Source organism: Caulobacter sp. GW821-FHT10C03 (genome assembly GCF_059415485.1).
Genome location: NZ_JBWKNI010000017.1, coordinates 1 through 113,737, shown reverse-complemented (window position 1 = coordinate 113,737; position 113,737 = coordinate 1). Strand labels below are relative to the sequence as shown.

The following is a 113,737-nucleotide window of genomic DNA, read 5'->3' as shown; positions in this document are numbered from 1 at the left end:
CCAGCGGAATGTGGGCGGCGATCTGGGCGGCGTTGGAGACGAGGTTGGCCTGGCTCAGCACCACGCCGCGCGGCGCGCCGAAGCTGCCCGAGGTGAACAGCACCACGCCCTTGTCCGACGGCTTGGCCGGGCTGCGGAACTGGCGCGGGAAGGCGCCGGCCGCGGCCGCGAACAGCTTGTCGGTGAGGCCGATCGTCTTGCGAACGTCTTCCAGGTAGACGACCTTGGCCAGGTCGTCGATCGCGTCGACCACGTCGTGCAGCTTGCCCAGCTCGATGAACTTGTGGGCGGTCAGCACGTGCTGGACATTGGCCAGCTTCACCGCGGCCTTGATGTTCCTAAGGCCCGCCGTGAAGTTCAGCATGGTCGGCACGCGGCCGAAGGCGTGCAGGGCGAAGAACACCACGACCGCGCCGACGCCCGAGGGCAGCAGCACGCCGACATGCTCTCCGGGCTTGGTCATGGCCGCGATCTTGCGGCCCAGGGCGAAGCTCGCCCGGATCAGGTCGGTATAGCTCAGAGGGTTGCGATCCTGGTCCTCCAGGATCGGCTTCTTGGCTCCGAACTTGTCCTTGGCGTCGATCAGGGCGTCGAAGAGCGCCTTTTGGCCGTCTTCGGCTTTAAAAACTACCGGCATGCCGGCGAAACCTCCCACAAAGGCGCGAGTTCCGCCCTCGTTCGATTGAGCAGGGAGCCTAGCGATCCCGGCGGGGTTTGCAAAGATCGGTCACGTTTCGTGATCGAACCCCGTTCTACAGGTGGGATGCAAACCCTTGCGGCTCAAGGGCTGGCGACCGATCGGCGGCCGGCGCCGCGCACGGTCTGGATCACGCCCTCCAGCCAGGGGCCTCGCACCGAATCCCGCTCCAGGTGCAGCGCATGGCGCCCGCCCGGCAAGCGGGTTTCGCGGCAGTCCGCCAGCGCCTTGCAGACGCTGGCCTGGGCCGAAGAGGGCGTCACCATATCGGCGTCGCCGGCCAGCAGCAGAGTGGGGATCTTCACGCCGCCCAGGTCGTGGGCGGCAGCGTCCAGCACGTCGTAATAGGCCGCGTAGAGGCCAAGGCTCGGCGCGCCCATCCGCAGGTCCGGATTGGCCGTCTGCCAGGCGTGATTGACCGCGCCGCGCACCGCATCGCCGGTCAGGCCCAGCGCCTTGTCGTCGGGACCGTCGCGCCGCCAGTCCTGGGCCGTCGGCCAGGCCAGGAACGACAGCCTGGCCTGTCGCGCCAGACGGGCGGTCTTGATCAGCTGGGCCTTTGGGGCGGGCAGGGCGTTGAGTTCGAAGGTCGGCGCCGACAGCACCAGGGCGTCGGCCATCAGGCCTTCCTCGGCCGCGCGCAGGGCCACCAACCCGCCCTGGCCCTGGCCCAGCACCGTCAACGGCAGCCGGCCGTCGGGACGGATCACCGCCTTGACCATGGCCTTGGTCGCCGTGACGTCGGGGGCGTAGCTGAGCACGTGGCCGCGATCGCGCTTGCCGGCCAGCCGCTCGGAGCCGCCCTGGCCCTGGCGCTCCAGGATCCACACCACCACGCCCTTGGCGTTGAGATCCTGAGCGGTCTCGAACCAGGTCTCGGCGCTTTCGCCGTAGTCGGTGAGGATCAGGATCTGGCTGGTCGGCGCGCCGTGCGGGGCGCTGACGCCGTAGCGCTGCACCGCGTCCTCGCCGACCTGCACATAGCCCCAGGCCCAGCCGTTCGGCGGCAGGAAGCGACGCTCCAGGCCCGGCGGGGTCCGGCTGTCGGCGAAAGGCGCGCGGGATCCTTGCTCGCCGCAGGCGAAAAGGGGCAGGGCGAGCAGCAGGACGAGCGCATGGCGAAGCATATAGGCCACTCATTTCGCGCCTTTGCGCCGCATGCAAGATCGAGAGCTTGATCCGGAGGCCAAGAAGGCCGATCTAGGCCCACATGGTCACGTTGATCGATACGCTGAAGGCTCGCGGTCCCGAGGAACGCGCCGTCCGCCACCCCGAAAAGCAGAATCGCCCGGATACGCCGGTCCTGCGCAAACCCGATTGGCTGCGCGTTCGCGCGCCCGGTTCGGGCCAGTACAACGAGACCAAGGGCATCGTGCGCGAGCACAAGCTGACCACGGTCTGCGAAGAGGCGGCCTGCCCGAACATCGGCGAGTGCTGGAGCCAGAAGCACGCGACCATGATGATCATGGGCGAGATCTGCACCCGCGCCTGCGCCTTCTGCAATGTCACCACCGGCCTGCCGACCCAGCTGGATCCCGACGAGCCGCGCCGCGTGGCCGAGGCCGTCGCCAAGATGGGCCTCAAGCACGTCGTCATCACCTCGGTCGACCGCGACGACCTGATCGACGGCGGCGCCCGCCATTTCGCCGAGGTCGTCACCTCGATCCGCGCGATGTCGCCCGGCACGACCATCGAGATCCTGACGCCGGACTTCCTGCGCAAGGATCAGGCCGAGAACGTGGTGATCGACTCGCGGCCCGACGTCTTCAACCACAACCTGGAGACCGTGCCGCGGCTCTATCTGAAGATCCGTCCTGGCGCGCGCTACTACAACTCGCTGCGCCTGCTGGACCGCGTGAAGCAGCGCGATCCGTCCCAGTTCACCAAGTCCGGCCTGATGGTCGGCCTGGGCGAAACGAAGGAAGAGGTCATGCAGGTGATGGACGACATGCGTTCGGCCGGCGTCGACTTCATCACCATCGGCCAGTACCTGCAGCCGACCCGCAAGCACGCGGCCATCGATCGCTTCGTCACGCCCGAAGAATTCAAGGCCTATGAGGCGATCGCCCGGGCCAAGGGCTTCCTGATGGTGTCGTCCAGCCCGCTGACCCGCTCGTCGCACCACGCGGGCGAAGACTTCGCCAAGCTGCAGGCGGCCCGCCGCGCGCTCGACGCCAAGGCTCGCTGATCCTTGCACCGCCACGTCGTCACTCGGGTGCTGCCCTACGCGCCCGAACAGCTCTTCACGCTCGTCGGCGACGTCGAGGCCTATCCGTCGTTCGTGCCGTGGATCACGGCCATGCGCACCTGGAACGCCCACGAGGCCGGCGACGTCTCCAGCCTGGACGCCGAGGCCCAGGTCGGCTTCTCGTTCCTGCGCGAAAAGTTCGCCACCCGCGTCCGCCGCGACAAGGCGGAGCTCAGCGTCGGGGTCAGCCTGCTCTACGGGCCGTTCAAGCGGCTGTCGAACCAGTGGCGGTTCTCGCCCCATCCGGACGGGACCACGGTCGATTTCGCCATCGACTTCGCCTTCAAGTCGAAGGTGCTGGACGCCCTTCTGGCGGCCAACATGGACCGGGCGGTCGACAAGCTGATCGCCTGCTTCGAGGCCCGCGCGGCGCAGCTCTATGGCGTGAAGGCCTGAGGCCTGCTCATTTCGGAACGGCGGGCGTCCAGGGCTTGGTGTCCTTCGGGCCGGCCCAACTGATGAACATCAGGCATTCGTCAGAAAGACAGTCGTCGGCATGGCCCTGTCCGCCCGGCTGGAACCAGTAGCTGCCGGGCCCCAGCGATTTGGCGTTTTCCCGACCGCTCTGCGGCGTCCAGTGCTTCATGACGCCGCTGATCACCGTGAGGCGATAGTCGCTGGTATGGAAGTGAAGCTGGCCTTCGCTGCGCGGCGTCTTCATCAGCATGTCGGACGGACCCGTGGCCGGGTCGCCGCGCAGGACGGCAATCTGCGCTCCGCCGGGGTTCGTCGGCGAGACGGGCGCGAACTTGGCGTCCTCGAAAGGGATGATGAGCAGCTGTTCGGCGTCGCTCCGCGCGACGGCCTTCCGCTCGGCGGCGCCGGACGCGCTTGCGAGCGTGGCCAGCAGGACGGCGTAGCAGCCGGCGCGTAGCGTTGAGTTGGACAAAGGCGGGCGCAACATCAGGCGTTTCCTCGATGCGTGACGACCCCATCGAAGATAACCGGCGTTATTTCAAATGATGTGCGCTTTGGCGCCGAATCTAGTCTCGCTGCCCCGCCGTCTCCTCGACGCGGTCGGCGAAGTCTCCCAGGTTCGCGAACAGGTTTTCCACGGCGAACACCAGGCCGAAGGTCCGCGCCGCGTCGTCGAAGGCCAGCTCCCGCGTCGCACCGACGTCGCGCATGCCCTCCACGGCGTCCTGGAAGGTCTGGTGGCCGGCGGCGAAGGCGATGCGGTCGGGCCGGGCGGTTCCCGACAGGCTCTGGGCCACGCCGCGCAGATAGGCTGACGAGGCCGACAGCATGGCCGCCGTCGGCGGGCCCAGCGTCGGGGCGGGTAGGGCTTCGCGCAGGGCCCGGCCGATCATCACGCAGTCGTTGCGCAGCCTCCACAGGGTGCGAGGCAGGGCGTCCGACACCGAGCGGTCGGAAAGCTTGCTGGCCGTCTCGCGGTCGGCCTCGGTCATCGCCGTCTGCAGCTTAGACAGCGCCTTCAGGGTCTCGTCGTAGTGCTCGCGCGGATCCAGGGTGGTCGGCGCCCCCTCCAGCTTGGCGGCGTAGTGCGACAGCAGATCGGCCAGCAGTCCGGCCGCCTTCTGGCTGCTCGACACCACCGACTGGTGCGCCCGCGCCGGGAAGATCAGCAGGGTGGCGGCGACGCCGACCAGGCTGCCGACGGTGATCTCGGCCACCCGCAGGAAGGCCGCCGTCAGCGGGTCCATGTGCGTCGTGGTGCCGATCAGCATGATCACGGCGGTGATCGGCGCGACCTTGAAGGCCGGGCGCACGGCGGCGAGGAAGGCCAGGGCCGCGGCGGTGACCGCCAGGATCGGTCCGCCCCATTCGGGATGACGGCTGTGCAGCCAGGCCGCGACGGCGCCGCCAGCCGCGCCGACCACGGTGCCCATGAACCGCTCGATCGAGGCGGTGATGGTCGCGCCCAGGCTCGACTGCACGACGATGACGGCCGTGAACACCGCCCAATAGCCCTGGGGCAGATGCAGGAGCGTGGCCAGGGCGTAGGCGACGACGACCGCCGCCGACACCCGCACCGCATGCCGCAGTTCGCTCTTGCGCTTGGCCGCCGCGCCCAGGGCTGACCGCGAAAAGCCCGCCCCGACGAACCGCCGCCAGTCGGAGGGCGCGCTGTCGGGCATCAGGCCACGGCCTCGCGCAGCATTTCCAGCGCCGTACGGATCGCCGCCAGCTGCACAGCCTCGCGGGTTTCGCCGTCGAAATGCTCGTGGCGATGGACGACCGAGCGGTTGGCGCGGGCGACGGCGAAGTGGACGGTGCCGACCGGCTTCATCGGCGTGCCGCCGCCGGGGCCGGCGATGCCGGTGATGGCCACGGCCACATGGGCGTTGCTGTTGGCCAGGCCCCCTTCGGCCATCATCCGCGCCACCGGCTCGGACACCGCGCCGTGGTCGGCTATCAGGTCGCCCGACACACCCACCATCTCGCTCTTGGCGCGGTTGGTGTAGGTGACGAAGCCGCGCTCGAAGACGTCGGACGCCCCCGAGATCGCGCAGATCGCGCCGGCCACCAGACCGCCGGTGCAGCTTTCGATCGCCGTCAGGCGCAGCTTCTTCTCGCGCGCCTCGTCGATCAGCAGTCGGGCCAGGGTTTCGATCTCGATGGGAAACATGCCGCGACTCCTTTGAGTGCCAGTCTAGAGCGGCGTCTCGACCGTAGCCACGGCCTGTGCGGCCAGACCTTCACCGCGGCCGGTGAAGCCCATCTTCTCCGTCGTGGTCGCCTTCACGCTGACGCGGTCAAGCGGCAGGTCCAGGATCTCCGCCAGACGCGCCCGCATGGCCTCGCGGTGCGGCTTGATCTTCGGCCGCTCGCAGATCAGCGTCACGTCCACATTGATCAGGCGGCCGCCGCGCTGGCGGACGAGGTCGACTGCGTGGATCAGGAACTTGTCCGAGGCCGCGCCCTTCCACTGCGGGTCGGTCGGCGGGAAGTGGTCGCCGATGTCGCCATCGCCGATCGCGCCCAGAATCGCGTCGGTCAGGGCGTGCAGGCCGGCGTCGGCGTCCGAATGGCCGATCAGGGTCTCGTCGTGGGCGATCTCGACGCCGCACAGCCACACCGACTCACCCGGACCCCAGCGGTGGGCGTCGAAACCCTGGCCGATGCGGGTGATGCGGGCCGCGCCCGCCAGCCGTTCGGCCATGGCGAAGTCCTCCGGATAGGTCAGTTTGGTCAGCAGAGGGTCTCCCGGCGCGATGGCGACCTTGCCGCCGTCGGCCTCGACCACCTGGGCGTCGTCGGTCGGTTCGGTCCGCCCGCTCCAGGCGGCGTAGGCGGCCAGCAGGCGGTCGCGGCGGAAGGCCTGCGGGGTCTGGGCGCGCCAGAGGCCGTCGCGCGACGTCGTGGTCGCCCCCGACTCGCCGCCGCGCTTGCCAACGTACTTGAGCGTGTCAGCCACGGGCAGGGCGGGAACCACGCCGTCGGCGTCTTCGAGGGCGGCCAGCACCCCGTCCACGACGGCCTTGGTCAGGAAGGGGCGGGCGGCGTCGTGCACCAGCACCGGCTCGTCGCTGGGTCGATGGGCGAGGGCGGCGAGGCCCGACTGCACCGACAGCGCTCGCGTGGCGCCGCCCGCCGCGAACCGCCAGCCGTCCAGGCCGGCCAAGGTTTTGCCCAGGATGTCCTGCATGGTGGGATCGGTAACGATTACGAGATCGGCGGCCCCGGCCGCCAGCAAGGCCTCGACCGACCAGCGCAGGACCGGCTTTCCCGCCAGATCCCGCCACTGCTTGGCCTGGCCGGGTCCGGCACGGGTTCCGCTGCCTGCGGCGACGACGACGGCTGAGAAGGTCATGGCCCGTGTCTAACGTTGTCGTCGCGCATGTCCAGCGAACGGAGGGCTTTACTGCGCTGCACAATGTGCCTAAAAACACAGCGGTGGGGATGATCATAAAATGAGCAAGCAGCTCGCAGTCGGCGCCGTCACGGTGCCCGGACGGGTGTGGATTGCGCCTATGACAGGCGTTTCCGACCTTCCGTTCAGAGAAACGGCCACGCGCCTCGGCGCTTCATACGTGGCCACCGAAATGGTCGCCTGCGCGGAATTCGCGAAGGGCCGGCCCGACGTCGTCCGCCGCGCGGCCGTCGGCGAAGGCCTGCCGCTGATGGTCGTACAGCTTGTCGGCCGCGATCCGGAGCACATGGCGCACGGCGCCCGCCTGGCGGCTGAAGCCGGGGCCGAGATCATCGACCTGAACTTCGGCTGTCCCGCCAAGGAAGTCACCGCCGGCGCGGCTTCGGGTTCGGCCCTGATGCGCGAGCCGGACCTGGCCGAGGCCCTGGTCGCCGCCGCCGTCGAGGCCGTCGACGTGCCTGTCACCGTCAAGATGCGCCTGGGCTGGGACGACGCCAGCCGCAACGCGCCAGAGATCGCCGCCCGCGCCGAAGCCGTCGGCGCCCGCGCCATCACCGTGCACGGCCGCACCCGCTGCCAGTTCTACAAGGGCGAGGCCGACTGGTCCGCCGTCGCGGCGGTCAAGAACGCTGTCTCCGTGCCTGTCCTGGTCAATGGCGACATCACCGACGCTGACAGCGCTCGCCGCGCCCTTGAGCAATCGGGCGCCGACGGCGTGATGATCGGTCGGGGCGTTTATGGCCGTCCCTGGATCGCCCAGGCCATCGAGTCGGCCCTGGACGGCCGCGACTTCGTCGAACCGGGCGTCGACGAGCGCCTGGCGATCGTCCTGACCCATTTCCGTCGCAGCCTCGCCTTCTACGGCGATCGCCTGGGCCTCAAGATGTTCCGCAAGCACCTGGCGTCCTACATCGAGGCCGCGCCGTGGCCGGAGAGCGCCGAAGCGCGCCGCCAGGCGCGCGCCAGCCTTTGTCGCATAGAGGATCCGGTTGTTCTGGAGGCGGCCCTGGCCGATCTCTGGCTCGCCGGCGGAAGGATCGCCGCATGACCGACCGCGCCCGCGCCATTACCGGTCCCGCGCTGGACGCCCTGAAGGCCGCCGCCTTCGAGCTGAGCCCCGAGCCAGCCCTGGTCGTCGACCGCGACGGCGCCCTGGTGGCCGTCAACGAGGCCGCCGAGGCCTTGTTCGGCCACGGCTTGTCGCTGCTGGCTCGCGGCCGCTTCCGCGCCGCCCTGCCGCCCGGCTCGGTGCTGGTCTCGCTGATGGACCGCGCCGTGTTCGAAGGCGCGCTGGTCCGCGAGCACGGGGTCGAGGTCAATCTCTTCGGCCAGCCGCCGTTCGAGGCCGACGGCGCCGCCTCGCCCCTGGGCGACGGCTCGGTGCTGCTGACCCTGCACGTCAAGGGCGCGCTGGGCGTCGAGAACGCCGCCGACGCGGCGGGCCTGCGCTCGGTCGTCGGCCTTGGCCGCATGCTGGCCCACGAGATCAAGAACCCGCTGGCCGGCATCCGCGGCGCGGCCCAGCTGCTGAAGACCGGCGCAAGCGCCGCCGACCAGCCGCTGGCCCAGCTGATCGTCGACGAGACCGACCGCATCCGCCGCCTGGTGGACCGCATGGAGGCCTTCTCCGACCAGGCCCCGACCCCGCGCGAGGCGGTCAATATCCACCAGGTGCTCGACCGCGTGCGGGCGCTGGTAGTCAATGGCGTCGCCGACGGCCTGCGCTTCCGCGAGCAGTACGATCCCTCGCTGCCGCCGGTCTGGGGCGACGAGGACCATCTGATCCAGATCTTCCTGAACCTGGTGAAAAACGCCTCCGAGGCCGCCCACATGCGCGGCGACGGTCGTGGCGAGCTGGTCATCCACACCGCCTGGCGCCCCGGCGTGCGGGTGCGGGGCGTGGACGGCAAGCCCGCCTCCAGCGCGCCGATCGAGATCCGCGTGCAGGATAACGGGCCAGGCGTGCCCCAGAGCCTGCGCGAGCACCTGTTCCAGCCCTTCGTGACCACCAAGGCCAACGGCACCGGCCTTGGCCTGGCCTTGGTCACCAAGCTCGTGACGGCCCATGGCGGCCTGATCGATTTCGAATCCGAGCCCGGCCGCACCGTGTTCCGCGTGCTGCTGCCTGTGGCGCCCGAACCCTCCTTGGGAGACGCGTGAGTAGATGAACGCCGCCAACAAGAAGATTCTGATCGCTGACGACGACTCTTCGGTTCGTCTCGTCCTCAGCCAGGCCTTCACCCGTCTGGGCTACCAGGTCCGGGCCACCGGCAACGCCACCACCCTGCTCAAGTGGGTCAGCGACGGGGAGGGCGATCTCGTCGTCACCGACGTGATGATGCCCGACGAGAACGTGTTCGACGTGCTGCCGCGCATCCGCAAGGAGCGCCCGAAGCTGCCGATCATCGTGATGAGCGCGCAGAACACCCTGCTGACCGCGGTCAACGCCGCCGACGCCGGGGCCTTCGAATACGTCTCCAAGCCGTTCGACCTCGACGACGTTACCGCCGCGGCCCGCCGCGCCCTGTCGCGTCCGGCCGACGCCGAGGCCTCCAAGGCCCAGGCCCGCGCCATGCGCGACGAGCGCCTGCCGCTGATCGGTCGCTCGGCGCCGATGCAGGAGGTCTATCGCACCATCGCCCGCCTGGTCGGGGCCGACCTCACCGTGCTGATCCTCGGCGAAAGCGGCACCGGCAAGGAGCTGGTCGCCCGCGCCCTGCACGACCTGGGTCGCCGCCGCGACGGCAAGTTCGTGGTCCTGAACCTGGCCGCCGTGCCGCGCGAGCGGGTCGAGACCGAGCTGTTCGGCCGCGGGGAGGGCGACCTTGGCCGTCTCGTGGAAGCCGACGGCGGCACCCTGTTCCTCGACGAGATCGGCGACATGCCGCTCGACGCCCAGACCCGCCTGCTGCGCGTGATCGACGGCACCGAGCCGGTCGTGAACCCCAAGACCGGCCGTCGTCCCAACGTCCGCATCATCGCGGCCACCAATCGCGACCTGCGCGGCCTGATCCAGCAGGGCCTGTTCCGCGAAGACCTGTTCTTCCGCCTGAACGTCGCCCCCGTGCGCCTGCCGCCGCTGCGCGACCGTTCGGAGGACATCCCGGACCTGGCCCGCACCTTCCTGCTGCGGGCCAACCGCGAAGGCCTGCCGGCCAAGACCATCGACCAGAGCGCGCTCGACCGCATGAAGAGCCACTCCTGGCCCGGCAACGTGCGCGAGTTGGAGAACCTGATCCGGCGGATGTGCGCCCTCTACGCCGAGGAGCTGATCACCGCCCGCATCGTCGATCGCGAGCTGCAGGACCATTCGCCCGCGCCCCGCGCCGACGAAGGCCCGGTCACGCTGGCGGCCCTGGTCGAGCGCCACCTGGCCTCTCACTTCGCCGAGCAGCCCGACGGCGTTCCCGCCGCCGGTCTCTACGACCGCGTGCTGCAGGAGGTCGAACGTCCGCTGATCCAGCTGACCCTGTCGGCCACGCGCGGCAACCAGGTGCGGGCGGCCGAAATCCTCGGCCTGAACCGCAACACGCTGCGCAAGAAGATCCAGGATCTGGGCGTCGAGATGAGCCGCGGTCGCCGCTAGGCGTTCAACGGATTTGGTTGCTGACGCTTTTTCAGCACATGGGTGTTGAGTTTGGGGCACACCCCGCCCTAAACTCAACCCGATGTCGTCGATCCCGTCAGTTTCGGAATCGGAAGACCGCCCGCGCCGCTTCAGCCGGCTCTGGTGGCGTGAGCTTCTGAGGTCACGCTACGTCCTCGGCGGCGGTTACGCCCTGGCGGCCGTACTCACGGCCACCGGCGTGGGCCTGGCCTCGTCGCCGCCGACCACCGGACCGATCGGACCGGCCAGCACCGTGATCCTGGTGGTGCTGGGCTTCAACCTGGCCCTCATCCTCTGCATCGCGGCCATCGTCGGCTGGCGGCTGCTCGACCTGATCGACGCCCGTTCCAGCGACGCCGGCGCGCGCCTGCACCTGCGCTTCGTCGGCCTGTTCTCGGTGGCCGCCGTGGCCCCGGCCGTGATCGTGGCCCTGTTCTTCGGGGTGCTGGTCAACCGCGGCGTCGACGGCTGGTTCAGCAAGCGGGTGACGACCGTGGTCGAGAACTCGGCCACCGTGGCGCGCTCCTACGTCTCCGAGCAGACGGCCTATATCAGCCAGCACATGGGCCCGATGGCCGGCATGCTGAACACCGCCGCCCCAGCCATGGCCGAGTCGCCGGTCGCCTTCGGCCACTTCCTGAAGAACCTCGCCGACGACAACGGCTTCTCGGCCGCCTACGTGCTCGACCGCGACGGCCGGATTCTCGCCCGGGCCGAGGCCGAGAACGCTCCGCCGTTCCTGGCCCCGCCGCCCTCCAGCTTCCGCTGGACCGACACCGGCGAGATCACCTCGCAGCGCTTCGTGTCCGAAGACCTGTTCCGGGCGCTCTACAAGCTCAAGGGCTTCGAGGACGGCTACCTCTACATCGCCCGGCCGATCGACAAGGGCATCCTGGCCCACCTGATCGAGTCCGAAGAGTCGCTGATCTCCTATCGCGACGCCGCCGAGAACCGGGCCCGCATCCAGGCGATCTTCGGCCTCAGCTACGCCGAGACCGCGCTGCTGGTGCTGGTCGCCGCGGTCTGGGTCGGGATCGCCGCCGCCAACTCGATCGCCGCGCCCGTCTCCGGCCTCGTCCAGGCGGCCGGCCGCGTCTCGGCCGGCGATCTGGATGCGCGGGTCGACGTCGAGCTCGGCCCCGAGGAAATCCGGGCCCTGTCCAACGCCTTCAACATGATGACGGCCGATCTTCAGGCCCAGCAGGCCGCGCTGAAGGCCGCCAGCCTTGACGCCGAGTCGCGCCGCCAGTTCATCGAGACCGTGCTGTCGGGCGTCAGCGCCGGGGTCATCAGCCTGGACGGCGCGGGGCGGATCTCGGCCCTGAACCGCCGCGCCGGCGCGCTGCTGGCGCTCGACGACGAGGCCGTGGGCCAGGATCTCGTCGAGGCCGCCCCCGAGTTCGCCGAGGTGCTGGAAGAGATCAGCCAGGGCCGTCCCAACGCCGAGGTCGAGATCGACGTCGTGCGCGGCGGCGAGACCTTGCGCCTGCGTGTGCGCGCCGCCGGCCACGCCGCCGAGGGCCAGGTCCTGACCTTCGACGACGTCACCCGCCTGATGGCCGCCCAGCGCAACGCCGCCTGGAAGGACGTCGCCCGCCGCATCGCCCACGAGATCAAGAACCCGCTGACCCCGATCCAGCTGTCGGCAGAGCGCATCCGCCGCAAGTACCGCAAGGACATCACCGGCGATCTCGAGACCTTCGACCGCTGCACCGACACCATCATCCGCCAGGTCGGCGACATCGGCCGGATGGTCGACGAGTTCTCGGCCTTCGCTCGCATGCCCGCGCCGCGCTTCGCGCCGGCCGACGTGGCCGAACTGCTGCGGGCCGGCGTCTTCGCCCAGCGGGTGGTCGACGTCGAGACCGACGTCGTCATCGACGAGCCGGGCGGGGCGGTCTGGGTCAATTGCGACGCCCGCATGATCGGCCAGGCCCTGACCAACATCCTGAAGAACGCCGGCGAGGCCGTGGGCGCGCGTCGTCACGCGACGCCCGAGCCGCGCGGCCACATCGACGCGACCCTGGTCTCCGACGACGACAACCTGTGCATCGTCGTCGAGGACAACGGCGTCGGCCTGCCCGCCAAGGATCGCGACCGGCTGGCCGAACCCTATGTGACCACCCGCGAGAAGGGCACGGGCCTAGGCCTGGCCATCGTCAAGCGGATCATGGAGGACCACGGCGGCGAGCTGGTCCTCACCGACGCGCACGGCCACGCCGGCGCGCGCGTCGTCCTGAAGTTCCCGGCGTCGGCGCGGCTCGCCGCCGCGCCTTCCGTCCACGGCGTAGAGGAGATGACATGAGCGCCGACGTGCTGGTGGTCGACGATGAAGTCGACATCCGCGATCTGGTGGCCGGGATCCTGGAGGACGAAGGCTACGCCGTTCGTACGGCCGCCGATTCCGACCAGGCCCTGGCGGCCATCCGCGCCCGCAAGCCGGCCCTGCTGATCCTCGATATCTGGATGCAGGGCGGCGGTATGGACGGTCTCGAGCTGCTCGACATGATCAAGACGCTCGACGCCGACCTGCCGGTGATCATGATCTCGGGCCACGGCAACATCGAGACCGCCGTCAGCGCCATCAAGCGCGGCGCCTACGAGTTCCTGGAGAAGCCGTTCAAGTCCGACCGGCTGCTGCTGGTGGTCGAGCGCGCGCTGGAGGCGACCAACCTCAAGCGCGAGAACCGCCGCCTGCGGGCCCAAAGCTTCGCCTCCGACGGCCTGATGGGCAAGTCGCAGGCCGCCCAGGCCTTGCGCCAGATGATCGCCAAGGTCGCCCCGGCCAACAGCCGCGTGCTGGTCGCCGGTCCGCCCGGCTCGGGCAAGGAGCTGGTCGCCCGGCTGATCCACAGCGCCAGCGCCCGCACCAAGGCCGAGTTCGTCGCCGTCAGTTCGGCCGGCATGGCCCCCGAACGCCTCGACGTCGAACTGTTCGGCGAGGAGGGCGAGAACGGTCGTCCGCGCAAGATCGGCGTGTTCGAGCGCGCCCACGGCGGCACCCTCTATCTCGACGAAGTGGCCGACATGCCGCGCGAGACCCAGAGCCGCATCCTGCGGGTGCTGGTCGAGCAGCGCTTTCGCCGCGTCGGCGGCGACAACGACGTGCAGGTCGACGTTCGCGTGATCTCGTCCACCTCGCGCGACCTGCGCGAGGAGATCGCCGCCGGTCGCTTCCGCGAGGACCTGTTCCACCGCCTCAACGTGGTGCCCGTGCGCGTGCCCGGCCTGGCCGAGCGGCGCGAGGACATCCCCGAGCTGATCAGCTATTTCGTCGAGCGGATCTCCGAGGCCACCGGCATGCAGCGCCGTCGCCTCGGCGAAGACGCCCTGGCGACGCTTCAGGTCCAGGCGTGGCCGGGCAACGTCCGCCAGCTGCGCAACAACGTCGAGCGGATGCTGATCCTGGCGGCGGGCGAGCCCGGCGACCTGATCACCGCCGACATGCTGAACGCGGCGGACCAGCCCTCCAGCGGCGGTTCGGGCGCGATCGGCGCCGAGCGGATCATCGCCCTGCCGCTGCGCGAAGCCCGCGAACTGTTCGAGCGCGAATATCTCAACGCCCAGATCCTGCGGTTCGGCGGCAACATCTCGCGCACGGCCAACTTCATCGGCATGGAGCGCTCGGCCCTGCACCGCAAGCTGAAGTCCCTGGGCGTGGCCGGCGGCCGCGGCGAGGAAGAAGAGTAAGGACCCCGATGTCGCGTTTCGCTTACGTCAACGGCCGCTTCGTTCGTCACGGCCAGGCCGCCGTGCACATCGAGGACCGCGGCTACCAGCTGGCCGACGGCGTCTATGAGGTCTGGGCGGTGTTCGACGGCAAGCTGGCCGACGCCGCCGGCCACTTCGCCCGCCTGCGGCGCAGTCTGGACGAGCTGCGCATCGCCCACCCGATGAGCGAGGCGGCGCTGACCATCGTGCTGCGCGAGGCCATCCGCCGCAATCAGGTGCGCGAGGGCCTCGTCTACCTGCAGGTGACCCGCGGCGTCGCCAAGCGCGACCACGCCTTCCCCAATCCGGAAGTGCCGCCGGCCGTGGTGATCACCGCCCGCTCGGTGGATCGCGCCGCCGCCGAGGCCAAGGCCGCCAAGGGCTCCGGCGTCGTCACCGTGCCCGAGAACCGCTGGGGCCGTTGCGACATCAAGACCATCGGCCTGCTGCCCAACGCCCTGGCCAAGCAGGCCGCTCGCGAGCGCGGCGCCATCGAGGCCTGGTTCGTCGACGACCTGGGCCTGGTCACCGAAGGCGCCTCGTCCAACGCCTGGATCGTCGACGCCGAAGGTCGCCTGCGCACCCGCGACACCCAGGCCAACATCCTGCGCGGCGTCACCCGCCTGACCCTGCTGGACGTCATCGCCGAGACTGGCCTGCCGGTCGAGGAGCGGCCGTTCACCGTGGAAGAGGCCAAGACCGCCCGGGAAGCCTTCATCACCGGCGCCGGCAGCCTGGTCACGCCGATCGTCAGCATCGACGGCGACAAGATCGGGGATGGAACGGTCGGGCCGGTGGCGAGCCGGCTGCGGCGCGCCTATATCGAGCGGGCGAAGGCGGGAGCGATCTAAGCTTCCTCGCCGCCACGCGTGCATTTTTCGCCGAAGGCCATGTCCAACGGCGAAAAATGCTCTAGCATGAACTTGTTTGTGTGGAGGGCGTGTTGCCCTCCGAAATCAACGAGAGGGGAATCCCCAATGTCCGCCGACAAGAAACAAAACCTTCAGGACACCTTCCTGAACAGCGTGCGCAAGTCCAAGACGCCGCTCACCATCTTCCTGGTCAACGGCGTAAAGCTGCAGGGCGTGGTCAGCTGGTTCGACAACTTCTGCGTCCTGCTGCGCCGCGACGGCCAGTCGCAACTGGTCTACAAGCACGCCATCTCGACGATCATGCCGGCTCAGCCCGTTCAGCTGTACGAGCCGAGCGCCGATCAAGACGACTAAGTCCAAGGCTCTTTTGTCAAAATCCACATCTAAGTCCCCCGATGGACTTATCGATCACGCCGACCCGATCCTTAAGGCGTTCGTGATCCACCCGGTGCGGCCTGCTCGTGGGCAGGCCGCTCTCGAGGCGCGCGATCCCAAGGCGCGTCTCGAAGAGGCCGTCGGCCTCGCCGTAGCCCTCGATCTCGACGTTGTCGAAACGGCCATCGCGCCGTTGCGCACCGTCACGCCCGCCACCCTGTTCGGCAGCGGCAAGATCCAGGAATTCAAGGCGATCTGCGAGGTCGAGCATATCGACGTCGCCGTGTTCGACGACCAGCTCACCCCCGTCCAGCAGCGCAATCTCGAGCGCGGCCTGGGGGTCAAGGTCGTCGACCGCACGGGCCTGATCCTCGAGATCTTCGCCCGTCGCGCCCGCACGCGCGAAGGCAAGCTGCAGGTCGAACTGGCGCGGCTCGACTACGAGCGCTCGCGCCTCGTCCGCACCTGGACCCACCTGGAACGCCAGCGCGGCGGCACTGGCGCCACCGGCGGCCCCGGCGAAACCCAGATCGAACTCGACCGGCGCCTGATCGCCGGCACGATCGGCAAGCTCAAGCGCGAGCTGGAAGAGGTGCGGCGCACCCGCACCCTGCACCGCAGCGCCCGCAAGAAGGTCCCGTACCCGACCGTGGCGCTGGTCGGCTACACCAACGCCGGCAAGTCGACCCTGTTCAACCGCCTGACCAACGCCGAGGTCGTGGCCCAGGACATGCTGTTCGCCACGCTCGACCCGACCCTGCGGACGGTCAAGCTGCCCGACGGCCGTCCGGCCATCCTGTCGGACACGGTGGGTTTCATCTCCGACCTGCCGCACGAACTGGTCGAGGCCTTCCGCGCCACCCTCGAGGAGGTGCAGGAGGCCGACGTCGTCCTGCACGTCCGCGACGTCGCCAATCCCGACACCGACTCGCAGGCCCGCGACGTCCAGGCGGTCCTGACGGAGCTGAAGGTCACGGCCGACGAGGGCAAGACCGTCGTCGAGGTCTGGAACAAGATCGATCTGGTCGACGGCGAGGAGCGCGAGATCCTCGAAGGCCGCGCCAAGCGCTCAGACGCCTCGGCGGTCTCTGCCGTCACTGGCGAGGGCTGCGCCGAGTTGCTCAAGCGCGTCGGCGGTCTGATCGACGACACCCCGCCCATCGCCCTGCGCCTGTCGCCGGCCGACGGCGAGGCCCTGGCCTGGATCTACCGCAACGGCCGCGTGGTCGAGCGCGACGATCGCGAGGACGGCGAAGTGCACTTGGTGGCCCGCATGGACCCCCAAGCGCAGGGCCGCTTCGAGCGGCAGTTTCCGACCGTCTGGGTGATGCCGATCGGGGAGTGAGACCTGGCCTTCTCCCTATGGGAGAAGGTCACTTCTTCTCCGCCGCCTTCGCCGCGTCCCACAGCGCGTCCATCTCCGCCAGGTCCGACTGGTCCGGCGTCCGCCCGTCCTTGGCCAGTTCCGCCTCGATGAACGCGAAGCGGCGGGCGAACTTGGCGTTGGTGGCGCGCAAGGCGTCCTCGGGCTCGACGTCGAGCTTGCGGGCCAGGTTGGCGCAGACGAACAGGATGTCGCCCAGTTCCTCGCGGGCCTTGGCCTGATCGCCGGCGTCGATCTCGACCTGCAGTTCGGCCACTTCCTCGGTCAGCTTGGCCAGCACCTCGTCGGTGGAGGGCCAGTCGAAGCCGACGCGGGCGGCGCGCTTGGTCAGCTTCACCGCGCGGGTCAGGGCGGGCAGGCCGGCCGGGACGTCGTCGAGCACGCCGCCCTTCTTCTTGGCCTTGCGCTCCTGCGCCTTGAGCTCTTCCCAACCGGCCTTCTGGTCGGCCAGATCGTCATAGGCGTGGTCGCCGAACACGTGCGGGTGCCGGCGGATCATCTTGTCGGAGATCGACTGGGCCACGCCGGCCAGGTCGAACGCGCCCTGTTCCTGCGCCATCCGCGAGTGGAACACCACCTGCAGCAGCAGGTCGCCCAGCTCTTCCTTCAAATCCGACAGGTCGTTCCGCTCGATGGCGTCGGCGACCTCGTAGGCCTCCTCGACCGTGTAGGGCGCGATGGTCGCGAAGGTCTGCTCCACGTCCCACGGGCAGCCGTGGTCGGGGTCGCGCAGGCGAGCCATGATCTCCACCAGGGTGAAGAGCGGATGCTCCTCACTCGGCTGCAGAGGACGCGGGGCTGGGGTCGGGGCGGCGGTCATGCGGGCTCGTGTCTGCGGCGGTGGCGGCGTCGGCCGCGTCCCGCGCGTCCAGTTGGGCGCGGATCTCGGCGTGGCGTCTGGCGTCCAGCGGATAGCGCACGATGATCAGGCAGACCAGCACCCCGAGCGCCGCCGGTACGACGGTGTAGAGCGCCACCAGCGCCGCGTCGCCTTGGGCGCTGGGCACCTTGGGATCGAAGCCGAGCTTCTCCAGCACCAGGAAGACGCCGATGGCCAGGGCGAAGCCCAGCTTCACCGTGCCGTTGACGACGGCGTAGAGCAGGCCGGTGCGGTCGACGCCGGTGTTGAGCCGCTCCTCGTCGCCGATGTCGGCCATCATCGAGCGCACCAGCAGCGGCGCGGCCGAATAGGGCAGGCCGGCCAGCACCAGCACCGCCACGCCGAACAGGTTCATGCCCGGGGGCGTCAGGATCGCGGCCATCTGGAAGACGGCGTACATGATCCCGGCGATGGCCAGGGCGGTGTGCTTGCCCAGGGTCTTGGCCAGCCAGGGCCACAGCGGCGCGCCGGCCAGGGCGGCGACGAAATAGATCAGCAGCAGGATCCCCGCCTGGTCCTTGGGGATGCCCTTGATCCGTTCGAAGAAGAAGAAGAACAGCGCCCCGCCGATGCCGGGCGCCAGGCCCATCAGCAGGTCGGCCGCCAAGAGCTTCTGCACGCTGGGGCGTGTCAGCAGGCCCAGATACTGCTTGAGACCCGCCTCGTGGCGCTGGGGCGGCGCGGCCGGTTCGCCGACGACCACGCTGGCCAGCAGCGCCGTCAGCGGCGTCAGCACGATGATGAACCAGCCCATTGCCGCGATCCCCGAGGCGTGGTTCCCCTTGAAGGCGAAGGCCATCAGCGGCGGCAGCAGCAGCACCAGGATCATGCCGATCACGTTGCCCGCGCCCCAGAACCCATAGATCCGTGAGCGTTGCTGGTAGTCAGGCGACAGCACCGCCCCCCAGGCCGTCTGCGCCAGCACCGCCATCGAGAAGCCGACATAGGCGATGATCAGCCAGGCCCAGAGGAAGACCGGTCCGATCCCGGGCTTGGCCATGAACAGGGCGTAGGACGCCGCCATCAGCAACGGTGCGCTGGCGATCAGCCAGGGCCGGAAGCGGCCCCAGCGGGTCCGCGTGCGGTCCATCAGGCCGCCCAGGATCGGATCCAGGATGATGTCGGCCAATCGCACCAGCAGGAAGGCTGTCCCGACGACCGACAGCGAAAGGCCAAGCTCGCTGACGTAATACTCAGGCAGGTAGACCACCAGCGGCAGGCCCAGGCCCGCAAGCGGCAGGGTGGGCGAGGCATAGGCCGCCAGGACGGCGTTCGATCGTCGTGGCGCGGCGCTCATGCTTCCTCCCCGGCGCATTACGCAGCGCCTCACTGAACGGCGATCAGACGCTGCGTCGAGGCGTCTGGCAAGCGAGGGGACCGGATCCGCGCCTTCTTCACCTCACCCCTGCTTTCGCGGGGGTTTTACGGAGACCTGTGCGAATCCTAGTCCTGCGCCAGTTTTCCCTCGCCCAGCCGACGGGCCAGGCGTTCGAAGGCGGTTTCGGCGTCGCTCCAGGTGAGGTTGAAGGCCGCTTGGCGGATGTCGTTCTCGTACCAGCTGTAGCGGATCGGCGAGCGAACGCCGTCGGCGGCCACGTACTCGCCCGATATCTTCGCGCCGCCCAGACTGAAGCTTTCCAGCGACAGGCCGGGCTTGTCGCCCAATTGCTTGGGCGTCGGGCGGTTGGGCTGGGCGTCGTCGATGATCAGCTTCAGCTGGCCGCCGGCGGGCGACAGAGCCCCCCGGGCGCTGAGCCGACGCTCGACTGTCCTTTTAAGGTCCGCCGTCAGGTAATCGAACTCACGCGCGCCCAGCTTGTCCGCCTTGGCGGCGAGGTCCGGGCCGATCGTCACCTCGACGGCGGCGACGATCGGCGCCTGGGCCCACGCGGTCGCGGGCAGGACGGCGGTCGGCGCGGCCAGCAGGGCGGCGGCGAGGAAGGCGCGCAGCATGGCGATGCTCCCGGCGGGACGTCGGCTCATTGTGGACCCGCCGGCGCCCCCGCGCCAGCCTTGCGGGCGTATAGAGCGAAGATCAGCCAGGCCAGCAGAGCCGACGCCAGCGAGCCGGCCAGCACGCCGATCTTGGTCTCCTCGCGCAGCAGCTCGGCGTCGAAGGCCAGGTTGTTGATGAACAGGCTCATGGTGAAGCCCACCCCGCATAGCGCCGCGACGCCGTAGAGCTGGCCCCAGTTCACCCCCGACGGCTTGCGCGCCAGCCCCAGTCCGATGGCGGCGGCGCTGAAGGCGAAGACGCCGACCTGCTTGCCCAGAAAGAGGCCCAGCGCCGCGCCCAGCGTCGGCGGCGCGGCCAGGGCCGAGGCGGAAAGGCCGCCCAGGGCGACGCCCGCATTGGCGAAGCCGAAGACCGGCACGATCAGATAGGCCACCCACGGATTGAGCCCGTGCTCCAGCTTGTGCAGCGGCGAGCGGCCGTGGTCGGGCGACAGCGGAATGGTCATGGCCAGCAGCACGCCGGCCAACGTCGCGTGGATCCCCGACTTGAGGAACAGCACCCACAGCACCGCGCCCAGCAGCAGATAGACCCACAGCGCCGTCACCTTCAGCCGGTTCAGCGCGACGAGCGCGGCCAGCACGACGGCCGCCCCGCCTAGCGCCCACAGGGTCAGGTGGTCGGTGTAGAAGATCGCGATGATCAGGATCGCGCCCAGGTCGTCGATGATCGCCAGCGCCGCCAGGAAGATCTTCAGCGCGCCCGGCACGCGCGGCCCCAGCAGCGACAGGACCCCTAGCGCGAAGGCGATGTCGGTCGCCGCCGGGATCGCCCAGCCGGCCCGCACGTCCGGCGCGTCGCGGGCGATCAGCAGGTAGATCAGGGCCGGAACGACCATCCCGCCCAGGGCCGCGAAGCCGGGCAGGGCGCGGCGGGGCCAGGTCGAGAGCTCGCCGTCGACGACCTCACGCTTGATCTCCAGGCCCACCAGCAGGAAGAACACCGCCATCAGCCCGTCATTGATCCAGTGCTCGACCGACAGCGGGCCGAGATAGGCGTGCAGGGCGTGGAAATAGCCGTCCGCCAGCGGCGAGTTGGCCACGACCAGCGCCGCCGCCGCCGCGATCATCAGCAGCACCCCGCCGGCGGCTTCGCTGCGCAGGAAGGCGCGCAGGGCGGATACAGCGCGTCGCGGCATGTCGGCTCCTGATCGGGATTCGTCAGCGTAGTCTGGCCGCCGGTGACGGCCGGGGCCAGGAAAACCGGCTAGGGCAGCCCGGCGATGCGGGCGATGGCGGCGATGTCCAGCGACCGCTCCAGTATCTCGGCGATTTCGTCGAGCGCCGCATCGACCCGCGCCGACTGGTCCAGGCCGTCGGCCGTCACGCCGAGCGGGGCGAGCAGGGCGGCTCGCGCCGAGGCCTTGTCGAACAGGCCATGCACGTAGCCGCCGGCGATCCTGCCGTCGGCCGAGACGGCGCCGTCCGAGCCGTGGCCATCGATGGTCAGCAGCGGCCGCGCGGTCCCGGGGCCGGTCGTGCGGCCGACATGGATCTCGTAGCCCTCGAAGGCCCCGCCGTCGGCCAGCCTGCCGGTGACCGGCCGCACCGTCTTGTCGCCGGCCAGCACGGTCTCGACGTCCAGCAGGCCAAGCCCCGCCGCGGACCCCGGCGCGCCCTCGACGCCGTCCGGATCGCTCACCGTCCGGCCCAGCATCTGGTAGCCGCCGCAGACGCCCAGCACCCGGCCGCCGCGCCGGGCATGGGCCAGAATGTCGACGTCCCAGCCGTTGGCGCGCAGGAAGGCCAGATCCGCCAGCGTCGCCTTGGTCCCCGGCAGGATCACCAGATCGGCGTCGGCCGGCAGCACGCCGCCTGGCGGCAGGAACTCGAGATCGATCGCCGGATCGTTCCGCAGCGGGTCGAAGTCGTCGAAATTGGCGATCCTCGACAGCATCGGCACAACCACCTTGGCCCTGCGGCCCTCGACAGGAGCGGCGGCGCGTTCCAGCACCACGGCGTCCTCGGCCGGCAGGAACCGCACCGGCGGCAGCCAGGGGACCATGCCCAGGTCCGGCCAGCCCGTCCGCTTCACGACCTCGGTCCGCCCGTCATCGAACAAGGCCGGATCGCCCCGGAACTTGTTGATGATGAAGCCCTTGATCCGCGCCCGGTCGGCCTCGTCGAGCACCAGGTGCGCCCCGGCCAGGGCGGCGATCACGTGCCCCCGGTCGATGTCGCCGACCAGAGCCACCGGCACGTCGGCGGCGTGGGCGAAGCCCATATTGGCGATGTCGCCGGCCCGCAGGTTGGTCTCGGCCGGACTGCCCGCGCCCTCGACCAGCACGAGATCGGCCTCGGCCGCCAGCCTTCGGTAGCTGTCCAGCGTCGTGGCCAGCAGGCCCGGCTTCAGTCCCTGGAAGGCCCGGGCCTTGTAGTTTCCGACCACACGGCCCTGCACCACCACCTGGGCGCCCACATCGCTCTGGGGTTTGAGCAGCACCGGGTTCATGTGCACGCTGGCCGGCGTACGGCAGGCCACGGCCTGCAACGCCTGGGCCCGCCCGATCTCGCCGCCGTCGGCGGTGACGGCCGCGTTGTTGGACATGTTCTGCGGCTTGAACGGCCGAACCACGAGCCCGCGATTGGCGAAAAGTCGGCACAGCCCCGCCACCAGGGTCGATTTGCCGACGTCGGAGCCACAGCCCTGGATCATCAAGGAAGCCATGCCCTCGCGCCTAAAGCCGTCAGCAGGCGCGGTCAATCGACGCCGCAAAGCTGGCGCCCGGCGGCGGCGCGCTCTATATCGGCGGCCGCATGACCATCGATCACGACGCCCGCCTTCGGCGGCTGAAGTTCCGGGCCTGGCATCGCGGCTTCCGTGAAGCGGACCTCATTCTGGGGCCGTTCGCGGATACGCTTGGCCCGACCCTGACCCCCGACCAGCTCGACGTGCTGGAAACCCTGCTCGAACAGTCCGATCGCGAGATCTACGCCTGGATCGTCGGCCAGGAGGCCACGCCCGAGGCCTTTGAGACCGAGATCATGGCCATGATCCGCAAGTTCCGCTTCGAGGCCCACACCTCGCGGCCTGTCGGCGACGGCGCCTGAACCCTTTGCATCTCGGCGGGTTGTTCCTCGCCCATACTTGAAGAGCAGCATGGCCTACGACGCCAAACAGATCGCCAAGGCCGCCGGCGGCCTGACCCTGGCCGGCGCGCCCGAGGGCTTCGACGCCCTGGCTATGGCCGACATCGCCCGCGCCCGCGGCGGCCTGACCGTGTTCGTGGCCCGTGACACGGCCCGGGCCAGCGCCTTCATCGACGCGCTGAAGTTCTTCGCCCCCGAGATCGAGGCGGTGCTGCTGCCCTCGTGGGACTGCCTGCCCTATGACCGCATCGGCCCCTCGGCCGGGGTGGCGGCCACCCGCATGTGCACCCTGCACCGCCTGGCCAACGGCCTGGGCGAGGGCAAGGCGGCCATGCTGGTCGTCGCCGCGCCCGCGCTCCTGCAGCGCGTGCCGACCAAGGAAGTGCTGCTGCGCGCCAGCTACGGCGCCAAGGTCGGCCAGTCGGTCGATATCAAGGACCTGGAGCGCTACTTCGCCGTCAACGGCTATGTCCGCGCCTCCACCGTCTCCGAGCGCGGCGAGTTCGCCATCCGTGGCGGCGTCATCGACGTCTATCCGCCGGCCGCCGAAGAGCCCGTGCGCCTCGACCTGTTCGGCGACACCCTGGAGAGCATCCGCGCCTTCGATCCGGAAACCCAGCGCTCGACCAAGCAGCTGAAGTCGATCGAACTGCTGCCAGTCAGCGAGGCCCTGCTCGACGCCGACGCCATCTCGCGCTTCCGCGGCTCCTATGTGCGCCTGTTCGGCGCGCCGGGCGACGATGCGCTCTACGCCGCGGTCAGCGACGGCGGCCGCCGCGCCGGCATGGAGCACTGGCTGCCGTTGTTCTACGAGCGGATGGCGACCATCTTCGACTACCTGCCGGCCGGGACCCTGGTCGGCGTCGACCATCAGGTCAGCGAGGCCCGCGACGAGCGCCTGGCGATGATCGCCGACGCCTACGACGCCCGCGCCGCCGCCGACCGCAAGTCGGCCTACCGCCCGCTGGAGCCGCACGCCCTCTACCTGACCGCCAAGGAGTGGGACGAGGCGATCTCCGACCGCCCGCACCGCCAGTTCACGCCGTTCCAGCCCCAGGGGCTCGACGTCGTCGACATGGGCGCCAAGCATGGCCGGACCTTCGCCGCCGAGCGCGCCCAGGACAGCGTCAACCTGTTCGAGGCCACCGCCGACCACGCCAAAAAGCTGGCCGGGGAGGGGAAACGCGTCCTCTTCGCCTCGTGGTCGGAAGGCTCGTCCGAGCGTCTGGGCACGATGCTGGCCGACCACGGCCTCAAGAAGATCCCCTATGCCGGCTACTGGCAGGCGGCAAAGGCCAACGATCCGAAGGTCCCCCAGCGCGTCGTCCTGCCGCTCGACGCCGGCTTCGAGACCGACAGCCTGGCCGTCATCTCCGAGACCGACATCCTCGGCGACCGCCTGGCCCGCCCGCGCAAGAAGCGCCGCGCCGCCAACTTCCTCGCTGAAGCCAGCGCCCTGACGCCCGGCGACCTCGTCGTCCACATCGACCACGGCATCGGCCGCTACGAGGGCCTCAAAACCCTCGACGTTCAGGGCGCGCCGCACGACTGCCTCGACCTGATGTACGGCGGCGAGGCCAAGCTCTACCTGCCGGTCGAGAACATCGACCTTTTGACCCGCTACGGCGCCGACGGCGAGAACGTACAGCTCGACAAGCTGGGCGGCGCGGCCTGGCAGGGCCGCAAGGCCAAGGCCAAGGAACGCCTGCGGATCATGGCCGAGGGCCTGATCCAGATCGCCGCCGCCCGCTCGCTGAAGTCGGTGGAAGAGACCGATCCGCCGTCGGGCGTGTTCGACGAGTTCTGCGCCCGCTTCCCCTACGAGGAGACGGACGACCAGCTCAACGCCATCCACGACGTGCTGGAAGACCTGGCCTCGGGCAAGCCGATGGACCGCCTGATCTGCGGCGACGTCGGCTTCGGCAAGACGGAAGTCGCCCTGCGCGCCGCCTTCGTGGTGGCCATGAGCGGCAAGCAGGTGGCCATCGTCTGCCCGACGACGCTGCTGGCCCGCCAGCACTACAAGACGTTCAAGGAGCGCTTCCAGGGCTGGCCGATCAAGGTCACCCGCCTGTCGCGCCTGGTCACCGGCAAGGAAGCCGCCGACACCCGCGAGGGCCTGGCCAACGGTCAGCTGGAGATCGTGGTCGGCACCCACGCCGTGCTCAGCAAGCAGGTCGCCTTCAAGGACCTGGGCCTCGTCATCGTCGACGAGGAGCAGCACTTCGGGGTCAAGCACAAGGAGAAGCTCAAGGAGCTTCGCGCCGACGTGCACATGCTGACCCTGACCGCCACGCCGATCCCCCGGACGCTGCAGATGGCGCTGTCGGGCATTCGGGAAATGTCGATCATCGCCACCCCGCCGGTCGATCGCCTGGCGGTGCGCACCTACATCACGCCGTTCGACGCCGTCACCGTGCGCGAGGCCCTGCTGCGCGAGAAGTATCGCGGCGGTCAGGCCTATTACGTCGTGCCGCGCCTGAAGGACCTGGAGGACATCGAGAAGTTCCTCCGCACCCAGGTGCCGGAGATCAAGTACGTCGTCGGCCACGGCCAGATGAGCGCCACCCAACTCGAGGAGGTGATGACCGCCTTCTACGAGGGCCAGTACGACGTGCTGCTCGCCACGACGATCGTCGAGAGCGGGCTCGACATCCCGTCGGCCAACACCCTGGTCGTGCACCGCGCCGACATGTTCGGCCTGGCCCAGCTCTACCAGATCCGCGGCCGCGTCGGCCGCTCCAAGGCCCGCGCCTACGCCTACCTGACCACGCCCGCCGAAAAGCAGATCACCCTGTCGGCCGAGAAGCGCCTGAAGGTGCTGCAATCGCTCGACAGCCTGGGCGCCGGCTTCCAGCTGGCCAGCCACGACCTGGACATCCGCGGCGGCGGCAACCTGCTCGGCGACGAGCAGAGCGGCCACATCAAGGAGATCGGCGTCGAGCTCTACCAGCAGATGCTGGAGGACGCGGTGGCGGCCTTGCGCGAGCGCCAGGGCGCCGAGGCCCTGCTGGAAGACCGCGCCTGGTCGCCGCAGATCAACACCGGCGCGGCCGTGATGATCCCCGACGACTACGTGCCTGACCTCAACGTGCGCCTGTCGCTCTACCGCCGCCTGTCGGAAGCCGAAAAGGCCGCCGACCGCGAGGCCCTGGCCGCCGAGATGATCGACCGCTTCGGCCCGCTGCCGCCCGAGACCGACTCCCTGCTCAAGGTCGTCGGCATCAAGGGCATGTGCCGCGAGGCCAATGTCGCCAAGATCGACGTCGGCCCCAAGGGCGCGGTGCTCAGCTTCCGCAACGACGAGTTCGCCAACCCGCTGCCGCTGATGCAGTTCATCGGCAAGAACAACCTGATCTGGAAGGCTCGTCCCGACCAGAAGGTCGTGGTCAAGGGCGAATGGGATACGCCGGCTCAGCGCCTGGACGCGGCCGAGAAGATCCTGGTCCAGCTGGTCAAGCTGGCGAAGGGGTAGGTCCCCCTCAGCCGGCTTCGCCGACAGCTCCCCCAGAGGGGAGCATCTTGGCGCTCAAATCCTCCCCCTCTGGGGGAGGTGGCCCAGAGGGCCGGAGGGGGTCGCGCGCAAGCGCGGCGAGGCGCCAGATTGTCGCAGGTTAATCTCGGTTAAAGCGCCGTTAGGAATCGAGCGCCACAACCAAGCTTAAGGCTCGGGCTGTGGAGATTCTTTTATGAAGGCGTTCGGTCGGCTGACCATCGCGTGGAAGCTGGTGACGGTGGCGGGTCTGGCCATCGGGCTTCTGCTGATCGCGGCCGCCGTGGCGGTGTCGATGCACACCTCCGGCATCGTGGCGGGGCTGACGCATCGCTACGCCGACGCCGTGGCCGACGACGCCATCGAGCAGATCCGCACCGAGATCGGCCGGGTCGAGGCCACCTCGCGCTCGACCGCCGGCGCGATCGCCGCCGCCCATTCGGCCGGCCTGCGCGACCGCAAGACCTATATCGAGATGCTGCGGCCCCAGGCCGACGCCACGCCCATCGTCATGGGCAGTTGGTTCATGGCCGCCCCCAACGCCCTCGACGGCCGCGACGCCGAGTTCGCCGGCCAGACCGAGATGGGCGCCAATCCCGACGGCAGCTTCACCCCGTACTGGGTGCACGCCGACGGCAAGGTGGTGTTCCAGCCCCTCAACGAGGGCAACGAGTACAGCCAGCCCTACTACACGATCCCGCGCGACACCCATAAGGCCGCGCTGCTGGAGCCCTATCCCTACACCGTCGCCGGCAAGACCGAGCTGATGACCTCGGTGGTCTATCCGGCGATGATCGGCGGCCAGTTCCTCGGCGCCACCGGCGTCGACCTGTCGCTGGACGGCGTCTCCAAGCGCCTGGAGCAACTGAAGCCCCTGGGCGGCGGCCGCGTCATGCTGCTGTCGGCGGCTGGCAAGTGGGTGGCCCACCCCGACGCCGACAAGCGCACCACGGCCTATGCCGACGAAGGCGCCGACAAGGTCAAGGCGGCCCTGAGCGGCGGCCAGGCGGCGCTGTTCAGCGGCGTCAAGGTCGGCGACGAGGAGATGGAGCGGATGGTCCGCCCCATCGCCATTCCTGAACTGAACACCACCTGGGTGTTGGTCATGGACGTGCCGCGCTCGGCCATCACCGGTCCGGCCGACCGCCTGGCCATGATCCTGCTGGTCGGCGGCGTGGTGATCACCGGCGCCGTGCTGCTGGCCCTGTTCCTGGCCAGCGCCAGCCTGGTGCGCAAGCCGCTGTCGGGCCTGACCCAGTCGGTCGACGCCCTGAGCGCCGGTCGCTACGACCAGCCGGTGCCTGGCGTGACCGGCGGCGACGAGATCGGCGCCATCGCCCGCGCCCTCGACGGCTTCCGCCACGATCTGGCCGACGGCCAGCGCCGCCGCGCCGAGCAGGAGGCCGAACGCGCCGCCGCCGAGATCGAGCGCCAACGCCACGCCGAAGAAGCCGAGGCCTTCGCCAAGGCCCAGGCCGCCGCCGTCGCCACCCTGGGCGAAGGCATGGAGAAGCTGGCCGACGGCGACCTGATCTGGCGCATGCGCGAGGACGGCTTCGCCGGCGACGCCCGCAAGATGCCGCGCGACTTCAACGCCGCCGTCGAGAGCCTGCAGCAGACCATGGCCGGCATCCTCTCGGCCGCCCAGAGCATCCGCACCGGCTGCGCCGAGATCAGCCACGCCTCCGACGACCTGGCCCAGCGCACCGAGCGCCAGGCCGCCGGCCTGGAGCAGACCGCCGCCGCCCTCGACCAGATCACCGCCACGGTGAAGAAGAGCTCTGACGGCGCCGAGCGCGCCCGCCAGCTGACCGAGAGCGCCAAGGCCAACGCCGAGAAGAGCGGCAAGGTCGTCACCGAGGCCGTCCAGGCCATGGGCGGCATCGAGAAGTCGTCGCAGTCGATCACCCAGATCATCGGCGTCATCGACGAGATCGCCTTCCAGACCAACCTTTTGGCGCTGAACGCCGGCGTCGAAGCCGCGCGGGCCGGCGAGGCGGGACGTGGTTTCGCGGTCGTCGCCCAGGAAGTGCGGGCCCTGGCCCAGCGCTCGGCCGACGCCGCCAAGGAGATCAAGGGCCTGATCCGCGCCTCCACCGACGAGGTCGGCAAGGGCGTGCGCCTGGTCGGCGAGACCGGCGAGACCCTGCAGCAGATCATGGAGCAGGTCTCGGAGATCAACGCCCTGGTCGGCGAGATCGCTTCGTCGGCCAAGGAGCAGGCCATCGGCCTGGCCGAGGTCAACACCGCCGTCAACCAGATGGACCAGGTCACCCAGCAGAACGCGGCCATGGTCGAGCAGTCGACCGCCGCCAGCCACGCCCTGTCCAGCGAGGCCGCCGAACTCGAACGCCTGATCGGCCGCTTCCAGGTCGGCGCCGAGGTCCGCGAACTGCGCGCGCCGCCGCGCCAGCCGGCCGCCCCGCGCCGCGAGGCCTTCCGCGAACGCTACGTCCAGGGCGCCAACGCCCTGAAGGTGGCCCCGCAATCGCGCCCCGGCGACTGGGAGGAATTCTAGGAGCTGTGCCATTCCGGGCCTTGCCCGGATCGGGACGGTGAAGCTTGGGGAAACGCCGTCCGCGGGGGCTCGCTTCCGCGCACGATCACGCTATATCCGGACCATGGCTGAAGCTTTCAACGACAAGACCCTCTCCGCCGACAAGGCCGCCCGCTACGCCGAGGTGGCCGACGAGATCGCCTCGGTGCTCGACGGCGAAGGCAACGTGACGGCCCGCATGGCCACGGTGGCCTCGATGCTGGCCAACAGCTTCGACCACTATTTCTGGACCGGCTTCTACGTCGTCGATCCGGCCAAGGAGCGCGAACTGGTCGTCGGCCCCTACCAGGGCACGCTGGGCTGCCTGCGCATCGCCTTCGGCCGCGGCGTCTGCGGCGCGGCCGCCGAGACCGGCCAGACCCAGCTGGTCGCCGACGTCCACGCCTTCCCGGGCCACATCGCCTGCGACGCCCGCTCGGCCAGCGAGATCGTCGTGCCGGTGTTCGACGGGCAAGGCCGGCTCCTGGCCGTGTTCGACGTGGATTCCGACCGCCCCGCCGCCTTCGACGAGACCGATAAGGTCTGGCTCGAGCGCATCCTGGGCGCGACCTTCGTATCCTGAGGTTGGCCCCGAGGTTGCAGAATTGTTTCCATCATTCCTTAGCCGAGCCGGATTAGGACAGGTGGACATGCTGCAAGTCGAGACCCTGCACCCCGCCGACATGGCCCAGGCGGACGTGGCCCTGTGGCGAGCCTTCGCCGCGGCCGATCCGGCCCTGGCCAGCCCGCTGTTGGGTCCTGACTTCACCCAGGCCGTCGGCCGGGTGCGCGAGGACGCGCGGGTGGCGGTGATCCGTCGCGAGGGCGAGACCATCGGCTTCCTGCCGCACCATCGCCGCCCTGGCGGCATGGCCCGCCCGATCGGCGCGCCGCTGTCCGACTATCACGGCCTGATCGCCAAGCCCGGCGTCGAGATCGACGCGGCCCAGGTGCTGCGCGCCGCCGACCTGGCCGTATTTCGCTACACCGGCCTGGTCGATCCGGCCCACGCCTTCGCCGCCGAGCCGACGACCGCCGCCTACGTCATCGACATCGGCGAGGACGTCGAGGCCTATCTGGAGGCCGTCCGCTCGGGCAGCCCCAAGAAGATCAAGAACTACCGCCGCCTCGACAACAAGCTCGAGCGCGAGATGGGGCAGGTAGCGCTGAAGGCCGCCGACGACTCCCAGGAGTCGTTCGACCAGCTGATCGCCTGGAAGCGCGAGCAGATCGAGCGCACCGGCGTGCACGACTTCCTGCGCCCGCAATGGACGCGCGACCTGTTCCAGACCCTTTTCGAGACCCGCGAGGGCGACTTCCGGGGGCTGATGATCAACCTCTACGCCGGCGGCCAGCTGGTGGCCGGCCACTTCGGGGTGCGCCAGGGCGCGACCTACCATCCGTGGATCGCCTCGACCAATCCGGCCTTCGCCGCTTGGTCGCCGGGCCAGATCTTCTTTCCCCGGGCCATCGCGGCCATGCCGGAGCAGGGCCTGTCGCGCTACGACCTTGGTCCCGGCTCCGACCATTACAAGCACTCCTACGGCCTGACCCAGACCCTGATCGCCGACGGCGCGATCACCTCGGCCAGCATGGCCGGCCGCGTCGCACACTCTGTCGAAGGCGTCTGGGCTCTGGCCGGCGCCAACGGCCAGGGACCGGTTGCGCGCCTGCGCCGGCGCATGGACATCATCGCCAGCACCGAGCTTACGATGGGCGGGCGCGTGAAGGGGCTGGTCGACGCCGTCGCCTCCCAGGGCCGCCGCCGCAACGCGACGATGGAGATCTGATGGCGCGCGTGACGATCATGATCCCGACCCAGCGTCGGCCCGGCGGGCTCACCGTCGCGGCCCGCTCGGTCCTGGCCCAGGCCGGGGTGGATCACTCGGAACTCGAGCTCGTGATCGTCGATAACGACCAGACGCCCTCGGCCCAACCGGTCGCCGAGGCCCTGGCCGCGCAAGCGCCGTTCCCCGTCCACTACGTGCACGAGCCCCGCGCCGGCGTCGCCAACGCCCGCAACGCCGGCATGGCCAAGGCGTCAGGCGAGTTCATCGCCTTCCTCGACGACGACGAGGAGGCCCCGGCCGGCTGGCTGGCCGCGCTTCTGGCGGCTCAGGACCGCTATGCCGCCGATGTCGTCTTCGGACCCGTCCGCGGCCGCGCGCCGGAAGGCGCCGCCCATCGCGACTATCTGGAGCGGTTCTTCTCGCGCCTGGGCCCTGACCAGGCCGGGGTCATCGACCACTATTACGGCTGCGGCGACAGCCTGCTGAAGCGCTCCAGCCTGCCCGATCCGCTCGCGCCCTTTGCCGTCGAGCGCAACCATATCGGCGGCGAGGACGACATGCTGTTTGGCCACATGCAGGCGGCCGGCGCGGTCTTCGCCTGGGAGCCGGTGGCCTGGGTCTGGGAAGACCCGCTGCCCGAGCGCCTGACCCTCGACTACACGATCCGCCGCGCCTTCGCCTACGGCCAGGGCCCCTCGGCCCACTGCGCTGCCGCCGTGCCGCCGGATCGGGCGGGCGTCGCCCGCTGGATGGTCGTCGGTGTCGTCCAGGCCGCCCTGTTCGGCGCCGTGGCAGGCTTCAAGTGGCTGACCCGCGCCGGCGACCGGGCCGAATGGCTCGACCGCGCCGCCCGCGGCCTCGGCAAGACCCTGTGGTGGGGCCCCTTCAAGATCCACTTCTACGGACACTCGGCGTGAGGCTGGCGTCATGACCATCATCCACGACTGGACCCCGGAAAAGGCCAAGGCCTTCGGCCGCGAGAACCTGGTCTTCAAGCACGGCCTGCACGAGCGGCCGATGTTCGACGACGAAGGCCTGGCGCGCCTGCTCGACCGCTATCCGCGCGAGCTGCTGGGCGTCTTCACCATGGGCGAGGATCCCAAGGCCTGGACCACCTGGCGCAAGGGCTCGGCGGGCAACCTCTCGGGCGACCAGCTGCTGGAGGCCGCCAAGGCCGGCCGCATCTGGCTGAACCTGCGCCACACCAACGACCACGTCCCCGAATACGCCACCCTCTGCGACGAGATCTTCGCCGAGAAGGAGAGGGAGGTCCCGGGCCTCAAGACCTTCAAGCGCGATCTCGGCATGCTGATCAGCAGCGCCAACGCCCAGGTCTTCTACCATCTCGACGTGCCGCTGGTGTCGCTGTGGCAGATCCGGGGCGTCAAGAAGGTCTGGGTCTATCCGGTCGCCGACCCTTACGTCGGCGAACTGGCCCTGGAGAAGATCGTGCTGCGCGAGACCGCCGAGCAGTTCGCCTTCGAGCCCGCGTGGGACGCCGGCGCCCAGGCCGTCGAACTGACGCCTGGCTCCATGGTCACCTGGAAGCAGAACGCCCCGCACCGGATCGAGAACGGCCCGATGCTGAACGTCTCGATCTCGATCGAATTCATGACCCCGCCGGCCCTGATGCGCGCCAACGTCATCTACGCCAACGGCGTGCTGCGCCGCCGGCTGGGCGCCAATCCCAAGGTCCAGGCGGGCTTTGGCCCCACCGCGCTTGGCAAGCTGGCCATCGCCCGCGGCGCCAAGGCCCTGAACCTGCAGACCCCGCACGTGCGCCACCTGCCGGTGACCTTCGGCCTCGACGCCGCCCGGCCCGGCGTGCTGGTCGAGCACGCCTAGGCGCGGCCCCGAGCCCGACGCACCGACAGACCCCCCGGCGCGCGCTCCGCTCGCGCTTCCGTTCGACTGACCGTCATGTGACGCGCCCGACCGACTCCTCCTGGGGTTGAAGCTGGCGTCGGCTGCTCGTTGGCGCCGCAATCATGATCATCGCGCTGCAAAAAATCATGGCGGGCGCCGTGCAAAGGGGCGCCGACGCGCCTGAAGGCCCCGTTACGCCCCGAGGACGGCGGGAGCTATTGCGCAAGTTGCAAGCCTGACGAACTGTTTCAGTTGCGACATTCTTCGAATGTATCGCCCGACTTTTATTATCAAATAAGAACACTCGAACCGGGAAGCACCACGGAGAAAGCAAACGCGCGCGCATAGCGCCACGAGGGGGTATGCATGACTAAGTGCTCACGGACTATTTTGCTTTCGGGTATTTCAGCGTTTTCTCTGACCTTGGCGTACGCCAGCCTGGCCAATGCGGCCGATCTACCGGCCGAACCGGCTGAGCCAGCCGTGACCGAGGTCGACACCGTCATCGTTCTCGGCACGCGCAGAACCGACCGGTCGGTGGTGGACTCGCCGTCTCCGATCGACGTCTTCGGCGGCGAGGAACTCGCCCGCCAGCCCGCCGCCGACATGCTGGACGTCGTCAAGAACCTCGTCCCGTCGTTCTACGTCCCGCAGAACACCATCTCCGACGCCTCGACCTTCGTGCGCGCACCGTCGCTGCGCGGCCTCGGCGCCGACCAGGTGCTCGTGATGATCAACGGCAAGCGCTACAACCGCTCCGCCCTTGTCCAGGTCGTCACGGGCGGCGACACCGCCCTGTCGCTGGGCGCCCAGGCCGTCGACCTGTCGATGATCCCGTCGATCGCCGTCAAGAGCCTGCAGATCCTGCGCGACGGCGCGACCGCTCAATACGGTTCCGACGCCATCGGCGGCGTCATCAACTACGGCCTGCGCGACGCCGACAGCGGCTTCGAAGCCCAGGCGCGCTATGGACAGACCTATGCCGGCGACGGCGAGAGCTATCAGTTCGCGGTCAACGGCGGCTTCAAGCTGTTCGACGCCGGTTTCGTCAACGTGTCGGCCGAGTATTTCGACGACGGCGAGACCAGCCGCGGCGCTACCCGTCCCATCGCGGCCGTCTTCGCGGCCAACAATCCCACCCTGGCCAACCAGCTGCCCAACTATCCCGGCCCGGCGCAGATCTGGGGCTCGTCGCCGACCAACGGCTACAAGCTGTTCGTCAACTCCGCCTACGACGTCAACGACAACACCAGCATCTACCTGACGGCCAATGTCGGACATCGCGAGGCCGATCAGAGCTTCAACTATCGCTCGCCGATCTCGGCCCCGACGCCGCTGGCGGTCAATAACGGCACCGGCACGCCGGCCACCGGCTCGCCTGGGCGCAATGGTTCCTTCGCCCCGATCTATCTGACGCCTTGCCCGACCGGCAACGCCACCTGTCCCACGGGCGGCTTCGTCAAGGACGGCAACACCTTCAGCTTCACGTCCATCTATCCGGCCGGCTTCACCCCGCGCTTCCAGGGCGAAGTCGAGCAGTTCTACGGCACGATGGGCGTCAAGGGTAAGGCCGACAGCGGCCTGACCTACGACCTGTCGGCGACCGTGGCGAAGAACTCGCTCGACCTGGCGATGACCAAGTCGCTCAACGCCTCCTTCGGTCCGGCCAGTCAGACCTCGTTCAAGTTCGGCAAGCTGATCCAGCGCGAAACCAACCTGAACCTCGACCTGACCTATCCGCTGGAAGTCGGGTTCGCGAGCCCTGTCACCCTGTCGGGCGGCGCCGAGTTCCGGCACGAGGAGTATGAAGCCACCGCCGGCGACCTGCAGTCCTACGCCGCGGGCCCCTACGCCGTGCAGCCGCTGTACGTGCAAGTCTCGCCCGGCGTTTACACGCGCTCGATCGTGGGCGGCAATCCCGAGACGGCCTCGCAGTCGCCCGGCGCCAGCGGCTATGGCGGCACCAGCCCGGCCTCGGCCAAGACCTCGACCCAGAGCAACTACGGCGTCTATCTGGGCGCCGAGACCGACGTCACCGAGGCCTTCACGGTCGGCGTCGCCGGTCGCTACGAGGACTACGACACCTTCGGCGACACCGTGGTGGGCAAGGTCAACGCCCTCTATCGGTTCTCCGGGATGTTCTCGGTGCGCGGCACCGTCGGCACCGGCTTCCACGCCCCGTCTCCCGGGCAGAGCAACACCGAGATCCTGACGACGGCTTTCGCTCCTGGCGGCGAACAGGTCCAGACCGGCACCTATCCGGTGACCAGCGCCATCGCCCAGTATTTCGGCGCCAAGACCCTGACGCCCGAGGAGTCCACCAACTACGGCGTCGGGTTCATCTTCAACCCGATGAGCAACTTCACCCTCACGGTCGACGGCTACTTCATCAAGGTGAAGGACCGCATCAGCATCACCAGCACCTTCGATGTCACCGCGGCCGACATCGTCGCCCAGCCCGCGCTCGCCGCGGTCGGCGTCGGCGGCGCCGTGGCCTATTTCACCAACGGCTTCGACACCGAGACCAAGGGGATCGACGCCGTCGCCAGCTATCGCACCGAGCTGCTGGACAACCCGCTGAGCCTTACCCTGGCCTACAGCTACAACAAGAGCGAGGTCACCAAGTCCGACCCCGTAGCCATCGGCGCCGACCGGATCTACGACATCGAGAACATCACGCCCAAGCACCGCGCCAATGTCTCGGCCAGCTACGAGATCGCCGGCTTCCTGATCAACGCCCGCGGCAACTACTACAGCAAGTGGAGCACCAACCAGGACTATCCGGGCCAGACGTTCGGCGCGAAGGTCACCGCCGACCTCGACATCAGCTATACGGTCGCGGAGAAGTACACGCTCACCGTCGGGGCCAATAACCTGTTCGACGAATATCCGGACAAGCTGGCCCCGACCACGGCCAACCCGATCTACGCCATCACCGGCAGCACGGCCGACGGTCAGATCTACCCGCGCTCGGGCGGCCCGTTCGGCATGAACGGCGGCTTCTGGTACGCGCGCCTGAAAGTGAAATACTAGGCGCTTCGAGCTTGCCGTCTCCACGGGGGCGGCGAGACGGGGGGGCGGCCAGGGCGTTCCTGGCCGCCTTCTCGCGTCCTCCAAGGTCGCCAACGTGCGAACGCGGGTGATCAGCAAGTAAGCAAAAACTTCATTAGAACGCCGTGACGTCTTCGGGGCGGGATCGCGCCCTTGCCCGTGGCTCGCCTTTGCCTCACAGCTTGGTCACGATGAGTCAGGCAGTCACGATTGAACTTGGGGAAGGCGGCGAACACGACGCCCGCGCCCTGCGCAACGCTTTCGGGTGTTTCACCACCGGCGTCACGGTCATCACGACCTTGGCCGAGGATGGCCGCCGCGTCGGCCTGACCGCCAATTCCTTCACGTCGGTTTCGCTGGATCCGCCGCTGGCCCTGGTCTGCGTCGACCTGAAGTCGTCCAGCCTGCCGGCGCTGGACGCGGCCGGACGCTTCGCCGTCAACGTGCTGCACGCCGACCACCAGGCCCTGGCCCGCCAGTTCGTCCAGAAGGGCGTCGATCGCTTCGCCGGCATCGACACCGAGACCTGGCGCACCGGCGTGCCGATCCTGCCGGGCTGCATGGCCAATTTCGAGTGCGAGACCCACCACGTCTTCGACGCCGGCGACCACCGGGTCTATGTCGGCCGCGTGGTCAAGCTGCGCTACGACCCCGACCATGAGCCGCTGGTCTATCTCCAGGGCCGGTTCCGCCGGGTCCACGTAGACGCCGAATAGGCAAAGCGCGCCAGGGTTAGGTGTAGGCGGCTAACCCGCCCGGGCGCGCGCTAAATGTCTGCCCCTGGAGCCCGATGGGATCTAGGGTCAGATTTTCCAGGATACGCGCCGTTTCTCGGATGCTATTGACGCCGAAAAACAGCGTTAGGGAGCGCATCATGCGAGACATCGCCCATTTCGTGAACGGCCAAACCCTCATCGGCGCCTCGGGGCGCTACGGCGACGTCTTCAATCCCAACACCGGCGAGGTCCAGGCCCGCGTCCAGTTCGCCAGCGACGCCGAGATCGACGCCGCCGTCCAGGCCGCTGCGAAAGCCCAGATCGGCTGGGCCGCGACCAACCCGCAGCGCCGCGCCCGGGTGATGTTCGAGTTCAAGCGCCTGATCGAGCGCGACATGAATTCGCTGGCCGAGATCCTGTCGTCCGAGCACGGCAAGGTCATCGCCGACAGCAAGGGCGACATTCAGCGCGGCCTCGAGGTCATCGAGTTCGCCTGCGGCATTCCCCACATCCTCAAGGGCGAATACACCGAAGGCGCGGGTCCCGGCATCGACGTCTATTCGATGCGCCAGCCGCTGGGCGTGGTCGCGGGCATCACCCCGTTCAACTTCCCGGCCATGATCCCGATGTGGATGTTCGGCGTCGCCATCGCCGTCGGCAACACCTTCATCCTCAAGCCGTCGGAGAAGGATCCCACGGTTCCGGTGAAGCTCGCCGAGCTGATGATGGAGGCCGGCGCGCCCGAGGGCGTGCTGAATGTGATCCACGGCGACAAGAGCGCCGTCGACGCCATCCTGACCCATCCGGAGATCAAGGCCGTCAGCTTCGTCGGCAGCTCCGACATCGCCCACTACGTCTACCAGACCGGCACAGCGCACGGAAAACGCGTCCAGGCCATGGGCGGCGCCAAGAACCACGGCATCGTCCTGCCCGACGCCGACCTCGACCAGGTCGTGAAAGACCTCTCCGGCGCGGCCTTCGGTTCCGCTGGCGAGCGCTGCATGGCCCTGCCGGTCGTTGTCCCGGTCGGCCAGAAGACCGCCGACGAGCTGCGCGAGCGCCTGGTCGCCGAGATCGAGACCCTGCAGGTCGGGATCTCCACCGACCTGGCCGCCCACTACGGCCCCGTGGTCAGCGCCCAGCACCGCGCCAAGATCGCCGACTACATCCAGATCGGCGTCGACGAGGGCGCGGAACTGGTCGTCGACGGCCGCGACTTCTCGCTTCAGGGCTTCGAGAAGGGCTTCTTCATCGGCCCGTCGCTGTTCGACGGCGTCAAGAAGGGCATGAAGACCTACCAGGAAGAGATCTTCGGCCCCGTCCTCCAGATGGTCCGCGCCGAAAGCTTCGAGGAGGCGATCGCCCTGCCGTCCGAGCACCAGTACGGCAACGGCGTCGCCATCTTCACCCGCAACGGCCGCGCCGCCCGCGAGTTCGCCAGCCGCGTCAATGTCGGCATGGTCGGCATCAACGTGCCAATCCCGGTGCCGGTGGCCTATCACACCTTCGGCGGCTGGAAGCGCAGCGCGTTTGGCGACACCAACCAGCACGGCGTCGAGGGCGTGAAGTTCTATACCAAGGTCAAGACGGTCACGGCGCGCTGGCCGGAAGGCGACGTCGAGGACAGCGCCTTCGTCATCCCGACCATGAAGTAGCGGGCAGGGGGCGGCGATGGGCCAGACGCGCAGGACCGTGGCGGCCGGGATGCTGGCTTCCAGCCTCGCGCCCGGCGTCGCCCTGGCCGCCGCCGATCTCGCCCTGATCGGCCAGTACGGCGTTCCCGAGGCGCCGGTGACGGTCTTCGAGGCCGACGACGGCGGCCTCGGTCTCTTCGACCATGGCCAGCCGGCCCGGCGGCTGTCGCCGCTGGGGGCGGGCCGCTACGCCGTCGAAGGCGGCGGCGAACTGCTAGTCACGGCCCGAGGGATCCGCAGGGACGGCGCCGTCCTGCCGCGCCGCGACTTCGGGGCCGAGGTCCAGGCCGGCATCCGCCGCGCCGTCCGCGCCGATCCCAAGGCCCTTCGCGCTCGGGCGCTCGCCGCGACGCCGCCGAAGGAGAGCGGCCAGTTCCTGCAGGCCGATCTCGTCGATCTGGCCACGATCGACCCGACGATCGCCTTCGACATCCGCTACGCCAGCCGCGACAACTTCATGGGGCTGAAGCTCTACGAACGCCCGGCGGCCTGGCTCCAGCGTCCAGCCGCCCAGGCGTTGGGTCGCGCCGCCAAGGCGCTCGCGGCGCAAGGCTACGGCCTGACGATCCACGACGCCTATCGCCCCTGGTTCGTGACCTGGATGTTCTGGGAAGCCACACCACCGGCCAGCCGCGTCTTCGTCGCCGATCCGGCCAAAGGCTCGCGCCACAACCGCGGCTGCGCCGTCGATCTGACGCTCCACGACCTTGCGACCGGCGCCGTCGTCCAGATGCCCAGCCGCTACGACGAGATGTCGACCCGCTCCTACGCCGACTTCGCCGGCGGAACGGCCCGGCAGCGGGCGCTGCGCCAGATCCTGCGCGACGCCATGGTCGCCCAGGGCTTCGAGATCTATCCGGAAGAGTGGTGGCACTTCGACTACGGCGACTGGCGCCGCTATCGCATCGGCGTGAAAACCTTCACCGAACTGGCAAGCCCCGCAGGATGATCCTCAACATCATAGACAGCCGTAAGCGCCCGTACCGCTGGAAGAAGGTGCACGCCATCATCGAGGCGACCTGGCACGACAACAGCTGCGCTGATTCCGACCAGGCCGACCGGCCCGACGATGATCACTATGTGATGTTCGACGAAAGGTGCGGCCTGTCGGTCAGCGAGGCCATCGCCTGGGCCAGCGCCATGCCCGACCCCGTTACCCTGTTCTTGCGCGACGATTGAGGCCGCGGGCTTTCAGTCCAGCCACTCGAAGCTCGTCACCGCCCAACCGTAAGACCGGATCCGCCAGCCGTCGGCCTCGCGGACCTGCACGAACGTCCAGCCGCCATGCTCGACGAACCGCCGCCCGTCGCGCACGCCGGTCCACTGCGTCGGCAGGGTGAAGTGAACCGTCTCGTCGGTCAGCACGAAGTCCTGGGCCGGCCCGAACCCGTGTTTCAGGTCGCCGATGCCGCCCGCATGCCCGGTCATGATGCCTCGCCATTGCGCCAGGCCGGCCTGACCTTGGAACACATGCGGCGGAAAATTCTCCAGGATCGTCACCTCGCCGGTCGAGAACACGCCGTCGAGCAGGGGCTCGTCCACCGTCTCGAGGAACCGCGCCAACGCTTGCGGAGCGGCCATCATGGCGGCGTCCGGCCCTTCGGCCTTGGGATGCTCGCTCATCGACGTCGTCTCCTCGTCCGCCCAGCCGTGATTCCGCGCCAGCCTAGCGCGCCGCCTACAGCGAGGCTTGCGCCGCTCGCGGATTTATCACATCAATCAATGTAAAGTTGTGAGCGTTTAGGGGGCGTGAGTGCGTATCGACAGGCGGGCCGTGATCACGGCCGGGACGGCGTCGGCCTGGCTGTTGGCCGCCGGAGCCCAGGCCCAGGAACCCACCGGCCGCTGGGTGCGCGCCGAAAGTCCCCACTTCGTCGTCTATTCCGCCGACGGCGAGCGCGAGGCGCGCGAATACGCCCTGATGCTGGAAGACTTCGACGGCGTCCTGCGCCGCTTCCACGGCAAGCAGGACGCGCCGGCCGGGCGCAAGCTGCCGGTCTATCTGGTTCGCGACAACGAGCAGCTGCAGAGGGTGTTTCCCGGCTCCGACCGCGCCGCCGGCATCTACACCCCGTCGCTGCAGGAGATCTTTATCGTCGCCGTCAAGGGCGTCGGCGACTACAGCACCCTCGACCTGACCGTCGGCGACAACATCGTGCTGCACGAATATGTGCACCACTTCATCATGCAGTACTTCCCCGACGGCTATCCCGCCTGGCTCTCGGAAGGCCTGCCCGAGTACTATTCGACCATCGACCTCAAGCCCAAGCGGGTGTTCGTCGGCGGCCCCAACAACCTGCGGGCCTTCTCGCTGCGCCAGCGCTCCTGGCTGTCGGCGGACAAGCTGCTGAGCAGCAATCGCCGCCAGATCGACGAGCAGAGCGTCGGCGTGTTCTACGGCCAGGCCTGGCTGCTGACCCATTACGTCTGGAGCAACGCCGAGCGGCGTCAGAAGCTGGGCGCCTATCTCGACCGCTACCGCGACGGTCAGGATCCGATGAAGGCCTGGACCGAGGTCTATGGCGACGACGCCAGGGGCCTGGAGAGCAAGCTCAAGAGCTACATGAACACCCGCCTGATGGGCGTGGAGATGACCCGCGACGGCCCGCCGACGCCGCCGATCACGGTGACGGCCATGCCGGCCGGGGCCGACGACCTGCTGCTCGACGTCCAGCTGCTCAAACGCTTCGTTCCCACGGACAAGGACAAGGTGCTGGCCAGGGTGCGCACCCAGGCCGCCAAGCGCCCCACCGAACGTTTCAGCCGCACGGCGCTGGCGCGGGCCGAGGTGCATCTGGGCGATCGCGACGCTGGCGAGGCGATCCTGGAACGGCTGCTGGCCGAGAAGCCCGACGACCTGGAAGCCCTGCAACTGGCCGCCTTCAGCCGCATCTATCGCTCCGAGAAGGCCCCGGCCCAGGCGCGCGCCCTTTTGAACGAGGCGGCGGTCTATCTTGGCCGGGCCAACAAGCTCGACCCTGACAACTACCTGACGCTCTATGGCTATGGCCGCACCCAGCGCGGCGTCGGCAAACCGACCGAGAACACGCTGAACGTCGTAGCCCGCGCCGTCGAACTGGCGCCCCAGCAGCCGACCCTGCGCATGACCGCTGGCCAGACCTTCATGGAGGCCGGCGCCTACGACGAAGCCCGCTATTTTCTCGAACCGGCGGCCAACAACCCGCACGGCGGCGGTTTCGCCACGGCCGCCCAGAAGCTGCTCGACCAGATCAACGCCAAGGAAGCCGCCGCCGGAGCCAAGCCGGCCGCCAAGACGAGCTGAAGGCCCGGCCCGTCGGTTTCAGCCCCGCGGCCGCCAGGCCAGCACCTGCGCGCCCTCGACGCCGACGCGCCGGCACTGCGCCTTCAGCGGACAGGCCCCGCACCGGGGCGCGTCGTGCGGACACAGCATCTGGCCCAGGCCATGCTTCATCAGGCAGTGCAGTTCGAAGAGATCATCGGCCGTCCAGCTGTCGGGAACCAGCGCCATCAGGCCATGGTAGCTGTGCGTCGGGTCGCCGGGACCGACCAGTCCCAGGCGCTGGGCGGTGCGGTGCACGTGGCTGTCGACCACCAGGTCGCGCATGGCCAGGGTGCTGAAGTTGAGCACGCTGGCGGCGACCTTTTGGCCGACGCCGGGCAGGGCGCGTAGCTCGTGCCTCGCCTGCTCGACGGTCTGGTTGCGCAGTTGGCTGAGCGACAGCCAGCCGACCCGCGCCTCGATCATCCGCAGCGCCAGCGGCAGCCGCCGGGCCTTGTCCTGCGCGAACTGCACGTCCGCGATCAGGTCGAGCACCGCATCGGGCTCGGCTCGCGCCAGATCCTCCCAGTTCCGGAACGCGCCCTGCAGCCGCAGGAACGCCGCCCACGACACCGCATCCAGCGTGCGATGGCTGATCGACGACTTCACCAGCTGCGAGACCGGATCCATCCGCGCCTTGGGGCGCTGCGGACCGAACGCCTCGAGCAGGCCGTCGCGCACGCCTTCGAGCGGCGAGCGGGCGAGGTTCAGGGATAGCTGCATGGCGGGACCGGTCGGAACATAATGGGAACATTATGCACCAATCACCAGATTGTCCACAGCCCAGAGCGCGGTTGCGCGCGCTCAGTGTTTGAACCTGGAGCCTGCCGATCGGCGGGCTCTAGCGCTGTCGGCGCGCGCGTCCCCAAAGGGCGGTGACCCGCCGGCGCAGACGGCCGAACGCCACCTGTACGGGCGTCGGGGCCTGGTCGGGCTCGGGGCGCTCCTCGGCCGGGAGTTCGACGCCAGCGAAGCGGGCGATCAGGTCGCGCAGCTCCGGCTCCTGCACGGCCAGGGCGGCCTCGACCGGGCTCATCCACTTGAGGGTCCGCTGGCCCTTTTCCGGCCAGGTCGCGTGCTCGCCGGTGACCTGCATCGGATAGACGTCGACCTTGACCAGCCGGGCCGCGCCGCTCTTCAGCCGCTTGAGATATTCGTATTCGCCGAAGGCCGCCGGCGCGATCCGGCCGTCCAGCCCGGCTTCCTCGTAGGCTTCCTGGGCCGCGGCCTGGGGATCGGCCTTGTCCTTCATCGGCCAGCCCTTGGGGATCACCCAGCGGCGGGTCTCGCGCGACGAGACGAGCAGAATCTCCAGCCCGGCGCCGTCGCCGCGCCAGGGCAGGGCGGCGACCTGGCGACGCTTGCCGCCGCCCTTGCCGCTCCCTTGGCTTCCGCCGGTCTGCTTGACCGTCCCGTCCGTCACTTCATCCAGAACCCGAGATAATAGAACAGCGCCGCCGTCAGGGCCGCCGCCGGAAGCGTGATGACCCAGGCCACGACGATGTTCTTAGCCACACCCCAGCGCACCGCCGAGACCCGGCGCGAAGCGCCGACGCCCACAATAGCGCCCGTGATGGTGTGAGTCGTCGATACAGGAACGCCGATGTGCGTGGCGAGGAACAAAGTGATCGCGCCGCCGGTCTCCGCGCAGAAACCCTGCATCGGCGTCAGGCGGGTGATCTTGCTGCCCATGGTGTGCACGATCCGCCAGCCGCCGAACAGCGTGCCCAGCCCCATCGCCGTCTGGCAGGCCAGCACCACCCAGAACGGGATGTGCCCCGGCTGGTGCGTGGCGCCGTGGGCGAACAGCAGGGCGGCGATGATGCCCATGGTCTTCTGCGCGTCGTTGCCGCCGTGGCCCAGGCTGTAGAGCGCGGCCGAAACGAACTGCAGCTTGCGGAACACCCGGTCGGCGAAGAACGGCGAGGTCTTCACGAAGGTCCAGGAGACGATCAGCACCAGGATAAGCGCCAGCACGAAGCCAAAGGTCGGCGACACCACGATGCCGGCCGCGGTCTTGCCCAGGCCCGCCCATTGGATGGCGCCCAGGCCTCCGACCTTGGCGACCGACGCGCCGACCAGCCCGCCGATCAGGGCGTGCGAGCTGGAGGAGGGGATGCCCGCCCACCAGGTCAGCAGGTTCCAGCTGATCGCGCCGCCCAGGGCGCCGAAGATCAGGCGGTCGCTGATGATGTGCGGATCGACGATGCCCGAGCCGACCATCTTGGCCACGCTGGTGCCGAAGAACATGAAGGCGATGAAGTTGAAGAACGCCGCCCAGATCACCGCCCACTTGGCCGACAGCACGCGGGTGGAGACGATGGTGGCGATCGAGTTGGCCGCGTCGTGCAGGCCGTTCAGGAAGTCGAACGCCAGGGCGACGACGACCAGGAACACCAGGATGAGAAGGGTCGGGTCCACGGGGCGGGCCTCTTAGACCTGCTCGACCACGATGCCGCTGATGCGGTTGGCCACGTCCTCGAAGCGGTCGACCACCTTTTCCAGGTGGCTGTAGATGTCGATGCCGACGATGAAGGCCATCGGGTCCGCGTCGCGATGCGCCAGGAACAGCTCCTTGCGGCCCAGGTCGTACATCTGGTCGGCCTGTTCCTCGATCTGGGTGATCTTCACGGCCAGGTCGCTCAGGCGCTGGGCGTTGTTGCGCATCTTGGGCAGCAGCGACACGGCCTCGGCCGTCAGGTCGGCGGCCTGGACGATGATCTGCGCCATCGCCTTCATCTGCGGCTCGAAGGTCTTGACCTCGAACAGGCTGACCACCTTGGCGGTCTTGCGCATCTGGTCGATGGCGTCGTCCAGCGACGTCGTCAGGTCCTGGATGTCACTACGATCGAAGGGGGTGATGAAGCTGCGGCGGACGGCCTGCATCACCTGGCGGGTGATCTCGTCGGCCTCTTCCTCGTGCAGGTTCACCCGCTGGGTGGCCGCCTCGATGCTGTCGGCGCCGCTCATCAGGTCGCTCAGCGCCTTTGAGCCCGCCACCAGCGTCTGGGCGTGTTGCGAGAAAAGGTCGAAGAACCGGTCTTCCTTCGGCATGATCGCCCGGAACAAACCCAGCATGGTCGCTTCATCCTCTTGTTCGAAGCGCGGCAACGAAAAACGCGGACGTCCGTATCGGGAGCATCCGCGTCATTGGCCGGAGCGGAACCACGGAAGAGCCGGCCGTTCAAGCCCCTCTGTGAAACTTTTGTGACAGATCGGGCGGCGCGGCCGATGGCGTAAGGCGGGAAGTCGGCGCCGCGACATAGCGTCCCAAGCAGCCGCAAAACCCTTCGCCGGCCCAAATCTAAACAACGTTCTTAACCTTGCCGTCCGATCCTCGAAGCCTGAATTCGGGGAGGCCAAGATGGGCGAACACGTCGAGACGCTGGTGATCGGGGCCGGGCCCGCCGGGCTTTCGGCCGCTCACGCCCTGGCCTGCGCCGGCCGCACGGTGACCGTGATCGAGGCCGACGCGATCGGCGGCGCCGCCCGCACCCTTTCCTTCGACGGTTTCTCCCTCGACGTCTCCGGCCGCCGGCTGAGCTCGGCCGATCCGGCCATCCGCGCCTTCTGGACCGCGCTGCTGCCGAACGACTTGGTCGAGGCCCCCAGCGCCATGCGCCTCGAAGGCGAGCGGGCGGCCCGCGGCCGTCCCGGCGCCGCCATCGGCGCGCTGCTGACCGCCAGGCTGCGCCCGATCGCCAATTCCAAGACGCTGAGCGAGTGGCTGACCCGCCGTTTCGGCCGTCGCGTCGCCCGCCGCCTGGGCGACTACGCCCACAAGCTCTGGGCGCTGCGTCCGGAAGAGACCCCGGCCCAGCCGGCCTGTCCCAGCTTCCAGTCCGAAACCGGCTCGCTTCCGCGCCTGGGTACGGGCCAGCTGTGGGACGCCTGCGCCCAGGTCATCCGCGCCGCCGGCGGCGAGATTCAGCTGGGCCTCAAGGCCACCGGCCTGCGCCGCGACCGCGCCACCGGCGCCTGGACCGTCACGGCTGAAACCGGGGAGGGGGCGACCGAGACCTTCACCGCCGATCAGGTGATCTCGACCATGCCGCTGCGCGAACTGATGAGCGCGCTGTCGCCCACGCCGATCAGCCTCTTCCATGCCTGCGAGCTGATGTATCGCGACCAGGTCACCGTCGCCTTCGCCGCCAAGCCTGGCCGTCGCCGCGCCCCGGCGCTGGCCGAGATCCACGATCCGCAGATCAAGGCGGCCCGCGCCCGCGCCCTAGACGGGCAGGCTCTGGCGCTCGACTACTACTGCTTCGAAGGCGACGCCACCTGGGTCTCCGACGACGGCGCCCTGATCGTCCAGGCCGTGGCCGAGGCGGGCCGCCTTGGCCTGATCGCGCCGGGCTCGGCCCGCGACGCCCAGGTCGTGCGCCAGCGCAAGGTGCACCCGATCCACGACGAGTGCTGCGACGAGCATCTGAAGATGATCGGCCTGGACCTGCGCCTGCACTTCGCCGGCCTGCACCTGGCCGGCCGCGCCGGAACCCATGGCGACAGCGCCGACGACCAGTCCATCCGCACCGGCCTCTCCGCCGCCGCCAACGTCCTGGCCCGCGTCCTGACCCCGGTGAGGGTGGCGGCGTAGCCCCAAGGTTTCTTCTGCCTGGGGTGGGGCTGAGCTCGCCCTATTCCCCCTCCCGTAAAATCCCCGCGTAAGCAGAGCCGCCTGATCCCTCTCCCCTTGCGGGAGAGGGTGGCCTGCGAAGCAGGTCGGGTGAGGGGTCTCTCAAAAATCAAAGCCGCGTACAGCGGTCAGGCCGGGCGGAGCGTCTCAAGTCTGAGAGACCCCTCATCCGTCGGCCTTCGGCCGCCACCTTCTCCCGCAAGGGGAGAAGGATCACCGATGGGGACAGAGCGCCGTCTATCCCCGGCGATCTCGCCAAAGACCCCAACCAATCCAGTCCCTTACAACTTTCTCAGCGCTCTGGATCAGACGCGCTGAAACCCGCTGCATAATCAGAGCTGTCCCGTCGCAGGGAGAGGGCGCAAGGATCCGGCCCGAAGCGTGCGACGGTGATGCGATCGAGCGGGGCTGAAGGAGCGGCGAGAGCCGGGCCTGAAGGCTTAAATGAGGGTGGGGGACGTAAACCCATCCATCGGGGGTCTGCCCAATAGGCTCCCGCCCGTCCAAGGGTTCGCGCCCTGACGCACTTCTGGCCGCATGAACGGGGGAGCCTTGCGTGGGGAAGGGGTGAAGGGCGGAAGAGGCCCGCGCGCCCCGGCCTGAGGGATAACGATCGCGCGGGGCGTCCAGCTTCGTCGAAACGGTATTCAAACACACAACTCCGGGCGAGGCCCGGACGCCCCGCGCCCTCTCCACACCCTCAGCGGTTCACCGCGTGAGCGTAAAGCCGCGCGTCCAGGAACCTCCCCCTCTGGGGGAGGCGGCCGAAGGCCGGTGGGGGGCCGTTTTCAGCTTTCGAGGCCGTGGTCGATATCCCACCAACACCCCCCCTCCGATCGCTGCGCGATCGCCTCCCCCACAGGGGGAGGTTCCTCGCAAAACGGCCGCCACCTTCTCCCGCAAGGGAAGAAGGACCCTCTACTCCGGCCGCTTCAGGTTCCGCGCGCCCCAGCAGGCCAGATGCACGAAGGCGTCGGCCAGGCCGATCGCGGCGACCATCGCCACGATCCCGCACGACACCACGACGACGATCGAAGACATGCCCGTTCTCCCAGCTTTCGGCTGAACGGCGAAGCTGGCCCTCCGGTTCCGCCTGATACCGGTCCCAACGGGGAGGAAATGGGCTTAGAGGTTGACAACGTTGTCACGTTCGGGGCGACTACGGCGTCCCGCGAAGACGGACATGGGGAGTGAAAACAGATGGCAGGCATGGGCGGCGCGGCCCCGGTGAACGGCGGCGCGGACGGAAAAGGGGCGGCTCTGTTGCCCTTCGTGATTCTTCTCTTCTTCGCCTGGGGCTTCTCGACCTGCCTGGTCGACCTCGTGGCCCCGGCGCTGAAGTCGCTGTTCTCGCTGACCAACTTCGAAGCGGGCCTGACCCAGTTCGCCTTCTTCATCGGCTACGCCGTGGTCTCGCTGCCGGCGAGCTTCCTGCTGGCCAAGGTCGGCTATCTGCGCACTGTCGTCGTCGGCCTGCTGGTCATGATGGTCGGCTGCCTGATGTTCGCCCCCGCCGCCAACGCCGGCGTCTATGAAGGCTTCCTGGCCGCCCTGTTCGTGCTGGCCTCGGGCATCACCATCCTGCAGGTCGCCGCCAACCCGCTGGTCGCCATCCTCGGCAAGAGCGAGACCGCCTCGGCCCGCCTGACCTTCGCCCAGTTCCTGAACTCGTTCGGCACCTTCCTGGCGCCCTTCGTCGGCTCGGCCCTGATCCTCAGCCACATCGAGAAGGCCCCGGACCCGGCCACCCTGACCGCCGTCCAGCTGGCGGCCGTGCGCCATTCCCAGGCCCAGGCCGTGCAGACGCCCTACCTGATCATCGCCGGCGTGCTGCTGGCCCTGGCCGTGCTGTTCTGGCTGCTGCGCAAGAACACCTCCGCCCCGCAGGCCGAGAAGGCCGTCGGCGTCGGCGAGATGCTGGGCATGCTGAAGTACAAGCGCCTGGCCTTCGCCGTGCTTTGCATCTTCGTCTATGTCGGCGCCGAGGTGTCGATCGGCACCTACATGACCAGCTACCTGACCCAGTCCAACACCCTGGGCCTGACGCTGGCCAAGGCCGGAAGCATGGTCGCCTTCTACTGGGGCGGCGCCATGGTCGGCCGCCTGGTCGGCTCGTTCGTCCTGGCCAAGGTGTCGCCGGGCAAGGTGCTGGCGATCGCCTCGCTGGCCGCCATCGTGCTGATCCTGGTCTCGGCCTTCAGCGTCGGCCCGCAGGCCGGCTACGCCCTGATCGCCATCGGCTTCTTCAACTCGATCATGTTCCCGACCATCTTCACCCTCGGCATCGAGGGGATGGGCCACCGCACGCCGCAGGCCTCGGGCCTGCTGTGCATGGCCATCGTCGGCGGCGCCCTGGTTCCGCCGGCCACCGGCTGGCTTGGCGACCATTACGGCCTGGGCCTGGCCTTCCTGCTGCCGGCCGTCTGCTACCTGGTCATCGCCGCCTTCGGCTGGTCGGCCCGCAAGCCGGCGCCGGCGCTGTTCGTCCAGGACGAGCTGGCTTCGGCCGCGGCCGAGTAGGGCGCTCTATCAGAACCGGCCGGGCTTCCACCCGTCCGGACCCGACAGAAAGCGGCGGGGCGCCCAGCGCTCCGCCGTCTTCGCGTCCAGGGCGTGGGCGGTCGGCTCGCGCGCTGCGGGATTGGCCCCGCGCCCGGTCGAGGCGTATTCGGCGTAGTAGGCCGTCTTGAAGGTCTCGGTCTTGCCCGGCGTCCACTCCCGCCAGCCCCTGGGCTGCAAATCAGCGTCGATCTTCGTGCGCAGGAACACGACGGTCGCGTAGGGCCGCCAGGCCCGGCCCAGCCACAGCTCGCCCACCTTCGGGTCGGCGGTGATCGTGCAACGGTCGAAGACGTAGCCGCTGTCCTGCTCTGGCGCGTTCTTGCTCTGGGCGGTGATCATCACCGTGGCGTTGGCGATGCCATGGATGACGCAGCGATCGAATACCGCCTTGCTGTCGCCGAAGATGAAGTCGACGTGGCCCTCGATGTAGCAGTCGCGGAAGTACTGCCGGCTCGGCGATTTGCCCTTGCGGCTGGCGGCGTAGAGCGTGTCCTGCGCGCCCAAGAGGCGCACCTTGTAGAGCTGGGCCCGGTCGCCCATCAGCGCCAGGGCCACGGCCTGCGAGGGCTGACTGTTTGTGAGATGATAGTCGTTCTGGATGGTCAGGTTGCGGGCCAGGAAATCGTCGCCCGACACCGTCACCGAGGAGGATTTCAGCGTCCCGCCGACCGTCGCCGAGGCGTCGCCGTACACAAGCACCACGTCCTGCGGCCGCTTGCCCTTGCCGACCAGCCGCACGCCGTTTCGCGGGATCGACAGCTTCTCGCGATAGGTTCCCGGCGCGATGTCGATCTCGCCGCCGCCGTCGGGCAGGGCGTCGATCGCGGCCTGCAGCGTCCGGTGATCGGCCTTGCCGTCGACGGCCACGGTCAGACGCAGCGGCGCGGCGCCGACCAGGGCGGTCAGGGCCGTGGCCGCCAGGGCGAGCCGCCTGGCGAAACTGGAAATGGTCATGGCCCGCGTCCTCCCCGGATCGTTTCGCCAAGGAATATGACACCGGTAGACATCTGGCCAGTAGGATCAATCAGCGTCGGCTATCCGACGGAAGATATTGAGAAATGTTCGCACGGAACGTCCGTGTCGGCGCGAGGGTTTGAATGACCAGTCGGGGAAGCTGAACACTCAGGGAGACGCCACATGGCCGCAGCCGCCAAGTCCACCTCGAAAGCCAAGTCCAAGTCCGCCTCGGCCCGCCGCACGCGCCGCACCGGCCGCCGCGATCCTCTGGCGATCCGCCTGCTGAAGGCCGATCATCGCGAGGTCGAGGCGATGTTCGACGAGTACGAGCAGCTCGAAAGCGACGCCGAGAAGCTGGCGCTGTTCAACAAGATCGCCCTGGCGCTCAAGGTCCACACCCAGATCGAGGAGGAGATCCTCTATCCGGAAAGCCGCGGCGAGGTGGAGGACGACCTGCTGGACGAAGCCTATGTCGAGCACGACGGGGCCAAGAAGCTGATCGCCGAGATCGAGGCGATGCAGCCGTCCGAGGAGTTCTACGACGCCAAGGTCAAGGTGCTGGGCGAGTACATCAAGCACCACGTCAAGGAAGAGGAGCAGCCCGGCGGCGTGTTCGCTCAAGCCAAGCAGGGCGACGAGGATCTCGAGGCCATGGGCGAGCGGCTCGAGGCCCGCAAGGCCGAGTTGATGGAGGAGCTCGGCGGCGAGAAGACCCACTGACGACGCTCCGCCGGCACGCAAAGAAAACGCCCCCGGCCGGATGGCCGAGGGCGTCTTTCGTTCGACTGGGTGGTCGCGACTAGAGTGCGCGGCGTCCGGCCAGCAGGTGGTAGATGGCCAGCACGATCACCGCGCCGACGGTCGCCACCAGCAGGCTGTAGAGATTGAAGCCCGAGACGCCCGAAGCGCCGAACTGGTTGAACACGAAGCCGCCGACCAGAGCGCCGACGATGCCGAGCACCAGGTCGACAAGCAGACTACCGCCGGTGCGGCTTACGAGTTTGCTGGCGATGAAGCCGGCCACGAGACCCAGAACGATCCAGGCGAGAATGGACATGAGCGCCTCCTGAACATTTCCTGGCGCGCCTTGGCGCGTCCGATGCAGAAGAAAGGCGCTGATCAAGACTTCGTTCCGACACGATCGCGTGTGTGGCCCCGCGAAAACATGGGGCGAGGAACGGAACTTCTTGGCGTGGCGCTCAGCGCTTGCCGATGCGGGCCTGGATCACCGCCAGCAGCTTCTCGGCGGGCGCGCGGCCCAGGACGATGAACAAGGCGGAGCCGATGATCGCGCCGATCAGGAAGGAGGTGCTCATGGCGGCTCCGAGGGTAAGCGGACGGGAGGAGGAGGCGCTTCCAGCCTAGGGGGCGCGGTCGGGGTTTACCATGCGACATGCCGCCGCCGCGCCCTCTTGCAGCTTGGCTGGCGCCCGATCGCACAAAAACTGGTTCGACCGCGCGCTTCATATGCGCGAGCAGGAAAATTCCAGATTTCCGGCGTGTCTGCATGCGCAGCGACCCGGCATCCGATGTTTTATGAGTTTTGGGGCGGTGTGAGCCGTCTCTTATGAGCAGGAAACAACCCATGGCGCAGGCGACCGCCCCCTCCAGCCGCTTCATCAGCGGCTTCGGCGTCCAGGTGCTGGTCGGCATGCTCGCCGGACTGGGCCTTGGCCTGCTCGCGCGCCGGCTGGGCGTCGAGGAAGGGCAGGCGGGTCACGCCCTGGCCGAGGTCCTGCATCAGGTCGGTTCGATCTTCATCCAGCTGCTGCGCGTGCTGGTGCCGCCGCTGGTGTTCACGGCCATCGTCGCCAGCATCGCCAACCTGCGCGAACTGCAGAACGCCGCCCGCCTGGTCTGGAAGACCCTTCTGTGGTTCGCGATCACCGCCCTGATCGCGGTGGCCATCGGCATCACCCTCGGCGTCGTGCTGAAGCCGGGCGCGCACGCCGTGCTCGACGCCGCGACCGCCGCCGCGCCGCGCACCAACGGCTCGTGGCTCGACTTCCTGACCGGGCTCATCCCGTCCAACATCCTGGGCCTGAACGCCTCGACCAAGGTCGGCGATAGCGGCGCCAGCACCTCGCTGTCGTTCAACGTGCTGCAGATCCTGGTGATCTCGCTGGCCGCCGGCATCGCCGCCCTGCGCGTGGGTCCGGCCGGCGAAGGCTTCCTGGCCTTCAACGCCTCGGCCCTGGCGGTCGTGCGCAAGGTGCTGGGCTGGGTGATCCGCCTGACGCCAATCGGCACCGTGGGCCTGCTCGGCAACGCCGTCGCCCAGTACGGCTGGACGACGCTTGGCCAACTCGGCGCCTTCACCGGCGCGATCTATATCGGCCTCGGTCTGGTGCTGTTCGTCGTCTATCCGATCCTGCTGACCGCGCATGGCCTCAACCCGCTGAAGTTCTTCGCCAGCGCCTGGCCGGCGATCCAGCTAGCGTTCGTCTCGCGCTCGTCGATCGGCACCCTGCCGGTGACCGAGACGGTGACCGAGGCCGGCCTGGGCGTGCCGCGGGCCTACGCCGCCTTCGCCGTGCCCCTGGGCGCGACCACCAAGATGGACGGCTGCGCGGCCATCTATCCGGCCCTGTCGGCGATCTTCATCGCCCAGTTCTACCACCTGCCGCTGGGCGTGGCCGACTACGCCCTGATCGTCGCCGTCTCGGTGCTGGGCTCGGCCGCCACGGCCGGCCTGACGGGCGCGACGGTCATGCTGACCCTGACGCTGTCGACCCTGGGCCTGCCGCTGGAAGGCGCGGGCCTGCTGCTGGCCATCGACCCGATCCTCGACATGGGCCGCACGGCCGTGAACGTCGCCGGCCAGGCCCTGGTGCCGACCCTGGTGGCCAAGCAGGAAGGCATTCTCGACCAGGCCGTCTATGACGCGGCCGCCGGCGTTGCTCCCGAGGGCGCGGTCACGCAGTCCTGACCAACTCCGGGCGAGCCCGCAGCCGGGTGGCGTCGCGCAGCGGCGGGGCGCCAAACAGCCGGGCGTATTCGCGGCTGAACTGCGAGGGGCTGTCGTAGCCGACGTTGTGCCCGGCGGTGGCCGCGTCCAGGCCCTGGGCCAGGATCAACCGGCGGGCCTCCTGCAGGCGCAGCTGCTTCTGATACTGCAGCGGGCTCATCGCCGTGACGGCCTTGAAGTGCTGGTGCAGGGCCGAGGGGCTCATCCGCGCCTCGGAGGCCAGCGTCTCCATCCGGAACGGCAGGTGATAGTTGGTCCTCAGCCAGTGGATCGCCCGCGAGACCTGGCCCAGACGGCTTTCGCAGGCGGCGATCTCGCGTAGGCGCGGGCCCTGGTCGGTGCGCAGCAGCCGGTAGAGGATCTCGCGCTGGATCAGCGGCGCGAGGACAGGGATATCGCCCGGCGTCTCCAGCAGGCGGACCAGCCGCACCGTCGCGTCGAGCAGCTCCGGCGTCGTCTCGCTCAGCGCCATGCCGGGAGCCGGGGCGTTGCGGACCGGGCCAGGGTCGATCTCCAGGATCAGTTCATTCAGCCGGCGCGGGTCGATGTCGAGCCGCACGCAGAGATAGGGCGCGTCTTCGCTGGCCTCGATCACCTGGCCGACCACGGGCACATCGACCGAAACCACCAGGAATCGGGCGTGGTCGTAGACATAGACCTCTTCGCCCAGCATCACCTGCTTGCGGCCTTGGGCGATGATGCAGACGGCCGCCTCGTGCACACCGTGCACCGGCGGGCTGGGCTGCGACATGCGGGCCAGCCACATGCCCGGGATGGCGGTGGGATGCACGCCGTCCGCCGGCATGGATCGTTCAATCGCCTCGGCTAGGGCCGGATGGCGAGGGCAGCCGACAGGCGTCGACGCTGGGGAGGTTTGCATGACGACAGGTTAGCGCCGGTGGGCGTGAAGGCCAATGGCGGCGAGCACGGTTCTGCGGGATCGTGCAAGAATTCCGGGCGATCATGCGCCCGGCCTAGAAACAGGGGTGTGGGCTCAGGGGTGCAGGATCAGCGATCGCGGGGTCGCCTCGAAGCGCGACAGCCGGCCCAGATAGCTCATGCCCAGCAGCGAGGTCTCCAGGCCGCTCTCGATCACCAGGGCGTCGACATTGGCCACCTTGGCGCCGGCGATGGCGACGCTGCCCAGCTTGACCGAGGCGGCGCGGGTGCGGCCGTCGGCGGTGACCACGTCGTACTCGTAGTTCAGCTTGGCGACGTCGATGCCCAGGCGCTGGGCGTCGGCCTTGCTCAGCGAGACGGCGGTGGCGCCGGTGTCGACCAGGAAACGTACGGCGCGGCCGTCGACCTTGGCCTCGGCCCAGAAGTGGCCGTCGGGGCCCTTGGTCAGCTGCGCGGCGCCGGCGTCGCCCAGGGTGGCGGCGGCCGCGGCGGCAGGACCCGGTGACGATTGACGCAGCGAGCTGTCGAGCGAGGTCACGGCCTTGGCCGCACCTACCGCCGACAACGCACCGACAATCGCGATCGCCGTGAACTTGAGCATCGAAAGCACCCCGCCTTGCAGGCTTTTCGGCCGTTTCTACGACCATTGACTGCACAGTAGGGCGAAAGGCGTTTTCAACCCGTGAATCGGAATGCGGATTTACTTGGTTAACAAAGTGTCTTCAGGACTCCCAGTTAACTCGTCGTAACATTCCATCCGCAACATGTAATAAAGTTCATTGACTGGATTTAACTTCAAAGCTCAGGCCCAAGGTCGCATGTTCACCAGCGTTGAAAAGACGCCTCGGGAACAACCTTGATGCAGAGCCTGAAGATACTTTCGAGAACCTGAGGATGCTTCAACCGCGCGAAGCCGACTGGGCGGCCATCAGGCTCTCCATCGGATCGGGGCGAAGGGGCAGGGCGGTCATGATCGCCGCGCGCTCCTCGTCGCTGTAGCGCGACCAGCCGGCGATCTCCTGCAGGGTCCGTCGGCAACCGAGACAGAAGCCGCTCGCGCCATCGACCGCGCACACCTTCACGCAAGGGGTGACGATCGGACGGGGAGGGCGGTTCTCGGAAATCATGACCGAATGTCGCCGTCCGCGGCGTCGCGCGCAAGCCGCTCGACGTCCAGCGATCGCGCGGCCCGATTTCAACCACTGGGGACAATGCCATGCGCACCACCGTCATCCTGCTCGCCGCCGCCTCGCTCGCCGCCGTCGCCGCGCCGGCCCTGGCCGCCGAACGCCTGAACGACGCTCAATTCGTCCGCGCCAACCGCTGCCTGGGTCTGACCGAAACCAAGGCCTTGGGCGAAGCCGATCCGACCGCCCTGAAATCGCTGATCAAGACTCAGCGTCAGGGTCGCCACAGCTCGACCGAAGACCGCGCGGACAGCGCCCGCCTGGACGCCAAGCGCGAAGCCGCCAACGCCGAGGGCGCCGCCAAGTCGGCCCTGGTCGAGGAGCGCGACGGCGCCTGCAAGTCGCTGGGCCAAAGCTGATTTCGCGGGCCTGATTTCTTCGCATCGCGCCAACAATCTGGCGCGATGCGCTTGCATCGGGCGCGGACGGGTTTAAGTCCGCGCCCATGACCGCTTCCGCCGCCGCTTCGCCCTTCGCCGACATCCGCCGCCTGGCCGCCGACCTTCCCGCGCCAGGCGTCTTCGTTCCTCCGGCCGACGGCGGCCGTCTGGCCGAGATTTCGGCCTGGCTGACGGCCTGGACCGGCCGCAATCCCCCTTCGGTCAACCGGCCGGTTATCGCCCTCTATGCCGGCGCTCGGCAGGGTGTCGGTCCGCGCGGTTACGCTCGCGATCGCCTTGAAGCCGTCGCCTCGGGCGGCGCGACCGTCTGCCGCCTGGCCGGCGCCCAGGGCGCGGGCCTGGAGGCCTTCGACCTCGCCATCGACCGCCCGACGCCCGACGCGCGCCAGAAGGCCTCGATGAGCGAGAAGGAATGCGCCGCGACCATGGCCTTCGGCATGGAAGCCCTGGCCAAGCAGCCCGACCTGCTGATCCCCGGCGTGATCGCCGCCGAAGCCCATCGTGACGCCGCCGCCATCGCCCTGGCCCTGTTCGGCGGCGAAGCCGGCGACTGGACCGAGGCGACCGCCGACGTTTCCGCCGCCGTCGAGCGCGCGCGTGGCGAGGGCGATCTCTCCGATCCGCTGGAGGTCCTGCGCCAGCTGGGCGGCCGCGAGACCGCCGCCGTCGCCGGGGCCATCCTGGCCGCCCGCGTCCAGAAGATCCCGGTTCTGCTCGACGGCTACGCCGCCGCGGCGGCCGCCGCCGTGCTGCACGTCATCGATCCCGACCTGATCGCCCACGCCGTCGCCGCGCATGTCGCTGGTCCCGGCCACGCCCGCTTGCTGGAGAAGCTGGGCAAATCGCCGCTGCTGTCGCTGGAGATCGAGGGCGAGGAAGGCGTCGGCGGCGCATCTGCCGTGGCGCTCGTACGCCTGGCCTGCGAGGTTCGCTGACGTACTTCCCGAAGCTTGGGTGAACGCCGTTTACGTTGACCCAAGCGTCATCTTTCCAAACGCTCGTTTGGCTCCTATCATCGCCCCGAAACAACAGAGAAGGCCGCCCCAGTCGGCCATGTTCGGGAGCCTGCCATGAACCTCGACTTTTCGCCTGAAGACCTGGCCTTCCGCGACGAGGTTCGCGCCTTCATCGCCCAGAACTACCCCGAGGGCCTGCGCGAGCGGCAGGAGGAGGGCGAGGAGATGTCCAAGGAGGACTTCCTCTCCTGGCACCGCACGCTCGCCAAGAAGGGCTGGGTCGCCCCGGCTTGGCCGCAGAAGTACGGCGGCCCGGGCTGGACCTCGGTTCAGCGCTACATCTGGTCGGAAGAGACCGCCCGCGCCGACTGCGTGCCGATCCTGCCGTTCGGCATCAACATGGTCGGGCCGGTGATCTACACCTTCGCCACGCCGGAGCAGAAGGAACGCTTCCTGCCGCCGACCCTGTCGGGCGAGATCTGGTGGGCCCAGGGCTACAGCGAGCCGGGCGCCGGCTCAGACCTGGCCAGCCTCAAGACCAAGGCCGAGCGCTTCACCGGCGACGACGGCAAGGAATACTATCTGGTCAACGGCCAGAAGACCTGGACCACCCTGGCCCAGCACGGCGACTGGATCTTCTGCCTGGTCCGCACCGACCCGAACGCCAAGATCCAGGAAGGCATCTCGTTCCTGCTGATCGACATGAAGTCGCCGGGCGTCACCGTGCGCCCGATCATCACCCTGGGCGGCGAGCACGAGGTCAACGAAGTCTGGCTCGAGAACGTCAAGGTGCCGGTCGAGAACCGCATCTTCGACGAGAACAAGGGCTGGACCTGCGCCAAGTTCCTGCTGGCCCACGAGCGCTCCGGCATCGCCGGTGTCGCCCGCTCCAAGCGCGGCATCGAACGCATCCGCGCCATCGCCTCGACCGAGCTTTCGGACGACGGCGACGTGCTGATCAAGGACCCGATGTTCAAGCGCAAGATCGCCGAACTGGAGATCGACCTGACGGCGCTGGAATACACCGAACTGCGCACCCTGGCGGGCGAAGCCGCCGGCAAGGGCCCCGGTCCCGAATCCAGCGTGCTGAAGATCAAGGGCACCGAGATCCAGCAGCGGATCACCGAACTGGCCCTGGAGGCGGCGGGTCACTACGGCGCGCCCTATTTCCGCGGCTTCCCGAAGGACGGCGACAACGCCCATCCGATCGGTCCCGACTTCGCCCACCGCGCCGCGCCGACCTATTTCAACGTCCGCAAGACCTCGATCTACGGCGGCTCCAACGAGATCCAGCGCAACATCATCGCCAAGATGGTGCTCGGGCTCTGACGTCTTCTCCCTCCCCGGAAACGGGGAGGGCTTCACAATCCAATCAACGACGCTCCTGGCAGGCCCGGCGGAACGCGGCCTCGGAGCTTTGAGAACAAGGGATTTCAGGGATGGATTTCAACTTCACCGAAGAGCAGTCGATGGTCCGCGACACGGTCGCGAGCTTCCTGCAGGACAAGTACGACTTCGAGACCCGCCGTAAGATCGTGGCCTCGGAAAGCGGCTGGCGCGCCGACTACTGGCAGGCCTTCGCCGAAGAGCTGGGCATCCTGGGGGCCTCGTTCAGCGAGGAGCTGGGCGGCCTGGGCGGCGGCGCGATCGACAACATGATCATCATGGAGGAGTTCGGCAAAGCGCTGGTCATCGAGCCCTATCTCGGCACCGTCGTCATCGGCGGCGGCTTCATGAAGCATTCGGGCTACGCCGGCGCTGCTTCGGTCATTGAGGGCATCGTCGCCGGAACCACGACCATCGCCTTCGCCTATGCCGAACCCCAGGGCCGCTACACCTGGAGCGACCTGAAGACGACCGCCAAGAAGGACGGTTCGGGCTGGATCCTGAACGGCCACAAGGCCGTGGTGGTCGGCGCGCTGTTCGCTTCGCATCTCGTCGTCACCGCCCGCACCGGCGGAGGCCAGCGCGAGGCCTCGGGGGTGTCGGTGTTCCTGATCGACAAGAGCCTGCCGGGCGTCGTCACCCGCGACTATCCCACCGTCGACGGCGGCCGCGCCTCGGAGGTCTATTTCGAGAACGTCTCGATCCCGGCCGACGCCCTGATCGGCGAAGAAGGCGCGGGCCTGCCGCTGGTCGAGAAGGTCATCGACGAGGCCACCGCCGCCAGCCTGGCCGAAGGCGTGGGCGTGCTGCGCAAGCTGCACGAGGGCACGCTAGACTACGCCAAGCAACGCAAGCAGTTCGGCCGCGCCATCGCCGACTTCCAGGTGCTGCAGCACCGCATGGTCGACATGTTCATCGAGCTCGAGCAGTCGGTGTCGATGACCTACATGTCCACCATCAAGCTCGACGACAGCGACGCCGAGCGCGCCAAGGCCGTGTCGGCCGCCAAGGTGCGCATCGGTCGGGCCCTCAAGTTCGTCGGCCAGAACGCCATCCAGATCCACGGCGGCATGGGCATGACCGACGAGTTGGCCATCGGCCACTACTTCAAGCGAGGCACGATCATCGAGGGCCTGTTCGGCTCGGTCGATCACCACCTGCGCCGCTATGAAGGGCTGTCGTTCGGCGCCGCGGCCTAACACCACCTAAGAAACGGCGCCGCCCACGGAACGACGCTGTTTTTCGAAAGAGGCCGCCTGCGTCACGCCGACGCGGGCGGCCTTTTTTCTGAAAGCGCGATTTTCACCGCCCCGTCGGCCAGGGTGCGACCGTTCAACGCAGCAGAACACCCGATCGACTGCACGGTGAATGTGATGCTCCGCCCCGAAGCCCTCCAAGGTCTCTCCCCGGAAAAACTGGCCGACACTCTGGAGGCCATGGACTCCAGCGCCCGCCTTCTGCTCGACCAGGCCCGCGAGGCCAAGGCGCGCGCCGACAAGCTGGAAACCGCCCTGTCGCTGCTGGTCGGCGTGGTCGCCAACGACCCCGGCCTCGAGGAAAACTACGCCCTGCAACGGATCGCGGGCCAGCTGCGCCTGTGCGCCGACCTGCCGGAACTGGCCGCAGAACTGGTCGGCTGCGAGGCCGACCGTATCGAACCCGTCATGCTGCGGGCCGCGGCTAACATCATCGCCGCCGCCGGCAAGCCCGACGCCGTGAGCGAAGCCGTCACCCATGAGCTGATGGACCGGGATGGCGCCACGCTTCACTAATTCATTCGTTGACTGACAATATTCGCGGCGACTGACCTGTCCCGCCGGCGATCATTTTCAGCATGCGGACATCGTCCGAACCCGGAATATTTTGCTTGTCATGAGCGAGCTTGAGCGCATCTTCGCCCATGACGCGCTGACGACTAGGAGGGTGCGAGTCCCTGTAAGCCGCGCGCGTCTCTTTCTGGCTGGGCCGGTCTGCCGACCGGTCCCGTAACAAGTGGAGCGTTTTCAGGAAGCCCTCCTGAACCGCTCCGGGCTGGTCAAGGAGACGCCGCCATGAACGTGACGAAGATGAACCACGCCATGCTGTCCTTCGCCCTGATGGGCGGACTGCTGGTCGGGCCTCGCCCCGGAAGCTCCAAGCCGCCGCAGCGGCCGTCCAAGACTTCGGACAGGAAGTAGCGCCTCAGCGCCTCTCACCAAAGAAAAACGCCATCCCGGTCGGCCCGGGATGGCGTGAAATCCGACGCTTTAGGCGGGGAGGGCTTACGGCTTGGCGGCCGCGTTGCATTCCTCGATACCGGCGGCGTCGAGCGCATCGCCGCGCCACGTGAAGGCCGACACGGCCCCGAGCTCGGCCACGATCTTGCGGCAGCTGCGGCCGGCCGGAAGAGCCTTGACCGTCGGCGCCTTGCAGACGGTGCCGGTGCAGCGCCAGATCGCACCGTCATGAATGAGTTCGGCCTTGGCCGGCGGCGCCTTGAGCACGAGCATGGCGCCTTCGGAAGTCGCGGCCTGGGCCGCGCCGACGAGCGAAATCGCGGCGAAACCGCCGAGCAGAAGCATACGCATGGACATCTCCTATCCCCGCGTCCTATTTCTAGGTGGACGCTGATCACATTGTTCGTTGTGATTGAAAACTAAGTCAATCGGCGAACGTCGATCTCGTGGTCGCGATCGACGTCCAGACCCCAGGCCAGCACGGCCCGCGTCACTTCCGAAGCCTCCGTGACCGAGACCCAGGCGTTGGCCAGCGCCGGCGGCGTCAGTCCACGCTCGATCGTGTGGTGGAGCAGGGCGAACAGCGGATCCCAGAAGCCGTCGGGATTGTGGAAGACGATCGGCTTGCGATGCAGGTCGAGGCGCCGCCAGGACAGCAGCTCGATGATCTCCTCAAGCGTGCCGATGCCGCCGGGCAACACGACGAAGGCGTCCGAACGCTCGAACATCAGCATCTTGCGCTCGTGCATCGAGGTGACGATCACCGTCTCGACGTCGTCGAAAGGCTGTTCGCGGCCGCGCAGGAACTCGGGGATGATGCCCAGCACCTTGCCGCCGGCGTCGTGCGCGCCGCGCGCGGCCGCGCCCATCAGGCCGACGCCGCCGCCGCCGTACACGAGCTTGATCCCCGACCGGGCGAAGTCGCCGCCGATGTCGTAGGCCGCCTGCAGATAGGCCGGATCGGCCGTGTTCGATGAGCCGCAGTAGACGCAGACCGATCCCAGGGCGCTAGACAGGTCGGGCATCGTCGTCCACTCCAACAAAAGAAAAGGCGCGGCTCCCAGCGGGAAGGGCGCGCCATCGGTGTTTCAGGCTCGGCCGCAGGCCGACGCCAGACTTGGAAGGCGCATGATCGGGATTCGCAAGGCCGCTTTCAAGCCGTGGCCCCTGGCGTTCGCAGCGTCCATGGCGCTCGTCGCGACCCTGGCGGGCTGCGACGACGCGGGGCGGCGCAACTGGGGCCGGGAAACGCCGGCCGCCCAGCCGGCCCGCGACCCGGAAGCGGCCTATCTCGCGCCGCCCAAGGTGGTGACCGCCGCGGTCGAGGCCGGCGGCGTGGCCGTGTCTGGATCCGCGGCTCCCGGGGCCTCCGTGCGCCTGGGCTCGCCCACCGGCCAGGCCGTCAGCACCGAGGCGGACGCGGGCGGTCTCTGGCGCGCGATCCTGCCCGGCGCGGCCGAACCCCGTCTCTTTGGCCTGTCGATGACCCGCGAGGGTCGCACCGTCCAGGCCGAAGGCTACCTCTTCGTCGCCCCGGAAGGCGCGGTCGCCCTGTTGCGGGCCGGCGGCGGCACCGAGCCGCTGTCGGGACCGTCCGATTCGCCGCGCATCCTGGCCATCGACTTCGACCGCGAGGGCGGGGCGGTGATTTCCGGCGTCGGCCGGCCCGGCGCCGGCTTCGGCGTCCGCGTCGACCGCGCCACCCAGGCGGAAGGCAAGGTCGACGCCCAGGGACGCTTCAGCCTGTCCCTCACCCAGCCGCTGGGCCCCGGTTCGCACACCGTGCAGGTGGCCGGCGAGGGCGGCGAGAACCTCGTCCGCCTGGACGTGTCGCCGCCCGGACGGCTGACCGGCGGCCCCCTGCATGCGGAGCGCTTCGAAAGCGGCTGGCGCGCCGACTGGATGACCCCCGGCGGCGGGATCCAGACCACCATGCTGTTCACGCCGGGAACCGGCTCGTGAGGGGCTTTTCTTCGGCCGGTCGTGATCAGGCCCGCACGACGCCGGAAGCCTCACGCCCGGTCTCCGGCTGGGAGGCGCTGGCGGAGCTGCTGCGCCTCGTCCTGCGCTCGAAGGCGCCGGGCCTGAGCTGGCGACTGACGGCGGCCCTGGTCCTGACCTTCGCCGGCAAGGCGCTGGGCGTGGCCGCACCGCTGCTGCTGGGCGCGGCGGTCAACCGGCTGACGGCCGGGCAGGGCGCGGCCACCCAGGTGACCTTGTCGTTCGGCGCCCTGGCGCTGGGCTGGGCCGGCGTGCGCTTCATCGCCGCCGCCGCGCCCCAGGCCCGCGACGCGGTGTTCACGCCCGTCGCCCAGGCGGCCCAGAACCGCGCGGCGACCGAGACCTTCGCCCACGCCCTGTCGCTGTCGATCGACTTCCACCAGACCAAGCGGACCGGCGCCCTGTCGCGGACCATCGACCGCGGCGCGCGGGCCATGGATTTCCTGATCCGGGGCCTCGTGTTCAACATCGCCCCGACCCTGGTCGAACTGGTGCTGGCCGCGGCCGTGCTGGCGCGGGCCTACGACTGGCGGTTCGCGGCGACGGCCATCGTCACCGTCGTGATCTACGGCGTCCTGACCTTCTCGATCTCCAACTGGCGGATCGGCCATCGCCGCGTGCTCAACGAAGCCGACGCAGAGGCGGCCAGCCGGGCCGTCGACGCCTTGCTGAACTACGAGACGGTCAAGACCTTCGGGGCCGAGGACCGGGCGGTCGCCGCCTATGAGCAGGCCTTGAAGACCTACGGCGCGGCTCAGATCAAGGCGACCAACTCGCTGTCGCTGCTGAACGTGGTCCAGTCGCTGGTCATGAGCCTGGGCCTGGCGGTCATGGCCGTGCTGGCCGGCTCGGAAGCCGCCGCCGGCCGCATCGGTCCGGGCGACATCACCGCCGTCGTGCTGATCCTCGTGAACCTGTATCAGCCGCTGAACTTCCTCGGCTTCGCCTATCGCGAGATCCGCCAGTCGTTCATCGACATGGAGTCGATGATGGACCTGCGCCGCCAGGGCGCCGACGTCGCCGACGCGCCGGACGCCATCGACCTGCCGCCGACCGGCGATCGTCGTGGCGGGGCGGTGGCCTTCGAGGGCGTCTCGTTCCGCCACGGCGCGCGATCGGACGGCCTCACCGACGTCGGCTTCGTCGCCAAGCCCGGCCAGACCGTCGCGATCGTCGGCCCGTCAGGCGCCGGCAAGACGACGCTGGTGCGCCTGGCCCTGCGGATGATCGATCCGCAGGCCGGCCGGGTGACGCTGGACGGCCATGACCTGAAGGCCCTGACCCAGGTCTCGCTGCGGCGGGCCGTGGCGCTGGTGCCGCAGGACGTCGCTCTGTTCAACGACACCATCGCCGCCAACATCGCCTTCGGGCGGCCTGAGGCGACCGAGGAAGAGGTCTGGGGCGCCGCACGGTCGGCGGAGCTGGGCGACTTCATCGGCAATCTGCCGGAAGGCATGGACACGAAGGTCGGCGAGCGGGGCCTGAAGCTGTCGGGCGGCGAGCGCCAGCGGGTGGGCATCGCCCGGGCGCTGCTGGCCGATCCGCGGGTGCTGATCCTCGACGAGGCCACCAGCGCGCTGGACAGCCGCACCGAGGCGGCGATCCAGGCGACGCTGCGCAAGGCCCGGGAAGGCCGCACGACCCTGGTCGTCGCCCACCGGCTGTCGACCATCGCCGACGCCGACGAGATCATCGTCCTGCGCCGGGGCAAGGTGGTCGAGCGCGGTCCGCACGCCGACCTGCTGGCGGCCGACGGCGAATACGCGGCCCTGTGGCGTCGCCAGACGCGCGGCAAGGTCGCGACGGCTTGATCGATCGGCTATATCGGCGCTTCGCAACACTTGGGAGGCTCCCTTGCGCTATCTGCACACCATGGTCCGCGTGAAGGATCTCGACGCCTCGCTGCGGTTCTACTGCGAGGGCCTGGGCCTCCAGGAGATGTACCGGATGGAGAACGAGAAGGGCCGGTTCACCCTGGTGTTTCTCGCCGCGCCCGAGGACATCGAGCTGGCTAAGGAGCGCAAGGCGCCGCTGGTCGAGCTGACCTTCAATTGGGACCCCGAAGACTATCAGGGCGGCCGCAACTTCGGTCACCTGGCCTACCGGGTCGACGACATCTACGAGACCTGCCAGCGCCTGGCCGACCTGGGCGTGGTCATCAACCGGCCGCCGCGCGACGGCCACATGGCCTTCGTCCGCTCGCCCGACGGCATCTCGGTGGAGCTGCTGCAGGACGGCAGCCTGCCGCCCGCCGAGCCCTGGGCGTCGATGCCTAACACCGGCGCCTGGTAGGCGCACAAAAGGCCCGCCGAACTCCGGCGGGCCTTATAATTTCAGCCCCGCGTGCCGAACCGCGCGGCGCGGGCGGCGGTGGAGCGCAGGTCCGAGAAGCTGGCGGCGACCAGCGGGTAGTCGTCGGGCAGTCCCCACTTGGCGCGGTATTCCTGCTCGGTCAGGCCCAGGCTGTTGAGGTGGCGCTTGAGCGAGCGGTAGCGGCGGCCGTTCTCGAAGCTGATGATCGCGTCGTCGCTGACGCTGGCGGCGATCTCGTCGGGACTGGGCCGTTCGACCGGCGCGGCCGGCGTCGAGAACACCGCCTCCAGCGCCGCATAGGTGCGGGCGGCGAGGTCGGGCAGGTCGTCGGTCGAGACGACGTTGTTGTTCAGATAGGCGCAAAGCACCTGGGCCGTCACGTCGGCGGCGCGTTCCTGGGCCTTGTTCATCGGTGGATCTCTAGGGTCTCGCATCGAAAAGAACCCCGGGGACGGCGGGCGGCCGTCCCCGGGGGCGGAGCAGGGTCAGTGGGCGCCGGCGGGACGCAGGCGGGCGCCGAACACGCAGGCGGGCGGCAGTTCGACCTTCGATCCCGTGCGCTCCTTGCTCTTGACCCACTCGCTGAGCACCTCGGTGGCGGTGTGGTCGAGCACGGTCAGGGCGCTGGTGTCGAGGCGGACGACGCCGCCGTCCGGCGCCGCGTCCAGGGCCTTGGTGATCTTCGGCAGCTGCACGAAGGTCGCCGCGCCCTCGAGGCGGATTTCCTGCTCCTGTTCGCCGACGTCGCGCTGGTCGATGCGCAGGCGCATCTTCTTCAGGTTCGGCAGCAGCTCGACGATGGTCAGGGCCAGGCCGACCAGAACGCCGGTGAGCAGGTCGGTGGCGACGACCATGATGAAGGTCGCGGCCCAGATCAGCGCCGGCAGCAGGCCGTAGCGGGCGAACAGGTGACGCACGTGGTCGAGGCTGACCAGCTTCCAGCCGGTGACCACCAGCACGCCGGCGAGGGCGGCGCTGGGCACCTGGCGCAGGACGAAAGGCAGCAGGGCCACGAAGGCCAGGATCCAGACGCCGTGCATGATCGCCGACAGGCGGGTGACCGCGCCGGCCTGGACGTTGGCCGAGCTGCGCACGATCACGCCGGTCATCGGCAGGGCGCCGACCGCGCCGCACATCATGTTGCCGACGCCCTGGGCGAACAGCTCCTTGTTGTACTTGGTGCGGGGACCATCGTGCATGCGGTCGACGGCGGCCGCCGACAGCAGGGTCTCGGCCGAGGCGATGAAGGCCACCGCCACGGCGGTCAGCACGATCATCGGATCCATCAGCTTGGCGAAGTCGCCAAGGCCGGGGATCGCGATGGCGGCCCCGATCGATTCCGGCACGGCGATCTTCTGAACGTCGAGGCCAAAACCCATGGCCACGAAGGTGCCGGCCAGCACGCCGAGCAGGGCGCCGGGGACGAGCTTCAGCTTGGCGGGACGGATCTTTTCCCACAGCAGGATCGAGCCGATGGTGACGACGCCGACCAGCAAAGCCGCTTCCGCGCCGCCGAAGGTCGAGGCCGACAGGCCGCCGAGGGCCGCCGGGATGGCCATCAGGTTGTCGAGCCCGTTGGCTTTCGGCTTGTCGCCGAACAGCACGTGCAGCTGGCCCGCGACGATCAGCACGCCGATGCCGGCCAGCATGCCGTGGACGACGGCCGGCGAGATGGCGCGGAACCATTGGCCAAGGCGCAGGGCGCCGGCGATCAGCTGGACGAGGCCGGCCAGCACGAGGATCGGCCCGAGGGTCGACAGGCCGTGCTTGGCGACGATCTCGAAGACGATGACGGCGAGGCCCGCGGCCGGGCCGCTGACCTGCAGGGGCGAGCCGGCCAGGGCGCCGACGATGATGCCGCCGATGATGCCGGTGATCAGGCCGCGCTCGGCCGGAACGCCGGAGGCGACGGCGATGCCCATGCAGAGGGGCATCGCCACCAGGAAGACGACGATCGAGGCGGTCAGGTCACGCGACAGGAACGCCGTCAGACCGGGCTTGCCACCGTTGGGGGAGGAAACGGCGGGGCGGGTCATTCGGCGGCGATGCCCAGGTGGTCGGCGGCGACCATGCGACGGCTCGGGCGCTGGGCGACGGGGAGGGGCGCGCCTTCGTAGACCTGTTCGAACTGGCCGGTGTCGCCGTTGTAGGCCTGGATCTGGCCGGTCTCGATCTCGAAGAACCAGCCGTGCAGGGTCAGCTCGCCCTTGGCCAGGCCCGAGGCGACCGAGGGGTGGGTGCGCAGGTGGTTGATCTGGACGACGACGTTCTCGAGCGACAGGGCGCGGGTGCGCTCATGGTCGCCCAGGCCGTGATAGGCGTTGCAGACCACGCTGTGGGCGGCGTGGGCGTGGCGCAGCCAGGCGGCGACGTTGGGCATCTTCTCCAGGGCTTCCGGATGCGAGAAGGCCTTCATGGCCCCGCAGTCGGAGTGGCCGCAGACGACGATGTCGCGCACGCCCAGCGCCACGACGGCGTATTCTACGGCCGAGGAGACCCCGCCGTTGGCCTGGGAGAACGGTGGCACGATGTTGCCGGCGTTGCGGCAGACGAAGAGATCGCCGGGCGCGGCCTGGGTGATCAGCTCGGGCACGACGCGGCTGTCGGCGCAGGAGATCATCAGGGCCTTGGGGCTCTGGCCGTGGCTGGCCAGGCGCTCGTAGAGGGCGCTCTGGGCGGGAAAGACCTGGCCGCGGAAGAGGGCGGCGCGTTCGAGAAACTGTTCCAAGGGAACCTCCGTGCGATGGCCGCGACGTCCGGGGAAAGGGGGAAACGGACGTCGCGGCGCGGCGCGGCTGGACCGCCACGCTAGGGAGGAAGTTGGGGGGCGGCCTTTGCTGCGATGCAGCGGGTTTGTGTCAAAGGGTGTCTGACCGCCTGCGAAGACCCCCTCCGGCCCTCCGGGCCACCTCCCCCAGAGGGGGAGGATCTACGCCGCAGATGCTCCCCCTCTGGGGGAGCTGTCGCGGAGCGACTGAGGGGGTTTTGAGCACGGCTTTTCGGCCTCCCGTGGCGATCCACGAAAGTTGGCGGGGAGGCGCGGAGCGGCCGGGCGGAGCCCGGAGACCGTGATGTGTTTTAGCGTTTCGGCTTCGTCTGACCGCTCCGCCGCATCGTAGGCTCGAAGGACCGGGGGCGCGGGTGCTTTTTCAACCCTGGACCCGGTTGTCCCTCGGACGGGCAGGATCAATAGCTCCGCGGTGATCCGGCGGCGCCTCGGCTGATCCTGTTAGGTCGGTTTGAAACGATCCCGACCCTGTCGACCCGCTTGTCTCGTCACGGAACGGCTGGCGGCCCAATCACGCCTTCTGAGCGATCCTGCAAACCCGCCCTTCCCATGACGCAACAAGCGGCCCCGCTCGATGCGATCCACAGCCGCTAACTCGGGCCGGTACCAAGAGCCCTCCCCATGGCTGGGATGGCTTTGAGTATGGGGCGGGTTGAGCAGGTGAGGATAAGTCGGGGTGATAAAGTTGCAGGACGTTGAGTTGGTTGGACTCTTTTCCGAATACGCCGTGTGAGCAGTGTGCGTAGAGCCCAATCCTTCTCCCCTTGCGGGAGAAGGTGGCGGCCGAAGGCCGTCGGATGAGGGGTCTCTCAGACATCCGACATCGCGCCCGGCCTGGCCGCTGCACGCGGCGTTGAGATCTGAGAGACCCCTCACCCGACCTCGCTCCGCGAGGCCACCCTCTCCCGCAAGGGGAGAGGGATCAGAGGGCCGGCAGCCGCACCTCGGCCCGCAACCCGCCCTCGGGGCGGTTCTTCAGCACCAGTTCGCCGCCTTCGCGCTTGAGGATCTGCTGGACGATGGTCAGGCCAAGGCCCAGGCCCGCCGTGTTGCGGGCGCGGGCGCTGTCGAGGCGGTGGAAGGGCTCCAGGACGTGGGCCAGTTCTTCCTCGGGGATGCCGGGGCCGCTGTCCTCGACCGCCAGGATCACCAGCCGGCCGTCGCGGACCAGGCTCAGGCGGGCCTCGCCGCCGTAGTGCAGGGCGTTCTCGACCAGGTTGCTGATCGCCCGCTTCAAGGACAGCGGTCGGGCGTGGACCGGCAGGTGTTCGGGACCGTCATAGCTGGCCTCGCGCTCGGAGTCGGTGGCGTCGTCGACCAGGGTCATGGCGATGGCGGCGATGTCGGTGCGGCGCGGCGGCTCGGGATCCTCCTGGCCGCCGAGATAGGCCAGCAGCGAGTCGAGCATGGCCGTCATCTCGGCGACGTCGGCTTCCAGGGCCTCGCGGGCGGCGGCGTCCTGGACGAAGCCGGCGCGCAGGCTGAGGCGGGCCAGGGGCGTGCGCAGATCGTGGCCGACGGCGGCCAGGGCCTCGGTGCGGGTCTGCAGCAGGCCGGCGATGCGGTCCTGCATGGCGTTGAAGGCCTTGGCGACGAGCTTCAGGTCGCCGGCCCCGGTCTCGGCGACGCGCATGCGCTCGCCCTGGCCGACCTTGTCGGCGGCCTCGGCCAGCGCTCGAAGCGGCCGGCTGAGGTTGCGCAGGACCAGGGCGGCGGCGGCGATGACGCCGAGACCCAGGATGAAGGCCGAGCCGAAGCTGCTGAGCACCACGGCCCAGGGGGCGGCGCGGATCTTGGTCTTCATCCACACCCACGAGCCGTCGCGCATCTTCAGCGCCACCTTCAGGTGGGTGTCGCGGGGCAGGGCGTGGTCGGTTTCGGTGTTCATCCGCAGCTCGCGCCGAACGAGGCTGGGCTCGGCGTCGCGGAACTGGTCCTTCAGCTTGCGTTCGGCGGCGCGCTCGCGATCGACCAGGCTCGGCAGGGCGGTCCAGCCGATCTCGTTGGGGCGGGCCGACAGGCCGGCGGCGCGAGCGGCGCGCTCGTGCTCGGGACGGGTCTCGAGGATGGCCTCGGCGGTGACCAGCTGCTCGGCGGCGCGCCGGACCTGGTTGTCGCGATTGGGATAGAGGCGGCTGTTCTCGAACAGGATCGAGCTGCCGACGAATTCCAGGGCCACGGCCAGCATCAGGACCAGGGTGACCTGGCCGACCAGACGCTGCGGCCACAGCCGCAAGGGCTTCATCGACGCTCCACCGCCGCGGTGAAGATATAGCCGACGCCGCGCACGGTGCGCAGCAGGGCCTCGGCCTGGCCGCTGACCGCCAGCTTGCGGCGCAGCCGGCTGACCAGCACGTCGATGCTGCGGTCCGAGGCGTCGGAGATACGGGCGCGCGACATCTCCAGGAGGCGTTCGCGGCCGATCACCCGCTGGGGCGACGACAGGAAGGCCAGCAGCAGGTCGAACTCGGCCCCCGACAGGTCGACGAAGGCGCCGTCGGGCGACAGCAGCTCGCGGCGGCCCGGATCGAGCTGCCAGCCGGCGAACACCATCTGCTGGTGGCCGCGCGGCTGGCTGGACTGGGTGTTGCCCTGGGCGCGGCGCAGGATGGCCCGGATGCGGGCGATCAGCTCCTTCTGGCTGAAGGGCTTGCCGATATAGTCGTCGGCGCCGAGCTCCAGGCCGATCAGGCGGTCGGTCTCGTCGTCGCGGGCGCTGAGCATGACGATCGGCACGTCGCTTTCGCGGCGCACGCTGCGGCACAGGTCAAAGCCGTTGCTGCCGGGCAGCATGACGTCGAGCAGGATGATGTCGACGCTGTTGGTCTCCAGCACCCGGGCCATCTCGGCCCCGTGGGCGGCGCTGAGCGGCTGGAAGCCCTCCTCGCGCAGCAGGCGCATCAGGAGGGTGCGCAGGGCCGGATCGTCCTCGACGATCAGGACGACCGGCGCGACGGGGGCGGCAGCGATCTCGCGCTGCAGGGCGATCATTCCGTGGCCTGAGGATTCCATGCGTCCGGGCTATCTAGGAACGACGGCGCCGTGAACAAGGCCGAAAGGGGCGTTTCTTCGCCGGTTTCCACCAGGGGTCGGTCGACCTTCGTCGCTCGCTGAAAAGTAAGGCGCCCTCGCGCGCACTTCGGGGGAAGAGGAACTCGCGCGAGGGCAGGCCGCCGGGGCGGCCGTCTTTTGCGCTCGGCTTTAAGCCGCGCGGCAGGCTTCGGAAACGGCGGCCCGCACCGCGCCTTCGTGGGCGGCGGCGTCGGCGGCGCTGTTGAACACCACATGGACCAGGCCCTCTTGCGGCTTGGCCTTGGACACACCCTGGCGGCTGGCGACAGCGGTGGCGGCCGACTGGGCGCAGGGGGTCTGGATCTTCACCGTGCGCTTGGCGAGGTTCTGCTTGGCGACGGCTTCGGTGTGGGTGAGGCCGTGGCCGGCGGGACCGGCGACGGCGGGCGAGGCGGCCAGGCACGCGGCCAGGCCGAGGAACGCAACGACTTTCATGGACTTAAGAAGCTCCGGATACTGAACTCAGCCGCCAGCGGCGGTGTCGGCTTTCGCCTGAAGGGCGGGCAGGGTGGCGCGGTAGCCGTCGACGGCCTTCAGCAGGCCGGCGATCTCGGCCGGGGTGATGGCCGTGCGGTGCTCGTAGCCCTTGTCGGACTTGAACTTGAAACCCCAGGCCGACGGCGCGGCGGCCAGCTTGCGCAGCTCGGTCTCGCTGACGGTGAAGGCCAGTTCCTCGCGGCAGAGCTCGGGCGCCTCGAACAGGAAGCACTGGCCGGCGTTGTCGCGGATCTTGGTCACCGGAGCCTGCACCGGGAAGGCGCTGGTCTGGTAGGCCACGGCCCCTTCGCCGTAGCCGCGCATCGAGCCCTGGTAGGTCAGGGTCTGGCGCACCTCGAAGCGGGTCGAGCCCGTGCGCTTGTCGACGACGGCGCGCAGGTGGTTGTCGTTGGCGGGCGAGCGGAACACGCCCTTGCCGGTCTGGAAGCCGCGCTCGGTGCTGACGACGGTCTCGATGTCGAGCGGATCATCCAGCACCTGGGCCTTGGCGTGGAAGTGCTCGACGCCGAGCGCCGTCTGCTTGGCGGGCAGTTTCACCGTTTCCGCGGCTGCGGCGCCGGCGATCGCGAAGCCGCTGATCACGGTCAGGGCCAGCAGGCGATGACGGGTCTTGTTCATGGTCTTCTCCCGAACGGCGCCGACCGATCCCTCGTTCGACAGGCGCCTCTGAACGTGTGTCAGAGTGGAGAGAGCGCCTTGCGGCTTTGCATCGCGTTCGTGACAAAACGTGTCGGAGCAGGCGTTTCCGCGCGACGGCGTTATGCGGCCGAGCCCAGGTAGCCCAGGCCCGTGGCGCGGTGGATGGCCTGGGCGCGGCCGGCGACGCGCAGCTTCAGGGCCGCGTTCTGGACATGGAAGCGGACGGTGGGTCCGGAGATGCCGATGATCTGGCCGATGTCGGCGTCGGTCTTGCCGGCCGCGGCCCACTTCAGGCACTGGATCTCGCGCTTGGTCAGCCGGGCCAGGGGCGCGTCGTCGCCGACGCCGTCGCGATAGGCCGACACCAGGCGCAGGGCCGCGCCGTGCAACTGGTCGGCGCGGGCCTCGTAGAGCGCCGGCAGGTCGGGAACGGGCTTGGCCGAGGCCCAGACCACGGCCCCGATCACCCCGCCGGTCAGGTAGGCGGGCGCGATGATGGCGGCGGCGACGCCGAAGTCCTCGGCCGCCTCGCGCACGGCGATGGCTTCGAGCCGGGGCAGGGGCCGCCAGCTGGAAAAGCGGCCCTCGTGGTAGAAGAACGGGTCGGCGGCGTAGCGGGCGGCCAGGATGAACGGGGCCCGCAGGGCGAACGAGCGGTCGCGCCAGTAGCGCAGGCCCGCGTCCAGCCACTCGAAGGTGGTCTCGGCCAGGGGCAGGCCGTCCGGGCCGAGCATCGGCTCGGGGCTCGAGATGTCGGCGCTGGCGGCGATGTAGGGCAGGCCGATCTCGGCCCCGAGGTCGCGGACGCGCACCGCCAGGTCCAGGACCCGCGCCAGGCGTTCGTCGCTTCCCCCCAAGGACTGGGCCGTGGTCGCCGTCATGCGGGCGCTCTTTCCCTATCGGTTCCGATAGCTTGCGCACCCGGGCCAGGCTTTCGCAAGTTTCCCCGAGGGCGTGATAGCGGAGCGTGGGCGTGGATCTGGAACTGTCGGCCGAGGACCTGGCCTTCCGCGACGCGGTGCGCGCCTTCATCGACGCCAACTTGACGCCGCAGCTGCGCGAGGCCGGACGGCGGATGACAAGCGTGTTCTGCGACAAGGCCCACAGCCTGGCCTGGCAACGGATCCTGGCCGCCCAGGGCTGGGCCGCGCCGACCTGGCCGGTCGAGTACGGCGGGCCGGGCTGGAGCGAGATCCAGCGCCACGTGTTCTTCGCCGAATGCGCCCGGGCCGGGGCGCCGGGGCTGGCGCCGATGGGCCTGAGGATGGTGGCGCCGGCGATCATGCGGTTCGGCGGCCCCGAGCAGAAGGCCCGCTACCTGCCGCGGATCCTGTCGGGCGAGGACTACTGGTGCCAGGGCTATTCGGAGCCGGGGGCGGGGTCGGACCTGGCCTCGCTGCAGATGAAGGCGGTCGCCGACGGCGACGACTACGTGCTGAACGGTTCGAAGATCTGGACCACCCACGCCCACTGGGCCACGCACATGTTCTGCCTGGTGCGCACCTCGACGGAGGGCAAGCCGCAGGCGGGCATCACCTTCCTGCTGGTCGAGATGGACCGGCCGGGGATCCGCGTCGATCCGATCATCACCATGGCCGGCGAGCACGAGGTCAACCAGGTGTTCTTCGACGACGTCCGCACGCCCAGGGCCGACCGGCTGGGCGAGGAGAACCAGGGCTGGACGGTGGCCAAGCATCTGCTGGAGTTCGAGCGGGGCGGTGGCTATGCGGCCGGGCTGGAGGCGGGGCTGGAGCGCCTGCGGGGGCAGGTCGAGCCCGAGGATCCCGATCATCGGCGACGGCTGGCGGAAGCAGAGATCGCGGCGCTGGCGATCGACGTCACCGAGCGGCGGGTGCTGAGCGCCTTCGCCAGCGGGGCCAATCCCGGGCCGGCTTCGTCGATCCTCAAGGCGCAGGGGTCAGAGGCCTTGCAGCGGCAGGACGAACTGGCGCTGGACGCCCTGGGCGGCTACGCGGCCGTGCATCAGCCGAAGGCGCGCGAGGCGGGCTCGAACGAGGTCTTCGTCGGCCCCGAGAGCGGCCTGACGACCACGGCCCGCTATCTCAACAACCGCGCCGCCTCGATCTATGGCGGCTCCAACGAGATCCAGCGCGACATCATCGCCCGGCTGGTGCTGGGCCTCTGACCCTATCAGTTCCGATAGCTTGTTAGAGTCCCCCGGCCACCGCACGCTCCGATAGAGCCAGCGTCCAATGAAGGCGCGGCCGGAGGGAGGTTTCGCATGCGAGGACTTCGTGTCGCGCTGACGCTAGGGGTGTCCGCGGTGGCTCTGACGATGGCGGCGCCGGTCTGGGCGCAAGGGGCCAAGCCCGCCCAGGACGATAAGGACAGTTTCGCCATCGAGACCGTCGTGGTCACGGCCCAGCGCCGCGAGGAGGCGGCCAACGACATCGGCATGCCGATCCAGGCCTTCAGCGGCGACGCCCTGAAGCAGCTGCGGGTGACCGACCCCAAGGACCTGTCGACCGTCGCGCCCAGCTTCACGGTCAGCCAGAGCTACCAGGGCGTGCCGACCTATACGCTGCGCGGCATCGGCTTCAACACCATCAACCTGTCGGCCACCTCGACCGTCGGCACGTATGTCGACGAGGTCGCCTACGCCTATCCGTTCATGAACACCGGGCCAATGTTCGACCTGGAGCGGGTCGAGGTGCTGAAGGGCCCGCAGGGAACGCTCTACGGCCGCAACACCACGGCGGGCCTGGTCGACTTCGTGACCAACAAGCCGACCGACCAGTTCGAGGCTGGGCTGACGGCCGAGGCCGGCAACTACGAGACCCGCAATCTCGAGGGCTATTTCAGCGGCCCCTTAAGCGACAAGGTGCAGGCGCGTGTCGCCTTCCGCGCCGAGCACAGCGGTGAGGGCTGGCAGAAGAGCAATTCGCGCGACGAGCGGCTGGGCGAGGTGCATCGCCAGGGCTGGCGGCTGTCGCTGGCGGCCCAGCCCAGCGAGAAGGTGGATCTCGATTTCTCCTACGCCGGCTGGCGCAACCGCTCCGACACCGTGGCCGCCCAGGCGGTCGGCTTCACCCCGGCCACGGCCGCCAGCCCGTTCAACGCGGCGGGCCTGGCAGCCTACGTCGCCAACAACAAGCCGACCAAGTCGACGCAGGCCGACTGGGCGCCGCTGTCGGTGCGTGGAACCGACGTGGGCACGGGCCTGGGCATCAGCGATCCGGCCGAAGAGGACGACCGCTTCGACGCCGCCAAGCTGCGCTTTTCCTGGCACATCTCCGACGACGTCAGCCTGATCTCACTGACCAGCTACAACAAGCTCAAGCGCGACGCGGTGTTCGACTGGAGCGGCGCGCCCTACGAGATCCTGGTCCAGAAGGCGCACGGCGACATCGAGTCCACGGCCGAGGAGCTGCGGCTGGAAGGCCGCACGGAGAAGGGCTCGTGGCTGGTCGGCGTCTATGTGGCGCATGACAAGATCCTCGACATGAACCGCACGATCCTGGGCCAGAACGCCAATGTCGGCCTGATCCGCTTCTATGGCGCGACCCTGCTGGCGACGCCGTTCAACAGCGGCGCGTACACGGCGCTGCAGATGAGCCAGGCGTTCCGCACCTACGAGGACGTCGGCAATATCGAGACCGACACGGCCAGCCTCTTCGCCAATGCCGACCGGCAGCTGACCGACAAGCTGAAGCTGACCGTCGGCCTGCGCTACAGCCAGGACAAGCAGGACTATGTGGGCTGTTCGCGCGACTTCAACGGCAACATGCTGCCCAACGTCAATGTCGTGAACCGGGCGCTGTTCTTCGGGGTCTACGGCCTGGTGGCGCCGATCACGCAAGGCTCGTGCAACACCTTCGATCCGGCGACGGCCAGCTTCGGCTTCGTGAAATCGACGCTGGACGAGGACAACTTCGCCTGGCGCGTGGCGCTGGACTGGCAGGCCTCGGACGACGTGCTGGTGTTCGGCTCGATCTCGCGCGGGGCCAAGGCCGGGGCGACGCCCATCAACGCCGCCAACATCTCGACCCAGAACGCCCCGGCGCGGCAGGAACTGCTGACCGCCTACGAGCTGGGCGTGAAGGCCGCGCTGTTCGACCGCCGGGTGCAGGCCAATCTGGGCGTCTTCTACTACGACTACACCGACAAGCAGCTCAGCGTGTATTTCGCCGACCCGATCTATACGGCCCTGTCGCGCCTGGCCAACGTGCCGGAAGGCGAGGCCAGGGGCCTGGACGGCGACATCACCTGGCGCGCCACGCGGTCTTTGACTTTCCTCGCCTCGGCGACCTGGCTGCACACCGAAGTGAAGGGCTACACCGGCATCAACGCCGCCGGTCAGGCCCAGACCTTCGATGGGCGGCCCTTTCTATACAGCCCGAAGCTCCAGGGCGGCCTGACGGCCCTGTTCGACCACGACCTCAGCAATGGCCTGAAGCTGCAGGCGGCGCTGAACGGCCGCTGGCAGGACAAGTCGAGCGCCGACCTGGAGGGCAATCCGCTGTTCGCCATCGACAGCTATGGCCTGTTGAACGCGAGCCTGGGCCTCTCCTCGCCGGAAGCCGGCTGGGAGGTCTCGCTATGGGGCCGCAACCTGACCGACGAGTACTACTGGACCGCCGTCAGCAGCAACGCCAACACCGTGGTCCGCTTCCCCGGCAAGGCCCGGACCTGGGGCGCGGCGCTGAGCTGGAAGTTCTAGAAGGGTCAGGGGCGGCGCGGAGCCGATCCGCGTCGCCGCCTCGCCGTCGCCCAGCGGCCAGCGGCCAGCGGCCGATCATCGCGCCTGGAATTGATATGGCTCTGGGGCTGGCGTTCTCGCCCGACCCAAGCTAGCAGACCGCCCCATGATCCGCCTCGACAACATATCCAAGCAGAACGGCCACCAGATCCTGTTCATCGAAGCCTCGATGGGCATCCAGAAGGGTGAAAAGGCCGGCCTCGTCGGCCCCAACGGCGCCGGCAAGACGACGCTGTTCCGCATGATCACCGGTCAGGAGCAGCCCGACGATGGGCTGGTCGCGATCGATCCCGGCATGCGGATCGGCTATTTCAGCCAGGATGTCGGCGAGATGTCGGGCCAGAGCGCGGTCGCCGCGGTGATGGACGGCGTCGGTCCCGTCAGCGCGCTGGCCGCCGAAATGGCCGCGCTCGAGGCGTCCATGGTCGATCCGGACCAGGCCGACCAGCTGGACGCCGTCATGGAGCGCTATGGCGAGGTGCTGGAGCGCTTCCAGGAGCTCGACGGCTATGCGCTGGAGGCGCGGGCGCGCGAGGTGCTGGCCGGCCTGAGCTTCAGCCAGGAACGCATGGACGGCGACGTCGGCATGCTGTCCGGCGGCTGGAAGATGCGCGTGGCGCTGGCCCGCATCCTGCTGATGCGGCCCGACGGCATGCTGCTGGACGAACCCTCCAACCACCTGGACCTGGAAAGCCTGATCTGGCTCGAAGCGTTCCTCAAGAACTACGACGGCGCGCTGCTGATGACTTCGCACGACCGCGCCTTCATGAACCGCATCATCGGCAAGGTGGTCGAGATCGACGGCGGCCAACTGATCACCTATTCGGGCGATCTGGACTTCTACGACCAGCAGCGCGCGCTGGGCGAGGCGCAGCGCCAGGCGCAGTACGAGCGCCAGCAGGCCATGCTGGCCAAGGAAATCAAGTTCATCGAGAAGTTCAAGGCGCGCGCCTCGCACGCCGCCCAGGTGCAGAGCCGGGTCAAGAAGCTCGACAAGATCGAACGCGTCGAGGCCCCGCGCCGTCGCCAGGCGGTGCAGTTCGAGTTCCAGAGCCCGCCGCGCTCGGGCGAGGACGTGATCAGCCTGCGCAACGTCCACAAGGGCTATGGCGACAAGCCGATCTACGAGTCCCTGGATTTCCTGGTGCGCCGCAAGGAGCGCTGGTGCGTGCTGGGCGCCAACGGGACCGGCAAGTCGACGCTGCTGAAGCTGGTGGCCGGCGACGCCAAGCCCGACCAGGGCGCGGTCAACATCGGCGCCAGCGTCAAGATGGGCTATTTCGCCCAGCACTCGATGGACCTGCTGGACGGCGAAGAGACGATCTTCGAGTCCCTGGAACGCTCGTTCCCGCAGGCCGGGCAGGGCGCCTTGCGCACCCTGGCGGGGTGCTTCGGCTTCTCGGGCGACGACGTCGAAAAGCCCTGCCGCGTGTTGTCGGGCGGCGAGAAGGCGCGTCTGGTCATGGCCAAGATGCTGTTCGATCCGCCGAACCTGCTGGTGCTCGACGAGCCGACCAACCACTTGGACATGGCGACCAAGGAAATGCTGGTCGCAGCCCTCGCCGACTTCGAGGGCACCATGCTGTTCGTCTCGCACGACCGCCACTTCCTGGCGGCCCTGAGCAACCGCGTGCTGGAACTGACGCCCGAGGGCGTTCACCAGTACGGCGGCGGCTATACGGAATATGTCACCCGCACGGGCCAGGAAGCGCCGGGCCTGCACCCGGGCGGGTAAGAACCGCCTGACCGTTTAGCGCGTGGCGAGGGCGCGACGGGACCCTCGCCGAACCGGCGTCAGTTTCCCGTCGTCAGCTTCCCGTCGGGGGCTTGGTGATCAGGAAGCGCGGCAGCAGGCTGGCCACGACGCGGCGGGCCGCGTCGTCGGGCTGGTCGAGCATGTCGCGCAGGGGCGGGCCGATCAGGGCCTCGCCGAAGGCGCTGAGCGCGATGAACAGCACCGCCGCCCCCATGCCCTGACGGGCCTGGGCGTCCTGAACGCCCATCTTGTCGCTGATCGCATCGACCAGGTTCTGCACGGCGGCCCGCACGGGCTCCAGGTGCGAGAGGTCGCCGGACAGCGCTATCCAGGCGGCCAGACGGCCGGCGCCGCCGGTCGAAAAGGCGTCGAACACTGCATTGACCAGCTCCAGCGGCGCGCCCTCGTCGGTGCGCAGGCGGGCGACCGCCTCGTCGAGGGCCTGGGTCAGGTCGGCGACCATCGAGGCCATCAGCGCCGACTGCAATCCGGCCGCCGATCCGAAGTGATGGATCAGGTTGGCGTGGGTCACGCCGATCTCGCCGGCGACCGCCGACAGCGTCACCGCGTCGGGCCCGCCCGACAGCAGCAGGGCGCGCGCCGAGGTCAGCGCTTCGCGGCGCGCCTCCTCGGGCAGGCGTCGACGACGACGCGTGGCGGTCTTTTCAATTGACATCGATGTAAATGACATTCATGTAGATAAGACGAAATTCTTAAGCCCGGACAAGGGGAACCGCAAGTGCAAGCTTCGCCGTCATCACCCGTGTTGCAGCCCGTTGCCGGGCATGAGCGGCTGCCATCCCTGACCGCGCCGCGTCGCGTGCAGCCCGTGCGAGCGGCCCGCGCCTTCGGCCGGTTGGTGGCCGACAAGGAAGACACCCGGCAGGTGTTCGAGATCATGAACGCGCTGGCGGGCCGTTCGATCGACTGGGGCTATCAACGTCTGCTGGAGACGCCGGAGGGCGGCCAGCAGGCCTACGCCCAGGTCGAGCTGTCGGACCGGCTGCAGGACCGCGACTGGCTGGCGGGCTTCGCGCCCGGGAGCGTCGGCGCGGCCTATCTGGCCTTCATCGACGTGCGCAACCTCTCGGCCTACGGCCTGGCCGACGAGAGCCGCAAGGTGGCCGACAGCGAGATCGAGGCGGCCCATCCCCGCGCCTGGTACGCCCGCCGCATCCGCGACGTGCACGACATCTGGCACGTGCTGACCGGCTACCAGACCGATGCTCTGGGCGAGGCCTGCGTGGTGGCCTTCTCGCTGCCGCAGACCAAGAGCGCGGGCTTTGGCCTGATCGCCGCCGGCGGGGCGGTGCAGTTCATGCGGGCGCGCACCGGCTATCCCTGCGGGCGGGCCGTGCTGCAGGCCTGGCGCAACGGCCGCCGGGCCGCCTGGCTGCCGGGGCAGGACTACGAGGCCCTGATGGCCGAGCCGCTGGAGGCGGCGCGCCGGCGGCTGAAGATCCCGCGCCCGAGCGTCTACGAGCAGGTGCCGCCGACCGTGCGCAACGCCTATCTGGGAGGCGCCGGATGAGGCGCGCGGCGACGGGGCTTCTGGTCGGGCTGGCCGTCCTGGCGGCCGGCGCAGCGCCGGCCCTGGCGCAGGACGACGCCTTGGTCGGTCGCTGGCGCACCTCGGCCCGCGACGGGGTGGTCGGCATCGAGCGCTGTGGCGGGGCCCTATGCGGGCGGGTGCTGGACGCAGCCCCCCTGCGGACCAATCCCGACCAGCGCGACATCCACAACAAGAAGCCGGCGCTGCGAACGCGGCGGGTGATGAACCTGCTGGTGCTGGAGAACTTCACGGGCGGCCCCAAGGCCTGGAAGGGCGGCCCGCTCTACGACCCCGACAGCGGGGACCGGGCCGGAACCGGAACCCTGACCCTGATCGACGACGACACCCTGGCGGTGAAGGGCTGCATCGCGCCGCTGCTTTGCCGGACCCAGACCTGGAAACGCGCGCGCTGAGTATCGGGCGCGCGGGCCCAATGAGTGCCCAGTAACGGGCGGCCCAGGCCGCCGCTTTTCATCCGATGGCTTCGAGGAAGCCGGCGTCGAAAGGGACGCCGGACGGGGGATTGCGACCATGCTGATCTGGATCGGCGCGCTTGCGCCTGTGGTGTTCCTGCTGGCCTTCGTGCAGGGCAGAGCCCTGGCCTGGGGCGCGGCCCTGGCGGCCTGGATCGCGGCGGGATGGGCCCTGGGCCTGGTGGGCGCGACGCCGGCCCTGGCGGCGGCGGCCGTTGTCGCGGTCTTCACCGCATTGTTCGCCCTGAGGCCGCTGCGCGCCGCCGTGCTGTCGGCGCCGGCCATGAAGGCCTTCGGCGCGATCATGCCGAAGATGAGCCCCACAGAGCAGGCCGCCGTCGAGGCCGGCAACGTCTGGTGGGACGCCGAACTGTTCGCCGGGCGCCCCGACTGGAAGAAGCTGCTGGCCACCCCGGCGCCGAAGCTGAGCCCCGAGGAGCAGCGCTTCGTCGACGTCGAGACCGAGCACCTGTGCGACCTGTCCAACGACTGGGAAAGCACCGCCGTCTGGCAGGACCTGCCGCCGGCCGCCTGGGCCTACGCTCGCGACAAGGGCTTCCTCGGGATGATCATCCCCAAGCGCTACGGGGGCCTGGGCTTTTCGGCCTACGCCCACAGCCAGGTGGTGCAGAAACTGTCGACCCGCTGCTCGGCGGCGGCCGTGTCGGTGATGGTGCCCAACTCGCTGGGTCCGGCCGAACTGCTGCTGCACTACGGCACGGAGGCTCAGAAGGACCACTACCTGCCCAGGCTGGCGAGCGGCGACGAGATCCCGTGCTTCGCCCTGACCAACCCCTATGCCGGCTCGGACGCCGCCTCGATCACCGACACCGGCGTGGTTTGCCGGGGGACCTGGCAGGGCCGCGAGACCCTGGGTTTCCGCATCAGCTGGCGCAAGCGCTACATCACCCTGGCCCCCATCGCGACGGTGATCGGTCTGGCCTTCCGCGCCGTCGATCCGGACGGCCTGCTGGGCCTGGGCGCCGAGCCCGGCATCACCTGCGTGCTGATCCCGCGCGAGCATCCGGGCGTCAATATCGGCCGCCGCCACTGGCCGCTGAACGCGGTGTTCCAGAACGGCCCGATCACCGGCGACGACGTGTTCGTGCCGATGGAGATGGTGATCGGCGGCCAGATCCAGGTCGGCCACGGCTGGCGGATGCTGATGGAGTGCCTGGCGGCCGGGCGGGCGATCTCGCTGCCGTCGTCCAATGTCGGCATGTCCAAGCTCGCGGTCGGCATGGTCGGGGCCTATGTGGCGATCCGCCGGCAGTTCAACATGCCGATCGGCGCGTTCGAGGGCGTGCAGGAGCCGCTGGCCCGCATGGCCGGCCACCTCTACGCCGCCGACAGCGTGCGACAACTGGCGGCCGCGGCCCTGGACCAGGGCGAGAAGCCGTCGGTGGTTTCGGCCATCGCCAAGTACCACGTCACCGAGCGCGCCCGCATCGTCGTCAACGAGGCGATGGACGTGGTCGGCGGCAAGGGCGTGTGCATGGGTCCCGGCAACTTCCTGGCCCGCGCCTACCAGCAGATCCCCATCGCCATCACGGTCGAGGGGGCCAACATCATGACCCGCACCCTGATCATCTACGGCCAGGGCGCGATCCGCTGCCATCCCTACGTCTTGACGCTGATGCGGACGACGCAAGCCGCAGACCTCAAGGCCTTCGACGCGGCGCTGTTCGGCTATGCCGGCTTCCTGTTCCGGAACCTCGCCCGCTCGGCCGCCTTCGCCCTGACCGGCGGCGCGCTGATCGCGGCCCCGGCCGGCGCTGCGCCGCAGTTGGCCCGCTACTACCGCGCCGCGACCCGGTTCTCGACCCTGCTGGCCCTGGCTTCGGACCTGTCGATGGCCACGGTGGGCGGCGCGCTGAAGCGCAAGGGCGCGCTGACCGGGCGGCTGGGGGACCTGCTGTCGCAGCTGTTCATCCTGTCGAGCGTGCTCAAGCGCTTCGAGGACGAGGGGCGGCCGGCCGAGGACCTGCCGTTCGTCCACTGGGCGGCGCAGGACGCCCTGGCGCGGGCGGCGATCGCCTGGACGGCGCTGCTGGCCAACCATCCCAGTCGCGTCGTCGCCGGGCTGCTGGGCCTGGTTGGGGCTGGCCTGTCGGGCCTGACGCGCGGACCCAATGACGATGTCGCCTCCGCCGTCGCGGGCCTGATACAGCGCCATGGTCCGGCGCGCGATCGCCTGCTGGCCGGATCGTGGACGCCGCGCATCGAGGTCGATCCGATCGCCGCCACGGCGGTGGCCTTCGATCTCCATCCGCAGGTGGAAGCCATCGAGCGTCGCCTCAAGCCCGCCATCACGGCCGGGACGATCGCCCGCGCGCCGCAGAACCTGACCCTGATGGACGCCTGGGCGGCGGACGCCGAGGCCAAGGGCCTGATCGACGCCGCCGAGCGCGACCTGATCGGCCGCTTCGCCCACCTCGCCGACCAGGCCATCCAGGTCGACGACTTCCCGCAGGACTTCGGCCTGGGCGAGGGCCTGGCCCGCCGCAACGGGATCAAGGGCGCGGCGCGCGCCAAGAAGGAAGGGGTGGCCTGATGCCCGACCGCTATCTGGAATTCGCCAGCAGCGGCCTAGGCGGCTGGGTGGTCGAGGCCCTGGGCCTGCCCAAGCCCGCGCCGCTGCTGCGACGAGGCGAAGGGGAGGCGCCGCCGACTCTGCCGTTGCTGCTGGGCCCGCCGACGGCGGACGGACGCATGGGGCCGGTGCTGGAGCGGTTGTCGGCGGCCTCGGGCGTCGAGATCCATCAGGCCTGGACGCCGGACGTGCGCTATGGCGGCCTGGTGTTCGACGCCTCGGCCTGCCTGGATGTCGCCGCGACGCAGGGGCTGTACCGGTTCTTCCACCAGGCGATCCGCTCGGTGGCCGAGCATGGCCGCATCGTCGTGGTCGGCGTTCCGCCCGAGACGGCCAAGACCGCCGAGGGCGAGGCGATCCAGCGCGGGCTGGAGGGCTTCGTGCGGTCGCTGGCCAAGGAGGCGCGGCGCAGCATCGCCGTGCAGCTGCTCTACGTGACGCCGGGCCGCGAGGATCAGGCGCAGAGCACCCTGGCGTTCCTGCTGTCGCCGCGCTCGGCCTATGTGTCGGGCCAGGTGATCCGGGTGGGCGCCGCCGCCGTGGCGGCGGATCCCGCCGTCGGCCACGCCGGCCGCCAGGTGCTGGTCACGGGGGCCGCCCGAGGGATAGGCGAGGCGATCGTCCGACTGTTCGTCGCCGAGGGCGCCAAGGTCACGGCCCTGGACGTGCCCAGCGCCCAGGACGACCTGCGCGGCCTGGCTACCGAGCTGGGCGTCGATCCGCTGGCGCTGGACATCACCGCGCCGGAGGCGGCCGGCGTGCTGCTGAAGACGGCGCGGGCGAGGGGAGGGTTCGACGTGGTGGTGCACAACGCCGGCATCACCCGCGACCGCACCCTGGGCCGCATGGACGAGCGCGAGTGGAACAGCGTCATGGCCGTCAATCTCGGCGCGCCCCTGGCCCTGACCCGCGTGCTGCTGGAGGCCGGCGCGGTGCGCCGCAACGGCCGGATCGTGGCGGTCTCGTCGCTGAGCGGCGTGGCCGGCAACATGGGCCAGACCAACTATGCCCTGTCGAAGGCCGGCTGGATCGGCGCGGTCGGCCGCATGGCGCGCGACGGGCTGGACCACGGCATCACCGTCAACGCGGTGGCGCCGGGCTTCATCGAGACCCGCATGACCGCCGCCATCCCGTTCGCGATCAGAGAGGCCGGGCGGCGGATGAACAGCATGGGGCAGGGCGGCAGTCCGGTCGACGTGGCCGAGACCATCGCCTGGCTGGCCCACCCGGCCAGCGGCGGCGTCAACGGCCAGGTGGTTCGCGTCTGCGGCCAGAGCCTGCTGGGGGCCTAGACCATGTCCAACGCCGAGCCGGTGTCGCCCCTGGGCCTGGCCTGGGGCGCGGCGCGAGGGCTGCTGCGCGCCGGAACGGTCAGCGACCTGCCGTCCGTCAGCCTGCACGCCGATCAGGTCTGGGTGCGCGCCGAGGCGGTAAGAGCCTATGCCGAGGTCTGTGGCTTCGCGCCCGAAGCGGGTGTGCCACCGACCTTCGCCCACATCCTGGCCTTCCCGTTGCAGATGCGGATCATGTTGGCGGCGGGATTTCCGTTCCCGGTGATGGGCCTGGTGCACATCCACAACCGCATCCGCCAGCGCGCGCCTCTGCGCATCGGCGAGAGCCTGACGATCGGCGCGCGAACCGGCCGCCTGCTGGCCCACGACAAGGGCCAGGCCTTCTCGCTGGAGACCTGGGTCCTGCGCGACGGCGCGACGGTGTGGGAAGGAACGAGCGTCTATCTGCGCCTGGGCAAGCCCGGTCGCGGCGAGCCGGCTCCGACGCTCGATGCGGGCGAGGCGAGGGCGCCGGTCGAGACCTGGCAGGTCCCCGCCGACATCGGCCGGCGCTACGCCGGGGTGTCGGGCGACGCCAACCCGATCCACACCTCGCCGCTGGGCGCGCGGCTGTTCGGCTTTCCGCGTCCGATCGCCCACGGCATGTGGGCCAAGGCCCGGGCCGTTGCGGCCCTGACCCGAGGCCGGGCGGTCGAGGCGATCGAGGTCGAGACGGCCTTCCGCGCGCCCCTGCTGCTGCCCGGCGAGACCCGGCTGTCGAGCGGGTCCGCCGGCGCCTTCGAACTCACGGACGCCTCGGGCGGCCGCACCCATCTGCGCGGGCACCTGAGAAGCGCGCCCCAACCACAGGATCCTTCCCCATGCTGACCTTGCCCGCGCCCCGGCGCGTCGCCGTGATCGGCGGCCGCCGCATTCCCTTCGCGCGCTCCAACACCGCCTATGCCGAGGCCTCCAACCAGGACATGCTGACCGCCGCCCTCCAGGGCCTGGCCGACCGCTTCGACCTGCACGGCCTGCGCCTGGGCGAGGTTGCGGCCGGCGCGGTGCTCAAGCACTCGCGCGACATCGCCCTTACCCGCGAGAGCTTGCTCTCGACCACCATCGGTCACGACACCCCCGCCTACGACGTGCAGCAGGCCTGCGGCACCGGGCTGGAAGCGGCGATCCTGGTGGCCAATAAGATCGCGCTCGGCCAGATCGACGTCGGCATCGCCGGCGGGGTCGATACGACCTCGGACGCGCCGATCGCCCTCAACGAGGACTTCCGCAAGGCGCTGCTGTCGGCCAATCGCCAGAAGACGACGGGGGCCAAGGTCAAGGCGCTGGCGGGAGCGGGCCTGACCGCGCCGTTCCGCCCCGAGCCGCCACGCAACGCCGAGCCGCGCACCGGCCTCTCCATGGGCGAGAGCTGCGAGCTGATGGCCAAGCGGTGGGGCGTCGCCCGCGAGGAGCAGGACGCCCTTGCGATCCGCAGCCATCGCCGGATGGCCAAGGCCTATGACGACGGCCTGTTCGACGACCTCGTCACCCCGTTCCGGGGCCTGAAGCGCGATAACAACCTGCGGCCCGACATCGACCCGGCCAAGCTGGCGACGATGAAGCCGGTGTTCGACCGCGAGCACGGCACGCTGACGGCGGCCAATTCCACGCCCCTGACCGACGGCGCCTCGGTGGTGCTACTGGCCAGCGAGGACTGGGCCAGGGCGCGGGGCCTGCCGGTGCTGGCCTACCTGCGGGCCGGCGAAACGGCGGCGGTGGACTTCGTGGGCGGCGACGAGGGCCTGCTGATGGCCCCGGCCTACGCCGTGCCGCGCATGCTGGAGAAGCTGGGCCTCTCCTTGCAGGACTTCGACTACTACGAGATCCACGAGGCCTTCGCCGCCCAGGTGCTGTGCACCCTTAAGGCCTGGGAGGACGACGACTACGCACGCATGCGGCTGGGGCTGGAGCGCGCACCGGGCGCCATCGACCGCGAGAAGCTGAACGTGCACGGCAGTTCGCTGGCCGCCGGCCACCCGTTCGCCGCCACCGGCGGCCGGATCCTGGCGCATCTGGCGACCATGCTGGACCGCAAGGGAAGCGGCCGGGGTCTGATCTCGATATGCGCCGCCGGCGGCCAGGGCGTCGTGGCGGTGCTGGAGAAATGACCGGCGCGCCGATGATCGAGGGCGTCGACGGGGCCGACGCCGAGCAGCTGTGGGCCGAGCGCTTCTGGACCCGCGCCTATCGCCCCGACGTGCCGGCGACGATCGACGACGAACTGGCCCTGTGGCGGTCGGTCGGCCAGCTGTTCGAGCACGACGCGGCGCGTTTCGCGCAACGCACCGGCTTCGTCAGCATGGGTTCGGGCGTGGACTATGGTCGCGCCCTGAAGGACGCGCGGGCCTTCGCCGCCTGGCTGCAATCGGCGGGCGTGCGCCAGGGCGAGCGGGTGGCGCTGATGATGCCCAACTGCCTGCAATATCCGATCGCCCTGTTCGGCACGCTGATCGCCGGCGCCGTGGTGGTGAACGTCAACCCGCTCTACACGCCGCGCGAGCTGCGCCACCAGCTGGAGGACAGCGGCGCGGTCGCCATCGTGGTCATGGACATGTTCGCCCACACGCTGGAGCAGGCGATCGAGGGCACGGCGCTGCGCCATGTCGTGGTGACCTCGATGGGCGACATGATGGGGCTCGCCAAGGGGGCGGCGATCAACGTCCTGATGGGCCATGTGGAGAAGCTGGTCCCGAAGTGGCGACTGCCCGGCGCCCTGCGCTGGCCGGCGATGATGCGGCGGGCGCGGCGGCGGACATTCACGCCAGTAGACGTGCGGCCCGAGGACCTGGCCTTCCTGCAATATACCGGCGGCACCACGGGGGTGGCCAAGGGGGCCATGCTGACCCACCGCAACATCCTGGCCAACGTGTTGCAAGGCCGCGCCTGGATCATGACCCAGATCCCGCCCGACCAGGCGGTGGGCAACGTGACCATGCTGCCGCTCTACCATGTGTTCTCGCTGACCGCGAACCTGCTGATGTTCGTCGGGGTGGGCGGGCGCAACATCCTGATCGCCAATCCGCGCGACGCCAAACGGGTGGAGTGGGTGCTGCGCAAGGAGCGGTTCGCGGGGCTGGCGGGGCTGAACACCCTGTTCGCCAGCCTGCTGAAGAACGACGCCTTCCGTGGGCGTGACTTCTCGGAACTCAGCCTGACCATCGCTGGCGGCATGGCCACCCAGCGGGCCGTGGCCGAGGAGTGGGAGCTGGTCACCGGCTGCCCGGTGATCGAGGGCTACGGCCTGACCGAGTGCTCGCCGATCGTCTGCGTCGGCTATGTCGATCTGGAGCGGCCGCAGACCATGGCCTTCGACGGTACGGTGGGTCTGCCGGTGCCCTCGACCGAGGTGCGCATGCGGCGCGAGGACGGCACCTGGTGCGGCGTCGATGAGCCGGGCGAGCTGTGCGTGCGCGGACCGCAGGTGATGAAGGGCTACTGGAACCATCCAGGCGAGACGGCGCGGGTGCTGTCGGCCGACGGCTGGCTCTCGACGGGCGACGTCGCCGTGATGCAGGCCGACGGCCGCGTGCGGCTGCTGGACCGGCTGAAGGAGATGATCCTGGTCTCGGGCTTCAACGTCTATCCCAGCGAGATCGAGGACGTGGTCGCCGCCCACCCGCTGGTCGACGAGGTCGCCGCCGTCGGCGTGCCCGACCCGGTGCAGGGCGAGCGGATCAAGGTGGTGGTCGTGCCGCGCTCGGCCGAGCTGACGGCCGAGGCGGTGATCGCCCACTGCCGCGAGCGGCTGACGGGCTACAAGGTGCCGCGCATCGTCGAGTTCCGGTCCGAGCCCCTGCCGAAGACGGCGGTGGGCAAGGTGCTGCGGCGGGAGTTGCGGTAGGGCTCCTGGCGAACCTCGCCCCCTCGGGCCGCGCCTCGCGGCCCGCCCAAGGGCATGCTTCGACAGGCTCAGGGTGAGGTCCTACTGAGCCGCCGCGCCTGAAATGATCCTCATCCTGAGCTCGTCGAAGGACGAGGATCACGCACGGCGCCGGCCATTCGCGTCACCACCACCCCGAACAGCGCCGCCAGCGGGAAGGCCGCCACGCCGTAGACGGCGGCCGGCAGGCTCACCTCGGGGCGTTGCAGCACCGACTGGGCGATGACGATGGCCAGGGCGGCGTTGTGCAGCCCCACCTCGAAGGCGCTGGCGATCGCCTGGTCGCGGGGCACGCGCAGCAGGCGCGGCACGACGAAGCCGAGGGTCAGGCTGGCCAGGCAGAAGACGAAGGTGACGCCGGCCAGGGCCAGGATCTCGTCGCGCAGTTCGGCCAGGTTCGAGGCGACGGCGCCGATGACCAGCACGGCCAGGAACAGGCTGGAGGCGATGCGCACCGGCTTGTCCATGGCCCGGGCGAAGCGCGGCTTCAGGCGTCGGGTCAGCATGCCCAGCGCGACGGGAACCAGCACCACCAGGAACACCTCGACCGTCTTGTCCAGCCGCAGGCCGACCCGCCCGTCACCGGGCTCGAACCCGGCGATGGCCAGGTTGACGACCAGCGGCAGGGTGACGACGGCCAGCACCGAGTTGATCGCCGTCAGGCTGACGTTCAGCGCCACGTCCCCGCGAAAGAGGTGGCTGTAGAGATTGGCCGCTGTGCCGCCCGGCGAAGCCGCCAACAGCATCAGACCGACCGCCATGGCCGGCGGCAGGTCGAACAGCATCGCCAGGGCGAAGGCGACGAGCGGCAGGATCAGCACCTGGCAGGCCAGGGCGACCAGGGCGGCGCGCGGCTTGCGGGCGACGCGGGTGAAGTCGGCCGGGGTGAGATCGAGGCCCAGACCGAACATGATGATCCCCAGCGCCGCCGGCAGGCCGGTGGTGATAAGGGGCGAGGCCAGGCCCTCCACGGCTCAGACCGCGCCGGCCAGGGCCAGGCCCGCCGCCCGTCCGGAGAAAATGCAGCCGCCGAGGAAGGTGCCCTCCAGGGCGTTGTAGCCGTGCAGGCCGCCGCCGCCGAAACCGGCCGCCTCGCCGGCCGCGTAGAGTCCCTCCAGCACCTGGCCGTCGGGGGCGAGCACGCGGCTTGAGAGGTCGGTCTGCAGGCCGCCCAGCGACTTGCGGGTCAGGACGTGCAGCTTGACCCCGATCAGCGGCCCGGCGGCGGGATCGAGGATCCGGTGCGGCGCGGCCGTGCGGGCCAGGCGGTCGCCCAACGACCGGCGACTGTTGTGGATGCCCATCACCTGCAGGTCCTTGGCGAAGGGATTGGCGATCTGGGCGTCGCGGTCCTCGATCTGGCGACGGATCAGGGCGGCGTCGAGCAGCGGCGTCTCGGTAAGCCCATTCATCTTGGCGACCAGATCCTCCAGCCGCTCAGCGACCACGAAGTCGGCGCCGTTGCGCTTGAAGGCGTCGACCTCGGGCGGCGCGCCCTTGCCCAGGCGCGACTTCAGGAGAGCAAGCCGCCGGCGGTTGGTGATGTCGCCGTTCTGCTCGGAGCCGGATAGGGCGAACTCCTTCTCGAGGATCTTCTGGGTGACGATGAACCAGCTGTGGTCGTGCTGAGCCAGGTCCGGCGTCGTGCGCAGGTGGCGCAGGGTGGCGATGGTGTCGTAGCCGGGCAGGGCGGGGAAGGGCAGGCGCCGGCCCAGGGCGTCGAACCACATCGACGAGGGGCCGGGCAGGATGCGGATGGCGTGGCTGGGCCAGATCGGCGCCCAGTTCCGCACGCCTTCTACGTAGTGCCACATGCGGTCGCGGTTCACGAGGCGGGCCCCGGCGTCGCCGGCGATGTCGAGCATGCGGCCGTCCACATAGGCCGGCACGCCGGTGATCATGCTGGCCGGCGCGGTTCCCAGGCGCTCGGGCCAGTAGCGGCGGACCAGATCGTGATTGCCGCCGATGCCGCCGGTGGCCAGCACCACGGCCTGGGCCTTCAGCGTGAAGTCGCCGACCACGTCGCGATTGGACACCGCGCCGCGCGGGGCGTCGTCGGGCGCCAGCACCGCGCCGGAGACGCCCGTGACCCGGCCGCCCTCGACGACCAGGTGATCGACCCGATGGCGGTGATGGAAGCTGAGCTTTCCTTCGGACGCGGCGCGGCGGGCGCTGTCGGCGAAGGGTTCGGAGACGCCGGTGCCGGTGCCCCAGGCGACGTGGAAGCGGGGAACCGAGTTGCCGTGGCCCCGGGCCTGGCCGGCCCCGCGCTCGGCCCAGCCGACCATCGGCGTCAGGCTGATCCCGTGGCGACGCAGCCAGTGGCGCTTCTCGCCGGCGGCGAACTCGACATAGGCCCGGCCCCAGCGGATCGCCCATTCGTCCTCGGGGAGGGGGCCGTCCAGCCGGTCCCAGCCGGCGCTGCCGGTCCAGTCGCGCCAGGCCAGATCGAGGCTGTCGCGGATGCCCATGCGTCGCTGCTCGGGCGAATTGACGAGGAACAGCCCGCCGAACGACCAGAAGGCCTGGCCGCCCAGGTTGGCGGGGTTCTCCTGGTCGAGCAGGGCGACCCGCTTGCCGGCCCGGACCAGCTCGTCGGCGGCCACCAGCCCGGCCAGTCCGCCCCCCACGACGATGACGTCGGCATCCATGTTTCGCCCTCCCGATCGGCGCTGAACCTTGGCTATTTTTACAGTGATGTAAATATTAATTCGAGGTCAGGAAAAGGCCCGATCGTCCGCCCCCGGAGGGCCGTGGAGAGCGGTCTTCGACACGCGACGCCTTGCCCCAAAAGGCGCGCCGCCAGACTGCCGCAGCGTAACTGAACATCGATGTAAGTAATGTATTGACATGCTAGTGAATAGGTAGATCGTACAACCCAACCGTGGGGCGGAGCCGCCATGCCGCGCGGAGATTGATGAGGGGCGGGGGAAACGTTCACCGGGCCAGACGCAGAGCTGGCCGGGGCAGGGGAGGATAGGGCATGGCTGCAAAAGCCTGCGTGCGCGCGCGTCTGGCCGTCACCGCATCCGCCATGGCGCTCGCCGTGGCGGCGGGGCCGGCTTTGGCGCAGGAAGCGACGACCCAAGTCGAAGACATCGTCGTCACCGCGCAGAAGCGCGAGGAATCCATCCAGCAGGTGCCGATCGCCGTAACGGCCCTGTCTTCTGAAGCGCTCAACGAACGCAAGATCGAAGGCGGCTCCGAACTGATGCGCGCCGTGCCGAACGTCTCGTTCTCGAAGGCGAACTTCAGCATGTACAACTTCTCGATCCGCGGGGTCGGGACCAAGGCGATCTCGGCCAGCAGCGATCCCGCCGTGGCCGTCAGCTTCAACTCCACGCCGCTGATCCGCAACCGGCTGTTCGAGCAGGAATACCTGGACGTGGCGCGGGTCGAGGTGCTGCGCGGGCCGCAGGGCACGCTCTACGGCCGCAACGCCACGGGCGGCGTCGTCAACATGATCCCGAACCTGCCGGGCCGGGAATTCGAAGGCTCCATCAAGGGCGAGGTCGGCAACTACGACAGCCGGCGGATGCAGGCCCTGATCAACGTGCCTATCGGCGAGACCTTCGCCCTGCGCCTGGCCGGCTCGGCCACCAAGCGCGACGGCTTCGACTACAACAGCTTCAACGACACCAAGGTGAACGACCGCGACCTGTGGTCCACTCGCCTGTCGGCGGCCTGGCAACCGACCAGCCGCCTGCGCACCAACGCGATCTGGGAGCACTTCGAGGAAGACGACAACCGCTCGCGGACGGGCAAGCAGCTCTGCACCACCGATCCGGGGCCGACCAAGGTCGGGGCCGTGACGATCACCTCGTCGCTGCTCCGCAACCGCCTGAGCCAGGGCTGCCTGCCGGGCTCGTTGTACGATGACGCGGCCTATGGCGTGCCCAATGGCGGCGCCTTCGCGCACATCTTCCTGGCCTCGGTGTCGCTGGGGCAGAACGCGTCCAACCAGACGGTGTTCGCCGTGCCGCTGGGCACCGATCCGTATGCCGGCCTGACGCAGTCGAAGGACCTGCGCGAGATCGCCACCAGCTACGACCCGGTCTTCCGCGTGAAGAACGACGTCTTCCAGTTCAACGTCGAGTTCGACCTGACCGACAAGCTGAAGCTGATCTCGCAGACGGCCTACGCCAAGGACGACTACTACTCGAGCCAGGACTACAACCGCTTCGTCTCCAACCCGATCTTCAGCAGCACCGACGGGCTGCGGGACGTGCTGGGCCAGCCGATCGTGGGCAAGTCGTTCCTGTCGGGCGGCTACTACACCGACCCGCAGCTGGGCACGTCGAACCGCATGGTCTCGGCCGACCTCAGCCGTTCCGACAATCGCCAGTGGACCCAGGAACTGCGCCTGCAGTCGGCCTTCGACGGGCCGTTCAACTTCAGCCTCGGCGCCAACTACATCGACTTCAAGTCGGCCGACGACTACTTCGTGTTCAACAACGTTTTCACGTTCCTGGCCGAGTACTACTACAACGTCGACATCACCTTGCCGAGCAACCAGGGCCGCCAGACCGCGCCCTGTACGCCGACGACGGCCAAGGAATGCGTCTATGTCGACTATTCGTCGCTGGATAACCTGGCGGGCGACGGCCACAACTACTTCCGCAGCAAGAACGCCATCCACACCCGCTCGTGGGGCGTGTTCGGCGAGGCCTATTACGATCTCTCGCCCACCTGGCGGCTGACCGCGGGCCTGCGCTACACCGACGACCGCAAGGTCAGCACGCCCTATCCCAGCCAACTGCTGCTGGGCGCCGACAGGGGCACGCCAGGCACGTCGTCGGGCGGCTATGTCAGCCGCGGCTATCCGGCGCTGCCGGACATCGACCAGCAGTGGGACGCGCTCACCGGCCGCCTGGTGGTCGACTGGAAGCCGGACTTCAGCTTCACCGACGACACCCTGATCTACGCGTCCTATTCACGCGGCTACAAGGGCGGCGGCGCCAACCCGCCGCGGGTCGACATCAACCCGACGGTGATCCAGTACCAGCCGCTGGCCGAGACCTTCGATCCCGAATACGTCAACGCCTTCGAGATCGGCACCAAGAACACCCTGGCCGGCGGCATGGTCCGCTTCAACGCCACGGCCTTCTACTACGACTACAAAGACTACCAGGTGTCGCAGATCGTCGACCGCATCTCGCTGAACGAGAACTTCGACGCCCGCACCTGGGGCGTGGAGCTGGAGACCGTGTTCCGGCCCACCCGCGACTTCCGGCTGGACGCCAACCTCGGCTATCTGAACACGCGGATCGCCGACGGCGAGGGCTCCATCGACGTCATGAACCGCACCCAGGGCAACGCCGACTGGATGGTGCTGCGGCCCTGGCTGCAGGTGCCGTCCAACTGCGTGGCGCCGACCAAGTACGTCGAGACCGTCCTGTCCCGGCCGTTCCCGGTGGAGCTGACGACCCTGGCCCTGCAGGCCCTCTGCGGCGGCTCGCTGCGGACGGGGACGTTCAACCCGAACTTCACCTCGACGCTGCCGTTCTGGCGGCTGTACGGCTTCACCTACGACCCTCTGACCGAGGCCCCCAACGGCGGTCGCGGCTTCGAGGCCGATCTCAGCGGCAACGAACTGCCCAACGCCCCGAACTGGACCGCCAACATCGGCGCCCAGTACACCTTCCACAAGGACGACTGGGCCCTGACGCTGCGCGGCGACTACTACTACCAGGGCAGCAGCTACGCCCGCGTCTACAACACCGAATACGACCGGCTGAAGTCGTGGGACAACGTGAACATCTCGGTGACGCTGGAGAAGCCCTCCGACGGGCTCGTCTTCCAGGCCTACGTCAAGAACCTGTTCGACAAGACCCCCATCACCGACAGCTTCACCAACAGCGACGACACCGGCCTGACGGCCAACGTCTTCACCCTCGATCCAAGGCTCATCGCGGTCAGCGTGTCCAAGCGCTTCTAGGCCCTCTCGGTGACTCGCCGCCCCACGTTCGGGGCGGCGATTTTTTCGCCCGACGCCCTTGGGAAAGGACGCCGGGCGCTGGCGCGACTCTCGATATAAGTCATTGAAAATACTGCATTATTTTGTTTGACTCCCTTCTCGTTTCGCAGTTGCATCACCCCGCCGCCCCAATGCGCGGTTGTAACAAAAAACATCGGAGGAAGACGTCATGTTGAAGACCGCTTCTGTTCTCGCCGCCGCCGCCCTGGGCTTCGCCGGCCTGGCCGGCGCCAGCTCCGCCTCGGCCGCGACCATCGCCCCGGCCGGCGCCAGCTTCACCCTCACCGGCAACCTGAGCCTCAGCCAGACGACCAACGTCACCTGCGCCGTCACCCTGACGGGCACGGTGAACTCGACCGGCACCGCCGCCACCATCACCGGCGGTTCGTTCGCTCCGGGCTCCTGGCAGTGCGGCTGGCTGGTCGTTCCGTCGGGCTTCCCGTGGACCGTCACCCCGGGCGCGGGCCCCACCGTGACCGTGGCCGGCATCGCCGCCACCTCGATCGCCGGCAGCTGCTCGGGCACCATCACCGCCGCCCCGTGGACCAACGGTCCGCCGAGCAGCGTGACCTTCTCGAGCGCCTCGATCCCGGGCTCGCCGAGCGCCTGCACGATCAGCGGCACCCTGACCAGCAACGTCACGCTGACCGTTTCCTGATCCCCCAGGACGAACCCTCGTCCCTCGACTCGCCGGGGGCCTTCGGGCTCCCGGCGTTTCTTGCTCCAGGGGAGCGACGATCCGCTCCCACGACAGGTCATTCGGGAGAAGACATCATGTCGAAGAGCGTTTCACTCGCAGCCGCGGCCAATCTCGCAGCCAGTCTCGCGGCAAGTCTCGCGATCGCCGCCCTGGCCGGCCCCGTATCGGCCGCCACCTTCACGCCCAACAGCCCCACCAGCACCACCCCGGTCGCCTTCGGGGGCACGCTGACCATCGGTCCCCCGTCGATCAGCTGCTCGGTGAGCCTGACCGGCGTCGTGAACCCGGGCGGCTCCAGCATCACCATCACCGGCGGCTCGTTCACCCCGGGCAGCTGGTTGTGCGGCATAGGGGCCTATCCGGCCGGCTTTCCGTGGACCCTGACGCCGACCACCACCACGGCGGTCACCTTCACGCCGTTCAGCGTCGCGGGCGGCGCCATCAACTGCTCCGGCGCGACCACCGTTCAATGGGTCAATCCGGGCACGATCGTCTTCAACGCCGTCGTCGTCCCAGGCTCGCCCAATCCGTGCCAGATCAGCGGCACGCTGAACACCGCGCCGTCCCTGTCGATCTACTGACCCGTTCGCCATCGCGCCCTGAAAAGGAGACCGCCATGTGGAAATGGATTTTCGCCCTGTCGGCCATGGTGCTCGCCACGACCGGCGCCGCGTCGGCCCAGACGATCTATCCCAACAGCCCGACGGCACACACCTACATTACGCTGACGGGCAACTTGGCTCTCAGCCAGACGACATCCGTAACTTGCAACGCCACCATGTACCTGGACATCGCGCCCGGCGGAGCATCGGCCGCGATCACGGGCGGTTCGTTCAGTTCGGGCAGCTGGCAATGCGGGTGGCTGGTGTTCCCAACGGGCTTTCCCTGGACCGTCACGCCGACCTACAGCTCGCACGTCAGCGTCTATGGGGTCTCGGCGACCAGTATCGTCGGCTCGTGCTCGGGGAGCCTGAACCTGCAAGTACAGAACGGCGTCGTGGACCTCACCTACGTGTCTATCCCCGGCGCCCCCGCGGCCTGCTGGATCGACGGGGCTCTCATCACGGGCCGACCGCTCAACGTCTTCTGACGACGAGTGCTCCCCTTGAAGGCGCGGCGGAAAAGGAAACGACGCTTCGCCCCTCACGACCCGAAGATCCCGTTTCCACCCGGGAGAAAGCCCATGTTCAGACATCTAGCCGTCGCGGCGGGCGCGATCCTGGCGATCGGCGCAAGCGCCGACGCCGCCAAAGCCGCCAAGTTCGTCCCGAACAGTTTTTCGCTGCCCATATCGTTCAGAATGACCGGCACGCTGACCCTGCAGCAGACGACCACCATCCGTTGCGCGGTCCAGCTGGATGGCCTGATCGCGCCAGGCGGAGCCTGGGCCGACATAACCAGCGGCTCATTCACCGGCGGCGACTGGCAATGCGGATGGCTGGTCAATCCCAACGGCTTTCCCTGGTTTGCGATCCCGAGCACGCCCTCGCTAGTCTCGATCTCAGGCATATCGGCCAACACCATCGCAGGGTCCTGTTCGGGCTCGCTGTCCTACATGACCTGGAGCGTCTCTCCTCTTCCGTCGGGCGTGACCTTGTCCTTCGAAACGATCCCGGGCTCGCCCAACGCCTGCACGATCACCGGCACGCTCACCAGCAGCCCGACGATCAGCATCATGTGACGGTCAAGCCGGCGCTTGACGTCGCGCGCCGTCCGGCCGACCGTCGGAAGGCGGATGAGCGACCGGATGCGGTCGCCGAGGTCGGGGGAGATGGCCGGTGTCGTTCTTGAAGTCGGGCGTCGCCGTCCTGGCCACGCTGATGCTGGGTTCGGCGGCGACAGCCCAGCCCCAGACGCCCCAAGGGCCCGACATCTTCGGCGTCTGGCGCAATCCCAAGGACAGCGTCCATGTCGAGATCAAGCCGTGCGGCGGCGAGGTCTGCGGCTATGTGATCTGGGCCAATGACGAAGCGCGGACCGACGCGCGCAAGGGCTCGGGCGGCGAACTGGTGGGCCGGCAGCTGCTCAGCGACTTCTCGCGCGCAGACAAGGGCGAGTGGCGCGGCAAGGTCTTCGCGCCGGACGTCAACATGACCTTCTCGGGCCGGGTGCTGGTGCTGGACGCCGGCAAGCTGAAGGCGCGCGGCTGCGTGCTCGGCAACTTCCTCTGCAAGACCCAGGTCTGGACGCGGGTGGCCTAGGGCTGGGCGCGCACGCCCGCGAGGAAGGCCCAGCGGACCGACAGGCCGGGCTGCAGGGTGCCCGCGTCGACGAAGGCGTGGCCGAAGCGGTCGTCGGCCTTGCGGTAAGCCAGCTCGACCATGCCGCCGCGCGAGCACAGCACCGAAGCCCGGGCCCGGTAGCCGCAGCGAAGCACGACCTCGACGGTGTCGCCGTCCGCCACGGGGAAGGGGGTCTTCTGGGGTTTCTTGCGGGCAAGCATGGCGGGTACTCGTGGAAGGGGCCGGGGACGCATCCCCGGCGTTTGCATCCACGATGAACGGCGCGTGATTAATCGCACCTGAACAGCGACTTAAGGCCGCAGCTTCATGCTCAAGCTTCCCGATCAGGCCTCATCGACCACCGTGTTCGACAGCAGGCCGACGCCCGTGATCTCGACCTCGACGACGTCGCCGGCCTTCATCCAGAGCGGCGGTTCGCGCTTGGCGCCGACGCCGCCCGGCGTGCCGGTCAGGATCAGGTCGCCCGGCAACAGCGGGGTGAAGCCCGACAGATAGGCGATGATGGTCGGCAGCGGGAAGATCAGGTCGGCCAGGCTGGCGTGCTGCACCTGCTGGCCGTTGAGGCGAGTAGTGACGGTGACGGCGTTCAGGTCGTCGATCTCGTCGGGCGTGACCAGCCAGGGACCAAGGCCGCCGGTGCCGGGGAAGTTCTTCCCGGGCGTGAACTGCTGGGTGTGCCATTGCCAGTCGCGCACCGAGGCGTCGTTGGCGCAGGCGAAGCCGGCCACGTGGCTCATGGCGTCGGCCTCGCTGATGTGGCGGCCGCCCTTGCCGATGACGATGGCCAGTTCGCCCTCGTAGTCGAGGCTGGTCGAGCTCTTGGGCCGCACGATCGGGCCGCCGTGCGGGGTCAGGGTGTCGGCGAAGCGGGTGAAGATCGACGGATGGCCGACCTTGGCCCGGCCGGTTTCCTGGCGATGGGTCTCGTAGTTGTGGCCGACGCAGAAGATCTTGCCCGGGGTGGTGACGACCGGCAGCAGCTGGATCTCGGAGACGGGGACGTCGAAGGCGGCCTCGGCGGCCAGGGCCGGGATGGCGTCCAGGCGCAGGGCGGCGACGAGGTCGTGCTCGTCCGGACCGGCGATGGCTCCGAAGTCGGCGACGCGGTCGCCCTGGATCGCGCCGTAGGAGGCGACGCCGTCACGCAGGAAGCTGATCAGTTTCATAAGCTTGGTCTCGATTCTTGAGGTGCGTTGCGTCTAGGCGACCGGCAGCGGGGCGTGGCCGAAGGTGCGCTCGGCGGTGTTGAGGCCGGCGAAGTCCTTGCCCGACAGGCCCCACTGGTCGATGCGACCCTCGGGCCAGGTCCAGTCTTCGGGGGCGCCGACCTTGTAGTCGTCGGGAATGATCTCGACGGCGGTGGAGAACTCCACGACCGCGCCGAACGGGGCGATGAAATAAGCGAAGACGTTGTCGCCCGGGCCATGACGGCCGGGACCCCAAGCCGGGACCGCGCCGGTGTCGCGCAGACGGCCGACGCCGCGCATCACGGCATCCAGATCGGCCATCTCGAAGGCGATGTGGTTAAGCGAGGTGAAGCCGGCGCGGGCGAAGGCGGTGGAGTGGTGCGAGGCGTTGCAGCGCACGAACACCATGCCCTTGGTGCGGTCGGAGACCTTGAAGCCCAGGGCCGCCTCGGCGAAGTCGGCCGTGGCCTCGGCGTTGGCGGCGTTCATCACCACGTGGGTCAGCTTGACCGGTAGGTCGCGACCCTCGATCGGCTCGGCCAGGGCCGCGCCGTGCAGGAAGCGGAACACCTCGCCCTCGGGCAGCTGGACCAGGACGCCCCGGCCGCCGCCGAGATCCTCGGACACGGTCTCGACCACCGGAGCGCCGGCCGCGCGGGCCTTGGCGGCGATGGCTTCGACCTCGGCTTCCTCGCCGACGAAGGTGGTGCAACGCACCGACGGGCCGGCCGTCTCGGTCATGGCCACGAGGTAGGGGAACGGCCCCGAGCCGCGCAGGTAACGGGTCTCGCCGGCGGTCCCGGCGTCGGCCAGGCCCCAGGTTCCGGTCAGGAAATCGACGGCCGCGGCGGTGTCGGGCAGGTTCAGTTCGATGCTGCGAAGACGCATGGCGGCTCCTTTAAGCTTGGGGAGCGGGCGCGCCGCCGGGATCGGGGGTGAGGCTGGCGGCGATCACGCCGGCGATGGCGCAGGCCTCGTCGGCGTCGCCGGTGTCGCCGCTGATGCCGACCGCGCCGATGATCCGGCCTTCGGCGTCACGGATCAGCACGCCGCCGGGCGAGGGGGCCATGGCCCCGCCGCTGATGGCGAACAGGGCCGAGTAGAACACCGGGGCGGCGTTGGCGCGCTTGGCCAGTTCGCGGCTGCCGTAGCCCATGCCCAGGGCGCCCGTGGCCTTGGCGACGGCGATCTGCGGCCGCATCAGGCTGGCGTCGTCCTCGCGCTTGAGGGCCACCAGGTGCGCGCCGGCGTCGAGCACGGCCACGGCCAGCGGCTGGTAGCCGTCGCGGCGGGCTTGGGCGAGCGCCGCGTCGACGATGATGGAGGCGGCCTCCAGGGTCAGGCGGGACATGCGGTCTCCTTGGGCGCTTCGACCTTGAGGGAGAGGTCGGCGCGAAGCTGGTCGATCAGGGCGGGCAGGGCGTCCGCCGTTTCGGCGACGCCGTAGACGTAGCGGTCGGGGCGCAGCAGAACGGCGGCCGCGCCCTTGGCGTCGAGCCAAGCGGCCAGGGCGCCGTCGGCGTCGTCGAGGTCCTGGCCGATCACGTGAACCGAGCCGCCGATGCGGACGAAGTCCGCCGATGCGGCCACCGGTTCGCTGGCGATGACCGCGAAGCCCTCGCCCAGAACTTCGTCGAGCAGGACACCGCCGACGCGGGGATGGATGAAGCGCTCGCCGGAGCCGGGACGGGCGACCCCGGCCTGGTAGGCGGGGATCAGGTCGGCGGCCGTGGTTCCGGGCTTGGCGGCGGCCATGACCTCGCGCATGTGGGCGTCGCGCTCGGCGGCCTTGGCCGGGTCGAGCTGGCAGATATAGCGGCCTGCGTTTACGGCCGCGCCGATGACGCCGCGCACGTGCGGGTCGCGCTCGGGCTGGTAGGTGTCGAGCAGGGCGTCGTCGGCCAGACCAGCGATCACCAGCGGCAGCTTCCAGGCCAGGTTCGAGACGTCGCGGAGGCCATGGCACATGCCCTGGCCGAAGAACGGCGGGGTCTGGTGGGCGGCGTCGCCGGCCAGGAACACCCGGCCCACGCGCCAGCGCTCGGCGACCAGCCCATGGAAGCGATAGGTGGCTGCGCGCACCAGGCGGTAGGTCGAGCCTTCGACCCACGGGGCGATCAGCGCCTCGACCTGCTGCGTGGCCATCATCGCCTGGTCGTCCTCGCCGGGCAGCAGCATGAACTCCCAGCGGCGGTGATTTCCGCGACCCGGCACGATGGTGGCCGGACGGCGCGGATCGCACAGCATCACCGACAGCTGCTGCAGATCAGCGCCCGACGGCAGGCCGGGGATGTCGGGGAAGACGATGGGGCCGTCGACCTCGGCGTCGACGACGAGCCAGGGCTCCTCGAAGTCGAGGTCGTCGAGCTTGACGCCCAGGCTCTTGCGCACGGCGCTGCGGGCGCCGTCGCAGGCGATCACCCAGCGGGCGCGCAGGGTCTCGCCGTCGGCCAGGACGAGGTCGGCGCCGTCGGCGTCCTGCGTCAGGCTTTCCAGCCTGGCGCCCAGGCGCAGGGCGACGGCCGGGAAGCGGGCTAGGGCGTCGCGCAGTTCGGCTTCGAGTTCGGGCTGGTAGAAGAAGTAGTCGTTGGCCCAGCCGAAGCGCTTGGCCTGGCCGGCGGTGCCCATGTAGCGGATCACCCCGCCGTCGGCGCCGATGTGCAGGTGGCCCTGCGTCTCTCGCATCAGCGGATGCAGGCGCTCGACCAAGCCAGCGCCCTGGAAGATGCGCATCATCTCGTGGTCGAGGTGGACGGCGCGGGGCAGGGGATGCGGATCGCGCTCCTGCTCCAAGACGAGAACGCTGAGGCCCGCCTGGCCCAGGAGATTGGCGGCCAGGGCCCCGACGGGGCCGCAGCCGACGATGGCGACGTCGTAAATCATCACAGGTGCTTGTCGAGGAAACGGACGATGGCGGGGGCGACCCGGCCGGCGGCGGTGTGGGGCGTGTCGACCTCTTCCTCGCTGAACCAGAAGTGGCCGGCGTCGGGCACGGGCAGGGTGCGCACGAAGAAGCGGGCCTGGCGCAGGGCGCGGGCGAAGGCTTCCGACTGGGCGGGATCGATGTCGTGGTCGCGCTCGCCCCAGATCACCAGCGCCTTCAAGGCGTTGCGGTCGTAGCGCACGTGGCGCAGCGGCGAGGCGGCGACATAGAGCTGCGGATCCTCGTAGGGGTCCGCGCCCAGCATGCGGAAGGTCGGGTCGGTTCCCGGGGCGGCGTTCTTGGCCAGATCGGCCTGCCAGTGGGCGAAGAGGTCGTAGACGCCGTAGACGGCGACCAGGGTCTTGAACTGGACGGTCTCGCCATAGAGCCAGGGTTGGCCCTGGGCGAGAGCCGCCAGCGCCGTCAGGTGCGCGCCGGCCGAGGCGCCGAGCAGGCCGATGCGGTCGGGATCCACACCGAGGCCAGCGGCCTCGCGTTTCAGAAAGCGCGCGGCCTCGACGACGTCCTGGACGTTGCCCGGGAACGACTTGCCGTTAGTCGAGCGGCGGTAGTCGATGGCGAAGACGGCGTAGCCCTGGGCGGCCAGATACTTTCCCCAACGCGCCAGCTGGGCCTTGTCGTTGCGCAGCCAGGCGCCGCCCGGCGCGGCGACCAGCACGGGGTGCGGACCGGGCGCGTCGGGCAGGTAGAGGTCGCCCTTCAGCTCGGCCGAACCGGCCACGCCGAAGACGATGTCGGAACGGACGCTCATCAGGCGGCGGCCCGCGAAAGCGGCTGGGCCGGCGCCTTGTGCATCTTGCCGTCCTTCATGATCATCAGCAGGCGGTCGCGGCGCTGCAGGATCGAGACATCCTGGGTCGGATCGCCGTCGACCAGCAGCAGGTCGGCCAGGTAGCCCGGCTCGACCAGGCCCAGTTCGTCGGCGCGGCCCATCAGCTCGCCGCCCAGCTTGGTGGCGGCCACCAGGGCCTCGGTCGGCGTGTAGCCGAACAGGTCGACGAAGTGCTGCAGGTCGCGGGCGTTGGCGCCGTTGGGATTGAACGGGAAGCCGTAGTCGCCGCCGGGCAGCACGCGCACGCCCCGGCGCTTCAGCTCGGGGATCAGCACCTTGCACTTTTCGACAACCGGAACAGCGGCTTCCTTCATCGAGGTCATGTCGATGTGGGGCGGCGGCTTGGCCTCCAGGGTGGCGACGATGACGCCGATGGCGGGGGCGACGAAGATCTCGTCCTTGTGCGCTTCCAGCAGGTCCAGCGCTTCCTCGTCGGCGTAGGTGCAGTGGTAGAGCACCCGCACGCCGGCCCGCAGGGCCATCTTGATCGCCTCGCCGGCCTGGGTGTGGGCCGACAGCCAGATGTCGCTCTCGCGGGCCTGCTCGCCGGCCGCCTGGACCTCTTCCTCGGTATAGAGGATGTGCTGCGAGGAACCGGGCAGCAGGGCGTCCTCGCCCGAGATGACCAGCTTGACCTGGTCGATGCCGATGGCCTTGCAGTGCTTGACGAAGGCCTTCATCGCCTCGGGACCGCGGCCGTGCTCGACGGCGCCGGTGTCCTGGCCTTCGGGGCTGCGTTCAATGGTCGAGGCGCGCAGGCGCGGACCTGGGGTCCAACCGCCCTCGATCTCGTTGCGGACCACCACCTCGATGCGTTCGCCCAGGGCCCCGGCCGAATAGGCGCTGGTGAAGCCGCTTTCCAGCAGGACGCGGGCGTTGCGAACCGTGGCCAGCAACTGTTCTTCCGGCGGCAGGATGAATTCGGGGATGAAGCGCTCGATCGACGAGGGCCAGGACAGGTGGGCGTGGGCCTCGATCAGCCCGGGCATCAGGGTCGCGCCGGCGCCGTCGATGACCGTCGCATCGGCCGCCTCGATGCGGCCTTCTGAGGCCGTCTGCGCCACGCGGGCGATGCGGTTGTCCTCGATCAGGACCTCGCCGGCGAAGGGCGCGCGGCCCGTGCCGTCGAAGATCTGGATATTGGTGATGAGCGTACGCGCCACGTGGATTCCACCCTGACAGTCTTGTTGCGGGCGGCGGTCGATGATGCGCCGCGCCCCTTGCCGCCATTTACGGGGAGGGGACCGGTCGAAAAAAATTCAATCGGGGAATGTCTCGCATCACCGGCGATGATGGTGCTGACACCTTCATGCGGCTTATGGCCGCCATTCAGCGATTGAATTGGCGAATAGTCAGTATCGCGAGGAAGCTCCTCCCATGCCGCCGTCAGAGCGGTCTTGGGAGGAAACAGGACATGACCATCGACATGGTCTCGCGTCGCCAGCGCCGCGCGCACGGGCTGACCAGCAGCCTCTTCTGCTTCACCACGATCATCGCCGGCCTGACGGCCGCCGCGGTCGTGCTCAAGATCCTGATCGGCCTGGCGACCTAGGGCCGTTCACCGACCCTCGCCCCTAAAGGCTCTGGGCGTGCTCGATCAGGAAGTCGCGCAGCCACAGCGTGCCCGCGTCGGTTTCCTTGTTCTTGTGCCACTGCAGGAACTCGGTGAACGTCGCGATCTCCACCGGCGGCGCCAGCACCTTCAGCGGCAGGCGCTTGGCCAGGATGGCCGCGTTGCGGGCGTGGACGGTGGCGATCATGTTGGTGCCCACCACGATCTCGGCCACGCAGTTGAAGGTGGGCGCGTGGACGACGATGTTGCGCTCCACCCCCTGCGCGTCCAGCGACTCCTGCTCGATGTGCGGCGGGTTGTGCGGGCCCAGCGTCACCGACACGTGCTCCAGCTCCAGGTACTTCTCGAGGCTGAGGCTGGCGCCGACCAGCGGGTTGTCGCGCCAGGCGATGCAGGCGAAGCGGTCGCTGAACAGCGGGCTCTTCGGATGGCCCGGGTCGCACTTGCGCTCGGGCGAGATCATGAAATCGATCTTGCCTTCGCCCAGCAGGGCCGCGCTCTGGTCAGAGGTCAGCAGCACCACGATCTTCAGCCGCGGCGCGACAGTGACGAGCTTGCGGATGGCCCCGGTCATCAGGACGTTGAAGACGTAGTCCGAGCAGACGAAAGTGAAGGTGCGGTCGGCGGCGGCGGGATCGAATTCCGAGCGGTTGACGACGATGCGGCGCAGGCCGTCCAGGGCCTCGCGCACCGGTACGGCCAGGCTTTCGGCGAACGGGGTCGGGACCATCTTGCGGCCGACCTGGACCAGAAGGTCGTCCTCGAAGTGCTGGCGCAGGCGCGAGAGGGCGTTGCTGATCGCCGGCTGGGTGAGGCGCAGGGCCTGGGCCGTCTGGCTGACGCTGCGCTCCTGAAGCAGGGAATCCAGCACGACCAGCAAGTTCAGGTCGAGGTTGTGAAAGCGCACGGCGGGATCCTCCTGAGACGTCGAGCCTTCTGTGGACCCTGACATTTCAAGCGGCTTAGACCGAGCGACGCCATTGGGGCAAGCCTGTTGTCGGTTTCATTATATGAAATGCAGTCCCGCATAATCTTGAGTGATAGTTGCTGTTCAACGATTGAATTGGTCGGTGCGGGACCCCCTCGCTACCGTTCAGCTCAACACCAACGTCGGCGCCAAGCCGGGGTCCAGGGAAACGGAAACGAAGCCGGACGACGAAGATCGCCGGCTCGCAGGGAAGGGGAACCCCCATGAACGCATTCAAGCTCAGCCTGCTGGCCGCCACCAGCCTCACCGTCGCCATCGGCGGCGCGGCCCACGCGCAGGGCGCCTCGCCCGCCAGTGGCGCGACCACCGAGTCGCCGATCGCCATCGAAGAAGTGGTGGTCACCGCCACCCGCCGCTCCGAACGCCTGCAGGACGTGCCGCTGGCCGTCTCGGCCGTCAGCGGCGACCAGCTGGCCGCCACCGGCGCCAAGGCCGTGACCGACCTGCAGTATTCGGTCGCCGGCGTGCAGTTCGGCACCACGCCCAACGACTCCGGCTTCCGCCTGCGCGGCGTCGGCTCGGCCGGCGGCTTCACCTCCAGCTCGGAATCGCCGGTCGGCCTGGTGGTCGACGGCGTCGTGGTTCCGTTCGGCTCGCCGGTCGACAGCCTGGGCGACCTGGAGCGCGTCGAGGTGCTGAAGGGCCCGCAGGGCACCCAGTTCGGCAAGAACGCCTCCAGCGGCGTCATCTCGATCACCACCCGCAAGCCCAGCCTGACCACGGCGACGGGCGACTTCTTCGCCTCCTACGGCTCGCTGAACGAGCGCGACGTGCATGGCGGCGTCACCGCCCCGCTGTCGGACACCCTGGCCGTCGGCATCTTCCTCTACGACAAGGCCTATGACGGCTATGTCCACAACGTGGTCCGCAACGAGGACTGGGGCGGCATCCACAACAACGGCGCCCGCGGCAAGGTCTACTGGAAGCCGACCGACACCTTCAGCGCCTACCTGATCGGCGACTATTCGCGCCAGCGCCAGAAGGGCCCCGGCCAGCTGTGGACCCTGAACAAGGCCCCGACCAGCGACGCCAACTTCCTGGCGCCCTTCACCAGCTTGTCAGCTCTGGGCGTCACCCCCGGCGCTTCGAACGACAAGTCGATCGAGGACGGCGGCGGCAGCTACAGCACCACCAACTACGGCGGTTCGCTGGAGCTGAACTGGGATCTGGGCGAGTACACCCTGACCTCGCTGAGCGCCTATCGCGGCTTCGAGGAGGACCCCTACGTCTATTCGATCGACGGCTCGCCCCAGAGCAAGTTCACCGCCCAGGCCCGCGGCCAGGTCAAGACCCAGGCCTCGCAGGAATTCCGCCTGACCTCGCCCAGCAGCGGCCGCCTCAGCTATGTCGCCGGCCTGTTCGTCTCGCGGCTGGAGACCGAGAACACCGGCGAGAGCGCCCAGCTGCGCCCGGCCACGCCCTACAGCACCGCCCCGGTGGTCTCGATCACCGCCGGCCTGAACCACGGCAAGACCACGACCGACAGCGCCGCGGTGTTCATCGACGGCCGCTACAAGCTGAGCGACACCCTCAGCCTGCTGGGCGGCGCGCGCATGACCAAGGACAAGGTCGAGGCCTCCAACTGGTCTGAACTGGATCCGTCGCTGCCGGCGTTCCTGACGGCGGGCGGGACCACCGTGCCCTATACGCCGCGCGCCCTGCAGACCGGCGAGACCTCGAAGTCCAGCCCCTCGGGCCGCATCGGCCTCGACTGGAAGCCTTCGGACAACGTGCTGATCTTCGGCACCGTGGCCCGCGGCTATCTCGGCCCGACGGTGACCTTCTCGGCGCTCAGCGGCACCAAGACCAACGTCGCCCCGCAGACCGTCGACGACGTCACCATCGGCGCCAAGACGACCCTGCTGGACCGTCGCCTGACGCTGAACGGCAACATCTTCTACGACAAGTACACCGACCTGCAGACGGCGGTGCTGCGCAACAACGAGTTCGTCACCGAGAACGCCGGCGGCCTGGAGGCCAAGGGCTTCGAGATCGAGGCCAACCTGCGGGTCAACAGCTCGCTGAAGCTGAACGCCTCGACCACCTATTCCGACGCCAAGTACACCGACTACATCACCAGCTGCCCGAACAACCTGATCCTGGCCGGCTATGTCGGCTGCACCCTGAACAACGGCACCTACGTCTACCAGGCCAAGGGCCAGACCCTGGCCGGCGCGCCGAAGGTCACCGTCGTGCTGGGCGCCAACTACGAACACGCGATCACCGACGCCCTGACGTTCGACGCCGCGGCCAACTACTCCTACCGCACCAAGACCCAGAACAGCGTCGGCGATCCCAACACCATCCAGAAGGGCTACGGCGTGCTCAACGTCTCGGCCGGGATCGGTCCGGAAGACCGCCAGTGGCGCGTCGGGGTGTTCGCCCGCAACCTGCTCAAGCAGGACTTCAACGCGGCGATCATCACCCTGCCGTTCCAGAGCGGCTACGACGGCTACATCAACTGGCGCACCCGCGAGGCCGAGCGCACCGTCGGCGTGACCCTCGAAGGCCACTTCTGATGCGGGGCAGGCTCTTCCTTCTGGTGGGCGCGGCTCTCGCCGCGTTCGCCGGGAGCGCCTTGGCGCAAGGGATTCCTCAGCGCGTCGAGATCCGCACGATCCCGGCGCCGCCCCAACCGGGCGCGATCCCCCTCTGGCCCGGCGTCGCGCCGGGTTCGGAGGGCGCGACCCAGGTGGAGCACTGGAACTATCTGATCGACGGCGTGGCCGTGCGCAACGTCACCAAGCCGACCCTGACGCCGTACCTGCCGGCCAAGGGCAAGGCGACGGGCGCTGCGGTGATCGTCGCCCCGGGCGGCGCCTACATGCTGCTGTCGATGGAGTGGGAAGGCGAGCGCGTCGCGCAATGGCTCGCCGATCACGGCATCGCCGCCTTCGTGCTGAAGTACCGACTGGATCCGACGCCGGACAACGACCAGGAGACGCTGCAGGTGCTGGGCGCGCGCTTCGGCGCCGCGGCCAAGGCCGGGGCCGACAAGGCCCCGCCGATCAGCCAGCCCCTGGCGCTGGACGACGCCCAGCAGGCCCTGCGGCTGGTGCGCTCGCGGGCCGGCGAGTGGGGCGTGGATCCCAAGCGGGTAGGGCTGATGGGCTTCTCCGCCGGGGCCATGACAACCCTGGGCGCGACCCTGCGCAACGCGCCGGACGCCCGGCCGGACTTCATCGCGCCGATCTACGGCCCGATGAACACGGTGAGCCCGCCGGCCGATCCGCCGCCGATGTTCACCGCCATCGCCAATGACGACCCGCTGTTCGGCAACACCGACTACGGTCTCGTCCAGGCCTGGAAGAAGGCCGGCGGCAAGGTCGAGATGCATGTCTACGAGAAGGGCGACCACGGTTTTGGCCTGCACAAGCGGGGCACGACCAGCGATCTCTGGATCGACCAGTTCTACGCCTGGATGGCCGCCCGCGGCCTGCTGAAGCCCGCCCAGTGACCTTTCCAGTGACCCTTATTGCGTTCCTTTTCCGGAGATCCCGATGACCTTCCGTGACCTCCCGCTCACCCGCCGGCTGCTGATGGCGGCCGGCGCCGCGGCCGCCGCCACTCCCGCCGTCTCCCAGGCCAAGGCCGCCGGCGGCGACTTTCCCAAGGGCTTCCTCTGGGGTGCGGCGACCTCCGGCCACCAGGTCGAGGGCAACAACGTCAACGGCGACACCTGGGCCCTGGAGCAGTTGAAGCCCAGCCCCTTCAAGGAGCCGTCGGGCGACGCCTGCGACCACTATCACCGCTATGAAGCCGACATCGCCATGCTGGCGAAGCTGGGCTTCAACACCTACCGGTTCTCGCTGGAATGGGCGCGGATCGAGCCCGCGAAGGGCCAGTTCTCGGCCGCCGAACTGGAGCACTATCGCCGGGTGGCCCAGACCTGCCGCCGGCACGGCGTGACGCCGATGATCAGCTTCAACCACTTCACCGTGCCGCTCTGGTTCGCCGCCCAAGGCGGGTGGGAAAACCCGGAGTCGCCGGCGTTGTTCGCCCGCTACTGCGCCTACGCCGTCAAGGGCGTGGGCGACCTGGCCGGCGCGGCCACGACCTTCAACGAGCCCAATCTCGGCACGCTGCTGGGGTGGATCCTGCCGCCGTTCATCCTCGACCAGATGGCGCAGGCCATGACCGGCGCGGCCAAGGCCTACGGCGTCGAGCGCTTCTCCAGCGCCCAGTTCGGCCGCCAGGACGTCATGCTGCCCAACCTGATCGAGGCGCATCGCCAGGGCTATGCGGCGATCAAGGCCGGACCGGGCGACTTCCCGGTGGGCGCGTCGCTGGCGATGCTCGACGATCAGGCCGTGGGCGAAAACAGCCGCCGCGACGAAAAGCGGGCCAAGTGCTACGTGCCCTGGCTGGAAGTACTGAAGGCGACGGGCGACTTCGTCGGCGTCCAGACCTACAGCCGCGCCCAGATCGACTCCAAGGGCCAGATGCCGCCGCCCCAGGGCGCCGAAGTGACCCAGACCGGGGAAGAGTTCTCGCCCCAGGCCCTGGGCGGGACCGTCCGCTACGCCCACGCCCTTACCGGCAAGCCGATCTACGTCACCGAGAACGGCGTCGCCGTCGAGGACGACACCCGGCGCGTGGCCTACATCAAGACCGCGCTGCAGGAACTGAAGGCGGCGATGGACGACGGTGTCCCGGTGAAGGGCTACGTCCACTGGTCGCTGCTGGACAATTTCGAGTGGGTGTTCGGCTATGGGCCGAAGTTCGGCCTCGTCGCCGTCGACCGCGCCACCCAGGCCCGCACGCCCAAGCCCAGCGCCGTGCTGCTGGGCCAGATCGCCCGCGCCAACCGGATCTGACGCCATGAAGAACGCCATCATCGCCGGCCTGATCGGCGGGCTCATCGGCGCGGTGATCAGCGCCGCCGTCGGCTATGTCGTCCCGTTGCCGCCCCACGCCGCCGCAAACGCGCTCGGCAACGGGATCAGCGGCTTGTTCAGCGGCTTCTTCGGCGGCTTCATGGCCCTGCTGGTCGAGGGCCTGAAGGCCCGTCGCGCCGCTTCCGCCGCCTGACATCCTGTTTGTTGGGGCGGCCGGCGCGCGGCCGCCTCTGGAGTATCTGCCCATGACCCTCGCCCGACGCCTGATCGCCGGAGCGGCCCTGGCCGCCATGCTCGCCGGATCGCCGGCCCTGGCCCAGCAGCAGGCCGAAGCCCTCGGCGCGAGCTTCGTTGATCCGCCCAACACCGCCCGGCCGCGCGTCTGGTGGCACTGGATGAGCGGCAACGTCACCCAGGACGGCATCGACAAGGACCTGGCCTGGATGAAGCGCATCGGCCTGGCCGGGGTGCAGAACTTCGACGCCGGCTTCAACGACGGCGGCTTCTTTGACACCCCGCACATCGTCGACAAGCGCCTGGTGTTCATGACGCCGGAATGGCGGGCGGCGTTCAAGCACGCCGTCGAGACGGCCGACGCCGACGGCTTCGAGTTCGCCATCGCCGGCTCGCCCGGCTGGAGCGAGACCGGCGGCCCGTGGGTCAAGCCCGAGCAGGCCATGAAGAAGCTGGTCTGGAGCGAGACGATCGTCGAAGGCGGCCGCAAGCTCGACAAGCCCCTGGCCGCGCCGCCGTCGGTGGCCGGACCGTTCCTGGGCGTGCCGGGCGGCGGCTCGGCCATGGCGGCGATCAAGGGTCCGCTGCCGACCTATTATCGCGACGCGGCCGTGGTCGCCTACCGCCTGCCGGCCGCCGAGCAGGCTCCGCTCGCACCCGCGAAGATCACCGCCAGCAACCCGGTCGATGTCGCCCTGCTGACCGACGGCGACCTGGTGCGCCAGGTCGAGCTGCCCTTCGCGCCCGACAAGGAAACCTGGATCCAGGTCGAATACGCCAAACCCCAGACCCTGCGGGCGCTGCGGCTGGTGGCCGCCCATGCCGGCGGCTTCGGCGAATTCGGGGCCACGGCGCCTGAGGGCCGCATCGAGGCCAGCGACGACGGCAAGACCTTCCGCGCGGTCGTCAAGCTGCCGGTCCACGGCGCCCTGCAGCAGACCGTGGCCTTCCCGGCGACGACGGCGCGCTACTTCCGGGTCGTCTTCCTGCCGCGCCCCTCCAATCCGGCCCTGGCCATGGCCGGGCTGAAGGATCCGACCAGCCACCAGATCGCCGAACTGGCCTTCGAGGCCGGGGCGCGGGTGCACCGCTTCGAGGACAAGGCCGGCTGGTCGTCGGCCGGCGGCCTGGACGAGGATCCGACGCCGCAGGCCTCGGCCGACACCATCGTGCATCGCGCTGACGTGATCGACCTGACCGATCGCCTCAAGTCCGACGGGACCCTGGACTGGACGCCGCCGGCCGGCCGCTGGGAGGTGCTGCGCTACGGCTATTCGCTGACCGGCCGCCAGAACAGCCCGGCCTCGGCCGAAGGCACCGGCCTGGAGGTCGACAAGCTCAGCCGCGAGCACGTCACCGCCTATGCCGACACCTATCTGGACCTCTACCAGCAGACCGTCGGCCCCGAGCTGATGGGCAAGCGCGGCGTCCAGGCGATGATCACCGACAGCTGGGAGGCCGGCTCGGCCAACTGGACCGAAAAGATGCTGGCCCAGTTCCAGGCCCGGCGCGGCTATGACCCCAGGCCCTGGCTGCCGGTGCTTAGCGGCCGGGTGGTCGAGAGCGCCGCGGCCAGCGACGCCTTCCTGTGGGACTTCCGCAAGACCATCGGCGACCTGATCGCCGACGAGCACTACGGCGCGCTGTCGGACGCCCTGCATGCGCGCGGCATGAAGCGATACGGCGAGTCCCACGAGACCGGCCGCGCCTTCGTCGGCGACGGCATGCAGGTCAAGAAGAGCGCCGACGTGCCGATGGGCGCGACCTGGACCGAGGTGCCGGTCACCAACGATCCCTTCAGCTACGACGCCGACATTCGTGAATCGGCGTCGGTGGCCCACCTCTACGGCCAGAACCTGGTGGCGGCGGAGTCGTTCACCAGCGCCAGCAGCACCTTCGGCTACGACCCGGCCAAGCTGAAACCGACCGCCGACGCGATGATGGCCAACGGCCTGAACCGCTTCATCATCCACACCTCGGTGCATCAGCCGCTCGACACGGCCGGCCCCGGCATGACCCTGGCCATCTTCGGCCAGTGGTTCACCCGCAAGGAGACCTGGGCCGAGCAGGCGGGGCCGTGGATCGACTATCTGTCGCGCAGCTCGCTGCTGCTGCAGCAGGGCCGGTTCGTCGCCGACGTGGCCTGGTTCTACGGCGAGGACGGCAATATCACCGAGCTCTACGGCAAGGCCATGCCGAAGATCCCGGCCGGCCACGCCTACGACTTCGTCAACGGCGACGCCCTGGTGAACCTGCTGGACGCCAAGGACGGTCAGGCAGCAACGCCCAGCGGCATGCGCTACCGCGTGCTGGCCATCGATCCGGCGGTGCGCCGCATGACCGTGCCCGTCCTGCGCAAGCTGGCCGCGCTGAAGGCGGCCGGCGTGCCGGTCGTGGGCGTCCGCCCCGACGCCACGCCGAGCCTGTCGGACGATCCGGCGGAGTTCCAGCGCCTGGCCGACCAGGTCTTCGCGGGCGTGAGCGCCGACCTCGGCGCGGCCCTGGCGGGGATCGGTCCGGACGCCGACGACGGCGGCGCGGGCCTGCGCTTCGTGCATCGCCAGCTGCCGGACGGCGACCTCTACTTCGTCAGCAACCCGGGCGACGCCAAGACCGCCTCTGTCAGCTTCCGCACCAGCGGCCGTGAGGCCGAGATCTGGCGGGCCGACACCGGTTCGATCGCGCCGGCCAGCTACAAGACCACCGGCGGCCGCACCACCGTGCCGCTGGCGCTGAACGCCCACGACGCGGTGTTCGTGGTGTTCCGCAAGCCCGGCCCGGCCGAACGCGCCGTTCCGGCCAAGGTCCGCACCGTCGCCGCTGTGATCGACGGCGGCTGGACGCTGAGATTCCCGCAAGGCCCGACCTTGAAGGACATCAAGCCCGGCTCCTGGACCGACAGCGCCGACCCCGCCATCCGCTACTTCTCCGGAACGGCCGCCTACACGACCACCTTCAAGGCTCCGAAAGCGGGGAAGGGGGCCCGCGTCGTGCTCGACCTGGGCGCGGTCAAGAACCTGGCCAGCGTCAGCGTCAACGGCAAGGACCTGGGCGTGCTGTGGAAGGCGCCGTTCGAGGTCGATGTCACCGACGCCCTGAAGGCCGGCGACAACAAGCTGGAGGTCAAGGTCGTCAATCTGTGGCCCAACCGTCTGATCGGCGACAAGCAGCCGGGCTACGCCGGACCCAAGACCTTCGCCACCTTCGATCCCTATCCGCCGCAGGCGCCGCTGTCGCCGTCGGGCCTGCTCGAGCCGGCCAGGCTGATCGTCGAGCGCCAGGAGTAATCGCGTATGGGCAACCCGCTTCTCGGGCTCGTCTTCCACTGGCTGGGCGGGCTGTCCTCGGCCAGCTTCTACGTGCCCTACAAGGGCGTGCGGAAGTGGTCGTGGGAGATCTTCTGGCTGACCGGCGGTATCGTCAGCTGGCTGATCGCGCCATGGCTGTTCGCCAGCCTGCAGACAAAGGACTTGCTGGCCGTGCTGGCGGCGACGCCGCGCGACACCCTGTTCTGGTGCTGGCTGTTCGGAGCCCTGTGGGGCCTGGGCGGCCTGACCTTCGGCCTGACGATGCGGTATCTGGGCCTGTCGCTCGGCATGGCCGTCGCGCTGGGCCTCACCACAGCCTTCGGCACGCTGGTTCCGCCGCTGTTCGACGGCACCTTCGCCGACAAGCTTCTGGTCAACACCAGCGGCCGGGTGATCCTGGCCGGCGTCGTCGTCACCCTGCTGGGCATCGTGCTGGTGGCCCTGGCCGGCAAGGCCAAGGAGGCCGAGCTGTCGCACGAGGCAAAGACCGCCGCCGTCGGCGAGTTCGACCTCAGGAAGGGCCTGGCGGTCGCCGTGTTCTCCGGGATCATGAGCGCCTGCTTCGCCTTCGGCCTGGCCGCCGGCGAGCCGATCCGCAAGCTGTCGCTGGAGCACGGCACGGGCGTGCTGTGGCAAGGCCTGCCGGTGCTGTGCGTGGTGCTGCTGGGCGGCCTCTCGACCAACCTCGTCTGGTGCGGCGGGCTGATCCTCAAGAACCGCAGCGCCGGCGAATGGCTGGGCCGGGGAGGGGGGCAGGGCGCCCCGCTGGCCCTCAACTTCGGCCTCTGCGCCCTGGGCGGCCTGGCCTGGTACCTGCAGTTCTTCTTCTACACCATGGGCGAAAGCCAGATGGGCCGGTTCGGCTTCTCCAGCTGGACCCTGCACATGGCCAGCATCATCATCTTCTCGACCCTGTGGGGCTTCGCCCTGAAGGAGTGGGCGGCGGCCAGCAAAAGGACGCGCGGCCTGGTGATCGCCGGCATCGCCGTGCTGGTGGCCTCGACCGTGGTCATCGGTATCGGCAACGCGCTGGCGGCGTAGGATGACCCGATGACCGACAGCGCCCAGAAGCTCTCCCAGACCCTGCATCGCGGCCTCGACATCCTCGAGGCCGTGGCCGCCGGCTGCGCCAGTCCGGCGCAGATCGCCGAGCGGCTGTCGCTGAGCCGCAGCACGACCTACCGGCTGGCCGCGCTGCTCGCAGAACGTGGTCACCTGAACGTCGGCGGCCACGGCTACAAGCTGGGACCACGGATGTTCGCCCTGGGCGCCAGCGCCGCGCGCGCCGTTGATCTGCCCAGGCTCGCCCAGCCGATCCTGGAGGGCCTGACCCGCGACACCGGCGATGCGGCCAATCTGGGCGTGCGCGACGGCGACGAGGTGATCTACGTCGCCCAGTCGCCAGGCACGCGCCGGCTGGTCGTCCGCCACGGCGTCGGCGCGCGCAACCGGCTGCGCCAGACGGCCATGGGCCAGGCGCTGATGCTCGACAGCGACGACGAAGCCGATGAAACGCCCGAATGGACCGCCGCCATGCGCCAGGCGCGCGCACGCGGCCTGGGCTTTCACCGCGACGAATTCGGCGACGCCATCGTCTGCATCGCCGCGCCCGTGCGCGACGCCGCCGGCGCGATCGTCGCGGCCATCAGCCTGTCGACCATCCCGCAGTATCTCGACGACGAACGCCTGGAGCGCCTGAGAGGCCAAGTGCGAGAGGCTGGCCAGGCTCTGAGCCGCAGGATCGGCGGGGAATAGGAATTTAGTCCTAGATACGCGCCACAGCGGCCGCATCAATATACATCGCCTAAGGAATATTATCAGAAATAATATCCCAAGCCGAGCCGCACGCTCTTGGTTGCTGTCCCGAAAAGCAGAAGCTCTAGCGGCTCCAGTTGCAGATCGGACACCAATGCCTGCTTCGGCTGGCGGCCAGCTGGCCGCCAGCCGAAGCAGTCTACCAGCTGTAGCG

General features: G+C 69.1%; 103 protein-coding genes (1 of these 103 cut by a window edge). 60 read left to right on the top strand and 43 right to left on the bottom strand.

The window, feature by feature from the left end:
* Nucleotides 1-637: the beginning of an AMP-binding protein gene (locus tag AC07NG_RS19785; RefSeq protein WP_487289231.1), read on the bottom strand. Its footprint begins 917 nt before the window's first position; the window shows 637 of its 1,554 coding nt (coding positions 1-637); it begins with the start codon at nt 635-637; the stop codon falls past the left edge of the window.
* 143 nt (nt 638-780) lie between these two features.
* Nucleotides 781-1,824, bottom strand: coding sequence for an alpha/beta fold hydrolase (locus AC07NG_RS19780; protein WP_494595838.1), 1,044 nt, complete (start codon nt 1,822-1,824; stop codon nt 781-783).
* Nucleotides 1,825-1,907: 83 nt separating this feature from the next.
* Between AC07NG_RS19780 and lipA the strand changes: the two genes are divergently transcribed.
* On the top strand, nt 1,908-2,885 hold the full coding sequence (gene lipA, locus AC07NG_RS19775) for a lipoyl synthase (protein WP_487289234.1): 978 nt from the start codon (nt 1,908-1,910) through the stop codon (nt 2,883-2,885).
* Nucleotides 2,886-2,888: 3 nt separating this feature from the next.
* Nucleotides 2,889-3,341 (top strand): type II toxin-antitoxin system RatA family toxin, encoded by a 453-nt coding sequence (locus tag AC07NG_RS19770; protein WP_494595836.1) that lies wholly within the window; start codon nt 2,889-2,891, stop codon nt 3,339-3,341.
* A 7-nt stretch (nt 3,342-3,348) separates the two neighbouring features.
* Here AC07NG_RS19770 and AC07NG_RS19765 read toward each other — a convergent pair whose 3' ends face one another.
* The 4 genes from AC07NG_RS19765 to AC07NG_RS19750 form a co-directional block, all read right to left on the bottom strand.
* The gene (locus AC07NG_RS19765) at nt 3,349-3,849 is read right to left on the bottom strand and encodes a cupin domain-containing protein (RefSeq protein WP_494595835.1); all 501 of its coding nucleotides are present in this window, start codon (nt 3,847-3,849) and stop codon (nt 3,349-3,351) included.
* 79 nt (nt 3,850-3,928) lie between these two features.
* Nucleotides 3,929-5,044, bottom strand: coding sequence for an FUSC family protein (locus tag AC07NG_RS19760; protein ID WP_494595833.1), 1,116 nt, complete (start codon nt 5,042-5,044; stop codon nt 3,929-3,931).
* Nucleotides 5,044-5,535 carry a CinA family protein gene (locus AC07NG_RS19755; protein ID WP_494595832.1) on the bottom strand — a complete coding sequence of 164 codons (492 nt, stop codon included), beginning with the start codon at nt 5,533-5,535 and terminating at the stop codon, nt 5,044-5,046. Before AC07NG_RS19755 ends, AC07NG_RS19760 begins: the two co-directional genes overlap by 1 nt.
* A 24-nt stretch (nt 5,536-5,559) precedes the next feature.
* Nucleotides 5,560-6,720 (bottom strand): bifunctional 2-C-methyl-D-erythritol 4-phosphate cytidylyltransferase/2-C-methyl-D-erythritol 2,4-cyclodiphosphate synthase, encoded by a 1,161-nt coding sequence (locus tag AC07NG_RS19750; protein WP_494595830.1) that lies wholly within the window; start codon nt 6,718-6,720, stop codon nt 5,560-5,562.
* A gap of 100 nt (nt 6,721-6,820) precedes the next feature.
* Between AC07NG_RS19750 and dusB the strand changes: the two genes are divergently transcribed.
* The 8 genes from dusB (at nt 6,821) to hflX (ending at nt 16,690) form a co-directional block, all read left to right on the top strand.
* Nucleotides 6,821-7,828 carry a tRNA dihydrouridine synthase DusB gene (dusB, locus tag AC07NG_RS19745; RefSeq protein WP_494595828.1) on the top strand — a complete coding sequence of 336 codons (1,008 nt, stop codon included), beginning with the start codon at nt 6,821-6,823 and terminating at the stop codon, nt 7,826-7,828.
* Complete coding sequence (locus AC07NG_RS19740; protein ID WP_487289244.1) at nt 7,825-8,940, top strand: two-component system sensor histidine kinase NtrB; 1,116 nt, start codon at nt 7,825-7,827, stop codon at nt 8,938-8,940. Before dusB ends, AC07NG_RS19740 begins: the two co-directional genes overlap by 4 nt.
* A gap of 4 nt (nt 8,941-8,944) precedes the next feature.
* On the top strand, nt 8,945-10,366 hold the full coding sequence (locus AC07NG_RS19735; protein ID WP_110122062.1) for a sigma 54-interacting transcriptional regulator: 1,422 nt from the start codon (nt 8,945-8,947) through the stop codon (nt 10,364-10,366).
* An 82-nt stretch (nt 10,367-10,448) separates the two neighbouring features.
* Nucleotides 10,449-12,692, top strand: a complete 2,244-nt coding sequence (locus AC07NG_RS19730) for a sensor histidine kinase NtrY-like (protein ID WP_494595825.1) — start codon at nt 10,449-10,451, stop codon at nt 12,690-12,692.
* Nucleotides 12,689-14,077: a nitrogen assimilation response regulator NtrX gene (gene ntrX / locus AC07NG_RS19725; RefSeq protein WP_110122060.1), complete on the top strand. Its 1,389-nt coding sequence runs from the start codon at nt 12,689-12,691 to the stop codon at nt 14,075-14,077. The genes AC07NG_RS19730 and ntrX overlap by 4 nt, the downstream gene beginning before the upstream one ends.
* An 8-nt stretch (nt 14,078-14,085) precedes the next feature.
* Entirely contained in the window at nt 14,086-14,949 is an 864-nt protein-coding gene (locus AC07NG_RS19720) for a D-amino-acid transaminase (RefSeq protein ID WP_494595823.1), read from the top strand.
* A gap of 126 nt (nt 14,950-15,075) precedes the next feature.
* Entirely contained in the window at nt 15,076-15,324 is a 249-nt protein-coding gene (gene hfq, locus AC07NG_RS19715) for an RNA chaperone Hfq (RefSeq protein ID WP_058348899.1), read from the top strand.
* Between the two features lie 13 nt (nt 15,325-15,337).
* Nucleotides 15,338-16,690, top strand: a complete 1,353-nt coding sequence (gene hflX, locus AC07NG_RS19710; RefSeq protein ID WP_494595822.1) for a GTPase HflX — start codon at nt 15,338-15,340, stop codon at nt 16,688-16,690.
* Nucleotides 16,691-16,718: 28 nt separating this feature from the next.
* Here the strand turns inward: hflX and mazG are convergent, their stop codons facing one another.
* The 5 genes from mazG to AC07NG_RS19685 all read right to left on the bottom strand — a co-directional run bounded on the left by mazG (nt 16,719) and on the right by AC07NG_RS19685 (nt 22,290).
* The gene (gene mazG, locus AC07NG_RS19705) at nt 16,719-17,549 is read right to left on the bottom strand and encodes a nucleoside triphosphate pyrophosphohydrolase (protein WP_494595820.1); all 831 of its coding nucleotides are present in this window, start codon (nt 17,547-17,549) and stop codon (nt 16,719-16,721) included.
* Nucleotides 17,503-18,906, bottom strand: a complete 1,404-nt coding sequence (locus tag AC07NG_RS19700; RefSeq protein WP_494595819.1) for an MFS transporter — start codon at nt 18,904-18,906, stop codon at nt 17,503-17,505. The genes mazG and AC07NG_RS19700 overlap by 47 nt, the downstream gene beginning before the upstream one ends.
* 146 nt (nt 18,907-19,052) lie before the next feature.
* Nucleotides 19,053-19,592: a hypothetical protein gene (locus AC07NG_RS19695; RefSeq protein ID WP_494595817.1), complete on the bottom strand. Its 540-nt coding sequence runs from the start codon at nt 19,590-19,592 to the stop codon at nt 19,053-19,055.
* Nucleotides 19,589-20,761: a Na+/H+ antiporter NhaA gene (nhaA, locus tag AC07NG_RS19690; protein WP_494595816.1), complete on the bottom strand. Its 1,173-nt coding sequence runs from the start codon at nt 20,759-20,761 to the stop codon at nt 19,589-19,591. Before nhaA ends, AC07NG_RS19695 begins: the two co-directional genes overlap by 4 nt.
* Before the next feature lie 68 nt (nt 20,762-20,829).
* Nucleotides 20,830-22,290 (bottom strand): cobyric acid synthase, encoded by a 1,461-nt coding sequence (locus tag AC07NG_RS19685; RefSeq protein WP_494595814.1) that lies wholly within the window; start codon nt 22,288-22,290, stop codon nt 20,830-20,832.
* 89 nt (nt 22,291-22,379) lie between these two features.
* Here AC07NG_RS19685 and AC07NG_RS19680 point away from each other — a divergent pair, with 89 nt between their 5' ends.
* From AC07NG_RS19680 to AC07NG_RS19625, 12 genes are all read left to right on the top strand, one after another.
* A complete protein-coding gene (locus AC07NG_RS19680; RefSeq protein WP_110122052.1) occupies nt 22,380-22,673 on the top strand; it encodes an FAD assembly factor SdhE in 294 nt (97 codons plus the stop codon).
* A 49-nt stretch (nt 22,674-22,722) separates the two neighbouring features.
* Nucleotides 22,723-26,187: a transcription-repair coupling factor gene (mfd, locus tag AC07NG_RS19675; RefSeq protein WP_494595812.1), complete on the top strand. Its 3,465-nt coding sequence runs from the start codon at nt 22,723-22,725 to the stop codon at nt 26,185-26,187.
* A 214-nt stretch (nt 26,188-26,401) separates the two neighbouring features.
* Complete coding sequence (locus AC07NG_RS19670; protein WP_494595810.1) at nt 26,402-28,723, top strand: methyl-accepting chemotaxis protein; 2,322 nt, start codon at nt 26,402-26,404, stop codon at nt 28,721-28,723.
* 103 nt (nt 28,724-28,826) lie between these two features.
* The gene (locus AC07NG_RS19665) at nt 28,827-29,324 is read left to right on the top strand and encodes a GAF domain-containing protein (protein ID WP_492855333.1); all 498 of its coding nucleotides are present in this window, start codon (nt 28,827-28,829) and stop codon (nt 29,322-29,324) included.
* Between the two features lie 67 nt (nt 29,325-29,391).
* Entirely contained in the window at nt 29,392-30,531 is a 1,140-nt protein-coding gene (locus tag AC07NG_RS19660; protein ID WP_494595809.1) for a GNAT family N-acetyltransferase, read from the top strand.
* Nucleotides 30,531-31,448, top strand: a complete 918-nt coding sequence (locus AC07NG_RS19655; protein WP_494595808.1) for a glycosyltransferase family 2 protein — start codon at nt 30,531-30,533, stop codon at nt 31,446-31,448. Before AC07NG_RS19660 ends, AC07NG_RS19655 begins: the two co-directional genes overlap by 1 nt.
* Nucleotides 31,449-31,458: 10 nt before the next feature.
* On the top strand, nt 31,459-32,376 hold the full coding sequence (locus tag AC07NG_RS19650) for a hypothetical protein (protein ID WP_494595806.1): 918 nt from the start codon (nt 31,459-31,461) through the stop codon (nt 32,374-32,376).
* 504 nt (nt 32,377-32,880) lie between these two features.
* Nucleotides 32,881-35,430 carry a TonB-dependent receptor plug domain-containing protein gene (locus AC07NG_RS19645; RefSeq protein ID WP_494595805.1) on the top strand — a complete coding sequence of 850 codons (2,550 nt, stop codon included), beginning with the start codon at nt 32,881-32,883 and terminating at the stop codon, nt 35,428-35,430.
* A gap of 209 nt (nt 35,431-35,639) precedes the next feature.
* Nucleotides 35,640-36,164, top strand: coding sequence for a flavin reductase family protein (locus tag AC07NG_RS19640; protein WP_492855338.1), 525 nt, complete (start codon nt 35,640-35,642; stop codon nt 36,162-36,164).
* Between the two features lie 158 nt (nt 36,165-36,322).
* Complete coding sequence (locus AC07NG_RS19635; protein ID WP_494595803.1) at nt 36,323-37,819, top strand: CoA-acylating methylmalonate-semialdehyde dehydrogenase; 1,497 nt, start codon at nt 36,323-36,325, stop codon at nt 37,817-37,819.
* A gap of 16 nt (nt 37,820-37,835) precedes the next feature.
* Entirely contained in the window at nt 37,836-38,807 is a 972-nt protein-coding gene (locus tag AC07NG_RS19630; RefSeq protein WP_494595801.1) for a M15 family metallopeptidase, read from the top strand.
* Nucleotides 38,804-39,037 carry a hypothetical protein gene (locus tag AC07NG_RS19625; protein ID WP_492855341.1) on the top strand — a complete coding sequence of 78 codons (234 nt, stop codon included), beginning with the start codon at nt 38,804-38,806 and terminating at the stop codon, nt 39,035-39,037. Before AC07NG_RS19630 ends, AC07NG_RS19625 begins: the two co-directional genes overlap by 4 nt.
* Nucleotides 39,038-39,049: 12 nt before the next feature.
* Here AC07NG_RS19625 and AC07NG_RS19620 read toward each other — a convergent pair whose 3' ends face one another.
* Complete coding sequence (locus AC07NG_RS19620; RefSeq protein ID WP_494595800.1) at nt 39,050-39,481, bottom strand: hypothetical protein; 432 nt, start codon at nt 39,479-39,481, stop codon at nt 39,050-39,052.
* Nucleotides 39,482-39,611: 130 nt separating this feature from the next.
* Here AC07NG_RS19620 and AC07NG_RS19615 point away from each other — a divergent pair, with 130 nt between their 5' ends.
* Nucleotides 39,612-41,141: a DUF1570 domain-containing protein gene (locus AC07NG_RS19615; protein ID WP_494595799.1), complete on the top strand. Its 1,530-nt coding sequence runs from the start codon at nt 39,612-39,614 to the stop codon at nt 41,139-41,141.
* An 18-nt stretch (nt 41,142-41,159) separates the two neighbouring features.
* Here AC07NG_RS19615 and AC07NG_RS19610 read toward each other — a convergent pair whose 3' ends face one another.
* The 4 genes from AC07NG_RS19610 to AC07NG_RS19595 all read right to left on the bottom strand — a co-directional run bounded on the left by AC07NG_RS19610 (nt 41,160) and on the right by AC07NG_RS19595 (nt 44,237).
* Entirely contained in the window at nt 41,160-41,882 is a 723-nt protein-coding gene (locus tag AC07NG_RS19610) for an endonuclease III domain-containing protein (RefSeq protein ID WP_494595797.1), read from the bottom strand.
* 118 nt (nt 41,883-42,000) lie between these two features.
* Nucleotides 42,001-42,582: an NUDIX hydrolase gene (locus AC07NG_RS19605; protein WP_492855345.1), complete on the bottom strand. Its 582-nt coding sequence runs from the start codon at nt 42,580-42,582 to the stop codon at nt 42,001-42,003.
* A complete protein-coding gene (locus AC07NG_RS19600; protein WP_110122037.1) occupies nt 42,579-43,580 on the bottom strand; it encodes an inorganic phosphate transporter in 1,002 nt (333 codons plus the stop codon). Before AC07NG_RS19600 ends, AC07NG_RS19605 begins: the two co-directional genes overlap by 4 nt.
* Before the next feature lie 12 nt (nt 43,581-43,592).
* Nucleotides 43,593-44,237, bottom strand: a complete 645-nt coding sequence (locus AC07NG_RS19595; RefSeq protein ID WP_492855346.1) for a DUF47 domain-containing protein — start codon at nt 44,235-44,237, stop codon at nt 43,593-43,595.
* 286 nt (nt 44,238-44,523) lie between these two features.
* Between AC07NG_RS19595 and AC07NG_RS19590 the strand changes: the two genes are divergently transcribed.
* Nucleotides 44,524-45,756, top strand: coding sequence for an FAD-dependent oxidoreductase (locus AC07NG_RS19590; RefSeq protein WP_494595794.1), 1,233 nt, complete (start codon nt 44,524-44,526; stop codon nt 45,754-45,756).
* A 957-nt stretch (nt 45,757-46,713) separates the two neighbouring features.
* On the opposite strand, the gene AC07NG_RS19585 is transcribed toward AC07NG_RS19590, so the two are convergent.
* On the bottom strand, nt 46,714-46,836 hold the full coding sequence (locus AC07NG_RS19585; RefSeq protein WP_487289282.1) for a hypothetical protein: 123 nt from the start codon (nt 46,834-46,836) through the stop codon (nt 46,714-46,716).
* Nucleotides 46,837-47,067: 231 nt separating this feature from the next.
* On the opposite strand from AC07NG_RS19585, the gene AC07NG_RS19580 reads away from it, so the two are divergent.
* The gene (locus tag AC07NG_RS19580; RefSeq protein ID WP_494595842.1) at nt 47,068-48,315 is read left to right on the top strand and encodes a sugar MFS transporter; all 1,248 of its coding nucleotides are present in this window, start codon (nt 47,068-47,070) and stop codon (nt 48,313-48,315) included.
* A gap of 9 nt (nt 48,316-48,324) precedes the next feature.
* Here AC07NG_RS19580 and AC07NG_RS19575 read toward each other — a convergent pair whose 3' ends face one another.
* Nucleotides 48,325-49,311, bottom strand: coding sequence for a pectinesterase family protein (locus AC07NG_RS19575; RefSeq protein ID WP_494595792.1), 987 nt, complete (start codon nt 49,309-49,311; stop codon nt 48,325-48,327).
* 183 nt (nt 49,312-49,494) lie between these two features.
* Between AC07NG_RS19575 and AC07NG_RS19570 the strand changes: the two genes are divergently transcribed.
* Complete coding sequence (locus AC07NG_RS19570; protein ID WP_494595790.1) at nt 49,495-50,034, top strand: hemerythrin domain-containing protein; 540 nt, start codon at nt 49,495-49,497, stop codon at nt 50,032-50,034.
* A gap of 79 nt (nt 50,035-50,113) precedes the next feature.
* Here AC07NG_RS19570 and AC07NG_RS19565 read toward each other — a convergent pair whose 3' ends face one another.
* Nucleotides 50,114-50,371, bottom strand: a complete 258-nt coding sequence (locus AC07NG_RS19565) for a GlsB/YeaQ/YmgE family stress response membrane protein (protein ID WP_487289288.1) — start codon at nt 50,369-50,371, stop codon at nt 50,114-50,116.
* Between the two features lie 528 nt (nt 50,372-50,899).
* Here AC07NG_RS19565 and AC07NG_RS19560 point away from each other — a divergent pair.
* Nucleotides 50,900-52,243, top strand: a complete 1,344-nt coding sequence (locus AC07NG_RS19560; RefSeq protein ID WP_494595788.1) for a dicarboxylate/amino acid:cation symporter — start codon at nt 50,900-50,902, stop codon at nt 52,241-52,243.
* On the opposite strand, the gene AC07NG_RS19555 is transcribed toward AC07NG_RS19560, so the two are convergent.
* From AC07NG_RS19555 to AC07NG_RS19545, 3 genes are all read right to left on the bottom strand, one after another.
* Nucleotides 52,230-53,087, bottom strand: coding sequence for an AraC family transcriptional regulator (locus tag AC07NG_RS19555; protein ID WP_492855352.1), 858 nt, complete (start codon nt 53,085-53,087; stop codon nt 52,230-52,232). The genes AC07NG_RS19560 and AC07NG_RS19555 overlap by 14 nt on opposite strands.
* 189 nt (nt 53,088-53,276) lie before the next feature.
* Complete coding sequence (locus tag AC07NG_RS19550; protein WP_494595786.1) at nt 53,277-53,792, bottom strand: TIGR02281 family clan AA aspartic protease; 516 nt, start codon at nt 53,790-53,792, stop codon at nt 53,277-53,279.
* 289 nt (nt 53,793-54,081) lie between these two features.
* Nucleotides 54,082-54,309, bottom strand: coding sequence for a DUF1289 domain-containing protein (locus AC07NG_RS19545; protein WP_494595784.1), 228 nt, complete (start codon nt 54,307-54,309; stop codon nt 54,082-54,084).
* 89 nt (nt 54,310-54,398) lie between these two features.
* Here AC07NG_RS19545 and AC07NG_RS19540 point away from each other — a divergent pair, with 89 nt between their 5' ends.
* The 6 genes from AC07NG_RS19540 to AC07NG_RS19515 all read left to right on the top strand — a co-directional run bounded on the left by AC07NG_RS19540 (nt 54,399) and on the right by AC07NG_RS19515 (nt 59,289).
* Nucleotides 54,399-54,728, top strand: coding sequence for a hypothetical protein (locus AC07NG_RS19540; RefSeq protein WP_487289292.1), 330 nt, complete (start codon nt 54,399-54,401; stop codon nt 54,726-54,728).
* 86 nt (nt 54,729-54,814) lie between these two features.
* A complete protein-coding gene (locus AC07NG_RS19535) occupies nt 54,815-55,705 on the top strand; it encodes a nicotinate-nucleotide--dimethylbenzimidazole phosphoribosyltransferase (RefSeq protein WP_494595783.1) in 891 nt (296 codons plus the stop codon).
* Between the two features lie 135 nt (nt 55,706-55,840).
* Nucleotides 55,841-57,055 (top strand): acyl-CoA dehydrogenase family protein, encoded by a 1,215-nt coding sequence (locus tag AC07NG_RS19530; RefSeq protein WP_494595781.1) that lies wholly within the window; start codon nt 55,841-55,843, stop codon nt 57,053-57,055.
* 110 nt (nt 57,056-57,165) lie between these two features.
* A complete protein-coding gene (locus tag AC07NG_RS19525; RefSeq protein WP_494595780.1) occupies nt 57,166-58,311 on the top strand; it encodes an acyl-CoA dehydrogenase family protein in 1,146 nt (381 codons plus the stop codon).
* 174 nt (nt 58,312-58,485) lie between these two features.
* Nucleotides 58,486-58,884: a hypothetical protein gene (locus AC07NG_RS19520; protein ID WP_110121657.1), complete on the top strand. Its 399-nt coding sequence runs from the start codon at nt 58,486-58,488 to the stop codon at nt 58,882-58,884.
* Nucleotides 58,885-59,163: 279 nt separating this feature from the next.
* Nucleotides 59,164-59,289: a hypothetical protein gene (locus AC07NG_RS19515; RefSeq protein ID WP_494595778.1), complete on the top strand. Its 126-nt coding sequence runs from the start codon at nt 59,164-59,166 to the stop codon at nt 59,287-59,289.
* An 84-nt stretch (nt 59,290-59,373) separates the two neighbouring features.
* On the opposite strand, the gene AC07NG_RS19510 is transcribed toward AC07NG_RS19515, so the two are convergent.
* A complete protein-coding gene (locus AC07NG_RS19510; protein ID WP_487289297.1) occupies nt 59,374-59,679 on the bottom strand; it encodes a DUF8200 family protein in 306 nt (101 codons plus the stop codon).
* Nucleotides 59,680-59,747: 68 nt separating this feature from the next.
* Nucleotides 59,748-60,353, bottom strand: coding sequence for an LOG family protein (locus AC07NG_RS19505; RefSeq protein ID WP_487289298.1), 606 nt, complete (start codon nt 60,351-60,353; stop codon nt 59,748-59,750).
* Between the two features lie 103 nt (nt 60,354-60,456).
* Here AC07NG_RS19505 and AC07NG_RS19500 point away from each other — a divergent pair, with 103 nt between their 5' ends.
* Genes AC07NG_RS19500 through AC07NG_RS19490 form a run of 3 tightly spaced genes read left to right on the top strand, consistent with a single transcriptional unit; the run spans nt 60,457 to nt 63,621 of the window.
* Nucleotides 60,457-61,290 carry a hypothetical protein gene (locus AC07NG_RS19500; RefSeq protein WP_494595777.1) on the top strand — a complete coding sequence of 278 codons (834 nt, stop codon included), beginning with the start codon at nt 60,457-60,459 and terminating at the stop codon, nt 61,288-61,290.
* Complete coding sequence (locus tag AC07NG_RS19495; RefSeq protein WP_494595841.1) at nt 61,215-63,140, top strand: ABCB family ABC transporter ATP-binding protein/permease; 1,926 nt, start codon at nt 61,215-61,217, stop codon at nt 63,138-63,140. Before AC07NG_RS19500 ends, AC07NG_RS19495 begins: the two co-directional genes overlap by 76 nt.
* Nucleotides 63,141-63,183: 43 nt before the next feature.
* The gene (locus AC07NG_RS19490) at nt 63,184-63,621 is read left to right on the top strand and encodes a VOC family protein (RefSeq protein ID WP_494595775.1); all 438 of its coding nucleotides are present in this window, start codon (nt 63,184-63,186) and stop codon (nt 63,619-63,621) included.
* Nucleotides 63,622-63,662: 41 nt separating this feature from the next.
* Here the strand turns inward: AC07NG_RS19490 and AC07NG_RS19485 are convergent, their stop codons facing one another.
* From AC07NG_RS19485 to AC07NG_RS19450, 8 genes are all read right to left on the bottom strand, one after another.
* Nucleotides 63,663-64,052 (bottom strand): Ros/MucR family transcriptional regulator, encoded by a 390-nt coding sequence (locus AC07NG_RS19485; protein WP_158285938.1) that lies wholly within the window; start codon nt 64,050-64,052, stop codon nt 63,663-63,665.
* 75 nt (nt 64,053-64,127) lie between these two features.
* The gene (locus AC07NG_RS19480) at nt 64,128-65,678 is read right to left on the bottom strand and encodes a SulP family inorganic anion transporter (RefSeq protein WP_492855361.1); all 1,551 of its coding nucleotides are present in this window, start codon (nt 65,676-65,678) and stop codon (nt 64,128-64,130) included.
* Nucleotides 65,675-66,370: a carbonic anhydrase gene (locus AC07NG_RS19475; RefSeq protein ID WP_492855362.1), complete on the bottom strand. Its 696-nt coding sequence runs from the start codon at nt 66,368-66,370 to the stop codon at nt 65,675-65,677. Before AC07NG_RS19475 ends, AC07NG_RS19480 begins: the two co-directional genes overlap by 4 nt.
* A gap of 982 nt (nt 66,371-67,352) precedes the next feature.
* Complete coding sequence (locus tag AC07NG_RS19470; protein WP_494595773.1) at nt 67,353-68,675, bottom strand: ATP-binding protein; 1,323 nt, start codon at nt 68,673-68,675, stop codon at nt 67,353-67,355.
* Nucleotides 68,672-69,421: a response regulator gene (locus tag AC07NG_RS19465; protein WP_487289305.1), complete on the bottom strand. Its 750-nt coding sequence runs from the start codon at nt 69,419-69,421 to the stop codon at nt 68,672-68,674. The genes AC07NG_RS19470 and AC07NG_RS19465 overlap by 4 nt, the downstream gene beginning before the upstream one ends.
* Before the next feature lie 210 nt (nt 69,422-69,631).
* Entirely contained in the window at nt 69,632-69,937 is a 306-nt protein-coding gene (locus tag AC07NG_RS19460) for a hypothetical protein (protein ID WP_494595772.1), read from the bottom strand.
* Between the two features lie 27 nt (nt 69,938-69,964).
* On the bottom strand, nt 69,965-70,618 hold the full coding sequence (locus AC07NG_RS19455) for a hypothetical protein (RefSeq protein WP_494595771.1): 654 nt from the start codon (nt 70,616-70,618) through the stop codon (nt 69,965-69,967).
* 140 nt (nt 70,619-70,758) lie between these two features.
* Nucleotides 70,759-71,520: a helix-turn-helix transcriptional regulator gene (locus tag AC07NG_RS19450; protein WP_494595770.1), complete on the bottom strand. Its 762-nt coding sequence runs from the start codon at nt 71,518-71,520 to the stop codon at nt 70,759-70,761.
* A gap of 92 nt (nt 71,521-71,612) precedes the next feature.
* Here AC07NG_RS19450 and AC07NG_RS19445 point away from each other — a divergent pair, with 92 nt between their 5' ends.
* The 3 genes from AC07NG_RS19445 (at nt 71,613) to AC07NG_RS19435 (ending at nt 77,094) form a co-directional block, all read left to right on the top strand.
* Complete coding sequence (locus AC07NG_RS19445) at nt 71,613-72,785, top strand: acyl-CoA dehydrogenase family protein (RefSeq protein ID WP_494595769.1); 1,173 nt, start codon at nt 71,613-71,615, stop codon at nt 72,783-72,785.
* Between the two features lie 96 nt (nt 72,786-72,881).
* Nucleotides 72,882-75,320, top strand: a complete 2,439-nt coding sequence (locus AC07NG_RS19440; RefSeq protein WP_494595767.1) for a TonB-dependent receptor — start codon at nt 72,882-72,884, stop codon at nt 75,318-75,320.
* A 145-nt stretch (nt 75,321-75,465) separates the two neighbouring features.
* A complete protein-coding gene (locus tag AC07NG_RS19435; protein ID WP_494595765.1) occupies nt 75,466-77,094 on the top strand; it encodes an ABC-F family ATP-binding cassette domain-containing protein in 1,629 nt (542 codons plus the stop codon).
* Nucleotides 77,095-77,167: 73 nt separating this feature from the next.
* Here AC07NG_RS19435 and AC07NG_RS19430 read toward each other — a convergent pair whose 3' ends face one another.
* On the bottom strand, nt 77,168-77,791 hold the full coding sequence (locus tag AC07NG_RS19430) for a TetR/AcrR family transcriptional regulator (RefSeq protein WP_110121411.1): 624 nt from the start codon (nt 77,789-77,791) through the stop codon (nt 77,168-77,170).
* A gap of 87 nt (nt 77,792-77,878) precedes the next feature.
* Here AC07NG_RS19430 and AC07NG_RS19425 point away from each other — a divergent pair, with 87 nt between their 5' ends.
* The 7 genes from AC07NG_RS19425 (at nt 77,879) to AC07NG_RS19395 (ending at nt 86,905) form a co-directional block, all read left to right on the top strand.
* Nucleotides 77,879-78,646 (top strand): Coq4 family protein, encoded by a 768-nt coding sequence (locus AC07NG_RS19425; protein WP_494595763.1) that lies wholly within the window; start codon nt 77,879-77,881, stop codon nt 78,644-78,646.
* On the top strand, nt 78,643-79,080 hold the full coding sequence (locus AC07NG_RS19420) for a DUF2147 domain-containing protein (RefSeq protein ID WP_494595761.1): 438 nt from the start codon (nt 78,643-78,645) through the stop codon (nt 79,078-79,080). The genes AC07NG_RS19425 and AC07NG_RS19420 overlap by 4 nt, the downstream gene beginning before the upstream one ends.
* A 118-nt stretch (nt 79,081-79,198) precedes the next feature.
* Nucleotides 79,199-81,694, top strand: a complete 2,496-nt coding sequence (locus tag AC07NG_RS19415; protein ID WP_494595760.1) for an acyl-CoA dehydrogenase — start codon at nt 79,199-79,201, stop codon at nt 81,692-81,694.
* The gene (locus tag AC07NG_RS19410) at nt 81,694-83,025 is read left to right on the top strand and encodes a 3-oxoacyl-ACP reductase (protein ID WP_494595759.1); all 1,332 of its coding nucleotides are present in this window, start codon (nt 81,694-81,696) and stop codon (nt 83,023-83,025) included. Before AC07NG_RS19415 ends, AC07NG_RS19410 begins: the two co-directional genes overlap by 1 nt.
* A 3-nt stretch (nt 83,026-83,028) precedes the next feature.
* Complete coding sequence (locus tag AC07NG_RS19405; protein ID WP_494595757.1) at nt 83,029-83,892, top strand: MaoC family dehydratase; 864 nt, start codon at nt 83,029-83,031, stop codon at nt 83,890-83,892.
* Nucleotides 83,886-85,172, top strand: a complete 1,287-nt coding sequence (locus AC07NG_RS19400; protein WP_494595755.1) for an acetyl-CoA C-acetyltransferase — start codon at nt 83,886-83,888, stop codon at nt 85,170-85,172. The genes AC07NG_RS19405 and AC07NG_RS19400 overlap by 7 nt, the downstream gene beginning before the upstream one ends.
* Nucleotides 85,169-86,905, top strand: a complete 1,737-nt coding sequence (locus tag AC07NG_RS19395) for an AMP-binding protein (RefSeq protein ID WP_494595754.1) — start codon at nt 85,169-85,171, stop codon at nt 86,903-86,905. The genes AC07NG_RS19400 and AC07NG_RS19395 overlap by 4 nt, the downstream gene beginning before the upstream one ends.
* Before the next feature lie 110 nt (nt 86,906-87,015).
* Here the strand turns inward: AC07NG_RS19395 and AC07NG_RS19390 are convergent, their stop codons facing one another.
* Together AC07NG_RS19390 and AC07NG_RS19385 are read right to left on the bottom strand one after the other, a co-directional pair.
* Entirely contained in the window at nt 87,016-87,915 is a 900-nt protein-coding gene (locus AC07NG_RS19390) for a bile acid:sodium symporter family protein (RefSeq protein ID WP_494595752.1), read from the bottom strand.
* 3 nt (nt 87,916-87,918) lie between these two features.
* Nucleotides 87,919-89,595, bottom strand: coding sequence for an FAD-binding dehydrogenase (locus AC07NG_RS19385; protein ID WP_494595751.1), 1,677 nt, complete (start codon nt 89,593-89,595; stop codon nt 87,919-87,921).
* 332 nt (nt 89,596-89,927) lie between these two features.
* Between AC07NG_RS19385 and AC07NG_RS19380 the strand changes: the two genes are divergently transcribed.
* From AC07NG_RS19380 to AC07NG_RS19355, 6 genes are all read left to right on the top strand, one after another.
* Entirely contained in the window at nt 89,928-92,882 is a 2,955-nt protein-coding gene (locus AC07NG_RS19380) for a TonB-dependent receptor (RefSeq protein ID WP_494595750.1), read from the top strand.
* Nucleotides 92,883-93,090: 208 nt separating this feature from the next.
* Nucleotides 93,091-93,579, top strand: coding sequence for a PraA/PraB family alkane oxidation protein activator (locus AC07NG_RS19375; protein ID WP_492855379.1), 489 nt, complete (start codon nt 93,091-93,093; stop codon nt 93,577-93,579).
* A 116-nt stretch (nt 93,580-93,695) separates the two neighbouring features.
* Nucleotides 93,696-94,202, top strand: a complete 507-nt coding sequence (locus tag AC07NG_RS19370; RefSeq protein ID WP_494595749.1) for a PraA/PraB family alkane oxidation protein activator — start codon at nt 93,696-93,698, stop codon at nt 94,200-94,202.
* A 35-nt stretch (nt 94,203-94,237) separates the two neighbouring features.
* Entirely contained in the window at nt 94,238-94,711 is a 474-nt protein-coding gene (locus AC07NG_RS19365; protein WP_494595748.1) for a PraA/PraB family alkane oxidation protein activator, read from the top strand.
* A gap of 93 nt (nt 94,712-94,804) precedes the next feature.
* Nucleotides 94,805-95,302: a PraA/PraB family alkane oxidation protein activator gene (locus AC07NG_RS19360; protein WP_494595746.1), complete on the top strand. Its 498-nt coding sequence runs from the start codon at nt 94,805-94,807 to the stop codon at nt 95,300-95,302.
* Nucleotides 95,303-95,399: 97 nt separating this feature from the next.
* Nucleotides 95,400-95,822, top strand: a complete 423-nt coding sequence (locus AC07NG_RS19355) for a DUF2147 domain-containing protein (protein WP_492855383.1) — start codon at nt 95,400-95,402, stop codon at nt 95,820-95,822.
* On the opposite strand, the gene AC07NG_RS19350 is transcribed toward AC07NG_RS19355, so the two are convergent.
* The 7 genes from AC07NG_RS19350 to AC07NG_RS19320 form a co-directional block, all read right to left on the bottom strand.
* The gene (locus tag AC07NG_RS19350; protein ID WP_487289333.1) at nt 95,819-96,064 is read right to left on the bottom strand and encodes a hypothetical protein; all 246 of its coding nucleotides are present in this window, start codon (nt 96,062-96,064) and stop codon (nt 95,819-95,821) included. The genes AC07NG_RS19355 and AC07NG_RS19350 overlap by 4 nt on opposite strands.
* Before the next feature lie 123 nt (nt 96,065-96,187).
* On the bottom strand, nt 96,188-97,030 hold the full coding sequence (locus AC07NG_RS19345; RefSeq protein ID WP_494595744.1) for a fumarylacetoacetate hydrolase family protein: 843 nt from the start codon (nt 97,028-97,030) through the stop codon (nt 96,188-96,190).
* Nucleotides 97,031-97,063: 33 nt separating this feature from the next.
* Nucleotides 97,064-97,939 (bottom strand): VOC family protein, encoded by an 876-nt coding sequence (locus AC07NG_RS19340; protein ID WP_494595742.1) that lies wholly within the window; start codon nt 97,937-97,939, stop codon nt 97,064-97,066.
* A 10-nt stretch (nt 97,940-97,949) separates the two neighbouring features.
* The gene (locus AC07NG_RS19335) at nt 97,950-98,402 is read right to left on the bottom strand and encodes a GlcG/HbpS family heme-binding protein (protein WP_494595741.1); all 453 of its coding nucleotides are present in this window, start codon (nt 98,400-98,402) and stop codon (nt 97,950-97,952) included.
* Nucleotides 98,390-99,934, bottom strand: a complete 1,545-nt coding sequence (mhpA, locus tag AC07NG_RS19330) for a bifunctional 3-(3-hydroxy-phenyl)propionate/3-hydroxycinnamic acid hydroxylase MhpA (protein WP_494595739.1) — start codon at nt 99,932-99,934, stop codon at nt 98,390-98,392. The genes AC07NG_RS19335 and mhpA overlap by 13 nt, the downstream gene beginning before the upstream one ends.
* Nucleotides 99,934-100,746 (bottom strand): alpha/beta hydrolase family protein, encoded by an 813-nt coding sequence (locus tag AC07NG_RS19325; RefSeq protein WP_492855388.1) that lies wholly within the window; start codon nt 100,744-100,746, stop codon nt 99,934-99,936. Before AC07NG_RS19325 ends, mhpA begins: the two co-directional genes overlap by 1 nt.
* Complete coding sequence (locus tag AC07NG_RS19320) at nt 100,746-101,990, bottom strand: amidohydrolase family protein (RefSeq protein ID WP_494595738.1); 1,245 nt, start codon at nt 101,988-101,990, stop codon at nt 100,746-100,748. The genes AC07NG_RS19325 and AC07NG_RS19320 overlap by 1 nt, the downstream gene beginning before the upstream one ends.
* 251 nt (nt 101,991-102,241) lie before the next feature.
* Between AC07NG_RS19320 and AC07NG_RS19315 the strand changes: the two genes are divergently transcribed.
* Nucleotides 102,242-102,379 (top strand): hypothetical protein, encoded by a 138-nt coding sequence (locus AC07NG_RS19315; RefSeq protein WP_158285872.1) that lies wholly within the window; start codon nt 102,242-102,244, stop codon nt 102,377-102,379.
* 22 nt (nt 102,380-102,401) lie between these two features.
* Here AC07NG_RS19315 and AC07NG_RS19310 read toward each other — a convergent pair whose 3' ends face one another.
* Nucleotides 102,402-103,307, bottom strand: coding sequence for a LysR family transcriptional regulator (locus AC07NG_RS19310; RefSeq protein WP_487289343.1), 906 nt, complete (start codon nt 103,305-103,307; stop codon nt 102,402-102,404).
* Nucleotides 103,308-103,591: 284 nt separating this feature from the next.
* On the opposite strand from AC07NG_RS19310, the gene AC07NG_RS19305 reads away from it, so the two are divergent.
* From AC07NG_RS19305 to AC07NG_RS19275, 7 genes are read left to right on the top strand one after another with little or no spacing between them, the layout of a single operon-like run.
* The gene (locus tag AC07NG_RS19305; RefSeq protein ID WP_494595737.1) at nt 103,592-105,907 is read left to right on the top strand and encodes a TonB-dependent receptor; all 2,316 of its coding nucleotides are present in this window, start codon (nt 103,592-103,594) and stop codon (nt 105,905-105,907) included.
* Entirely contained in the window at nt 105,907-106,845 is a 939-nt protein-coding gene (locus AC07NG_RS19300; protein WP_494595735.1) for an alpha/beta hydrolase, read from the top strand. The genes AC07NG_RS19305 and AC07NG_RS19300 overlap by 1 nt, the downstream gene beginning before the upstream one ends.
* Nucleotides 106,846-106,888: 43 nt before the next feature.
* Complete coding sequence (locus AC07NG_RS19295; protein WP_494595733.1) at nt 106,889-108,205, top strand: glycoside hydrolase family 1 protein; 1,317 nt, start codon at nt 106,889-106,891, stop codon at nt 108,203-108,205.
* A gap of 4 nt (nt 108,206-108,209) precedes the next feature.
* Complete coding sequence (locus tag AC07NG_RS19290; RefSeq protein ID WP_492855394.1) at nt 108,210-108,419, top strand: hypothetical protein; 210 nt, start codon at nt 108,210-108,212, stop codon at nt 108,417-108,419.
* A gap of 52 nt (nt 108,420-108,471) precedes the next feature.
* The gene (locus AC07NG_RS19285) at nt 108,472-111,747 is read left to right on the top strand and encodes a glycosyl hydrolase (protein ID WP_494595731.1); all 3,276 of its coding nucleotides are present in this window, start codon (nt 108,472-108,474) and stop codon (nt 111,745-111,747) included.
* A 6-nt stretch (nt 111,748-111,753) separates the two neighbouring features.
* On the top strand, nt 111,754-112,809 hold the full coding sequence (gene rhaT / locus AC07NG_RS19280) for an L-rhamnose/proton symporter RhaT (protein WP_494595730.1): 1,056 nt from the start codon (nt 111,754-111,756) through the stop codon (nt 112,807-112,809).
* A gap of 9 nt (nt 112,810-112,818) precedes the next feature.
* Nucleotides 112,819-113,523: an IclR family transcriptional regulator gene (locus tag AC07NG_RS19275; RefSeq protein ID WP_494595728.1), complete on the top strand. Its 705-nt coding sequence runs from the start codon at nt 112,819-112,821 to the stop codon at nt 113,521-113,523.
* Nucleotides 113,524-113,737: the final 214 nt, after the last annotated feature.

Bases quoted from the DNA above. Each gene is read 5' to 3' on its own strand.
- AC07NG_RS19780 (WP_494595838.1), bottom strand. From the start codon at position 1,824: ATGCTTCGCCATGCGCTCGTCCTGCTGCTCGCCCTGCCCCTTTTCGCC.
- lipA (WP_487289234.1), top strand. From the start codon at position 1,908: ATGGTCACGTTGATCGATACGCTGAAGGCTCGCGGTCCCGAGGAACGC.
- AC07NG_RS19765 (WP_494595835.1), bottom strand. From the start codon at position 3,849: ATGTTGCGCCCGCCTTTGTCCAACTCAACGCTACGCGCCGGCTGCTAC.
- AC07NG_RS19760 (WP_494595833.1), bottom strand. From the start codon at position 5,044: ATGCCCGACAGCGCGCCCTCCGACTGGCGGCGGTTCGTCGGGGCGGGC.
- AC07NG_RS19755 (WP_494595832.1), bottom strand. From the start codon at position 5,535: ATGTTTCCCATCGAGATCGAAACCCTGGCCCGACTGCTGATCGACGAG.
- AC07NG_RS19750 (WP_494595830.1), bottom strand. From the start codon at position 6,720: ATGACCTTCTCAGCCGTCGTCGTCGCCGCAGGCAGCGGAACCCGTGCC.
- dusB (WP_494595828.1), top strand. From the start codon at position 6,821: ATGAGCAAGCAGCTCGCAGTCGGCGCCGTCACGGTGCCCGGACGGGTG.
- AC07NG_RS19740 (WP_487289244.1), top strand. From the start codon at position 7,825: ATGACCGACCGCGCCCGCGCCATTACCGGTCCCGCGCTGGACGCCCTG.
- AC07NG_RS19735 (WP_110122062.1), top strand. From the start codon at position 8,945: ATGAACGCCGCCAACAAGAAGATTCTGATCGCTGACGACGACTCTTCG.
- AC07NG_RS19730 (WP_494595825.1), top strand. From the start codon at position 10,449: ATGTCGTCGATCCCGTCAGTTTCGGAATCGGAAGACCGCCCGCGCCGC.
- ntrX (WP_110122060.1), top strand. From the start codon at position 12,689: ATGAGCGCCGACGTGCTGGTGGTCGACGATGAAGTCGACATCCGCGAT.
- AC07NG_RS19720 (WP_494595823.1), top strand. From the start codon at position 14,086: ATGTCGCGTTTCGCTTACGTCAACGGCCGCTTCGTTCGTCACGGCCAG.
- hfq (WP_058348899.1), top strand. From the start codon at position 15,076: ATGTCCGCCGACAAGAAACAAAACCTTCAGGACACCTTCCTGAACAGC.
- mazG (WP_494595820.1), bottom strand. From the start codon at position 17,549: ATGACCGCCGCCCCGACCCCAGCCCCGCGTCCTCTGCAGCCGAGTGAG.
- AC07NG_RS19700 (WP_494595819.1), bottom strand. From the start codon at position 18,906: ATGAGCGCCGCGCCACGACGATCGAACGCCGTCCTGGCGGCCTATGCC.
- AC07NG_RS19695 (WP_494595817.1), bottom strand. From the start codon at position 19,592: ATGAGCCGACGTCCCGCCGGGAGCATCGCCATGCTGCGCGCCTTCCTC.
- nhaA (WP_494595816.1), bottom strand. From the start codon at position 20,761: ATGCCGCGACGCGCTGTATCCGCCCTGCGCGCCTTCCTGCGCAGCGAA.
- AC07NG_RS19685 (WP_494595814.1), bottom strand. From the start codon at position 22,290: ATGGCTTCCTTGATGATCCAGGGCTGTGGCTCCGACGTCGGCAAATCG.
- AC07NG_RS19680 (WP_110122052.1), top strand. From the start codon at position 22,380: ATGACCATCGATCACGACGCCCGCCTTCGGCGGCTGAAGTTCCGGGCC.
- mfd (WP_494595812.1), top strand. From the start codon at position 22,723: ATGGCCTACGACGCCAAACAGATCGCCAAGGCCGCCGGCGGCCTGACC.
- AC07NG_RS19670 (WP_494595810.1), top strand. From the start codon at position 26,402: ATGAAGGCGTTCGGTCGGCTGACCATCGCGTGGAAGCTGGTGACGGTG.
- AC07NG_RS19665 (WP_492855333.1), top strand. From the start codon at position 28,827: ATGGCTGAAGCTTTCAACGACAAGACCCTCTCCGCCGACAAGGCCGCC.
- AC07NG_RS19660 (WP_494595809.1), top strand. From the start codon at position 29,392: ATGCTGCAAGTCGAGACCCTGCACCCCGCCGACATGGCCCAGGCGGAC.
- AC07NG_RS19655 (WP_494595808.1), top strand. From the start codon at position 30,531: ATGGCGCGCGTGACGATCATGATCCCGACCCAGCGTCGGCCCGGCGGG.
- AC07NG_RS19650 (WP_494595806.1), top strand. From the start codon at position 31,459: ATGACCATCATCCACGACTGGACCCCGGAAAAGGCCAAGGCCTTCGGC.
- AC07NG_RS19640 (WP_492855338.1), top strand. From the start codon at position 35,640: ATGAGTCAGGCAGTCACGATTGAACTTGGGGAAGGCGGCGAACACGAC.
- AC07NG_RS19635 (WP_494595803.1), top strand. From the start codon at position 36,323: ATGCGAGACATCGCCCATTTCGTGAACGGCCAAACCCTCATCGGCGCC.
- AC07NG_RS19630 (WP_494595801.1), top strand. From the start codon at position 37,836: ATGGGCCAGACGCGCAGGACCGTGGCGGCCGGGATGCTGGCTTCCAGC.
- AC07NG_RS19625 (WP_492855341.1), top strand. From the start codon at position 38,804: ATGATCCTCAACATCATAGACAGCCGTAAGCGCCCGTACCGCTGGAAG.
- AC07NG_RS19620 (WP_494595800.1), bottom strand. From the start codon at position 39,481: ATGAGCGAGCATCCCAAGGCCGAAGGGCCGGACGCCGCCATGATGGCC.
- AC07NG_RS19610 (WP_494595797.1), bottom strand. From the start codon at position 41,882: ATGCAGCTATCCCTGAACCTCGCCCGCTCGCCGCTCGAAGGCGTGCGC.
- AC07NG_RS19595 (WP_492855346.1), bottom strand. From the start codon at position 44,237: ATGCTGGGTTTGTTCCGGGCGATCATGCCGAAGGAAGACCGGTTCTTC.
- AC07NG_RS19590 (WP_494595794.1), top strand. From the start codon at position 44,524: ATGGGCGAACACGTCGAGACGCTGGTGATCGGGGCCGGGCCCGCCGGG.
- AC07NG_RS19585 (WP_487289282.1), bottom strand. From the start codon at position 46,836: ATGTCTTCGATCGTCGTCGTGGTGTCGTGCGGGATCGTGGCGATGGTC.
- AC07NG_RS19575 (WP_494595792.1), bottom strand. From the start codon at position 49,311: ATGACCATTTCCAGTTTCGCCAGGCGGCTCGCCCTGGCGGCCACGGCC.
- AC07NG_RS19570 (WP_494595790.1), top strand. From the start codon at position 49,495: ATGGCCGCAGCCGCCAAGTCCACCTCGAAAGCCAAGTCCAAGTCCGCC.
- AC07NG_RS19565 (WP_487289288.1), bottom strand. From the start codon at position 50,371: ATGTCCATTCTCGCCTGGATCGTTCTGGGTCTCGTGGCCGGCTTCATC.
- AC07NG_RS19560 (WP_494595788.1), top strand. From the start codon at position 50,900: ATGGCGCAGGCGACCGCCCCCTCCAGCCGCTTCATCAGCGGCTTCGGC.
- AC07NG_RS19555 (WP_492855352.1), bottom strand. From the start codon at position 53,087: ATGCCGGCGGACGGCGTGCATCCCACCGCCATCCCGGGCATGTGGCTG.
- AC07NG_RS19545 (WP_494595784.1), bottom strand. From the start codon at position 54,309: ATGATTTCCGAGAACCGCCCTCCCCGTCCGATCGTCACCCCTTGCGTG.
- AC07NG_RS19540 (WP_487289292.1), top strand. From the start codon at position 54,399: ATGCGCACCACCGTCATCCTGCTCGCCGCCGCCTCGCTCGCCGCCGTC.
- AC07NG_RS19535 (WP_494595783.1), top strand. From the start codon at position 54,815: ATGACCGCTTCCGCCGCCGCTTCGCCCTTCGCCGACATCCGCCGCCTG.
- AC07NG_RS19530 (WP_494595781.1), top strand. From the start codon at position 55,841: ATGAACCTCGACTTTTCGCCTGAAGACCTGGCCTTCCGCGACGAGGTT.
- AC07NG_RS19525 (WP_494595780.1), top strand. From the start codon at position 57,166: ATGGATTTCAACTTCACCGAAGAGCAGTCGATGGTCCGCGACACGGTC.
- AC07NG_RS19520 (WP_110121657.1), top strand. From the start codon at position 58,486: ATGCTCCGCCCCGAAGCCCTCCAAGGTCTCTCCCCGGAAAAACTGGCC.
- AC07NG_RS19515 (WP_494595778.1), top strand. From the start codon at position 59,164: ATGAACGTGACGAAGATGAACCACGCCATGCTGTCCTTCGCCCTGATG.
- AC07NG_RS19510 (WP_487289297.1), bottom strand. From the start codon at position 59,679: ATGCGTATGCTTCTGCTCGGCGGTTTCGCCGCGATTTCGCTCGTCGGC.
- AC07NG_RS19505 (WP_487289298.1), bottom strand. From the start codon at position 60,353: ATGCCCGACCTGTCTAGCGCCCTGGGATCGGTCTGCGTCTACTGCGGC.
- AC07NG_RS19500 (WP_494595777.1), top strand. From the start codon at position 60,457: ATGATCGGGATTCGCAAGGCCGCTTTCAAGCCGTGGCCCCTGGCGTTC.
- AC07NG_RS19485 (WP_158285938.1), bottom strand. From the start codon at position 64,052: ATGAACAAGGCCCAGGAACGCGCCGCCGACGTGACGGCCCAGGTGCTT.
- AC07NG_RS19480 (WP_492855361.1), bottom strand. From the start codon at position 65,678: ATGACCCGCCCCGCCGTTTCCTCCCCCAACGGTGGCAAGCCCGGTCTG.
- AC07NG_RS19470 (WP_494595773.1), bottom strand. From the start codon at position 68,675: ATGAAGCCCTTGCGGCTGTGGCCGCAGCGTCTGGTCGGCCAGGTCACC.
- AC07NG_RS19465 (WP_487289305.1), bottom strand. From the start codon at position 69,421: ATGATCGCCCTGCAGCGCGAGATCGCTGCCGCCCCCGTCGCGCCGGTC.
- AC07NG_RS19460 (WP_494595772.1), bottom strand. From the start codon at position 69,937: ATGAAAGTCGTTGCGTTCCTCGGCCTGGCCGCGTGCCTGGCCGCCTCG.
- AC07NG_RS19455 (WP_494595771.1), bottom strand. From the start codon at position 70,618: ATGAACAAGACCCGTCATCGCCTGCTGGCCCTGACCGTGATCAGCGGC.
- AC07NG_RS19450 (WP_494595770.1), bottom strand. From the start codon at position 71,520: ATGACGGCGACCACGGCCCAGTCCTTGGGGGGAAGCGACGAACGCCTG.
- AC07NG_RS19440 (WP_494595767.1), top strand. From the start codon at position 72,882: ATGCGAGGACTTCGTGTCGCGCTGACGCTAGGGGTGTCCGCGGTGGCT.
- AC07NG_RS19435 (WP_494595765.1), top strand. From the start codon at position 75,466: ATGATCCGCCTCGACAACATATCCAAGCAGAACGGCCACCAGATCCTG.
- AC07NG_RS19430 (WP_110121411.1), bottom strand. From the start codon at position 77,791: ATGTCAATTGAAAAGACCGCCACGCGTCGTCGTCGACGCCTGCCCGAG.
- AC07NG_RS19420 (WP_494595761.1), top strand. From the start codon at position 78,643: ATGAGGCGCGCGGCGACGGGGCTTCTGGTCGGGCTGGCCGTCCTGGCG.
- AC07NG_RS19415 (WP_494595760.1), top strand. From the start codon at position 79,199: ATGCTGATCTGGATCGGCGCGCTTGCGCCTGTGGTGTTCCTGCTGGCC.
- AC07NG_RS19410 (WP_494595759.1), top strand. From the start codon at position 81,694: ATGCCCGACCGCTATCTGGAATTCGCCAGCAGCGGCCTAGGCGGCTGG.
- AC07NG_RS19405 (WP_494595757.1), top strand. From the start codon at position 83,029: ATGTCCAACGCCGAGCCGGTGTCGCCCCTGGGCCTGGCCTGGGGCGCG.
- AC07NG_RS19400 (WP_494595755.1), top strand. From the start codon at position 83,886: ATGCTGACCTTGCCCGCGCCCCGGCGCGTCGCCGTGATCGGCGGCCGC.
- AC07NG_RS19395 (WP_494595754.1), top strand. From the start codon at position 85,169: ATGACCGGCGCGCCGATGATCGAGGGCGTCGACGGGGCCGACGCCGAG.
- AC07NG_RS19385 (WP_494595751.1), bottom strand. From the start codon at position 89,595: ATGGATGCCGACGTCATCGTCGTGGGGGGCGGACTGGCCGGGCTGGTG.
- AC07NG_RS19380 (WP_494595750.1), top strand. From the start codon at position 89,928: ATGGCTGCAAAAGCCTGCGTGCGCGCGCGTCTGGCCGTCACCGCATCC.
- AC07NG_RS19375 (WP_492855379.1), top strand. From the start codon at position 93,091: ATGTTGAAGACCGCTTCTGTTCTCGCCGCCGCCGCCCTGGGCTTCGCC.
- AC07NG_RS19370 (WP_494595749.1), top strand. From the start codon at position 93,696: ATGTCGAAGAGCGTTTCACTCGCAGCCGCGGCCAATCTCGCAGCCAGT.
- AC07NG_RS19365 (WP_494595748.1), top strand. From the start codon at position 94,238: ATGTGGAAATGGATTTTCGCCCTGTCGGCCATGGTGCTCGCCACGACC.
- AC07NG_RS19360 (WP_494595746.1), top strand. From the start codon at position 94,805: ATGTTCAGACATCTAGCCGTCGCGGCGGGCGCGATCCTGGCGATCGGC.
- AC07NG_RS19350 (WP_487289333.1), bottom strand. From the start codon at position 96,064: ATGCTTGCCCGCAAGAAACCCCAGAAGACCCCCTTCCCCGTGGCGGAC.
- AC07NG_RS19345 (WP_494595744.1), bottom strand. From the start codon at position 97,030: ATGAAACTGATCAGCTTCCTGCGTGACGGCGTCGCCTCCTACGGCGCG.
- AC07NG_RS19340 (WP_494595742.1), bottom strand. From the start codon at position 97,939: ATGCGTCTTCGCAGCATCGAACTGAACCTGCCCGACACCGCCGCGGCC.
- AC07NG_RS19335 (WP_494595741.1), bottom strand. From the start codon at position 98,402: ATGTCCCGCCTGACCCTGGAGGCCGCCTCCATCATCGTCGACGCGGCG.
- mhpA (WP_494595739.1), bottom strand. From the start codon at position 99,934: ATGATTTACGACGTCGCCATCGTCGGCTGCGGCCCCGTCGGGGCCCTG.
- AC07NG_RS19325 (WP_492855388.1), bottom strand. From the start codon at position 100,746: ATGAGCGTCCGTTCCGACATCGTCTTCGGCGTGGCCGGTTCGGCCGAG.
- AC07NG_RS19315 (WP_158285872.1), top strand. From the start codon at position 102,242: ATGACCATCGACATGGTCTCGCGTCGCCAGCGCCGCGCGCACGGGCTG.
- AC07NG_RS19305 (WP_494595737.1), top strand. From the start codon at position 103,592: ATGAACGCATTCAAGCTCAGCCTGCTGGCCGCCACCAGCCTCACCGTC.
- AC07NG_RS19300 (WP_494595735.1), top strand. From the start codon at position 105,907: ATGCGGGGCAGGCTCTTCCTTCTGGTGGGCGCGGCTCTCGCCGCGTTC.
- AC07NG_RS19295 (WP_494595733.1), top strand. From the start codon at position 106,889: ATGACCTTCCGTGACCTCCCGCTCACCCGCCGGCTGCTGATGGCGGCC.
- AC07NG_RS19290 (WP_492855394.1), top strand. From the start codon at position 108,210: ATGAAGAACGCCATCATCGCCGGCCTGATCGGCGGGCTCATCGGCGCG.
- AC07NG_RS19285 (WP_494595731.1), top strand. From the start codon at position 108,472: ATGACCCTCGCCCGACGCCTGATCGCCGGAGCGGCCCTGGCCGCCATG.
- rhaT (WP_494595730.1), top strand. From the start codon at position 111,754: ATGGGCAACCCGCTTCTCGGGCTCGTCTTCCACTGGCTGGGCGGGCTG.
- AC07NG_RS19275 (WP_494595728.1), top strand. From the start codon at position 112,819: ATGACCGACAGCGCCCAGAAGCTCTCCCAGACCCTGCATCGCGGCCTC.